The organism is Arcanobacterium sp. (ex Cirak et al. 2026) (assembly GCF_053585065.1).
In genome coordinates this window covers 1-115,343 of sequence record NZ_JBQJCE010000002.1, presented here as the reverse complement: position 1 = coordinate 115,343, position 115,343 = coordinate 1, and the positions used below count along the sequence as shown (strand labels likewise).

The 115,343-nt window shown below is 53.6% G+C and carries 104 protein-coding genes, 5 tRNA genes and 8 pseudogenes (1 of these 117 running past the window's edge); 82 read left to right on the top strand and 35 right to left on the bottom strand.

Annotated elements, in window-relative coordinates; translation table 11 throughout:
- Both ACTOVJ_RS01760 and ACTOVJ_RS01755 read right to left on the bottom strand, forming a co-directional pair.
- Positions 1-260: the start of a peptidoglycan bridge formation glycyltransferase FemA/FemB family protein gene (locus ACTOVJ_RS01760; protein ID WP_449503445.1), read on the bottom strand. Its footprint begins 994 nt before the window's first position; 260 of the gene's 1,254 nt are visible here — the first part of the coding sequence; the start codon lies at positions 258-260; its stop codon lies off the left edge, out of view.
- A 205-nt stretch (positions 261-465) separates the two neighbouring features.
- Positions 466-4,584: a TIGR03773 family transporter-associated surface protein gene (locus ACTOVJ_RS01755; RefSeq protein ID WP_449503927.1), complete on the bottom strand. Its 4,119-nt coding sequence runs from the start codon at positions 4,582-4,584 to the stop codon at positions 466-468.
- 164 nt (positions 4,585-4,748) lie between these two features.
- Between ACTOVJ_RS01755 and ACTOVJ_RS01750 the strand changes: the two genes are divergently transcribed.
- From ACTOVJ_RS01750 to ACTOVJ_RS01725, 6 genes are all read left to right on the top strand, one after another.
- The gene (locus ACTOVJ_RS01750) at positions 4,749-5,318 is read left to right on the top strand and encodes a GNAT family N-acetyltransferase (RefSeq protein ID WP_449503928.1); all 570 of its coding nucleotides are present in this window, start codon (positions 4,749-4,751) and stop codon (positions 5,316-5,318) included.
- 61 nt (positions 5,319-5,379) lie between these two features.
- Positions 5,380-6,588: a peptidase T gene (gene pepT, locus ACTOVJ_RS01745; RefSeq protein ID WP_449503929.1), complete on the top strand. Its 1,209-nt coding sequence runs from the start codon at positions 5,380-5,382 to the stop codon at positions 6,586-6,588.
- Between the two features lie 10 nt (positions 6,589-6,598).
- Positions 6,599-8,170 (top strand): aspartate:alanine exchanger family transporter, encoded by a 1,572-nt coding sequence (locus tag ACTOVJ_RS01740; RefSeq protein WP_449503930.1) that lies wholly within the window; start codon positions 6,599-6,601, stop codon positions 8,168-8,170.
- Positions 8,171-8,345: 175 nt separating this feature from the next.
- Positions 8,346-8,627 (top strand): HU family DNA-binding protein, encoded by a 282-nt coding sequence (locus tag ACTOVJ_RS01735; RefSeq protein ID WP_449501101.1) that lies wholly within the window; start codon positions 8,346-8,348, stop codon positions 8,625-8,627.
- 190 nt (positions 8,628-8,817) lie between these two features.
- Positions 8,818-9,162: a DUF3039 domain-containing protein gene (locus tag ACTOVJ_RS01730; RefSeq protein ID WP_449501100.1), complete on the top strand. Its 345-nt coding sequence runs from the start codon at positions 8,818-8,820 to the stop codon at positions 9,160-9,162.
- Positions 9,159-10,925: a DEAD/DEAH box helicase gene (locus ACTOVJ_RS01725; RefSeq protein WP_449503931.1), complete on the top strand. Its 1,767-nt coding sequence runs from the start codon at positions 9,159-9,161 to the stop codon at positions 10,923-10,925. Before ACTOVJ_RS01730 ends, ACTOVJ_RS01725 begins: the two co-directional genes overlap by 4 nt.
- A 64-nt stretch (positions 10,926-10,989) precedes the next feature.
- Here ACTOVJ_RS01725 and ACTOVJ_RS01720 read toward each other — a convergent pair whose 3' ends face one another.
- Complete coding sequence (locus tag ACTOVJ_RS01720) at positions 10,990-12,366, bottom strand: nicotinate phosphoribosyltransferase (RefSeq protein ID WP_449501098.1); 1,377 nt, start codon at positions 12,364-12,366, stop codon at positions 10,990-10,992.
- 121 nt (positions 12,367-12,487) lie between these two features.
- On the opposite strand from ACTOVJ_RS01720, the gene clpS reads away from it, so the two are divergent.
- The 8 genes and pseudogenes from clpS (at position 12,488) to rdgB (ending at position 18,279) form a co-directional block, all read left to right on the top strand.
- Positions 12,488-12,766, top strand: coding sequence for an ATP-dependent Clp protease adapter ClpS (clpS, locus tag ACTOVJ_RS01715; protein WP_449501389.1), 279 nt, complete (start codon positions 12,488-12,490; stop codon positions 12,764-12,766).
- Complete coding sequence (locus ACTOVJ_RS01710; protein WP_449501097.1) at positions 12,763-13,500, top strand: DUF2017 family protein; 738 nt, start codon at positions 12,763-12,765, stop codon at positions 13,498-13,500. Before clpS ends, ACTOVJ_RS01710 begins: the two co-directional genes overlap by 4 nt.
- Positions 13,497-14,312 (top strand): glutamate racemase, encoded by an 816-nt coding sequence (gene murI, locus ACTOVJ_RS01705; RefSeq protein ID WP_449501096.1) that lies wholly within the window; start codon positions 13,497-13,499, stop codon positions 14,310-14,312. The genes ACTOVJ_RS01710 and murI overlap by 4 nt, the downstream gene beginning before the upstream one ends.
- Positions 14,309-15,091 carry an MBL fold metallo-hydrolase gene (locus ACTOVJ_RS01700; RefSeq protein ID WP_449501095.1) on the top strand — a complete coding sequence of 261 codons (783 nt, stop codon included), beginning with the start codon at positions 14,309-14,311 and terminating at the stop codon, positions 15,089-15,091. The genes murI and ACTOVJ_RS01700 overlap by 4 nt, the downstream gene beginning before the upstream one ends.
- 167 nt (positions 15,092-15,258) lie before the next feature.
- A pseudogene (locus tag ACTOVJ_RS01695) lies at positions 15,259-15,528 on the top strand (FG-GAP repeat domain-containing protein); the annotation flags it as partial.
- 150 nt (positions 15,529-15,678) lie between these two features.
- Positions 15,679-16,866 carry an SGNH hydrolase domain-containing protein gene (locus ACTOVJ_RS01690; RefSeq protein WP_449503932.1) on the top strand — a complete coding sequence of 396 codons (1,188 nt, stop codon included), beginning with the start codon at positions 15,679-15,681 and terminating at the stop codon, positions 16,864-16,866.
- 67 nt (positions 16,867-16,933) lie between these two features.
- A complete protein-coding gene (gene rph / locus ACTOVJ_RS01685; protein WP_449503933.1) occupies positions 16,934-17,671 on the top strand; it encodes a ribonuclease PH in 738 nt (245 codons plus the stop codon).
- Complete coding sequence (gene rdgB / locus ACTOVJ_RS01680) at positions 17,662-18,279, top strand: RdgB/HAM1 family non-canonical purine NTP pyrophosphatase (protein ID WP_449501093.1); 618 nt, start codon at positions 17,662-17,664, stop codon at positions 18,277-18,279. The genes rph and rdgB overlap by 10 nt, the downstream gene beginning before the upstream one ends.
- A 5-nt stretch (positions 18,280-18,284) precedes the next feature.
- Here rdgB and ACTOVJ_RS01675 read toward each other — a convergent pair whose 3' ends face one another.
- Entirely contained in the window at positions 18,285-18,821 is a 537-nt protein-coding gene (locus tag ACTOVJ_RS01675; protein ID WP_449501092.1) for a DUF4916 domain-containing protein, read from the bottom strand.
- Between the two features lie 113 nt (positions 18,822-18,934).
- Between ACTOVJ_RS01675 and ACTOVJ_RS01670 the strand changes: the two genes are divergently transcribed.
- The 3 genes from ACTOVJ_RS01670 to ACTOVJ_RS01660 all read left to right on the top strand — a co-directional run bounded on the left by ACTOVJ_RS01670 (position 18,935) and on the right by ACTOVJ_RS01660 (position 19,855).
- Positions 18,935-19,258: a hypothetical protein gene (locus ACTOVJ_RS01670; RefSeq protein WP_449501091.1), complete on the top strand. Its 324-nt coding sequence runs from the start codon at positions 18,935-18,937 to the stop codon at positions 19,256-19,258.
- Positions 19,255-19,731 carry a thioredoxin-dependent thiol peroxidase gene (bcp, locus tag ACTOVJ_RS01665; protein WP_449503266.1) on the top strand — a complete coding sequence of 159 codons (477 nt, stop codon included), beginning with the start codon at positions 19,255-19,257 and terminating at the stop codon, positions 19,729-19,731. Before ACTOVJ_RS01670 ends, bcp begins: the two co-directional genes overlap by 4 nt.
- Positions 19,732-19,773: 42 nt before the next feature.
- Positions 19,774-19,855: transfer RNA gene (locus ACTOVJ_RS01660), tRNA-Leu, on the top strand.
- A 406-nt stretch (positions 19,856-20,261) separates the two neighbouring features.
- Here the strand turns inward: ACTOVJ_RS01660 and ACTOVJ_RS01655 are convergent.
- Both ACTOVJ_RS01655 and ACTOVJ_RS01650 read right to left on the bottom strand, forming a co-directional pair.
- On the bottom strand, positions 20,262-22,085 hold the full coding sequence (locus ACTOVJ_RS01655) for an AMP-dependent synthetase/ligase (protein ID WP_449501089.1): 1,824 nt from the start codon (positions 22,083-22,085) through the stop codon (positions 20,262-20,264).
- Positions 22,086-22,125: 40 nt separating this feature from the next.
- Entirely contained in the window at positions 22,126-23,028 is a 903-nt protein-coding gene (locus ACTOVJ_RS01650; RefSeq protein WP_449501088.1) for a hypothetical protein, read from the bottom strand.
- Positions 23,029-23,065: 37 nt separating this feature from the next.
- On the opposite strand from ACTOVJ_RS01650, the gene ACTOVJ_RS01645 reads away from it, so the two are divergent.
- The gene (locus tag ACTOVJ_RS01645; protein ID WP_449501087.1) at positions 23,066-23,797 is read left to right on the top strand and encodes a fumarylacetoacetate hydrolase family protein; all 732 of its coding nucleotides are present in this window, start codon (positions 23,066-23,068) and stop codon (positions 23,795-23,797) included.
- 49 nt (positions 23,798-23,846) lie between these two features.
- Here ACTOVJ_RS01645 and ACTOVJ_RS01640 read toward each other — a convergent pair whose 3' ends face one another.
- Entirely contained in the window at positions 23,847-25,007 is a 1,161-nt protein-coding gene (locus ACTOVJ_RS01640; RefSeq protein ID WP_449503935.1) for a MalY/PatB family protein, read from the bottom strand.
- Between the two features lie 153 nt (positions 25,008-25,160).
- Between ACTOVJ_RS01640 and gltX the strand changes: the two genes are divergently transcribed.
- The 4 genes from gltX (at position 25,161) to ACTOVJ_RS01620 (ending at position 27,144) form a co-directional block, all read left to right on the top strand.
- Positions 25,161-26,660, top strand: coding sequence for a glutamate--tRNA ligase (gene gltX, locus ACTOVJ_RS01635; RefSeq protein ID WP_449501085.1), 1,500 nt, complete (start codon positions 25,161-25,163; stop codon positions 26,658-26,660).
- A 188-nt stretch (positions 26,661-26,848) separates the two neighbouring features.
- Positions 26,849-26,920: transfer RNA gene (locus ACTOVJ_RS01630), tRNA-Gln, on the top strand.
- 39 nt (positions 26,921-26,959) lie between these two features.
- Positions 26,960-27,032: transfer RNA gene (locus tag ACTOVJ_RS01625), tRNA-Glu, on the top strand.
- A 39-nt stretch (positions 27,033-27,071) separates the two neighbouring features.
- A tRNA-Glu gene (locus ACTOVJ_RS01620) sits at positions 27,072-27,144 on the top strand.
- Between the two features lie 115 nt (positions 27,145-27,259).
- On the opposite strand, the gene ACTOVJ_RS01615 is transcribed toward ACTOVJ_RS01620, so the two are convergent.
- From ACTOVJ_RS01615 to ACTOVJ_RS01600, 4 genes are all read right to left on the bottom strand, one after another.
- The gene (locus ACTOVJ_RS01615) at positions 27,260-28,654 is read right to left on the bottom strand and encodes an NAD-dependent succinate-semialdehyde dehydrogenase (protein ID WP_449501084.1); all 1,395 of its coding nucleotides are present in this window, start codon (positions 28,652-28,654) and stop codon (positions 27,260-27,262) included.
- 287 nt (positions 28,655-28,941) lie between these two features.
- Positions 28,942-30,945, bottom strand: coding sequence for a M3 family metallopeptidase (locus ACTOVJ_RS01610; RefSeq protein ID WP_449501083.1), 2,004 nt, complete (start codon positions 30,943-30,945; stop codon positions 28,942-28,944).
- Positions 30,946-31,032: 87 nt separating this feature from the next.
- Positions 31,033-32,166 (bottom strand): glycosyltransferase family 4 protein, encoded by a 1,134-nt coding sequence (locus tag ACTOVJ_RS01605; protein WP_449503271.1) that lies wholly within the window; start codon positions 32,164-32,166, stop codon positions 31,033-31,035.
- Between the two features lie 16 nt (positions 32,167-32,182).
- Positions 32,183-32,908 (bottom strand): IclR family transcriptional regulator, encoded by a 726-nt coding sequence (locus tag ACTOVJ_RS01600; protein WP_449504606.1) that lies wholly within the window; start codon positions 32,906-32,908, stop codon positions 32,183-32,185.
- Between the two features lie 178 nt (positions 32,909-33,086).
- On the opposite strand from ACTOVJ_RS01600, the gene murA reads away from it, so the two are divergent.
- Together murA and ACTOVJ_RS01590 are read left to right on the top strand one after the other, a co-directional pair.
- On the top strand, positions 33,087-34,406 hold the full coding sequence (gene murA / locus ACTOVJ_RS01595) for a UDP-N-acetylglucosamine 1-carboxyvinyltransferase (RefSeq protein WP_449501080.1): 1,320 nt from the start codon (positions 33,087-33,089) through the stop codon (positions 34,404-34,406).
- Positions 34,407-34,410: 4 nt separating this feature from the next.
- Entirely contained in the window at positions 34,411-35,229 is an 819-nt protein-coding gene (locus ACTOVJ_RS01590) for a lysophospholipid acyltransferase family protein (protein WP_449503937.1), read from the top strand.
- An 83-nt stretch (positions 35,230-35,312) separates the two neighbouring features.
- Here ACTOVJ_RS01590 and ACTOVJ_RS01585 read toward each other — a convergent pair whose 3' ends face one another.
- Positions 35,313-35,939 (bottom strand): AMIN-like domain-containing (lipo)protein, encoded by a 627-nt coding sequence (locus ACTOVJ_RS01585; protein WP_449501078.1) that lies wholly within the window; start codon positions 35,937-35,939, stop codon positions 35,313-35,315.
- A gap of 100 nt (positions 35,940-36,039) precedes the next feature.
- Between ACTOVJ_RS01585 and ACTOVJ_RS01580 the strand changes: the two genes are divergently transcribed.
- From ACTOVJ_RS01580 to ACTOVJ_RS01570, 3 genes are all read left to right on the top strand, one after another.
- Positions 36,040-37,149, top strand: a complete 1,110-nt coding sequence (locus ACTOVJ_RS01580; protein WP_449503938.1) for a D-alanine--D-alanine ligase family protein — start codon at positions 36,040-36,042, stop codon at positions 37,147-37,149.
- Positions 37,150-37,167: 18 nt separating this feature from the next.
- The gene (thiL, locus tag ACTOVJ_RS01575) at positions 37,168-38,145 is read left to right on the top strand and encodes a thiamine-phosphate kinase (RefSeq protein ID WP_449503939.1); all 978 of its coding nucleotides are present in this window, start codon (positions 37,168-37,170) and stop codon (positions 38,143-38,145) included.
- A 314-nt stretch (positions 38,146-38,459) separates the two neighbouring features.
- Positions 38,460-40,991 carry a GDSL-type esterase/lipase family protein gene (locus ACTOVJ_RS01570; RefSeq protein WP_449503940.1) on the top strand — a complete coding sequence of 844 codons (2,532 nt, stop codon included), beginning with the start codon at positions 38,460-38,462 and terminating at the stop codon, positions 40,989-40,991.
- Positions 40,992-41,176: 185 nt separating this feature from the next.
- On the opposite strand, the gene rpmB is transcribed toward ACTOVJ_RS01570, so the two are convergent.
- Positions 41,177-41,368, bottom strand: coding sequence for a 50S ribosomal protein L28 (rpmB, locus tag ACTOVJ_RS01565; protein ID WP_278013363.1), 192 nt, complete (start codon positions 41,366-41,368; stop codon positions 41,177-41,179).
- Positions 41,369-41,573: 205 nt separating this feature from the next.
- On the opposite strand from rpmB, the gene ACTOVJ_RS01560 reads away from it, so the two are divergent.
- The 11 genes from ACTOVJ_RS01560 to ACTOVJ_RS01510 all read left to right on the top strand — a co-directional run bounded on the left by ACTOVJ_RS01560 (position 41,574) and on the right by ACTOVJ_RS01510 (position 51,335).
- Entirely contained in the window at positions 41,574-43,763 is a 2,190-nt protein-coding gene (locus ACTOVJ_RS01560; protein WP_449504605.1) for an ATP-dependent DNA helicase RecG, read from the top strand.
- Positions 43,764-43,768: 5 nt separating this feature from the next.
- Entirely contained in the window at positions 43,769-44,326 is a 558-nt protein-coding gene (rsmD, locus tag ACTOVJ_RS01555) for a 16S rRNA (guanine(966)-N(2))-methyltransferase RsmD (RefSeq protein WP_449503277.1), read from the top strand.
- A gap of 9 nt (positions 44,327-44,335) precedes the next feature.
- A complete protein-coding gene (coaD, locus tag ACTOVJ_RS01550) occupies positions 44,336-44,815 on the top strand; it encodes a pantetheine-phosphate adenylyltransferase (RefSeq protein ID WP_449503278.1) in 480 nt (159 codons plus the stop codon).
- Positions 44,812-45,324 (top strand): hypothetical protein, encoded by a 513-nt coding sequence (locus tag ACTOVJ_RS01545; protein ID WP_449503279.1) that lies wholly within the window; start codon positions 44,812-44,814, stop codon positions 45,322-45,324. The genes coaD and ACTOVJ_RS01545 overlap by 4 nt, the downstream gene beginning before the upstream one ends.
- A gap of 7 nt (positions 45,325-45,331) precedes the next feature.
- Positions 45,332-45,901, top strand: coding sequence for a YceD family protein (locus ACTOVJ_RS01540; RefSeq protein ID WP_449501070.1), 570 nt, complete (start codon positions 45,332-45,334; stop codon positions 45,899-45,901).
- The gene (gene rnc, locus ACTOVJ_RS01535; RefSeq protein ID WP_449501069.1) at positions 45,901-46,587 is read left to right on the top strand and encodes a ribonuclease III; all 687 of its coding nucleotides are present in this window, start codon (positions 45,901-45,903) and stop codon (positions 46,585-46,587) included. The genes ACTOVJ_RS01540 and rnc overlap by 1 nt, the downstream gene beginning before the upstream one ends.
- A gap of 116 nt (positions 46,588-46,703) precedes the next feature.
- On the top strand, positions 46,704-47,324 hold the full coding sequence (locus ACTOVJ_RS01530) for a response regulator (protein WP_449501388.1): 621 nt from the start codon (positions 46,704-46,706) through the stop codon (positions 47,322-47,324).
- Between the two features lie 760 nt (positions 47,325-48,084).
- Positions 48,085-48,963, top strand: coding sequence for an efflux RND transporter periplasmic adaptor subunit (locus ACTOVJ_RS01525; RefSeq protein WP_449501068.1), 879 nt, complete (start codon positions 48,085-48,087; stop codon positions 48,961-48,963).
- Positions 48,960-49,577: an ABC transporter ATP-binding protein gene (locus tag ACTOVJ_RS01520; RefSeq protein WP_449503942.1), complete on the top strand. Its 618-nt coding sequence runs from the start codon at positions 48,960-48,962 to the stop codon at positions 49,575-49,577. The genes ACTOVJ_RS01525 and ACTOVJ_RS01520 overlap by 4 nt, the downstream gene beginning before the upstream one ends.
- Positions 49,578-49,632: 55 nt before the next feature.
- Positions 49,633-50,838 (top strand): ABC transporter permease, encoded by a 1,206-nt coding sequence (locus tag ACTOVJ_RS01515; RefSeq protein WP_449503943.1) that lies wholly within the window; start codon positions 49,633-49,635, stop codon positions 50,836-50,838.
- A gap of 23 nt (positions 50,839-50,861) precedes the next feature.
- Positions 50,862-51,335: a hypothetical protein gene (locus ACTOVJ_RS01510; RefSeq protein ID WP_449503285.1), complete on the top strand. Its 474-nt coding sequence runs from the start codon at positions 50,862-50,864 to the stop codon at positions 51,333-51,335.
- 37 nt (positions 51,336-51,372) lie between these two features.
- On the opposite strand, the gene ACTOVJ_RS01505 is transcribed toward ACTOVJ_RS01510, so the two are convergent.
- The 5 genes from ACTOVJ_RS01505 to ACTOVJ_RS01485 form a co-directional block, all read right to left on the bottom strand.
- Positions 51,373-52,998, bottom strand: coding sequence for a GAF domain-containing sensor histidine kinase (locus ACTOVJ_RS01505; RefSeq protein WP_449503286.1), 1,626 nt, complete (start codon positions 52,996-52,998; stop codon positions 51,373-51,375).
- Positions 52,995-54,758 carry a thiol reductant ABC exporter subunit CydC gene (gene cydC, locus ACTOVJ_RS01500; protein WP_449503944.1) on the bottom strand — a complete coding sequence of 588 codons (1,764 nt, stop codon included), beginning with the start codon at positions 54,756-54,758 and terminating at the stop codon, positions 52,995-52,997. Before cydC ends, ACTOVJ_RS01505 begins: the two co-directional genes overlap by 4 nt.
- A complete protein-coding gene (gene cydD, locus ACTOVJ_RS01495) occupies positions 54,755-56,509 on the bottom strand; it encodes a thiol reductant ABC exporter subunit CydD (protein ID WP_449503288.1) in 1,755 nt (584 codons plus the stop codon). Before cydD ends, cydC begins: the two co-directional genes overlap by 4 nt.
- 108 nt (positions 56,510-56,617) lie before the next feature.
- Positions 56,618-57,745: a cytochrome d ubiquinol oxidase subunit II gene (gene cydB / locus ACTOVJ_RS01490; protein ID WP_449503945.1), complete on the bottom strand. Its 1,128-nt coding sequence runs from the start codon at positions 57,743-57,745 to the stop codon at positions 56,618-56,620.
- An 11-nt stretch (positions 57,746-57,756) separates the two neighbouring features.
- Entirely contained in the window at positions 57,757-59,262 is a 1,506-nt protein-coding gene (locus tag ACTOVJ_RS01485) for a cytochrome ubiquinol oxidase subunit I (protein WP_449503946.1), read from the bottom strand.
- Between the two features lie 515 nt (positions 59,263-59,777).
- Here ACTOVJ_RS01485 and ACTOVJ_RS01480 point away from each other — a divergent pair.
- The 3 genes from ACTOVJ_RS01480 to rpmA all read left to right on the top strand — a co-directional run bounded on the left by ACTOVJ_RS01480 (position 59,778) and on the right by rpmA (position 63,106).
- A complete protein-coding gene (locus tag ACTOVJ_RS01480) occupies positions 59,778-62,351 on the top strand; it encodes an Rne/Rng family ribonuclease (protein WP_449503947.1) in 2,574 nt (857 codons plus the stop codon).
- Positions 62,352-62,504: 153 nt separating this feature from the next.
- Positions 62,505-62,810: a 50S ribosomal protein L21 gene (gene rplU, locus ACTOVJ_RS01475; protein WP_449501387.1), complete on the top strand. Its 306-nt coding sequence runs from the start codon at positions 62,505-62,507 to the stop codon at positions 62,808-62,810.
- 38 nt (positions 62,811-62,848) lie between these two features.
- The gene (rpmA, locus tag ACTOVJ_RS01470) at positions 62,849-63,106 is read left to right on the top strand and encodes a 50S ribosomal protein L27 (RefSeq protein WP_449501058.1); all 258 of its coding nucleotides are present in this window, start codon (positions 62,849-62,851) and stop codon (positions 63,104-63,106) included.
- Positions 63,107-63,373: 267 nt separating this feature from the next.
- On the opposite strand, the gene ACTOVJ_RS01465 is transcribed toward rpmA, so the two are convergent.
- Genes ACTOVJ_RS01465 through ACTOVJ_RS01450 form a run of 4 tightly spaced genes read right to left on the bottom strand, consistent with a single transcriptional unit; the run spans position 63,374 to position 68,174 of the window.
- Positions 63,374-64,018 (bottom strand): LutC/YkgG family protein, encoded by a 645-nt coding sequence (locus ACTOVJ_RS01465; protein WP_449501057.1) that lies wholly within the window; start codon positions 64,016-64,018, stop codon positions 63,374-63,376.
- Positions 64,018-65,646, bottom strand: a complete 1,629-nt coding sequence (locus ACTOVJ_RS01460) for a LutB/LldF family L-lactate oxidation iron-sulfur protein (RefSeq protein WP_449501056.1) — start codon at positions 65,644-65,646, stop codon at positions 64,018-64,020. Before ACTOVJ_RS01460 ends, ACTOVJ_RS01465 begins: the two co-directional genes overlap by 1 nt.
- 1 nt (position 65,647) lies before the next feature.
- Positions 65,648-66,436, bottom strand: coding sequence for a (Fe-S)-binding protein (locus tag ACTOVJ_RS01455; protein WP_449501055.1), 789 nt, complete (start codon positions 66,434-66,436; stop codon positions 65,648-65,650).
- Positions 66,437-66,479: 43 nt separating this feature from the next.
- Entirely contained in the window at positions 66,480-68,174 is a 1,695-nt protein-coding gene (locus ACTOVJ_RS01450) for an L-lactate permease (protein WP_449503948.1), read from the bottom strand.
- A gap of 252 nt (positions 68,175-68,426) precedes the next feature.
- Between ACTOVJ_RS01450 and obgE the strand changes: the two genes are divergently transcribed.
- From obgE to ACTOVJ_RS01435, 3 genes are all read left to right on the top strand, one after another.
- Positions 68,427-69,950 carry a GTPase ObgE gene (gene obgE, locus ACTOVJ_RS01445; RefSeq protein WP_449503291.1) on the top strand — a complete coding sequence of 508 codons (1,524 nt, stop codon included), beginning with the start codon at positions 68,427-68,429 and terminating at the stop codon, positions 69,948-69,950.
- Positions 69,947-71,041 carry a glutamate 5-kinase gene (gene proB, locus ACTOVJ_RS01440; RefSeq protein WP_449503949.1) on the top strand — a complete coding sequence of 365 codons (1,095 nt, stop codon included), beginning with the start codon at positions 69,947-69,949 and terminating at the stop codon, positions 71,039-71,041. Before obgE ends, proB begins: the two co-directional genes overlap by 4 nt.
- Before the next feature lie 202 nt (positions 71,042-71,243).
- Complete coding sequence (locus tag ACTOVJ_RS01435) at positions 71,244-72,209, top strand: hypothetical protein (protein ID WP_449501051.1); 966 nt, start codon at positions 71,244-71,246, stop codon at positions 72,207-72,209.
- A gap of 51 nt (positions 72,210-72,260) precedes the next feature.
- Here the strand turns inward: ACTOVJ_RS01435 and trxA are convergent, their stop codons facing one another.
- On the bottom strand, positions 72,261-72,632 hold the full coding sequence (gene trxA, locus ACTOVJ_RS01430) for a thioredoxin (RefSeq protein ID WP_449504604.1): 372 nt from the start codon (positions 72,630-72,632) through the stop codon (positions 72,261-72,263).
- Between the two features lie 146 nt (positions 72,633-72,778).
- Between trxA and ACTOVJ_RS01425 the strand changes: the two are divergent.
- From ACTOVJ_RS01425 to ACTOVJ_RS01395, 7 genes and pseudogenes are all read left to right on the top strand, one after another.
- Positions 72,779-74,074: pseudogene (locus ACTOVJ_RS01425) on the top strand (glutamate-5-semialdehyde dehydrogenase); the annotation flags it as partial.
- Positions 74,064-74,807 (top strand): nicotinate-nucleotide adenylyltransferase, encoded by a 744-nt coding sequence (gene nadD, locus ACTOVJ_RS01420; RefSeq protein ID WP_449501049.1) that lies wholly within the window; start codon positions 74,064-74,066, stop codon positions 74,805-74,807. The pseudogene ACTOVJ_RS01425 and the gene nadD, both read left to right, overlap by 11 nt.
- Entirely contained in the window at positions 74,804-75,610 is an 807-nt protein-coding gene (locus tag ACTOVJ_RS01415; protein WP_449503950.1) for a hypothetical protein, read from the top strand. Before nadD ends, ACTOVJ_RS01415 begins: the two co-directional genes overlap by 4 nt.
- A 26-nt stretch (positions 75,611-75,636) precedes the next feature.
- Positions 75,637-76,083, top strand: a complete 447-nt coding sequence (gene rsfS, locus ACTOVJ_RS01410; protein ID WP_449503951.1) for a ribosome silencing factor — start codon at positions 75,637-75,639, stop codon at positions 76,081-76,083.
- Positions 76,080-76,730, top strand: a complete 651-nt coding sequence (locus ACTOVJ_RS01405; protein ID WP_449503952.1) for a histidine phosphatase family protein — start codon at positions 76,080-76,082, stop codon at positions 76,728-76,730. The genes rsfS and ACTOVJ_RS01405 overlap by 4 nt, the downstream gene beginning before the upstream one ends.
- 74 nt (positions 76,731-76,804) lie before the next feature.
- Positions 76,805-76,880: transfer RNA gene (locus ACTOVJ_RS01400), tRNA-Ala, on the top strand.
- Positions 76,881-77,243: 363 nt separating this feature from the next.
- Positions 77,244-78,328 (top strand): annotated as a pseudogene (locus tag ACTOVJ_RS01395) (IS1249 family transposase).
- 137 nt (positions 78,329-78,465) lie between these two features.
- Here ACTOVJ_RS01395 and ACTOVJ_RS01390 read toward each other — a convergent pair.
- From ACTOVJ_RS01390 to ACTOVJ_RS01345, 10 genes and pseudogenes are all read right to left on the bottom strand, one after another.
- Positions 78,466-78,627 carry a hypothetical protein gene (locus ACTOVJ_RS01390; protein WP_449501044.1) on the bottom strand — a complete coding sequence of 54 codons (162 nt, stop codon included), beginning with the start codon at positions 78,625-78,627 and terminating at the stop codon, positions 78,466-78,468.
- A 47-nt stretch (positions 78,628-78,674) separates the two neighbouring features.
- On the bottom strand, positions 78,675-78,866 hold the full coding sequence (locus ACTOVJ_RS01385; RefSeq protein WP_449501043.1) for a hypothetical protein: 192 nt from the start codon (positions 78,864-78,866) through the stop codon (positions 78,675-78,677).
- 12 nt (positions 78,867-78,878) lie between these two features.
- Positions 78,879-79,349 carry a hypothetical protein gene (locus ACTOVJ_RS01380; protein ID WP_449504617.1) on the bottom strand — a complete coding sequence of 157 codons (471 nt, stop codon included), beginning with the start codon at positions 79,347-79,349 and terminating at the stop codon, positions 78,879-78,881.
- Entirely contained in the window at positions 79,291-79,842 is a 552-nt protein-coding gene (locus tag ACTOVJ_RS01375; RefSeq protein WP_449503953.1) for an IS1/IS1595 family N-terminal zinc-binding domain-containing protein, read from the bottom strand. The genes ACTOVJ_RS01380 and ACTOVJ_RS01375 overlap by 59 nt, the downstream gene beginning before the upstream one ends.
- A 103-nt stretch (positions 79,843-79,945) precedes the next feature.
- Positions 79,946-80,140, bottom strand: coding sequence for a hypothetical protein (locus ACTOVJ_RS01370; RefSeq protein ID WP_449503954.1), 195 nt, complete (start codon positions 80,138-80,140; stop codon positions 79,946-79,948).
- Positions 80,133-80,989 (bottom strand): annotated as a pseudogene (locus ACTOVJ_RS01365) (HamA C-terminal domain-containing protein). The gene ACTOVJ_RS01370 and the pseudogene ACTOVJ_RS01365 overlap by 8 nt, the downstream one beginning before the upstream one ends.
- Before the next feature lie 94 nt (positions 80,990-81,083).
- The gene (locus ACTOVJ_RS01360) at positions 81,084-83,726 is read right to left on the bottom strand and encodes a DEAD/DEAH box helicase family protein (RefSeq protein ID WP_449503955.1); all 2,643 of its coding nucleotides are present in this window, start codon (positions 83,724-83,726) and stop codon (positions 81,084-81,086) included.
- A gap of 12 nt (positions 83,727-83,738) precedes the next feature.
- Complete coding sequence (locus ACTOVJ_RS01355; protein WP_449503956.1) at positions 83,739-85,697, bottom strand: site-specific DNA-methyltransferase; 1,959 nt, start codon at positions 85,695-85,697, stop codon at positions 83,739-83,741.
- Positions 85,697-85,927 carry a helix-turn-helix domain-containing protein gene (locus ACTOVJ_RS01350; protein ID WP_449501038.1) on the bottom strand — a complete coding sequence of 77 codons (231 nt, stop codon included), beginning with the start codon at positions 85,925-85,927 and terminating at the stop codon, positions 85,697-85,699. The genes ACTOVJ_RS01355 and ACTOVJ_RS01350 overlap by 1 nt, the downstream gene beginning before the upstream one ends.
- The gene (locus tag ACTOVJ_RS01345) at positions 85,927-86,781 is read right to left on the bottom strand and encodes an NBR1-Ig-like domain-containing protein (protein WP_449503957.1); all 855 of its coding nucleotides are present in this window, start codon (positions 86,779-86,781) and stop codon (positions 85,927-85,929) included. Before ACTOVJ_RS01345 ends, ACTOVJ_RS01350 begins: the two co-directional genes overlap by 1 nt.
- A gap of 106 nt (positions 86,782-86,887) precedes the next feature.
- On the opposite strand from ACTOVJ_RS01345, the gene ACTOVJ_RS01340 reads away from it, so the two are divergent.
- From ACTOVJ_RS01340 to ACTOVJ_RS01320, 5 genes are all read left to right on the top strand, one after another.
- Positions 86,888-87,100 (top strand): hypothetical protein, encoded by a 213-nt coding sequence (locus ACTOVJ_RS01340; RefSeq protein WP_449503958.1) that lies wholly within the window; start codon positions 86,888-86,890, stop codon positions 87,098-87,100.
- A 413-nt stretch (positions 87,101-87,513) separates the two neighbouring features.
- Positions 87,514-88,191 carry a sigma factor-like helix-turn-helix DNA-binding protein gene (locus ACTOVJ_RS01335; RefSeq protein ID WP_449503959.1) on the top strand — a complete coding sequence of 226 codons (678 nt, stop codon included), beginning with the start codon at positions 87,514-87,516 and terminating at the stop codon, positions 88,189-88,191.
- Between the two features lie 18 nt (positions 88,192-88,209).
- Positions 88,210-88,455, top strand: coding sequence for a hypothetical protein (locus ACTOVJ_RS01330; protein ID WP_449503960.1), 246 nt, complete (start codon positions 88,210-88,212; stop codon positions 88,453-88,455).
- On the top strand, positions 88,452-88,865 hold the full coding sequence (locus tag ACTOVJ_RS01325; protein WP_449503961.1) for a hypothetical protein: 414 nt from the start codon (positions 88,452-88,454) through the stop codon (positions 88,863-88,865). Before ACTOVJ_RS01330 ends, ACTOVJ_RS01325 begins: the two co-directional genes overlap by 4 nt.
- Positions 88,852-90,729 (top strand): DNA polymerase, encoded by a 1,878-nt coding sequence (locus ACTOVJ_RS01320; RefSeq protein WP_449503962.1) that lies wholly within the window; start codon positions 88,852-88,854, stop codon positions 90,727-90,729. Before ACTOVJ_RS01325 ends, ACTOVJ_RS01320 begins: the two co-directional genes overlap by 14 nt.
- On the opposite strand, the gene ACTOVJ_RS01315 is transcribed toward ACTOVJ_RS01320, so the two are convergent.
- Positions 90,726-91,643, bottom strand: a complete 918-nt coding sequence (locus ACTOVJ_RS01315) for an Abi family protein (protein WP_449501032.1) — start codon at positions 91,641-91,643, stop codon at positions 90,726-90,728. The two genes, ACTOVJ_RS01320 and ACTOVJ_RS01315, sit on opposite strands and share 4 nt — an antisense overlap.
- Before the next feature lie 329 nt (positions 91,644-91,972).
- Between ACTOVJ_RS01315 and ACTOVJ_RS01310 the strand changes: the two genes are divergently transcribed.
- The 8 genes and pseudogenes from ACTOVJ_RS01310 (at position 91,973) to ACTOVJ_RS01275 (ending at position 99,291) form a co-directional block, all read left to right on the top strand.
- Positions 91,973-92,746: a phage antirepressor gene (locus ACTOVJ_RS01310; RefSeq protein WP_449501031.1), complete on the top strand. Its 774-nt coding sequence runs from the start codon at positions 91,973-91,975 to the stop codon at positions 92,744-92,746.
- Positions 92,743-93,180, top strand: coding sequence for a DUF7768 domain-containing protein (locus ACTOVJ_RS01305; RefSeq protein ID WP_449503963.1), 438 nt, complete (start codon positions 92,743-92,745; stop codon positions 93,178-93,180). Before ACTOVJ_RS01310 ends, ACTOVJ_RS01305 begins: the two co-directional genes overlap by 4 nt.
- Positions 93,177-94,511 (top strand): annotated as a pseudogene (locus ACTOVJ_RS01300) (phage/plasmid primase, P4 family); the annotation flags it as partial. The gene ACTOVJ_RS01305 and the pseudogene ACTOVJ_RS01300, both read left to right, overlap by 4 nt.
- A 114-nt stretch (positions 94,512-94,625) precedes the next feature.
- Positions 94,626-95,966, top strand: a complete 1,341-nt coding sequence (locus ACTOVJ_RS01295) for an SNF2-related protein (protein WP_449503983.1) — start codon at positions 94,626-94,628, stop codon at positions 95,964-95,966.
- Positions 95,957-96,415, top strand: coding sequence for a hypothetical protein (locus ACTOVJ_RS01290; RefSeq protein ID WP_449503964.1), 459 nt, complete (start codon positions 95,957-95,959; stop codon positions 96,413-96,415). Before ACTOVJ_RS01295 ends, ACTOVJ_RS01290 begins: the two co-directional genes overlap by 10 nt.
- Before the next feature lie 151 nt (positions 96,416-96,566).
- Positions 96,567-96,941: an HNH endonuclease gene (locus tag ACTOVJ_RS01285; protein ID WP_449503965.1), complete on the top strand. Its 375-nt coding sequence runs from the start codon at positions 96,567-96,569 to the stop codon at positions 96,939-96,941.
- Positions 96,942-97,275: 334 nt separating this feature from the next.
- A complete protein-coding gene (locus ACTOVJ_RS01280) occupies positions 97,276-98,418 on the top strand; it encodes a hypothetical protein (protein ID WP_449504603.1) in 1,143 nt (380 codons plus the stop codon).
- A gap of 42 nt (positions 98,419-98,460) precedes the next feature.
- Complete coding sequence (locus ACTOVJ_RS01275) at positions 98,461-99,291, top strand: DUF1963 domain-containing protein (RefSeq protein WP_449503967.1); 831 nt, start codon at positions 98,461-98,463, stop codon at positions 99,289-99,291.
- A gap of 154 nt (positions 99,292-99,445) precedes the next feature.
- Here ACTOVJ_RS01275 and ACTOVJ_RS01270 read toward each other — a convergent pair whose 3' ends face one another.
- A complete protein-coding gene (locus ACTOVJ_RS01270) occupies positions 99,446-100,294 on the bottom strand; it encodes an abortive infection family protein (RefSeq protein ID WP_449503984.1) in 849 nt (282 codons plus the stop codon).
- Positions 100,295-100,357: 63 nt separating this feature from the next.
- On the opposite strand from ACTOVJ_RS01270, the gene ACTOVJ_RS01265 reads away from it, so the two are divergent.
- The 18 genes and pseudogenes from ACTOVJ_RS01265 to ACTOVJ_RS01180 all read left to right on the top strand — a co-directional run bounded on the left by ACTOVJ_RS01265 (position 100,358) and on the right by ACTOVJ_RS01180 (position 115,045).
- Entirely contained in the window at positions 100,358-100,930 is a 573-nt protein-coding gene (locus ACTOVJ_RS01265; RefSeq protein ID WP_449503985.1) for a P27 family phage terminase small subunit, read from the top strand.
- Between the two features lie 86 nt (positions 100,931-101,016).
- Positions 101,017-102,207, top strand: a complete 1,191-nt coding sequence (gene metK / locus ACTOVJ_RS01260) for a methionine adenosyltransferase (protein WP_449503968.1) — start codon at positions 101,017-101,019, stop codon at positions 102,205-102,207.
- Positions 102,179-103,426 carry a DNA methyltransferase gene (locus tag ACTOVJ_RS01255; protein WP_449503969.1) on the top strand — a complete coding sequence of 416 codons (1,248 nt, stop codon included), beginning with the start codon at positions 102,179-102,181 and terminating at the stop codon, positions 103,424-103,426. The genes metK and ACTOVJ_RS01255 overlap by 29 nt, the downstream gene beginning before the upstream one ends.
- 105 nt (positions 103,427-103,531) lie before the next feature.
- Positions 103,532-103,726 (top strand): hypothetical protein, encoded by a 195-nt coding sequence (locus tag ACTOVJ_RS01250; protein ID WP_449503970.1) that lies wholly within the window; start codon positions 103,532-103,534, stop codon positions 103,724-103,726.
- A gap of 100 nt (positions 103,727-103,826) precedes the next feature.
- Positions 103,827-105,429 (top strand): annotated as a pseudogene (locus ACTOVJ_RS01245) (terminase large subunit).
- 125 nt (positions 105,430-105,554) lie between these two features.
- Complete coding sequence (locus ACTOVJ_RS01240; protein WP_449503971.1) at positions 105,555-106,376, top strand: hypothetical protein; 822 nt, start codon at positions 105,555-105,557, stop codon at positions 106,374-106,376.
- Positions 106,377-106,381: 5 nt separating this feature from the next.
- The gene (locus ACTOVJ_RS01235) at positions 106,382-106,666 is read left to right on the top strand and encodes a hypothetical protein (protein ID WP_449503972.1); all 285 of its coding nucleotides are present in this window, start codon (positions 106,382-106,384) and stop codon (positions 106,664-106,666) included.
- Positions 106,667-106,748: 82 nt separating this feature from the next.
- Complete coding sequence (locus tag ACTOVJ_RS01230; protein WP_449503973.1) at positions 106,749-108,035, top strand: phage portal protein; 1,287 nt, start codon at positions 106,749-106,751, stop codon at positions 108,033-108,035.
- 51 nt (positions 108,036-108,086) lie between these two features.
- Positions 108,087-108,635, top strand: a complete 549-nt coding sequence (locus ACTOVJ_RS01225; RefSeq protein WP_449503974.1) for a major tail protein — start codon at positions 108,087-108,089, stop codon at positions 108,633-108,635.
- Between the two features lie 20 nt (positions 108,636-108,655).
- On the top strand, positions 108,656-109,069 hold the full coding sequence (locus tag ACTOVJ_RS01220) for a hypothetical protein (protein ID WP_449503975.1): 414 nt from the start codon (positions 108,656-108,658) through the stop codon (positions 109,067-109,069).
- 781 nt (positions 109,070-109,850) lie between these two features.
- Positions 109,851-110,129: pseudogene (locus ACTOVJ_RS01215) on the top strand (phage tail protein); the annotation flags it as partial.
- A gap of 13 nt (positions 110,130-110,142) precedes the next feature.
- A pseudogene (locus ACTOVJ_RS01210) lies at positions 110,143-110,610 on the top strand (recombinase family protein).
- Between the two features lie 80 nt (positions 110,611-110,690).
- Positions 110,691-111,200, top strand: coding sequence for a recombinase zinc beta ribbon domain-containing protein (locus tag ACTOVJ_RS01205; RefSeq protein WP_449503976.1), 510 nt, complete (start codon positions 110,691-110,693; stop codon positions 111,198-111,200).
- An 8-nt stretch (positions 111,201-111,208) separates the two neighbouring features.
- Positions 111,209-111,526 carry a hypothetical protein gene (locus ACTOVJ_RS01200; RefSeq protein WP_449503977.1) on the top strand — a complete coding sequence of 106 codons (318 nt, stop codon included), beginning with the start codon at positions 111,209-111,211 and terminating at the stop codon, positions 111,524-111,526.
- A 127-nt stretch (positions 111,527-111,653) separates the two neighbouring features.
- Complete coding sequence (locus ACTOVJ_RS01195) at positions 111,654-113,270, top strand: ABC-F family ATP-binding cassette domain-containing protein (protein WP_449503978.1); 1,617 nt, start codon at positions 111,654-111,656, stop codon at positions 113,268-113,270.
- Positions 113,271-113,756: 486 nt separating this feature from the next.
- Positions 113,757-114,299, top strand: a complete 543-nt coding sequence (locus ACTOVJ_RS01190; RefSeq protein WP_449503621.1) for a hypothetical protein — start codon at positions 113,757-113,759, stop codon at positions 114,297-114,299.
- A gap of 15 nt (positions 114,300-114,314) precedes the next feature.
- Positions 114,315-114,791, top strand: a complete 477-nt coding sequence (locus ACTOVJ_RS01185; protein WP_449503979.1) for a hypothetical protein — start codon at positions 114,315-114,317, stop codon at positions 114,789-114,791.
- A gap of 86 nt (positions 114,792-114,877) precedes the next feature.
- Positions 114,878-115,045, top strand: a complete 168-nt coding sequence (locus ACTOVJ_RS01180) for a hypothetical protein (protein WP_449503981.1) — start codon at positions 114,878-114,880, stop codon at positions 115,043-115,045.
- Positions 115,046-115,343 lie beyond the last annotated feature (298 nt).

The following is a 115,343-nucleotide window of genomic DNA, read 5'->3' as shown; positions in this document are numbered from 1 at the left end:
CCGGCGTCGTCGCTCCAATTCAATGTCGGCCCGTAGGTGAGATGCGCCTTGCGGAAGAATTTCTTCCACGGCTGGTATGTCAGCACACCAGCACCGGTGACAGTCCCGGAGGAATCCTTGATTCCGACGAACTCGGCTTGTGCGCCGATAGCTATCTTCGCATCAACATAGGCGGGGAGCTGGGGGATAAAGTGGCGGCGGTTCGCAATAAACGTTTCGTATTCGGATCGAGTCAGCGTCACAAAATTCATGTTTCCCATTCTTCCTTATTTTCGCCAGTAATAGGGGTAACGGAGCCAAGTCGGTTCCGCATTGATACGTCGCCAGTGTCGATCTGGAAGCCTGTTCGCAGGCTGGAATGATGTGAGGTTCTGGAACGTCAGTGAGAATGTCCTTGGACATACAAGTGGTGGGAGCACACCTGGCAAAGCCGAGATGTGCTCCCACCACTGCTGTAGTGAATCGTTATGCTCGCTTCCTGGAAACCACCAGTGTGCCGCCGACAGCGAGTGCCATCAGCATGAGTGCCAGTGCTTCCGCAACTCCGCTAGCGCCGGTATGAGAGAGGTTTGAAGGGAAACCGGCAGCCTTGAGCTCGGAACTTGTCGGAGTACAAGGCTTGCCCGACGCCGTCTGCCACTTGCCCTGTGGCACCGATTGGGCAGCGTTTGCAGTTGTTGCTTGCGCGCCTGAAAGCACCTGCGGCCCGAAGTCGAAGTGACCCGAGTTTGCATTTCCGGTGCCACCGACGTTGAAGGTCAAAGTGGTCGAACCGGTGATGCGCTTGCCATCTTTGGTCGTCGCTGACATTGTGAGGCCGACTTTGTAGATGCCAGGCTTGGAGAACATCCAGTTCGGGTGAACGTGGGTATTCGCTGGGATCGTGGCTGTGCCACCTCCACGGTTACCGTTGCCAGAGAACCACAGATCGCCCACGATTTGGCCGAGCTGGGAGCCAGAAGTGTAAACTTCCATCATTCCCGGCCCGGAGAAAGACGTCAGAGAAATTGAGGTCGATCCTTTGATGTTCTCCAACGCGGTCGGATGCTGAGTATTCATTCCCACCCAGGGCACACCGTTAACCTGCGCAGATGAAATCATCCACACTGTGGTGTTCTTCGGGATGCCGCCAATGGACTGCGGAGTGCTTGTCTTTCCTGCGTTACCAATCCCGAAGGTGAGCGAGGTAGGAGAGACCCACTTAGCTGGGACAGAACGATCATCCTTCACCAGGGGCACGATGTTCATGCCCGCTTTTCCTGCTGCTGGCTGAGCCGCTGCAACAGTGCGTGCCGACTTGTCAGGGACGAAGAGGCAGGCTTCACGAGTGGAAGCACCGCTTGCTGCCGGAGCGAAGGATGCACCCGAGTTGGAGACACCAGTGTTGTCATCGCCGGATTTCCCTGACTGCCCGTGATTGCTGGTGTGCTGGTTGTTGTCAGCAGAATTATCGTGTTCGTTTCCTGTCTTTTTCTTGCCGGATGCGGTCTTCCCCGCTAATGCTTTCGTTTCATTCGGGAGCTTGGTGGAATCTCCCACGATGAATGTGTAAACGCCAGTATTCGACTTGACCGCTGCTCCACCTTTCTTCGGGGTGGACTCGGCATGGACAGTGAAACGGTAGATGCCGGGAGTTTCAAACATCCAGTTCGCATGAACGTGAGCTGGGGTCGCTTGATTGATGTAATCACCGTTGGAAAGATTGAAATTACCAGACTTCAGGGCTGGCTTTGCATCGCCGAATGGGCCGCTGAGGAACAGGAATGCTCCGCCGGGTCCTTCCACTTTGTCAAAGACAATCTTTGTTGCCTCAAAGTCGGGGCGAACAGCTCCTGTGTCCCAGCCGGGCCATACCATCTTCTTGGTGTCTGCGCCGTTTGCTGGCAGGAAGAACCCTTGTTTTGGCAACGTGGACGGGAAAGTGTTAGGAGTGTTGATCTGACGATCGTCCTTAACACGTAGCGCAATACTCTCAGGCTTATGCAGTTGCGGCTTTCCTTTGGTATCTTCCTTTGCGCTCAAAGTGATTTTGCCGTCCTTGGCGACAACGTTGAAGAGATCGAAGTGGCCGTGATCGAACACAGTGACCTGGCCTGCTTGAGGCGCTGCTGGTTTCTTGTGTTCATTCTGCTTTGCAGCGTCGTTCTTCTCTGCGGGCTTATCCGAATCTGAGGGTTGACCTGGATTCGTGAGTGAACCATCAGTTGCCTTCGGTTGAGGTGTCTCGTCACCGATAAGCCACGTGTAGGTTGCTTCGTTGGACACGATACGAACGGAGTCTGCCTTAGGTAGCCCCATCAAAGCGCCCGCTGCAAGCGCGCCCTTCGCGTCAGACGCTTGAACTGTCATGGTGTACACGCCAGGAACGGTGAACAGCCATGAGGTGTGAACGTGCATTGGGGTTTTTTGCAAGATTGCGTCGCCCGAGTTGAGTTCCATGTTGCCATCGACAAGTGGAGAGATAATCTTGCCGTTCGCAGACGGATGGAACATGAACACCTTGCCATTCTTTGGCGTAGTGACCTTATTGAAATTGATCGAGATGGGTCCAAACTGTGGTTGAACAAGGGAGGTGTCCCATCCTGCGAACGGTGCATAAGTTTGGTCATCGCCACTGCTGGACAGGAGGTAACCCTGTGGTGCGGTCTTTCGGGCAAGGCCATCTGGAATATTCTGTTTCGATTTGTCGCTCACACGCAAGAAGAAGCTCTCTGGTGCACGCAAAACGGGTTGTCCGCCGGTAGTGTCGTCCTTGGCGTTGAGGATGAGTTTCTTGCCCTGGGCAACAACGTTGAACAGATCAATGTGTCCGCTGGAGAGCTCAAGCTTCTTTGCCGCGGGGTGTGAATCGTGGTCGCCATTGCCGGATGTATTGTCAGCCGGAAGTAACTTTGTCCACGGGATGGAGCCTTTGTCTGACGGAGTGGTGTTCTCCGGATTCGGCTGGACCTTCTTGTCGAGTTCAGACAGATCGCCTGCGGCGTCCTTGTGAGGATCAGCAGGGTTGGGCTTAACAAACCAGTTGTATGTCTTGACTGCTGATTCAATTTTCCCATGTGTGCTGTCGGCGACGGCCTTGACCTTTATGACGTATTTGCCTGGCTTGGTGAAGACCCAATGGAGGTGCTTATGGAACGAAGGTGGCACGGAGTATGTCGCCCCATCTTCGACGTAGTACTTCTTATTATCCAAGAATGGAGCAGGGAGAGCCTTGAGAGCTACTGGATCGAAACCGGAGTTATCGATGAAAGCAAGTTTTCCTGGGCCGGTAATAGATTCAAAGACAACTTTTGCGTTCTTTAAGCCATTCTTTGTGTATCGGTTTGAGGCGAAACCTGGGTAGAGGCCATTTCGTGCTTTCGTCGAGGGAGAGATGTAACCAGCAGTTTCGCCGCCTGGGAGGTTGTATCCTAAGCCGGTTTGGTAGGTATCGGCCTCCATAATAAACCGTGCGGACTCAGGGGTACGAACGACGTTTCGATCGGTAATATCTTCCTTCGTCAAAAGATCAATTCGTTTGGGTCCAAAAGCGTAAATGTAGAAGGCATCGAGATGTCCACCTGTGAGGTCGACGGGGTTGCTGAGCGGCTCCCACGACTCTTCTTGGACTTCCGTTGATTCAGATGATTCCTTGTCACTGTCGTCAGCGTCTTCGTCGTCCTCGTCCTCGTCTTCATCGGTGGCTGAGGTGTCGTCCGAATCCTCGTCGTCGACAGACGTCTTAGTATCGTCCTCGTCAGTCTTGGATGAGGTATCGTCGTCGGAATCCTCATCTTTGTTGTCGCTTTCAGTTGTCTTTTCAGGATCCTTCACCGTTGTTGTTTTTCCGCCGAGATCCTCGGCTCGAACACCCTCGGGGCGATCTTTTGCCGTTGGGTCATCGCCAAGGCTCTTGACCTCAAATGTCTGGGACTTATCGGCGTCAGACTTTGTTACCTCATAGGTTTGGGTGACTGGAGTACCCTTGATGACCTTGCCATCTTTGACTCCCAGCGGAGTCGCGGTGAACGTGTACTTTCCTGCGTGCTGGAAGTACCACGATCCGTGAGTGTGGCCGAAAACGGGAAGGTATGAACCGTTTTTCACAAAGTATTGGTCGCCCGCCAGGACAGGCATAATCTTTGTTTCGTCAGTGGGGTGGTTGCCATAAATCGAGAACTCGCCCGGGCCCTTCACATCGCTGAATAGCACACCGTTAGCGGTGAAGCCGTTGCTGCTGGGGACACCGCTCCAACCGGGCGAGAAATATTCGCTCTGGCTTGTTGTGTAATACGCCTTGTGCCCGGTCTGAGCGAAAACCTCGAAGTTCGGTTTATCTTCTTCGTCGAGGCCAGAATTGGGATCATCGATGTAAGCGGTTTTGTCGATCACAAAGGTGGCATTGCCGTTATATGTATTGTTGCGGAGGCCGTTTTTCACCTGAATCGTGGGAACACCGGAGACGGTTACGATTGAAAAACCGTCGGTGTGGTCACGGGAGAATACGTTTCCCTCTGTGGCGCTTGCTGTCACAGGAGTTATTGACATGAGAGCAAAGCTAGCTACCGCCGCGGTTGCCGCGGCTTTGAGCGCTTTCAGTTTCATTCGTATTTCTTTCTAATCTAATGCTGTGAGCATGAGGAATCGATAGAAATTCCTAAGGCGATGATAACAAAAATGATTACTATTCTCATATAGATGTGGGTGAGAAATTTTCACTCCTGGAATCGGCCAGCGGGCGCCTGTATCAACGCTGGTATGATTGTGATATGTCATTAGCCGCCATGGAACTTGATTCTTTTACGTCACCTTTCGCCCATGAGGCGCTTGCACTGTATCGCGAAGCATTTCCTCCAGCTGAACGAGTCCCGGAAGATGACATCACACGGCTCATTGGTGAAGGCAAGATCCAGGCGACGGCCTTCCATGATGGTGATGCTTTTCTTGGTGGCACAATTTCCATGTGCTGGGACGATATCTTCTATCTCGTATTCCTCGCTGCTCACTCCCAACAGCGAGGCCGCGGAGTAGGCAGTGCAATCCTCAAGTACTACCGCGATCTTTACCCTCAACACCGGCATATCCTCGAACTAGAAACTCTTGATGATCCCCACGCCCCGAATCCGCAACAGCGTGTGGCACGTGAGCGTTTTTATCTGCGTCACGGATTTAGTTATGCGGGCTTTTCATCGATCGAAGAAGGCGGAGTCTTCGATTTCCTGATTCGCGGCGGGAATATCAGTCTGGGTGAAGTGAAAGAAATGATCGAAGACAAAATCGGTGCTTGGCAGGTTGAACTCATCGAACGCCCTCGCACGAGTGCCACACATTTTGTGTGACGTTCGTAAGAAGGTGACTTCTTGCCGTACTCGGCCCAACTCAGAGTCCTAAAATGAAAATGTGAGGGAAGAATTACTCCAGAGGTTCTTGCGCTACAGTGCAATTGAATCGCAATCAAACGCAAAAGCCAACCAAGTCCCATCCACACCCGGACAATGGGACATGATCCGTCTGCTCGAATCTGAGCTCAAACAATTAGGTGCACACAATATTTTCGTGGACGCGCACGCCTGCCTCACAGCAGTTTTTCCAGCAACCGGCGTCGGGCCGTCCATCGGTTTTTGCGCTCACGTCGATACTGCCGACGTCGGGCTCTCGCCGCGTGTCAATGCGCAAGTTCACCACTACGAAGGTGGAGATATTGATTTAGGGAACGGCACGCTGTCAGTTGCCGAGTTTCCTGAGCTTGCACGCTACGTGGGGGACACCGTCATCACCACTGACGGTACTTCGGTGCTGGGTGCAGATGACAAAGCTGCGATCGCGGAAATGATGACAGCCTTTGGACGTTTGGCAGATTTCCCTCATGGAGAAGTCCAGGTTGCGTTTGTTCCTGACGAAGAGATCGGTTTGCGTGGCGCAAAAGTCCTCGATATGAATCGATTTCACCCTGATTTCGCCTACACCCTCGATTGCGGGCCGGTGGGCGAAGTTGTATGGGAAACATTCAATGCGGGATACGCACATATTGAGATCACGGGAGTGGCGGCTCATCCGATGAGCGCAAAAGGTGTTCTTGTTAATCCGTTACTCATTGCGGTCGACATCGCCAATGCCTTTGATCGCAGTCAGACTCCTGAATGCACCGATGGCCGTGAGGGGTATATCTGGGTTCAGGAAATGGAGGGTAACCAAACACGTGCCACGCTCACCCTCAATATTCGTGACCATTCACGCCAAGGCTATGAAGAAAAGAAAGAGCGCGTCCGTATCGTCGTCGCCGACGCACGCGCACGCGAGCCGCGCGCTCAGATCGAGCTTACGGAAGAAGACACGTACGCGAATATTGCCGATTCGATGACAGATGACAATCGCGTCGGCTTAACGCGGCTTCTTGACGCATGTGCGCGAACCGGCATCGAAGTGAAACCGACCCCCATGCGCGGCGGCACTGATGGCTCGTATTTCTCTACTCTCGGTCTTTTCACGCCGAATTTTTTCACTGGCGCTCATAATTTTCATTCACGTCATGAGTTCCTACCCCTGGGATCGATGGAATGTGCAACGCGCATTATCCTCGAGCTCGTTTCTGCGAACCAACACAACTGAAAGGGAAAAGTTGATAGAGCTACTTTCTGCGCAACCACTCCTGACCGTCTTCCTGGTGGTTACTCTCGGTGCGCTCCTCGGAATGATCCCCTTCGGGCCGCTCAAACTCGGCGCTGCCGGCGCACTGTTTGTTGGCCTTCTAGTGGGCAACTTTGTCCCTGAGATGGGGAAAACTCTGGGGCTTGTCCAGAGTCTGGGGTTAGGTTTGTTCGTCTACATGGTTGGCATTAGCGCTGGACAGACGTTCTTTTCCGATTTGCGACGACAAGCGAAATTCATCTTTTCGTCTGTACTGGTTCTCGGCGTCGGCGGCGCTGTTGTCGTCTTCTTAGGCAATGTGCTGGGGCTCTCGCGTGATCTTGGCATTGGTATCTTTGCCGGTGCAATGACGACGACCCCAGCGCTCGCGGCTGCCACTGATGCTGCAACGAATAAGGATGCACCTGGCGTGGGATATGCCCTCGGGTACCCGATGGGTGTGATCGTGGCGATCATCCTCGTATCAATCGTGGTGGGACGCAAGTGGGGCGAGAAGAATGACATCCCATCTCGTTCTGGAGACCATCTCTCCGCTGTCACTGCCATTGTCCACCGTCCAATGCCTGTGCGTGAAGTTCCTGGATGGAAAGAGCAGCAAGTGCGCCTGTCCTACCTGCGACGAGGGGATTCGGTTCGTGTGATTTCTCCAGGCGAAGAGTTCATTGAAGGTGACCGTGTCGTTGTGGTCGGGATGGCCGACGATGTCGATGTTGCCGTCGATGCGCTCGGTGAAGTGGTTCCTTCCCATCTCGCTGATGACCGTTCAACAGTTGATTTCCGCCAATTCCTTGTCTCTAATGATGATCTTGCCGGACGGAGCGTTGTTGAGCTCAATGTTGGTGGCCGCTTCGGGGGTGTAATTACACGTATTCATCGAGGTGACATTGAAATGCTCGCGGCTGACGACATGAACCTCGAACTGGGGGATCGTGTACTCGTGGCCTTCCCTCGCCGAGAATTTGATGCGTTGAGCTCCTTCTTTGGTAACTCGGTACGCCGCATCTCCGAAGTCGATGCAATTCCCATGGGCTTAGGCATGGTTCTAGGCTTGTTGCTGGGTATGGTTCAGTTCACCCTTCCGGGCGGTAGCTCGTTCTCGCTGGGAGCAGCTGCTGGTCCGCTCGTTGTCGGAATGATCCTCGGATACCTTCAGCGCACGGGGCCGATTGTATGGCAGCCGCCGATGGCTGCGAATTTGACCATTCGTCAGCTCGGTCTGTTACTCTTCCTCGCCGCCGTCGGCATCGCCTCCGGACCGGCTTTCGCAAAAACGGCTTTCACTCCGCAAGGCTTGCGTGGTGGTCTACTTGGCCTAGCAGTTGCCGTTATTGTTCTTGCGCTCACCGCAATGATGGGTAAAATCCTCGGCTTGTCTGCTCAGCGCACTGCCGGAGCGATGGCTGGCATCCTCGGACAGCCCGCCATCTTGGCGTACGCGCAGGGGAAGGTCAACGATGAACGTATCGAGTCTGGTTATGCCGCGCTCTTTGCTTTTGGAATTATCGTCAAGATCATCCTCGTCTACCTTCTTGTTGCAATCTAGCGATTGTGCTGGTTGTGACGAAGAAACAGCAAAAGCGATCAAAACACTGATCGGTTTGTATGAATTTCGGGCAACACACCCGATAACTCGCCGTTTTGCCCGCTTATCCGTTAGCTTTTTACATAGCGGTTCAACCGAACCCGTCAGACATATCCGTTTTATCGAGAGGAAAATAATGTCCCTCAACCGCACTGAGCTCATTGCAAAGATCGCCGAAGAGGCCGGCCTCACGAAGACCGACGCCGACAAGGCCATTTCCGCTCTTCAGACCGTTCTGGTTGACGCCCTTGCTCAGGGCGATTCGGTCAAGATTACAGGCCTGATGTCCGTTGAGCGCACCGAGCGTGCAGCTCGCAAGGGTCGCAACCCGCGTACCGGCGAGGAAATCCAGATCCCTGCCGGTTACGGCGTGAAGATCTCCGCTGGTTCCAACCTCAAGAAGGCTGTTGCTAAGTGAGCGATCGCTCATAGAACACTCATCTGAAGGAGGCACCCACGGGTGCCTCCTTCATTTTCTGAGGAGAAAAGCAACGGATATAGTCCCAAAACATAGGCAAGGATCTTCCTTGAGGAGAGTGATACTCAATTCTCGGATGTGGTGAATGCCCATTTGCTGGAGGTATGAAATCGTCAGATGCAGAACTAGAATGGAGCACATGATTACTCCTTCGTATGGTTCATCAGAGCTTGGTTATCCGGATCCAGGGCAGCCCGAATCAGCCGGCGGCACCGCAGTTCTCGAAGAGGTTCGCGAAGAAGTTCAGCCTGGCGATAACGAGCGCTATGCACACTACGTGCGCAAAGATAAGATCATGCGCTCAGCTGTTGAAGGACGTCCTGTTGTGGCGCTGTGCGGAAAAGTTTGGGTGCCGATGCGCAATCCTGATCGTTTTCCCGTGTGTCCCACGTGCAAAGCGATCCATGAATCGATGAAGAATGGCGGCGGAGATTCATCCTGGCCATTTGGCCCGAACGTGCCTGGTGATCAATGAGCGCGGGCGGTCACAGCCGGCCTTCTCTTTTTTCCGCTGAAAACCTTTCTCCTTCATATCCTCAACGCGCTGCGTGGGGGACGGCCGGGAGTCTGCGTGCGTGGCAGGCAGAGGCGCTGGAACAATATCTTCGTGACATGCCGCAAGATTTTCTTGCGGTTGCGACCCCAGGTGCAGGTAAAACTACGTTCGCGCTACGCGTTGCGGTGGAGATGCTTGCACGTGGCAAGGCTACTGAGCTGACAGTTGTCTGCCCAACGGAACATTTGAAGTACCAGTGGGCAGAGGCGGCAGCTCGCGTCGGCATCCAGCTTGATCCTGACTTTTCTAACTCCCAAAGCGGACTCGGGCGATCGTTCAACGGGGTGTGTGTGACCTACGCGCAAATTGCGCGTGCTCCGATGATGCATCGCCACCGCACGTCGGCAAAGAAAACGATGGTGATTTTGGATGAAGTGCACCATGGAGGAGATAACCTCTCGTGGGGAGACGCCATCCGGGTTGCCTTCTCTCCGGCAGTTCACCGACTGTCGCTTACCGGTACACCGTTCCGCTCCGACACGGCGAAAATTCCGTTCATCACCTATGAACCTGATGCGGACGGTATTTTGCGTTCACGTGCAGATTACTCCTACGGCTATGCCAACGCTCTTCACGACGGCGTTGTGCGCCCGGTTATTTTCATGTCCTATTCGGGCGAAATGACGTGGCAGACCAAGCACGGCGAGGTCTATCAATCCACATTGGGAGAAGCGTCAACAAAGGACGTTACGTCGCTTGCATGGCGTACAGCTTTGGATCCAGGTGGTGATTGGATTCGCGCTGTGCTCGCTGCTGCTGATGACCGACTCAGTATCGTGCGTAAAGGAGTCCCCGACGCCGGTGGTCTAGTCATCGCGACGGATCACAAAACTGCGCGTGCCTACGCTACGATCCTTGAACAGATTTGTGGTCAGAAAACAACGGTTGTGCTCTCAGACGATACAACCGCATCCGACAAGATTGCCGAGTTCTCCGCTAACACAAAGCGTTGGATGGTTGCCGTGCGCATGGTGTCGGAGGGTGTGGACGTCCCGCGACTCTGCGTCGGAGTGTATGCAACCTCGACATCCACACCTCTATTCTTTGCGCAGGCAATCGGGCGTTTTGTTCGTGCACGTAAGCGCGGCGAAACTGCTTCGGTGTTCCTTCCATCTGTGGAAGTATTGCTTGGACTGGCGGGTGCGCTCGAAAAGGAGCGAGATCACGCGCTGGTAAAGAAGCCAGCCCAAGAAGGGTGGGATGACGACGCCGTAGCGCAAGCGAATCGTGAAGAGACGGCGTCGGACGAGGTCAACGGCCCGGGATATCAGGCTCTTTCCTCCGACGTTACCTTCGACAGGGTGGTCTTCGACGGAGCAGATTTTGGACAGTGGGCTGAAGTCGGATCTGATGAAGAAGCCGACTTTCTCGGTATCCCAGGTCTCCTTGAACCCTCGGAAGTGACACAACTTTTGCGTCAGCATCAAGCTGAACAGGCTGCAGCCTCGAAAAAACGTGGTGATGGACCGTCACCAGTGATGGATTCGCGCAAGCGTCGTGAAAAGCGCAAGGAGCTATCCAAGCTAGTGGCTGCGTTCGCGGCAAAGACCGGCCGACCTCATGCACTGATTCACACTGAGCTTCGCAAAGCCACTGGTGGCCCCGATGTTGCGAGAGCTTCACTTGAACAGATTGAAGCGCGGATACTCAAAATCCAGCGATGGTTCGTTGGGCGGAAATAAAACATCAAAAAGATGATGGTGGGGAGCGGAATTTGCTCCCCACCATCATCTTCAATGCACGCTGCTATTCGTCGTCGCCGTCGAAGATATCTTCGAGGCGAGTAGGGATACCTGGTTCGCCTTGAGACAAGCGCCATGCGGCATAGGGTAGAGCGGCGCGAGAGTTGCGATGACGTTCCGCAGCCAACGCTAGTGAATCAGGCTCCCGGTACATTTCGTTGATGACGCCGTTGTCGATTAGTGTCACCTGAAGTGGGCGTGCGTGTTGGGAAGCGAGATAGTCTAATCCTTGTTGATAGTCGCGCGCAGAAACAACGACTTCTTCAACAGCACGACCAGTTTCATCGTGACGACGTCCGGCGATCTTCAGCCCACCCACCGAGGACTTGTGATCTGATTTTTTGGAGACCTCTTTCCATGTGCCGTCAGAGTTTTCACGTGCGACAAGTTTGTAGACGAGCTCCGCCGTCGGATGACCGGAACCAGTGACTAGCTTTGTCCCCACACCGTAAGCGTCCACAGGAGCAGCCCCCAGGGCGGCAATAGCATATTCGTCAAGATCTGATGTCACAGTGATCTTGGTGGAAGTTGCGCCCAGTTCGTCGAGCTGCTGACGAACTGTGAAAGCTGAGGCCACAAGATCTCCAGAATCGAGGCGAACGGCTCCGAGCTCGCCTCCAGCTACACGGGCGGCTTCGACTGCCTTCTTCACGCCTTCTGTGACGTTGTAAGTATCAACGAGGAGGGTTGTCTGCGTCCCCATGGTTGCAATCTGTGCAGCGAACGACTCTTCTTCGGAATCATGCAGAAGTGTGAAGGAGTGTGCCGCCGTACCGATCGGCTTAATGCCGTATTTGCGCGCAGCCTCCAGATTTGAAGTTCCCATGAAGCCGCCAATGACTGCTGCGCGTGCTGCCGCAACTGCTGCGATTTCGTGAGCTCTCCGTGCGCCCATGTCTAGGCATGGGCGATCATGAGCTGCCGTTGTCATACGCGATGCGGCAGTGGCGACCGCGGAATCGTAGTTCAAGATCGAGAGCAGAACGGTTTCCAAAATGCAGGTTTCGGCAAATGTTCCGCGAACGGTCAAAATAGGAGAGTTCGGGAAATAGCATTCGCCTTCCGGGTAGCCAAACATCGAACCTGAAAAGTGGTAGTTTGCCAGGAAATCCAACGTCTGTTCAGAGAGAAAATTTTGTGACCGCAAATAGTCGATTTCCTCGACACCGAAGCGGAATTTCTCTACAGCATCCAATATTCGTGCAGTTCCTGCGACGACGCCGTAACGCCGGCCGCCGCTGAGGCGCCGTCCGAATACTTCAAAAACAGATTCGCGAAACGCTGTGCCCGAATGAATCGCCGAGTCCAGCATCGTCAGCTCGTACATGTCGGTGAGCAACGCCGTGGAAGTTGTGGTCATAGAGTCTACAGTAGTGTCCATCGTGTGACCGCGCCTACTTTTTGATGGAAAAGGGTGTGAAAAGTGTGGCTAAATGCGCTATAGGTATAGCGGCTATGTACCGATTCTTCGGTAGAATTATCGGGTGCCCGTTGACAAAGATATTGCGAATCCTCAAGAAGAAACTCACCTGACGCCGGCCAAGGTTATTGGTTGGCGTACCGTTGTACACAATGATCCGGTCAACCTCATGGGATACGTGCAGTGGGTATTCGAGTCGTATTTCGGAATGGACATCGAATCTGCCTATCAATGCATGTTGAAAGTCCATCACCGTGGACGTGCGATTGTGTCCACTGGAAGTCGCGAAGCGATGGAAAAGGACGCTGCAGCAATGCATAAGTTCGGTTTACGTGCCACGATCGAGGAGGACGCACAATGATGGCGTTTCGTCCAGTGCGCGGGGGATACGAAGCGCGCGCAACCGACGATGAGCGTGCTATGCTCGCTTCTCTTGCCAGCGACCTGGTATTCATGATGGGCTCAGACATGGATCGTGAAGTTGAGCGGCGTGAAGAAGTTGCTCAGCGCGAGGGCAATACGGATGCAGATTTTTTTGATGCTCTTGAGCTTGAACTTGCCGGTGTAGAAGAAGCTGCACACGCCGCCGTCGCCGACGAGCCACAGATGACTTTCGACGATGATCTTCCAAGCGATTACGCTATGGAAGCACTCTTTCCAGACATGAGCGAGAACCCACAAGATGCTCAAACACTGCGAGAGCTGACAGAGGATTCTATTGCTGGTGCGAAAATCGAAAATCTCACCACATTTTTTATGCAACTTGACGCCATCGAGACTCCCGCCAACGCGAAGGATACTGCAATGGGCATTGGCGATCGTGTCTGGGTGTCAAACGAGGATGCATCCGCGTGGCTTGCATCTTTGAATGATATTCGTTTGGTTCTTGCCGCTCGTTTGGAAATCGATTCCGATGAAAAAGCAACGGAAATTTTTGAACGTGCGGGTCTCTTCACCACGCATTCGAGTCGTATGGCTGACGATATCCCGGAGGTATCTACCCCTGAAGATATGATGGCGGTACTGTACGCGATGTCGACCTGGTGGCAAGAATCGCTCGTGGCTTCTGTCCGGGCGAAGGAGGCGCGGCGATGAATAATGCACCGATCGGAGTTTTTGACTCGGGAGTTGGCGGACTGACGGTCGCTCGTGCAATTATTGATCAGCTCCCTGGGGAATCCATTACCTATATTGGCGACACAAAATATGCGCCATACGGGCCGCGTCCCATCGCTCAGGTGAGAAAACTTGCTCTGGGCGTGATGGATCAGTTAGTGGGTCAAGGCGTCAAAATGCTCGTGATTGCGTGCAATACAGCGTCGTCGGCGGTGCTTCATGACGCTCGTGAGCGCTATCAACGTGTGGGAATTCCTATTATTGAAGTGATTCAGCCAGCTGTGCGCCGTGCGATGGCGTCCACGCGCCACCGCAATATCGGTGTGATCGGCACTCAAGGAACAATCAGCTCGGGCGCTTACGCTGATGCGTTCGCGGCTGCGGTGGATGTGAAGCTCACGATGCAGACGTGTCCAGCATTCGTGGAATTTGTTGAACGTGGTATTACTACTGGTTCTGAGTTGCTTGAGAAAGCTCAGGAATACCTCACTCCTGTTCGTGACGCCGGTGTCGATACTCTCGTTTTGGGCTGTACTCACTATCCCTTGCTTACGGGTGTAATTTCTTATGTGATGGGCGATGATGTCACGCTAGTGTCGAGTGCGGAAGAGACAGCAAAAGACGTCTATCGAACATTGGTTGCGAACGATATGCTCGCCGATGGGACTGATCCCCAATATCGTTTCATGGCAACGAGTGATCCCGACGAATTCGGCCGCCTTGCGCGTCGTTTCCTTGGTCCTGAAGTGATGGGGGCGACGCAGATCAACCACGAGGAGGACAGCGAATGAAACTCACGGTGATCGGATGCTCAGGGTCGATGTCCGGCCCGGCGTCGGCGTCGTCATCTTATTTGGTTCAGAGCAATGCCGGTGGGTCAGTGCTCTTGGATCTGGGAGCAGGAACGATCGGGAATCTTCAGAACCACATCGATCCGCTCAGCATCGATGCCATTGTGCTAAGCCATCTTCATGCTGATCACTGCGGCGATCTTGCGGCCATGCACGTGTATCGGCGCTGGCATCCAGATGCGCCGGGCACACCCATACCTGTGTATGCTCCATCGGATGCGGGTAAGCGGTTGCAACAGCTTGCTGATGATCCGGCCGGTGAAGACTACAGGCCAGAGTTTCATTTCCATGTAGTGCGTCCGGGCGACAGCGTTGAAGTCGCGGGTTTGCGCATGACGTTCTGCCAAGCGTGGCATACGGTTCCGGCTCTCGGCATGTTGGTGGAGGATCTCACAGACGGAGGACGCATCTTCTACACCGGAGATTCAGATTTGAGTGATGAGCTCGTCGCTGCGGCTTCTCAGGCCGACCTGATTGTGTCCGAAGCTGCGTTCGAAGAAGGACGAGACACCGTGCGTGGAGTTCACATGACGGGCGTTCGCGCTGGCCAATTGGCTACCCGAGCTGCCGACGCGGCCAGTCGTTTCCGGCCCGATGGTCAGCTTGTGCTCACCCACCTCCAGCCGTGGACAAGCGCTCAAAAGACACTTTCGGATGCTGCAAGCGTCTTTAATGGTCCAATCGATACTGCACGCAAGGACGCGCTCTATTCAATTTAAGGTTATCTCTATGCCTGGTTCGCTAAATTTGGAGGAAAGTATGAAAAGAAAAAGGCCTGTTGCTGTAACGATTTCATTGTTACTCGCACTTTCGGGGGGGGTGTTCATCAGTAGCAAGTAAATCTCATAGTGATGAACCTCTCGCTTCCAGTGCTGATCCGGATGCTATTTCCACATCGGTTATTGCTGCACGTGCTTCAGTTGAGTGGAAGAAAGATACGCTCAACCTCGGGTCGAGTGGAGGAAAGTCAGAAATCGTCTCTTTCGAGGATATTAATGCAGATGGACACGATGATGTGTTGCTACTCGGAGAGGATGGTTTATTGCAATATCGCCAGGGAAACGGATCTTCTCATTTTTCTTCGCCCAAAAACCTAGGCAAAGTTACAGATGCGTCTCACTTGTTCGGCGGGGCTGATTTTAATGGGGATGGACGCTCAGACCTTTTCTCAATTAATTCGGCTGGAGAACTTTTTGTCCATCCCAGTGAAAAGAATTTCCGCATTGGTTCTCCGCAACGAATCGGGGAAGGTTTTTCAGATGTTTTGTCTTCCTCAGTGACGGGAAAAGGCATTGGAGGATATCCAATGTTCGTTATGCTCCGGAGCAATGTACTCGAAATTCTCCCAACGAATGCTGAACACAAACTACTCGACCCAATCAAGATTGATGGCCCATGGTCGAGTGTCCAGTCCGTGACCTTCGGAGACGATATGACAGGTGACGGTATCGCAGATTTGTGGACAACGCTCCGAAATGGCGAATTGCGTCTTTACGCGTTAAGTAATGTGGGCAAGACACATCTCATTTCTTTTGAAAAAATGGGGAGTAAGTGGACAAACGCGAAGCGACTTTTTGCGGATAATGAAGCGAAAGGAATCTATGCCACCTTTAAAGATGGTGCAGTAAAACGTTATTCCGTGAAAAAATTTATCCCACGTTTTCTCGCTCAGGAGGCACCAAAGTTTTCTCCTGAGAATGCTCCTACATCAGCTTCCCTCATTGGAAAGAATGTCAATATTGACTTTTCTCATCCGCAGGCACAAGTCTCAATTCCCAGCGGCAAAGACTGTCACATCGGCATCTCGTTTTCGAAAGTCATTGAACCTGCGGGTTGTCGATACGGTTCTGGTGATCTCACGGTGATGGTCGCCGGAGATTCTCATGCTGCTGCGTGGGCTCCCGCAATGCAAAAATTGGCCGGGGAAGGTTACTTCTCCCTCGAATACAACACTCGTGACGCGTGCTCAATTCAGAATCGTGGCCTCACAGGAGAGGTGACTGAGTATCCTGCATGTCTGGAGTGGAAGAAGAGGGTTGTCAAGCGGATCAAGCAGAATCCTCCTCAAATTTTGATGTTGAGTAATTACGTCTACTCGAAGAACATCACACTTCCAGCGCACGAGGCTGCTATGCGTGACCTACTCAATGAAATTCCGCGTACTGTCCAGATTGTCTTTATTCGTGATACCCCACGTTTTAGAGAACATAACATTGAATGTCTCTCGCGAAATCTTGAGAATCCGGGGGCGTGTGCAGTGAGTCGAGACGAAGGTGAAGATCAGCGTTATTTCAATGTCAACAAAAAGCTCGCAGCCGAGTATGGTGCGAAAATTTTGGATTTGAATGATCATATTTGTGATTCCTCGAAGTGTTACCCAGCAATTGGGGACACGGTTGTTGCGAAAGATCAGCATCACCTCACACGTGACTTCGCGGAGAAAATGACACCAGCTGTACTGTCCGGCCTGAAATCGATCGGAATATTGAACTAGTCATTCTCTGGTGTGGTGGCAGCGCCTGTTTTATCTCTCATCATGTCGAGCGCGTTATGCTTGAGACATGACTGAATTCTCTCGCAAAGACGGGCGCGCCACCGATGAACTGCGTCCAGTAACCATTACCCGCAACTACCTCGAAGCTGGCGAAGGCTCAGTTCTGGTGGAGTTTGGTCGCACGAAAGTTTTGTGCGTGGCCTCTTTTACCGCAGGTGTACCGCGCTGGCGTAAAGACTCGGGCCTTGGCTGGGTGACCGGTGAATACGCGATGTTGCCGCGTGCAACCGATACTCGCAACCAGCGCGAGTCAGTCAAGGGCAAAGTCGGCGGACGAACACAAGAAATCTCTCGCCTCATTGGCCGTTCACTTCGGGCGGTTGTCGATTTTGAAGCACTCGGTGAGAACACCATCGTCTTGGATTGCGACGTGCTTCAAGCGGATGGTGGCACCCGTACAGCCTCGATTACCGGCGCTTATGTCGCTCTGGCTGACGCCGTCGCCTGGGGAATCGCCAACGGACATATCCACCCACGAGCAGGCAAGCCAGTGTTGCGCGATTCAATTTCTGCAATTTCTGTCGGCGTAATTGATGGCCATGCGTGCTTAGATTTGCCGTATGAGGAAGACTCGCGCGCGCAAACTGACATGAATGTGGTGATGACCGGTAGTGGAAAATTCATTGAGGTTCAGGGGACTGCTGAAGGTGAGCCTTTTTCGCGTACTGAACTCGGACAGTTGCTGGATTTGGCGGAAAAGGGTAACCGTGAACTGTCACAGCTTCAGAAAGCGGTATGCGAATGAAACTTATTTTTGCCACCCATAATGCGCACAAGGTTGAAGAACTTGAGGCAATTTTGAGGCCACTCATCCCGGGGCTAGCAGGGATTGAGGGCGCAGCCTCGTTGGGAATCGATGAACCTGTTGAAGATGCTGTGACTTTTGAAGGAAACGCCTTGATCAAAGCGCGTGCAGTGGCTCGAGCAACTGGGCGCCCAGCCCTCGCTGACGACTCAGGTATCAGCGTGGATGTCCTCGGAGGGGCTCCGGGTATCTTCTCTGCAAGGTGGAGTGGTATTCACGGCGATGACATGGCCAATGTTGCACTTTTATTGGCTCAGCTTGCCGATGTTCCATTGGAACATCGGGGCGCGGAATTCATCTGTGCTGCTGCTCTAGTGATGCCGGACGGACGTGAATTTACTCAGCGTGGTCGTGTGCGTGGCACTTTGCGCGATGAACGTAGTGGCGAAGGTGGTTTCGGATATGACCCGATCTTCCAACCGGAGGGATGTGACGTAACGGCTGCTGAGCTGACACCTGAGCAGAAGAATGCGATCTCGCATCGCGCACGAGCATTCAGTGCATTTGCGCCTGTGATACGTCGCGAGGTCTTTTCTCAGGCGCTTTAGTACCACTAGAGCCGCTCGCGCGTGTACCCCAAAAATGCGAGCGCACGCTTGACGATTTCTGCGTGTCCCGGCGTCATTTCTGCACACAGCTCGCGTGTGTAGAGATCGCCGGGGTCAAACCACGTAAAACCTAAGGCGTCATTCTGAGGTGAACAATCCCCCGAAATGGGGACAACGTAGCAGAGCGCGACGGCGTGCTGCCGCGAATCGAAAAAGCCCTCTCCCGGCGTCGGGAAGTATTCGCCAACAGTGAACGGAACCATGGAAGCAGGAATTCGCGGTAGCGCCATGAGCCCGAGATCCTTTTCAAGGTGGCGTACGACAGCTGCTCGCACAGTTTCATGAAAGAGAACTCGACCTGAAACAATCGATCGTGAGATGACGTCATCGCCGCCTTGAAGGAGGAGGCCGACAGCTTCAACTTGGCCAGTTTCGCTTAAGCGCACAGGGACCACATTCACGTAGAGCATCGGGACTTTGTTGCGCACAAATTCCAACTCTTCAGGACTCAGCCAAGAGGCCATCTCTTCCATTCCATCCATAGTGTCATTGTGCCTTCTGAAGGGAAAGAAAAGTGAGAGTGTGCGCCACTGGTGAACGTATGAGTTGGCCGCACCATGCATCTTCTCGTCACCGAGCGTGGCATGATGTCGATATGACGAAATACGAAAAGCCGATGATGGCTCTCGCCGCGGCCTTTGCAACTGCCATGGTGGCGCTTGGGTGGTACACCCTGATTAAATCTGGATGGAATTGGATGGTTCTGATCCTCGTTCTCGTAGCAACTGCACTCGCAGCGGGGAGCTGGTGGGCATTTTCATCGAGGCATTTGAATGCAGTTGCTGGCTGCATGTTGGGAGTGGCTTTTTTGACGCCGACGGAACTGGGCTACGTTCCGATGATTGTCGGGTTCGTGGTCTTTGCTCTGTTGGTGAGTCTGCGGCTTTTCAATGAACTAGATCAAGGAGGGACACGATGACATTCGAGGTGGGACAGAAGGCTCCTGATTTCACATTGCCGACTGTCGGTGGAGGGGAAGTCACTCTCCACGAGGTTATTGCTCAAGCAAACAAGGGCGTTATCGTCTATTTCTATCCACGTGCAATGACGCCGGGTTGTACGAAGGAAGCATGCGATTTCCGAGATAGCGAGAATTCGCTGAAAAGCGCTGGATATTCGGTGATCGGAATTTCGCCCGATTCTGTTGAACAACTTGAAAAGTTCACACAGAAGGAATCATTGAACTTCCCATTAGCATCGGACGAGGATAAGGCTGTGGCAACTGAATGGGGAGCTTACGGCGAGAAGAAAAACTACGGCAAGATCTCAATGGGAATCATTCGATCAACGTTCGTTATCAGTTCTGAGGGAACCTTTATTCAGACAATGTACAACGTTAAGGCCACCGGACATGTGGCGCGTGTGCGCAAAACTCTGGGTATTGACTCTTAGAGTTTTTCTTTTGTTGCTCTGACCGCTATGCTAGGGGAGCACGCGCGAGTGGCGGAATTGGTAGACGCGCTAGATTTAGGTTCTAGTGCCTTCGGGTGTGGGGGTTCGAGTCCCCCCTCGCGCACCGTTAGAATGGCTCTATATCAACGCTTTGTAAATACGTTAAGCGGTGGTTGCACACTCTGTTGCACACACTCGCGCAAAGCATCTCCGCAGGTATTGACAGGTAGAGTACGCATGGCCGCCTCAAGACAGAAAAACCAAAATGTCACATCACCTTGATGTCGTGGTTTTCACGGCTTTCTGTCGCTGCTTCTACAGGGACATGTGGTCTTTTGGCACCCTGAAAATCAATACTCGAGCCATATCTTGAGCTGAAATACGAAATTCAGGGTGCTAAAAGACAGAAGCTATGGGTATGGGGTGCCGGTCGATCACTGAAGTGCTCCCTGAAAGTTGGACTCGATAATTGAGTTCCTTCTTTCAGGGAGCACTTCACACAACCGGCACCCCCATACCCATGTCAAAGTTTATTTCTTCGACTTATCAGCCTGCGCGCTACCCGAGTACAACTTCTCGATCGCGGAGGCGAAGCGCCGATTAACTTCGGCACGCTTGACCTTGAGCGATGGTGTCAGGAGCCCGTTTTCCACGGTGAAATCGGTGGGAAGTACGGAGAATTTGCGAATTGATTCTGCGCGTGACACTTGCTTATTGGTTTTATCGATGGCACGACCCAGCGATTCGAGTACAGCAGGATGCTTCGCTGCAGTGTACATGTCCATCGTTGTTTCGAGTCCATGAGCTGCAAGCCAGCCAGGGAGCATATCAGCATCAAGTGTGATGAGAGCTGCGACGAAAGGACGCTGATCACCGATCGCAACAATTTGTGAAATCAACGGGTGTGAACGCAATGGATCTTCGAGAACAGCAGGGGAGACATTCTTGCCGCCAGCAGTGACAAGCAGTTCCTTCTTTCTGCCTGTAATTGTCAGGTAGTTGGCCTTGTCGAGCTCACCGATATCGCCAGTGTGGAACCATCCCTCAGAGTCGAATACTTCATCCGTTGCTGCTTGATTGTTGCGGTAGCCGCGGAATAAATGCGGCCCCTTAATCATGACCTCGCCGTCATCGGCGATTTTGTACGATGTCCCTGGCATTGGCAAACCAACCGTGCCCATGCGGATCGCCTTGGGAGGATTGACTGACGTGGCTCCTGTCGCTTCCGTCAGGCCATAGGCTTCAAGCACCTTCAAACCGATTCCACGGTAGAAGTGACCTAGGCGCTTCCCGAGTGGTGCGCCCGCAGAAACTGCCCAATTCACCTGTTCGCCGATCACATCAGTGATCTTAGACCACACAAGCTTGCGGGCGATTTTAATCTTGAACGCCAGGAAAAGACCTGCATGGCGTGAGGATGAATCTACGGCGACTTGCGCAGCCCAGCGGAAAATCTTGCGTTTAATGCCGCCACCCGCCTTGGTCTCCGCAGCATTGTAGATTTTCTCCAGAACGCGCGGGACAACGAGCAAAGCGGTGGGTTTGAACGACGTAATATCTGCCACCAGGTTTTTGATATTAGGGGCGTGTCCAGCCACTCCATTCCCGGCAATAATAAAGTAGAAAACCACGCGAGCCATCACATGTGCCATTGGCAGGAAGAAAAGCACACGAGTGTCTTTCGTCGTCGTGACCGCGGGGAGGAACTGATGAACTTCCAACGTCGTGGACACAAAATTGCCGTGAGTGAGTTCCACCCCTTTGGGATTTCCTGTTGTTCCAGATGTGTAAATCACCGTGGCAAGCGAATCCATCGTGAGGTTCTTTTTACGACGATCAATTTCCGCATCGTCCACGTCTGCAGCAGCAGCGTAGAGCTGAGAAATTGCGTCACCAGCGAATGAGACGACCTTCATGAGCTCTGGGGTCGCAACGGATTCGACAACCGCTTTTTGCGCTTCGGTCTCTGTGATGACGTATTTAACGTTGGCGTCCTCGAGAATCCATCGAACCTGTTGAGCAGAGTCAGATTCGTAGATTGGTACTACAACGAGTCCTGCCGACAGCGCTGCCATATCGATGAGATTCCAGTTGTAGGAGGTTGCGGCGAAAATAGCGATCGAATCACCTTCCGCGAGTCCTTCCCCGACAAAGCCTCGCGCAACAACGCGAATATCAGCCTGGAACTCCGCCACAGTCATCGGTGACCATGTGCCAATCGACACTTGGCGTTCGATTGCCACCTGCTTTGGCGCGCGCTTCTCCCTCTCATCAAGCATCCACGGGATGTTCATCCAGTGCTTGGTGTGAACGAGGGACTTGCGGGTGACGCTTCCGTCACGGTTCTTCTTCATCAAACCTTCTTTCTTGGCGGATTCGCAGGTAATGCCAACTTTAAGAGCGTGGCGCGTTGAGCGCTACCGCATTTGTGAGGACATCGGCTATCTTTTTCCGGAGTGCACTCCCATTTGTGTATGCTTCGCGCTGAGCAACAACGTATTGAGCCCGGCCTTGCGGGGTTTCCACCGGAATAGGTTCGATGCCGATTGAGCGAGAATCGTAGGGGCTTGCAGCTTGGTCAATTCGACGTGCGGCTAGCGCAACATCGTACGCCTCAATGGTCCACTCGCTTGGGAAGATATGAGGGAATTGCAGACATACCCGCAGTAAATCCATTGTGACGTGAATGCAGCCAGGTTGCTCGTTATTCATCACTGTTTCATAGGTTGGTTCAGTGGCATTGAGTGGTCTGGCATCTGGTTGAAAAAACTGAAAGGCGTCAAAGTGAGTGCATCGGATATGTGCCTTTTCCACGACTCGGTGGGTTTCTTCTTGCCCGAGCCGAAGAGGGAGTTGATGGCGCAGGTGAGGAGCGTGATAGACCATCGCCCATTCGTGCCATCCAAAACATGAAAAATGGGGTTCACGTTTGAGAAGTTTTTGTTGAAGCTGAGCTTGGAAGGTTAGCCCCTTCGCGCGCTCCTCAAAGTAACTAGGTGAAAGAACGACGACGTCGTTATCCCTTACGTACCAGCGATTAGATGAGCGTTTCTCCCACCACGCGAGTGCTTTGGGTTGGAGGGGACGTCTGAGTCCGATACCACCGTCGTTGCAAATTCCTGGGTGCCACACGGAGAACCTGCCGGGGCGCAGCGGAAAGTACTCATAGAGAAAATCTTCCATCGCGTTGGGGACGTGGGTGCTTTGACGCTCGAGGCGGGCTTGTGTTCGGCTTTCTGCAGCTTCACGGTGCGCAACGACGCGCGGCCACCACTGTTCTTCTTCCAGCACAATCATGAAACAAGTGTGTCAGGTTTTGTCCTAAAGTGAGTACATGAAGATTGCGCGACTTTCACTTGAATCCGGTCCACGTTTTGGTGTGGCTGACGACACAGGTAACTATCACATCATCGCCGGTGATCCGATTTATTCGGGTATTGAGCAGACGGGAAAAACTGTTCGTCAGCAGGAAGCAAACTTGGTATCTCCGATGATTCCACGCTCAAAAGTTGTGGGCGTTGCAGGGAACTTCGGCCAAGACGCTGATGGTCTTGTCTTCCTCAAGCCGAACACCGCAGTGGTTGGGCCGGATGTGCCGATTACCATCCCCGCCTGGTCAACTTCTGTAGCAGTCGCCGGTTCGCTGGCAGTTGTCATTAAGCGTATTTGCAAAGACATTGAACCTGAGCGTGCCCAAGATGTGATTTTCGGTTATACCGCAGCCATTGACGCCACCGACGAAGGTGCACTGGCGAAAGGACAGCTCACTGAGGCGAAAGGCTTTGATACCTCGTTGCCGCTGGGGCCGGTCATCGAAACTGCGCTGGATCCGTCTGGATGTGACATCACTGTAGAAGTGAACGGCGAGGTTCGAGCCAGTGGAAATACCGCGGATTTCACGCAGTCAGCGGGGGAGATTGTTTCTCGTATGTCAAAGATCTTCACGCTTCTTCCTGGCGACGTTATCTTGCTTGGTCATCCAGGTGAACTTGTTCCCGTGAAAGCTGGCGACGATATTCACCTGACGATCGAGGGAATTGGTACTCTGCGAAATCCTGTTGCGTAAAAGTACGCCCGCTAACGGGGTGGCACATCATTGATGATGTGCCACCCCGTTAGCGGAGTTTGAGAGCTGCTTCGATAGGTTTGATGACTTCGTCGAATACGGCTGGCGGTACAGCAATCATCATCCGGACAAAATGATCTAAGCCGGGGCCTTGCTCGGAACCTGGAGTTAATGCGAGTCCAAACTTTTCGAGGTGTGTCGCTGCATCGACATCTGAGGGGAAAAGTCCGAGTGACTGCGCGCCTGAAAAGTTAAGCCAGGCGATGTATGTCGCTTCCATTGGGGTTAATCTGACACCTGGCCATGTCGCTGCACGTGCGGCAAGTTTATCGCGGTTGGTTCGGATGACTTCCAAGGCGCGTCGTTGCCAATCCCAGCATTCGTTGTAAGCAACTGTTTGTGCCACAATACCGAGCGTGGAGACCGCTAGCTCACCGGCATCGAAAGCAGGCGCTAACGTAGTGAGATCGTTTGCGTTTGTAAAGATTACTTGTGCTGCTTTGAAACCAGCAAGATTCCACCCTTTCGATGCCGACGTCGTAGTGATCGACTGGCGAGCAGAGTTTTCCGACACGGTGGCGTAGGGGATATGTGTCCCCTCCATGACGAAAGGGGAATGTATTTCGTCGGCGATGACGCGTGTGTGCGGAAAACGTTCAAGAAGTGCGTCTAAGGAGGCGAGTTCTTCGGCTGTATAGACGCGTCCGGTGGGATTGGCAGGGTTGACCAGGAGGAGCATTGCTGCGCCGATTGTGAGCTCTTCTTCGAGAGCAGTAAGGTTAAAAGTTATTTTCCCATCGTCATCGACAAGCGGGATCTCGACCATCTTCCTGCCCGTGCGAGGTATGAGATGGCGGAAACCTTTGTAACCAGGTGTGAAAACGAGGATGCGTTCGCCAGGTCGAGAAAGCAAAGTGATGAGCTTGCCGACGATAGTGACCACATCAGGGGCGATTCTCACGGATGTCGGATCTACTGTAAGTCCGTTGCGTGCGACGAAACTGGTGGTTGCTTCACGCAGACCCTCGAGTTGATACGGTTCCAAATAGCCCACTCCGGGGCCAGTAAGATATTGACAGATTGCATGTTGGATCTGAGGAGCAGTACCGAAATCCATCTCTGCTCGCCACAATTGGAATGGGCGTTGTGGGTTGGCCCACTTGACTGAGCCAGAGGAGCGAAGGTCATCGAGAGTAGAATCAAATCCCATATATGGAGCATAGTCCACTGTGGGGCTGGCCACCGCGAAAAGCGCGGAGCAATGTTCACATGATTGTGTCGGCAGTGAAAGTGCTGTGGGCCACTTCTTGCTCAGGACGTTCGACTGCCGCCGGCGTCAAGAGGGGACTAGAATAGGAACACTATGACTACTATGCCTCCTGCGGATACAGTCCGCGTTCGTTTTTGTCCGTCGCCCACCGGCACACCGCATGTCGGCATGGTGCGTACCTGTCTTTTCAACTGGGCTTATGCCCGTCACGTCGGCGGCACTTTTGTGTTCCGTATTGAGGACACTGATGCTGCACGCGATTCCCAAGAGTCCTATGACCAGATTCTTGATTCTCTTCGTTGGCTGAATCTGGATTGGGATGAGGGCGTGGAAGTGGGTGGCCCGCATCCGCCGTACCGCCAAAGTGAGCGCATGGATATCTACAAAGATGTGGCCGCTAAACTCCTTGAAGCGGGGTACGCCTACGAATCTTTTTCCACGCCACAGGAAATTGAAGACCGCCATCGAGCCAAGGGAGAAGATCCGAAGCTTGGATATGACGGTTTCGATCGTGATCTGACTGAAGAACAAAAGGCTGCGTTCCGTGAAGAAGGTCGCCAGCCAGTGTTGCGTATTCGTATGCCTGATGAAGATTTGACCTTCAACGATTTAGTTCGTGGAGAGATCACGTTCAAGGCTGGCTCTGTGCCAGACTATGTGATTGTTCGTGGTAACGGCGATCCTCTATACACGCTGACCAACCCGATCGACGATGCGATGATGGAGATCACCCACGTTCTTCGTGGCGAAGATATTCTTTCGTCGACGCCACGTCAGCTGGTTCTCTATCGTGCCTTGATCGAACTTGGAATTGCCAAGTGGACACCGTACTTCGGGCACCTGCCTTACGTGATGGGGGAGGGAAACAAGAAGCTCTCCAAGCGTGACCCAGAATCGAATCTTTTGCTTCACCGTGAACGTGGCATGATTCCTGAGGGATTGCTCAATTACTTGTCGCTTCTGGGGTGGTCGTTCTCCGCAGATCAGGATGTCTTTTCTCAGGCTCAGCTCGTGGAAAAGTTTGACATCCACGATGTCAATCCCAACCCAGCACGTTTCGATGATAAGAAATGTGTAGCCATCAATGCTGAGCATATCCGTATGCTCGATCCGGCTGATCTTGCCGTTCGTCTCGTTCCTTTCCTTTTCAAAGCCGGTGCGCTGTCGAATGAGGATTACGATCTACTTTCTGATACCGAACGCGCCTACCTCGATGCCGCTGCGCCGCTTGTTCAGACCCGTATCCAGCTCCTCGGTGAAGCTCCAGCACTGATGGGGTTCCTCTTCGCAGGGGCCGATGAACTCGAATACAACGAGAAGGCAGTCGGCAAACTCAAGGATTTCACGCCGGACGTTCTTATGAAAGCATCGCAGGTGTTTGGTGAGCTTGAGGAATTCACGCCCGAAACAATCAAAGCGGCCTTTGATGAGAAGGTTGTCGAAGCAATGGAAATTAAGCCACGTTTCGCATACGCTCCTCTGTTTGTTGCGATGACCGGAACCAACGTGTCAATCCCCGTAGTTGATTCGATGGCCATTCTCGGTAAGGATGAAACGATCAAGCGTATTGAACGTTTCATCGCCACGTTCTGATACGTCCAACAGGGGGTGAAGACAAGAAAAGCTCTTGTCTTCACCCCCTGTTGGCGTTCAAGTGTCGCGAGGGCTGGGTATTGTCCTTGGCTATTGCGTGAGGACGCTCACTCAATCTAGATTTGCTTCATTGGATAAAATCTGGCTATTATATTTTCGTTGTGGTTCGGAAAGAGCCCGCGCCATATTGGGGTATGGTGTAATTGGCAGCACGAGTGATTCTGGTTCATTTAGTCTAGGTTCGAGTCCTGGTACCCCAGCGAAATAGCTGATAGCTATCTCAAGCGATTATTCGCAAGGCCCCGTTCGTCTAGCGGCCTAGGACGTCGCCCTCTCACGGCGGTAACACCGGTTCAAATCCGGTACGGGGTACGAATTAGAAGCAATTCTAATGTCAAATAAATAAACAAGGCCCCGTTCGTCTAGCGGCCTAGGACGTCGCCCTCTCACGGCGGTAACACCGGTTCAAATCCGGTACGGGGTACAAGTGAAAGGATCCGATCAATCGATCGGATCCTTTCTTTCTCTTTAGTGGTGGTAGGGAAACAGTTATCTTTCCCTACCACCACTAATTGCAAGTGTCTAAACTCAACACAACATCAGAAGGAACCATCAAGCTTTGTCTCAACGACAACCTTCTGATTGACGAACTCCTTCAAGCCCCATTCGATCAATTCGCGGCCAAAACCGGACAACTTCGTGCCACCAAATGGTACATCTGCCTTCACGCCTGTGGGCTGGTTCCAATAGACCATGCCTGTATCGAGCTTGCGAGCAACATTGGTGAAACGTTCCTTATCTGCCGTGAACACAGAACCACCCAAACCGAACGGTGATGCATTGGCTACCTCGATCGCTTCAGCCTCATCCTTGACTCGGTAAAGCTGGGTGACTGGACCGAAAAACTCTTCACGTGAGGTCTCCGAACCGGCAGGAATATCTGTCATGAGGATTGGTGCAAAGAAGTTACCAGTTTCAGGCATCTCGAAATCGAACTCTTCAATCGTTACGCCGTCGCGTGCCTTGGCCTCTTCGACTTGCTTCTTCAGCCCGTCTACAGCTGAGGCTGACGATAGTGGTGCGAGAGTTGTCGCAGGATCCATCGGGTCTCCCAGCACGAACTTTGTCACTTCATCGCGGTATGCCTCAAGGAAACGCTCGTAGAGTGAGTCGACGACGATGAGTCGCTTCGACGAGCAGCACACCTGTCCGCCGTTCCAATGGCGCCCGAAGGCTGCCCACTTTGCTGCCTTCTCGACGTCGGCGTCATCCAGAACAATGAATGCATCAGCACCACCCAGTTCCAGAGTGGACTTCTTGACGTACTTCGATGCTGTCGCGGACACAGCAGCGCCTGCGGGCTCCGAGCCGGTCAAGGCGACGCCACGCACGCGTGGGTCGGAGAGAATTTGCTCGGTTGCATCGTGCGAGGCGAAGATATTCACCAGCAAACCTTCTGGCGCGCCAGCACGACGGAAGAGCTCTTCCATCTTCAAAGCTGATTGTGGAACGATCGAGGCGTGCTTGAGGACGATTGTGTTGCCAGCTGTAAATTGCGGAGCGCCGATACGAATCACTTGGTAGTAGGGGAAGTTCCACGGCTCAACTGCGTAGATCACTCCAAGCGGCTCGAAGTATGCTTTCACTTCGCCATCGGCAAATCCTTTTGCAGGGATGACTTCTGGAGCGAGAAGTTCCTCGCCTTTCTTGACGTAGTACTCAAGCATTCCGACGCACAAGTCAACCTCAAGTTCAGCCTCACCGATCAGTTTGCCCATCTCGGTGGTGAGAACTTTCGCGTACTCGTGGCGTTCCTCTTTCAGGATCTCAGCAGCTTTTGCGAGTACTTTTACGCGCTCGGAGATTGGGCGATTCTTCCATTCCTGGAAGGTGTCATCAGCTTTCGTGATGGCTGTTTCAACATCTTCGCGGGTTGCAGTTGGAAACTCTGCTTCAACTTTTCCTGTAAACGGGTTCGTGGTTGCGTATGTCATTGTTAACTCCTCACTTATCGCGCCGTTGCGATAAGAAACTGTGACCGACTTCATTGCCGGATTTCTTCAAGCATAGCACCTGGATCCGGCGTTATGGGCAAATAGTCCTACGTCCATAGCGAACTTAAGTCCTACTTCTTCGTGGACGAGTGTTTTCGTTGCACAGATATCAAGAGTGTGAGGAGATAGAGCGGGCGGATGCGGTCAAACCTGATGTCGTTAAGGAAAGTCAGTATTTCTGCACGACATGCCAGGCAACGTCATCCGCCCGCATGATGGGTTTCACCTTAGGCAAGTCCTCGACGTTCGAGGAGAGCCGTGGAATCCGGTTCATGACCAACGAGTGACAAGAACGACTCCATGACAGGGCGTGAGGAACCACGTGAAAGTAGCTCATCGACGTAGCGACGGCCGACGGTGCGATTGAACCCGCGATCCTCGCCTTGCTCAGCCCACCACTTTTGAACCTCAGCAACCAGCACATCGGCCCATAGGTAGGAGTAGTAGCCGGCGTCGTATCCACCCGAGAAAGTGTGAGCAAAGTACGCACTGCGATAACGGGGTGGCACAAAATCGATGCCGTGGGAAGCGAGTGCCGATTGCTCGAAGGCATCGACATCCTCTGGAATCGCATCGGGTGAGAGTCGATGCCACTCCTGATCCAAGATCATCGCAGCAGTGAGCTCACTGGTGGCGTAGTCTTCGCCAAATGTCCTAGCGGACACGAGTGCGTCGATCAGCTCCTGTGGCAGAGGTTCATCGGTCTTGTAGTGCCGAGCATAATTTGACAGAACCTGTGGATCCCATGCCCACATTTCGTTTAGCTGCGAGGGCATCTCTACGAAATCGCGAGGAACATGTGTTCCTGAGCGTCCTCGATAGGTGACATTTGAGAGCAAACCGTGAAGTGCGTGGCCAAATTCGTGGAAGAGAGTGATGACGTTATCCCAGGTTAAGAGCAACGGTTCGCCATCCTTTGGCTCAGGAAAGTTAGTGTTGTTCAGAATGACTGGTTGAGTGCCATCATGAGCTGAGTTTAACACCACAGAGTGCATCCACGCTCCGCCCTTCTTCCCTGGGCGGCGATAGTAGTCAGCTTGGAACAAGCCAATTCCATGACCATCTTCGTCCTTGACTTCCCAAGTCAACATCGTCGGGACATAACCAGCGATATCGGGACGTGGAATAAATGTGATGCCGTACAGCTGCTGAGCAGCAAAAAATACGCCCTTTTCCACCACATTTTCCAGCAGAAAATACGGACGCATCGCGTCATCGTCGAGTCCTAGACGTGCACGCAATTTTTCTGCGTAGTAGGGCCAGTCTGCCGCAGTGAATTCGTCAAGACCATCAGCATGTGCCATCGCGCGTAACTTCTGGCTCTCGGTTTCCACCGCTTCCATGGCCTTTTCTATGACGGAGTCGAGAAGCTCCATGATTTTTTCTGAAGATCCTGCCATCTCGCGTTGGGCTACTACTTCCGCGTGGTGGGGGAAACCGAGTAGTGCAGCGCGTTCAGCACGCAATGAGACGATCTTCTTCACCAAAGCCCGAGAATCCGACGACGGGTGTGCTCCAAGACCGCGGCTCAGCGACGCCTCATGCAATTTTCGACGTGTCTCATGCCGGGCTAGCGTAGCCAAAGGCGGTTGCGATGTGAAATTTGTCAGAGGGATACGATACGTGCCGTTGTCTTGACGCCAATGCTCAAGCTCAGATGCTGAAGCTCCTTCGAGTTCAGTAACGTCATCAATGATGAGCGCATTATCCGTCATCGCTTGCACAACGCAATGCCCGAATTCGATCGTTGCCGAAGAGAGCTCTTGATCGATTTCCTGCAGGCGTTGTGCACTTTCGCCTTCTAATTCCACTCCATGCATACGGAACGCTTTAAGCGTGTCGGCAAACCAGGTTTGCACTTCTTCGTCCTCGCCCGAAACATCAAGTGACGCCAACCGTTGGTATAGCGCCTTATTGAAATAGAAAGCGTTCTCGTGCTCGGTGAGTTTTGGTCCAAGCTCAGCTTCAATGGGGGCGTAGGTATCTCCACCAATTGAGGAAAAATACGTGAAGATGATTGAGGAGATCCGATCAGTTTCACGCCCAGCGTCTTCGATTGCTTCAAGAGTATTGGCTACGGTGGCTGGGGAAGGGTCCGCCGCGATTGCATCCCACTGTTTCCGTTCCGCTGCCATCGCGGCTTCCATCGCGGGTAAAAAATCATCTGGCGAATATGCTTGCCAATCAGGCACACCGTAGGGTAGAGAAGAAGGTTGCATCAATGTGTTCATGTGCGCCATTCTACTCGTTCCCAGGAAATGAATTTTCACCCCGTGAGATCGCATGTGCGCCGCGAACTATTCGTCGGAGGTTACTCTTTAACTAAGTAAGTCAATCAGCGGCTGAGCTACTGTGCGCCACGTCCACTTCTCTTCAACCCACTCGCGGCCGCGATTTCCCATTGATCGTGCACGTGCAGGATTCTCCAAGAGGAATCGAATACTGGCGGCGACGGCGTCGGCACTACGACCGTTCGTCACAATCCCAGTCTCTCCATCGATCACAGCTTCTGGCGCGCCCCCAGAATCTCCCGCTACTACTGGGCGTCCGGCGGCATAGGCTTCGAGATAAACAATTCCAAGTCCCTCGATATCCAAGCCGCCGCCGCGCGTGCGTGCAGGCATCGCGAAGATATCGGCCATCGAATAGTGAGCGGGTAGTTCGGTGAAGGGAATTTCTCCGGTCAAGATGATATCCGAGTGTGCTGGCGAGGCATTTGCACGTGTGCGGAGAGAATCGCCGTAAGGTCCTTTGCCGACGATGACGAGTTTTGTTCCGGGGAATTGGTCGACGACCGATGGCCACGCATCAATAAGGATATCTTGTCCTTTTCTCGGCACGAGTCGAGAGATACAGACAACAACAGGCGTGTGCTGCGCGATCCCATACCGCGCCCGTAGAGTTTCACGGCCTTGAGGATCGAAAGAAAACACTTGAGGATCAATTGCTCCGTGTAACTGCATTGTAGGGGTTGAGCCAATGAAGGGAGCTAAATGGCGTAATGTTGCGTCGGTGAGGTAGGTAACCACGTCGGCGTCGGCAAAAACTTTGCGCAGAATCTGACGTGTGCACGGGAGCATCGACCAGCCGATTTCATGTCCGTGGGTAGTGGAGATGATTTTCGTTGCTCCAGCTTTGCGGGCTGTGTTGGCCATGATTCCCAAGGGAGCCGCGGCGCCAAACCAAACGTTGGCAACGTCGTACTCACGGATCAGCGTCTGCAAGTGGCGACGGACCGAGGGGGACGGCAACATCAGCGTTTTAGGATAGCGAACCACGTGGTAGGGCAGTGTGGCATCGTATTGTGCTGCGTGTTTGGCTCCCGACGGCGGAGTTGAGGCATAGACAACGAGCTGTTGGGGATCCAGCTGGGAAGCAAAACCTTCCAGGAAAGTCTGGATCCCGCCAGCCCGCGGCGGAAAGTCATTGGTGACAAGGAGCGTTTTCTTCATACCTCTAGCCTAACGATCACATCTGTGCACGCGCGAGAATCTGTGTGAGGCGATTCGCGGCGCTCACTACTGCCCCTGCGTGAAGTCTGCCGGGTTGCTGACCCATGCGCTCTGTCGAGCCTGAAATCGACACCGCTGCGATGACGTTTCCATTGCTTGAGCGTACCGGGGCGGAAATCGAAGCGACGCCCGCCTCGCGTTCTCCTACCGACTGGGCCCACCCACGTCGGCGAACGGCGGAAAGTACGGTGGCTGTGAATTTTGCTCCGTTCAAGCCTTGGTGAAGTTGTTCGGGGTCTTCCCACGCGAGTAACACCTGCGCTGCCGACCCTGCATACATGGAAAAGGTTGCACCCACCGGAATCGAATCGCGCAACCCGATGCTATGTTCAGCACTGGCTACGCACACACGCATATCTCCTTGGCGCTTGTAAAGCTGGGCGGATTCGCCTGTGTGATCACGAAGGGCGACGAGAATCGGGTTCGCTGCTGCCAAAAGGTGATCTTCGCCAGCTGCCTTGGATAACTCTGCCAAACGCGGGCCGAGGACGAACGAACCGGAGGAATCGCGTGCCAAGAGGCGGTGAAATTCTAGTGCGACAGCGAGCCGGTGAACTGTTGGGCGTGCGAGACCAGTTGCTGCGACTAGGCCAGCAAGCGCCAGGGGGCCATTTTCCAGTGCAGTGAGAACCGCAACGGCTTTGTCGAGGACGCCAACGCCGCTTCCATCCGTACTTTTCATGCCTCGATCTTGCCATCTCATTTTTCGAGAATCAAGGTTTCACATCGTGGTTTGTGTCAGGCAAAGTTAGCGGGATTGGTACTCGACAGAACGGGCAGGTCACGCTGGTGGCAAACATGCCATACTCTTTTCTATTTCTGTAATAAACTGTGTGCGTTGAGCTGACAAGGAGAAATGAATGTCGGGTGTACTGAAAGTTACGGGCGGCACACCGCTCACTGGTGAAATCACTGTTCGAGGGGCGAAGAACTTCGTCTCAAAGGCAATGGTTGCTGCGCTACTGACGGAAGAAACGTCGGTCTTGAAGAACGTGCCGCAGATCCGCGACGTGGACGTCGTCTCTGATCTTCTCCGTGCCCACGGTGCCGAAGTCGAGTTCAACCAAGAAGCCGGCGTTGTGACCATTACTCCAGGAAAGATCCATCTGCCTGATCCGATGGAAGTAGACCGCCTTGCCGGTTCTTCGCGTATCCCGATTCTTTTTGCCGGGCCGCTCCTTCATGCATTGGGGGAAGCGTTTATTCCCGATCTTGGTGGTTGCCATATTGGTGACCGCCCAGTGGATTTCCATCTGGCAGTCCTTGAAGATTTTGGTGCTCGACGCGATCCTCAGGCCCTCGGATTGCATCTGCAGGCACCTTCTGGCCTCGCGGCAAAGAAAGTTCACTTACCTTACCCATCCGTTGGTGCGACTGAGCAGACCCTTATGGCGGCTGTTCGCGCTGAAGGCATTACTGAGCTCTCAGGCGCAGCAGTGGAGCCAGAAATTATGGACCTCATCGCTGTGCTTCAAAAGATGGGTGCGCTCATCACAGTGGACACAGACCGCACAATCCATATTGAAGGCGTGTCCACCCTCCACGGCTATACGCATACGGCACTTGCTGATCGCATTGAAGCTGGATCCTGGGCAGCTGCGGCTCTTGCCACTCACGGAGACATCACTGTCCGTGGTGCTGAACAAGCGCCGATGATGAACTTCTTGAACATCTACCGCAAGATCGGTGGTCAATTCGAGGTACTCGATGATGGCATCCGTTTCTGGCATCCGGGAGGGGAACTGCATTCGGCAGCTCTCGAAACTGACGTTCACCCAGGTTTTATGACTGACTGGCAACAGCCGATGGTTGTTGCGCTCACCCAAGCAACCGGTGTCTCCATCGTTCACGAGACCGTGTACGAAAACAGATTCGGGTTCACAGATGCACTGAACCAAATGGGCGCTCACATTCAGGTCTATCGCGAATGCTTGGGTGGAAAGCGTTGCCGATTCGGAGTTTCAAACTTCTACCATTCGGCAGTAATTCAAGGTCCAACCTCTCTGAGCGCCGCTGACATTACTGTCCCAGATCTGCGTGGCGGCTTCTCGCATCTGATTGCTGCGCTCGCGGCGCAGGGGACTTCTCGCGTATCGGGTATTGACATTATCAATCGCGGTTACGAACACTTCATGACGAAGCTCGAAGCACTGAATGCGAACGTCGAACGCGTGGAGTGAACCTATGGGTTTCTTCACCGTTCCTCAGGGATCACCATGGATTATGCGCGTAGCTGTGCCGGTCGCGCGTGTCGTTCGAGCGATTATTTCTCGTCCCACTGTGGTGGGCATCGAGAAGATTCCTGCGACGGGTCCGGTGATTATTGCTCCTAATCACACTGATTATTTCGACGTGGTTCTTATGGGAATCGCAGTGGTGGAAGCAGGAAGAATGCCGATTTGGGTATCGGCAGACGAGTACTTCAAAGTGCCGATTTTTAAGTCTGTTCTGAAGGCTGTCGGCACAGTTCCTGTGTATCGTTCGACGGGACACGCAGGTGATGCACTCGTAGGTATGAAACAGGCTCTCGAAAATGATGGGTGCTTGGTGGTTTTCCCTGAAGGGATGATGAGTGTTGATCCCCAAAAGTGGCCGATAACAGGAAAGACGGGGATAGCGCGTCTCAGCGGATTGGTTCCGAATACCACCGTTGTTCCGGCTGCTCACTGGGGAACAGAACGAATCCTTGAGCCTTGGAGCCTGAAATTCAGTTGGCGGCGTCTGCGTTCGCCATCAACGGTGGTTTTTGGTGACCCAATCAAACTAGGAGTGACTCAAGAGTCGACGCATGAAGACGTGAAATCTGCCACCGAGCGGTTGATGCGTGCGATCGAAAAGCTTCTCGTCCCGTTGCGTAGGGTGAATTCCCTGGGATACACCACTGAGCCACGTGAGCTTCGCTGGGATAAAAAGCGTGACGGCGATCCACATACGGCAACTGCTGGCACTCAAGGTCTGCGAGAAGAGCTTCCTGATTTTGAGGCTCCAGTTCCCAACGTATAGTGTGTGCGAGCGTATAGCGGGTGCGACAGCGCCGTGAATGTTGAGGTGTTGTGCGCGCGATCCGCACGCACAACACCTCAAATTTAGCGTGCAATATCGATGACTAGCCGGGCAGGAGAATCTAGCCACGAGACTTTATATGGGCGTTTCTTATCTGAGCCAATGTAGATTTGGTGCGATCCTTCAAATCCTCCATTAACTTTCACTTCGCTAATAACGGATCCCGAAGGAATAACAGTCTGAAGGTCTTCTACGTGCTCGAGTGCCTTGGGGGAGCGAATTCCAAAGCCAAATACTTCGAGTGTGATATTTCCGCGCAAATCAACCGGAAAACCTGATCCTTCTTCAGTCGGGTGTGCAGTCCACTCGGCGCTCCACTGAACTGGAGCCTTCGCCTTGGAATACTCCACCACAACTCTGTCGAAGCCTTTGTCGGGGTGAGAACCGACACGAACTTTGATTGGTAGTGCTTGTGCGGAGTAATCCTTGGTGTTGTGTGAATGAGTGGCATCTTCAGTGAAACCGGTCAACTGGGGGGCCGGTGCCGAGCTAGCCGATCCTGCCTCAGTGGAGCTAGCAGGGGAATGCGTGGAAGGTGCGCTGTTCGACATTGCTGACGGCGCCGACGTCGACGAGGACGTTCCAGGGGTTGCTGTACACCCGGCCATTGCAACCGTTGCGATCATGCCTAGGGCAAGAAGCTTCTTCATTGTTTCTCCTTCGCGAAGATATCGTTCATCCCACTGTACCGCGGCTGACTAATCGTCGGCTCCTCAAGTCGTGGAGAAATGACCGCGCTAGAATAACCCTATGCGTAAAATCTCAGTTGCAGTGATTTATGGCGGACGCACGGGTGAACATCCGATTTCGTGCGCGACAGCGGGGGCCGTTATGGCGGCAATGGATCCAGAAAAATATGACATTGTATCAATCGGTATTCGTCGCGACGGGACGTGGGTGCCCGGGGAAACTGATCCGGACAAGTTGCAGCTCGGTGATGCTACAGCTGAGGTTGCTCCATCCCCTGAGCGAATTATTATTTGTCCGGGCGATGGAACCCAGCCCATACTGGCTCGCAACAGCGAAACTGGTCATGTTCGTGAACTCGGTTCAGTTGACGTTGTTTTCCCTCTCATTCACGGACCATTCGGCGAAGATGGCACTCTCCAAGGGTTACTTGAGATGGCAGGCCTTTCCTACGTCGGCTCGGGTGTCTTCGCTTCGGCGGCGGGCATGGATAAGGTCTACATGAAGCAATTGCTTGAACATGCGGGTCTTGCTGTTGGCCCGTATGTTTATGTTTCGCATGCACGGTGGAAGAAACATCGCCAAGAAGTCCTCGACGAAATCTCGCAGCTCAAGTTCCCTCTCTTTGTCAAGCCTGCACGCGCTGGCTCCTCACTCGGCATGACGAAAGTGAACACTATGGCGGAGATTGATGCTGCTATTGCGAACGCTGCCACTATTGACCCACGCGTTCTTGTCGAGCAAGGTATCAACGGCCGTGAAATTGAGTGTGCTGTGCTTGGCGGACTTGGTGGAAAACCTGCAATGGCGTCAGGAGTGGGAGAAGTTCTCTTAGACGTCCCGGAAGGCGAATTCTACGATTTTGCGCATAAGTATGTTGCAACTGATGTGCTCACGAATCAGATTCCTGCAGATGTGACTGCTGATGAATGTCAGCGGCTTCGTGACACTGCGTTGCGCACTTTCGAGGCATTCTCGTGCGAAGGGTTGACCCGCGTGGACATGTTCTTGTGCCCAGATGGCAGCGTGGTGGTCAACGAGCTCAATACGATGCCTGGTTTTACGCCTTTCTCAATGTACCCAGCGTTGTGGCAGAAAGAAGGACTGACCTACCCACAGCTTGTTGATCATCTCATTGAGCTGGCGCTTGAACGTCCAATTGGACTGCGCTGATTGCGCAATGTTGAGCATATGAAAATTTCTTCCATGAGTGAGGACGCGTTAATCTCGCGTCTGCGTCCACTCCTGACTGTCTCACCCTGTGCCAGTGTGCCCAGTGGTGACGACAGTGCTGTTTTTTCGCTGACAGGAGCGACCACGCTTTCCGTTGACTTATTGGTTGAGGGGGTGCATTTCCGTCGTGACTGGTCCACTGGCTACGACGTCGGCGCGCGGAGCGCAATGCAGAATCTCGCCGACGCTGTGGCGATGGGAGCACGTCCACGGTCACTGATCGTTGGCCTGGCACTCCCACGGGACACGGAAGTGGAATGGGTGGAAGATTTTGCCCGAGGTATGGCTGAAGCCTGTGCGCCGCTTGAAGTCGGGATCGACGGGGGCGATATGGTTGTCTCTGACGTGGTCACCGTGTCAGTCACTGTTTTGGGGGATATGGAAGGACGTGTCCCTTTGCGTCGATGCGGAATGCAGCTTGAAGACCAGCTCGTGTTCGCAGGAAATCTTGGACATAGCCGAGCCGGCTATGAGTTATTGACTGCGGGGTACACGCGAGAGGATGAGAATCCGAAAATTTCGACAATGATCGACGATTTCCTCGTTCCGAAACCACCGCTTACTCTTGCACTTCGTGCTGCTCACTCAGGAGCACTCCACTCGCTCATGGACGTCTCTGACGGCTTAATAAAAGATGTGGGTCGGATGGCGGATGCCTCGGGTGTTTGGGTAGATATTGATCACCAGACGATCACACGGTTAGTTGGTCCGATAGCAGTTGCAGCGGGACGGCTGAGTGCTGACCGGAGCGTGTGGGCATACACAGGCGGTGAAGACCATGGTTTCGTTGGCACAGTTGCGAATGGTGGTGCGATTCCTGAGGGATTTATCCGCATCGGTTCAGTGCGAGGTGCGGCGTTGGGTGGACGGGTAACAGTCGCGGGTGTTCCATTTGACGGTGACGGCGGCTGGGATCACTTCGAAGATCACGCCTGATTTTAACTGGTGTCCTGCCTCAGACCTTGGTGTCCGCCATACTGGTTTTCTTTTCCGGAGTGTAATCCACATGGCGGTGAGGTTGGTGACGCATCAACAGGCCATGTGAATGAAAGTGCCCTGATGTGTAGAGGAAAACGCACGAAACATTCAAGAGTCTGACCTCTTGTCTCCTTTGAACAATGGCAACTATGTGCCATAAAGTGAACCGGGATAACGTGGCTCTGCTCGTCATATGCCTGTTAACGAGCCTATTGTCAGCCAAATCTCCAAGAGATATTTACATGTTTATGAAATAAATGAGGTCAAAGTAGATGCATTCGTTGAAAATGCTTCGTCGTGTCATCGTGACGTTTTTTGCATTAGTGGTCAGTATAGGGATAGCGACACCGTTGGCTACGGCAGATGACCAAGGTCGATATCTGACGATCTCCCTTGTCGGTGATTCCTACACGTCCGGTAATGGTGCGGGAGGATATTACGGGCCGCAAAAGCTCTACCGGTCTGCACATAATTGGGGTCACAGCTATGCGCGTTGGCTAAATGAACAGGGTGTTCACTCTATTGTGCGCAACTATTCATTTTCAGGAGCCACCACCGACGATGTGCTCAAAAAGCAGATCCCAGAGGTGGATCCCAATTCCGACGTCGTGATGTTGACGGTCGGAGGAAATGACGTCGATTTCACGAGTATTGTCACGAACTGCTTTGCGATTGGAATTCGTAGTATCAGCACGTGTCAGAAGTCAATAGAATCTGCTGACAAGCAGATTCCGCAAGTGATTGCACAGACCGAAAAAATTCTTTATGCGTTACAAGAACGTATAAAACACGGTGCAGAAATTGTGCTTGTGGGGTATCCGCTTCTCTCGAAAGAATCGGACTACGTTATTCAGCCCTGGCTGTGGGGCACCCCGTATCCGGCGGCGTTTCACACGCGCGAACTGGGGAAGAAAGCAACAATTGCCCAACGCGATTTGGTGGAGAAATGGAATGCAAATTCTCACAACAAACTCCATGCGTCGTATGTAGCAGTTGAGAATCACTTTGACGGGCATGAACCAGATCCCGAAGTATCAGCTCAGAATCCTTACCGTTGGATTAACGAATTTTTTGAGACCGAGGGGAAAATCGGTGCTGACGGGAGAACCGAGTCAGTCCAGTCCATCACTGAGGTCGCTAACTGGTATCACCCGAATATTATTGGGCATACCGAGATTGCCAACCTTTTGGGCAAAACAATCGGAATTCCGAAATCTGTTCGAACTGCACGTAATGAAGCACAGGATATTGATCTGGTGTTCGTCGTTGACAACTCCCTCACACAACACGCGTGGCTTGGGGACGCAACCAAACAAATTCGGCGAATTTTCGCTGAGGCGACTACTCGTGCCGGACAACACGGTAAAACTGTGCGAGCTGCTCTCATGACATACCTGGCGAGCGCAAAAAATGACGTCACTGACGGTTCTGAGATTCTTGTTTCTTCGAGGACAGAGAAAAATGGCACTACCGAGCCACGTGTGAGTGGAAAATCAGCTCCCGACAATACCGAAGCTCGTAAAGATGCCATAGAGAAAACGTCGGAAGCGCCGCTGGGAGATACAAAAGTAGCCACTGGGCAGCTGACATTCGACACCACTGTCGCTTCGTTGACGGCAAAGCTCGACGCCGTCACCCATGGGAAAACACTGACGACGGCCTCGACGTTGCGTAGTGCTCTTAAGGATGCGTTGACACAAAACTGGCGTAAAGATGCGCGAAAGATCGTGGTTCTTCTGGGGACAACAGATCCGGCTCCCAGTAAAGACGATCCCTCGTGGGAAGACCTTGAAATTGCTGCGTTTGGTGCTGATTCGGCAGAAATCCTTGTTATTGAACCAGGAGAAAAAACAAGTAAAGAGCTCACTCAACTTGCTATGCACACCGGTGGACACGTTACTCAAGCGAAGACGTTGAAGCCGTTGATTGTTGCCCCACCAAATGCGTTTATTTCGGCACCGAAGCAGGTGAGCGTCGGAGAGAGCATTATTCTTGACGGTTCGGGATCTTATGCCGAAGAGGGCGCTATTGTCCGTTACGAATGGGATCTTGACGGGGACGGAACATACGAGCACGCCAGCTCCGCTGACGGAACGATTGGTGCCAATCCGCTACAAGGCTTCAAGGCGCAGGAGGTAGGAAAGAAAACAATCAGCCTCCGAGTGACCGATGCATACGGTAAACAAGCAATGAGTACTGTGGAGATTGCGATTTCCTCAGCGAAGGCTGAGGACTCGTGGGAGGCTGTTCCATTGACACCTCTGACTCCAGCACAGCCGGGACAACCGAATGGTGAGGCTTCCGTGGCTCCTCAAGCAGACGGCACGACACAACGGGTTCATATCCTTCTCAAGGACACGAAAGTTCGTCGTGGTGACGTTCTTGCATACGGAGTGAAAGGGCTGCAACCGCAAGAAAAAGTATCCCTCGAGATCCATTCGACACCACTTGAGCTTGGTTCGATGACGGCGAATGCTCGTGGGCTCGTGGCGGGACTGTGGACAGTTCCTGCAAACTTCCCAATAGGGAGGCACACTCTGGCTGTGAAGACTCATACGGGAGATTTTCAGGTCACGTTCGATGTACTGCCGAATCGCGACGGCGGAAAGGCAGCAGAACAACCGATGTCTCCTGCTCCTCAAAGGCAGACTGACAGAGTCGATAAGACATCTGGAAATTCCACAGATGCTGAGCTTTCGCTCACCGGTAGCACTGCTTTCGCGCAAGCTGGATATGTGATGTCTTTCCTCACGTTCGGCGGTCTGGCAGTCGCTTTCGCGTTCCGTATGCGCAAGAAAAGCTGATAGGGAAGTGGCGACGGCGATTTTAACGTCACACACGAACACCTCCGCCCTGAACTAACGCAACGTGGTGGGCGTGAGCAAGAAAATCTTGCTCACGCCCACCACGTGTTGAATATTGAGTTGCACAGCATACAGTTTTTGGGTATCAAAAGGCCCCTGCATGAGCAGGGGCCAATTTGTCGCGATCAGATGTTGCGAGTCACCTTGCCGGCCTTAAGGCAGGAGGTGCACACATTCAGGCGCTTAGGCGTTCCCTTAACAAGCGCACGGATGCGCTGAATATTTGGGTTCCAGCGACGGTTGATGCGCCTGTGGGAGTGCGAGACGCTCTTGCCGAAGCCCGGGCCCTTGCCGCAGACGTCACATACAGAGGCCACGGTTATCTCCTTCGTTTAGCTTCACTTACGGATTTCTCCGCTTACCAATATTGGCAACTAAGCCAGAGTAGCCCAAAAGTAAGCTGTGGTGCAATTTGTGTCACCGTGGCATAACGCACTTGAGAGGCGGGCTATGGCGGTTTCTTTCACTGTCTAAATTGGGGTCAATGATAGTCTGACTTCAGAACGATCAGGGGAGAAGAGGATGATGGTTGCTGCAACGCGTGCCGAACAGCGCGAACCTCTCGGGCGCTCTCTCGAGCGTTTTCTTGGAAAGAAAACTGCGTCAGCGTTTGAAAAGCTTAACATTATTACTGTTGCTGATCTCCTTCTCCATATTCCATTTCGACTCGCCCATCGTGGCCAACTCATGAGCATTGAACGCGTGAGTGAGGGACAGTCGGTAACCGTCATTGGGTCAGTGATGAATTCCACTCTGCGGCCGATGAATGCCCGACGTGGTTTTCTCCTAAACGTTGTGATCTCCGATGGAATGCGAGATCTATTATTGACTTTCTTTGCGAAGAATCCTCGTCCACTCAAGTTCCATGAATCACGGCTACAGCCTGGAACAGTCGCGGTTTTTTCAGGAACAATCTCTATCTATCGTGGAGCACTCCAGCTCAATCACCCCGATTACGAACTCCTCGACGACGAAGGAGATTTCAATCCGGACGCTATTGCCCGCCCGATCCCGATTTATCACGCCTCGGCTTCGCTCCCATCGTGGAAGATTGCCAAAGCAGTACAGGTTGTGTTGCCACAGATCACGCCAGAAGACATTCCTGACCCACTACCGGCATCGTACCGCACCCTCTACCAACTTCCTACAAAATTTGATGCGCTACGGAATGCGCACACGCCGCAAAATGACGAGGAGTGGAACATTGCGATGGAACGTATGCGTCACGAGGAAGCATTTGTTCTCCAATCAGTCCTCGCCACTCGTCGCGTTGCAACAGAAGAAACAGCAGCTGTCGCAATGCCACGTAGCGACGGTGGAGTGCTGGCTGACTTTGACACGCGACTTCCTTGGCCGCTTACAGAAGGTCAGATTGAAGTCGGTGAGGAAATTGCCCGCGATCTTGCCTCAACTGTGCCAATGCGGCGGTTACTTCAAGGCGATGTCGGCGCAGGAAAAACGGTTGTGGCGTTGCGTGCGTTGCTTCAGGCAGTCGATGCCGGACGGCAAGGGGTTCTCCTAGCTCCGACGGAAGTTCTGGCAGCGCAGCATCTTCAGACATTACGGACACTCTTGGGAGATTTGGCATTAGGCGGACAACTTATGGCACCCGACCATGCTGTTCAGCTCGAATACCTCGTCGGGTCACTCAGTGCCAGGGAACGTCGTGTGACATTGGCAAATATCGCCTCTGGTGCGGCAGGGATCGTTGTTGGTACTCATGCCCTGCTCCAGGAACATATTCATATTCCTTTTCTCGGTTGCGTGGTTGTTGATGAGCAACACCGATTCGGTGTCGATCAGCGTGATGCACTCGCCCGGGGTGTGCACATGCTCGTAATGACAGCCACACCAATTCCACGCACAATCGCGATGACCACTTTTGGAGATTTGGATGTTTCGGTTCTCCGCCAGGTTCCAAGCGGACGTGCAGGAGTGGTAACGAATCTTGTTGCGTCGTCGAACCGCGTGTGGATGGAACGCGTATGGCAACGAGCCCGCGAAGAAATCGATGCTGGTGGACGCGTTTTCGTGGTATGCCCACGTATCAGCGCCGACGACAGCGAGGACGATTTCGAACCAGCCGAGGATCTTTTTGGGAACAGTGTGTCGCTTGCATCAGTTGAACGGACAATGGCTGATCTTGCTCAGAACCCAGCTTTGAATGGTGTCGCGATGAGGGCGATTCACGGGAGAATGAGCGCCGATGAAAAAGATACCGCGATGGCTGATTTCATCGATGGACGATCTCCGTTACTTGTTGCAACTACGGTGATCGAAGTCGGAGTGGACGTCCCGACAGCCACAATGATGGTAATTCTCGACGCCGATCGCTTTGGTTTGGCTCAACTCCACCAGTTGCGTGGGCGTATTGGGCGAGGTCAGAAACTCGGACTATGTCTCGCTGTTCACAGTAGTGCGCCGGGAACACTCGCTTACGAACGTCTGGAAGCATTCGCTGGAACAACTGACGGTTTTCAATTGGCGAACGTTGACCTTGAGCTGCGTAGTGAGGGAGACGTATTGGGATCGAGACAATCAGGGACGACATCAACACTACGTTTCCTGAGTGTTTCGCGAGATGCCAGTATTATTGAGACCGCGCGTCGGGCAGCCGTTGAGCTTGTGAGTAGTGATCCTCATCTCATCACTGAACCTGCATTAGCAACTGCTGTGGCGAGTGCCCATGCCGACTACATTGAGAAAGGATAGGAGAAATGACCCGAATTGTCGCAGGTAGCGCGAAGGGGAGAATTCTTCAAGTTCCCAAGTCTGGCACAAGACCCACCTCCGAAAAAGTGCGCGAAGCGCTCTTTTCACGCTTAGTTCATCGCGGCTATGTGGAAGGATGTCGCGTGCTCGATCTGTATGCAGGTTCTGGTGCAATCGGTCTTGAAGCTGCGTCGCGCGGAGCAGGGAGCGTTGTCTTGGTGGAATCGAATCCTGCGGCTGCGAAAATTATTCAGGCCAATGCCCGTGCAACCGGTCTGAACGTCAGCGTTGTGAAACAGAGTGCTGTTTCTTATCTCAGTAGTCTTCACGGCATTGAGTTCGATCTTGCTGTACTTGATCCTCCCTACGACGTCGGTGAAGAGGAACTCGCACTTGTTCTTCACTTGCTCGCAGCGCATCTTGTGTCGGATGCTCTCATCGTCGTCGAACGATCCAAACGAAGCCCTGAGCCAAGCTGGCCAGAAGGATATGAACTCAATGACCAGCGCACGTGGGGTGATACATGCGTGTGGAGTGCCGCTGCTGCGGAAGTGGATGCGTAGAATAGCGCTATGACTATTGCTGTATGTCCTGGTTCGTTTGACCCGATCACACTCGGTCACCTCGATGTGATCCGACGCGCTACCACGATGTTCGACCACGTGATTGTCGCGGTGTCGACAAACTCGGCAAAGCACTACATGTTCTCGCACTCTGAGCGAGTTGAGCTTGTGCGTCAGGCATGTCAGGACGCAGGTATCGATGTTGAGGTTGTTTTCATAGACGGTCTGATTGCACAGTTTGCCAGCGATCGTGGAGCAGTGGCCATTGTCAAAGGTTTGCGAGGTAGCGCAGATTACGATGCTGAAGTGACGATGGCGTTGTTAAACCGACACATTTCAGGTGTGGAGACAGTTTTTGTGATGGGTGATCCCGCACTCAACCATGTCGCGTCCTCTTTCGCGAAAGAAATCGCCTCATACGGCGCTAATATTGATGATTTCGTGCCGGCGAATGTGGCCAGTGCGATCCGAGGAAAGGTAAAGAAATGAGCGAAGCAGGATCTCTGCTCGAAATTGTTGACGAGATGATCGCCATGGTGGAGCGTGCTCGTTCCGTTCCGATGTCGGCATCTGTCATGGTCAACAAGTCGGAGATGCTCGATCTTCTCGATGCAGCTCGTGAAATGGTTCCCGACCAAATCGGACGTGCAGACGCCGTGCTTGCCGAGGCGCGCGCAACTCGTGAAGATGCGCGCAATGCCGCCGACGTCGTCCTTGACGATGCGCGAAAAGAAGCCGAAACGATCGTTGCCGAAGCCCGCGAGCAGGCCTCGCGTTTGGTGGCATCGGATTCGATTACGATCGCAGCGAAATCGCAAGCGGCTCGAATCGTCGATGAAGCAAAGTCTCAGGCTGCGAAACTTCGCTCTGGTGCAAATGACTATTCGCAGACTATTCTTAATGAGCTTGCTGGCCAGCTTGAGCATCTTCAAGATCAGATTTCCGCTGGACGTGCAGTGCTGATCGAACGTACCACTCCGGCTGCGCCGGAAGAATGAGGAACTGATGGATCTGAAGTCCCCCTTTGTCATCTCGATTGTTGACCTTCCGCGACAGGAAGGGGCGATCCGTCAGATGCGCAGGTCTTTCGACGCGCCGGCCGACGTCGGCGTACAGATGTACTCTGTTGAAGAAGGCTCTGAGCTCGATGTTGACTTCACCCTCCAATCGGTTTCCGAGGGCGTGCTGATCGACGGTTACGTTAATGCTCACGCACACGGCCAGTGCTCACGTTGTCTGATTGATATCGACGACGACATGAATGAACGCATTTCTGAACTTGTGTTCTACCCCGAGCGTGCTGCTGTATTGGAAGACGAAGGAGATGAGGAAGCTGAGGATTTCTTCCTCATCGAATCAGATCGAATCGATCTGGAGCCCATTATCCGCGATTCTCTTGTTTTGGCAATGCCGCTTCAGCCGTTGTGTCAACCTGATTGCGAAGGTTTGTGCCCGGTATGTGGTGAGCGTTGGTTAGATCTGCCTATCGACCATGAGCACCCAGAGGAATCATCAGATTTTTCCGTGCTTGATGCTCTCGCTGCGAAGCTCCGTGCCGAGGAAGAAGGCCGCTGATGCATCGCGACAGCAGTGAGTTTGACGTTGAAGCGTGGGGTGCGCCCATTGATCCTGTCCTTCTGACACAGGCCTTGACGCATCGGTCATGGGCTTTCGAACACGGTGACGCACATAATGAGCGCCTGGAGTTCCTCGGCGATTCGATTCTCGGTGGCGTCGTGGCGCGTCGCATCTATGTCGATTTTGCCCAATCAGACGAAGGCCAGATGTCAAAGATCAAAGCTGCTTCTGTTTCGGAGCGTTCGCTTGCTCAAGTGGCGCGCCGCTTGCATATTGGTGATTTTGTGCGCCTGGGCAAAGGAGAAGAACTGAGCGGGGGCCGTACGAAAGAATCTATCCTCTCGGATACCGTCGAGGCACTGATCGCGGCTACCTATCTTTCCTCGGATATCAATGTGGTGAAGGATGTGATTGAACGCCATCTGCTGGTGCAGATCGATGCGGCATCAAAGATGGGACCCGCTTTGGATTGGCGTACCGCGCTCGAAGAGCTCGCGCGTGCAAAGTCAATCAGAGGAGAGATTTCGTACGAGATTATTGGCTCAGGCCCGGATCATGCCCGATCATATGAAGCACATGTTTTCATCGGTGGCGTGGAGTACGGGGTAGGTCATGCTTCGAGTCAAAAAATGGCAAAACTCGCCGCGTGCGAAAATGCATACCATGCAATGAGTGAACGATAACGACTCTCGCTCGGACAAGTGTGCTGTTGTGAGGTACATTATGTTCTCGTGAGGCGTGGGTCGTTCGGCCCGGTCAAAAGAAAAGGTGAAACGTGGATAAAACGAACGTAACAGTGATGATTATCGACGACCATGAGGTGGTTCGTCGCGGCATCGCAGAAGTTGTGGAGCGTGCAGATGGCCTGACCGTCGTCGCGGAGGCTGGCACAGTTGCTGAAGCTGTTCGCCGTGCAGAACTCATGCACCCACAGGTAGCGCTCGTCGATCTGCGTCTGCCAGATGGTACCGGTATCGATATTCTCCACAAATTCGCTGAAGTTGCACCCGATGTAGCTCCGATTGTTCTCACCTCTTTCGACGACGACGATGCGCTGGCTGAAGCACTTGCCGCAGGCGCTCGCGCATACCTCCTGAAGTCTGTTCGCGGCGCTGAGATCACGGAAGTCATTCGCGCTGTTGCTGAAGGACGCGTTCTGCTTGACGATCGCACGATCACGCGCCACCGTGAGGATCATGACGATCCAACCGTTGACCTCACGCCCTCGGAGCGACGTGTCCTGGAACTGATCGGTGATGGGCTTTCTAATCGTGAAATTGGCGATAAGCTTGGCGTCGCGGAAAAGACAGTCAAAAACCACATCACATCTCTGCTTTCCAAGATGGGGATGAAGCGGCGTACACAGGTTGCTGCGTGGGTTGCTGGTCAGCGAGCAGCCGGCTGGCGTAACCAAAACTAATTTTTCGCACAATTGATCGTATAATTCTGTGTGCCCTCATGGGGTGCTCTGTGATTGGAGCAGTCTTCGTTTACGACGGATGGATTGCATCTTGCCAGGATTCATGAGGGTCTATCGGTACTGTCCTCACCTCAGTGGTTAGTGTCTCTAAGCAGGAGGCTCGTTGTGTGTTTCGTGACAGCTATTCAAAATGGGAAGTTTTGTAAATTACGTGTTCCCTTCAGTTTCAAATTATGGAAAAGTGCGACAATGCGATTATTGTGTGTCGCTAAAATAGCTTGTGATCACACATTCGCTCTTTTAAACTGGGAGTCTCCCGCGAAGACGCGAACGACTCCCTGCTTTAACAATAAGGTGAAACAATGCAAAAAAGAATCTCGGTGTTTTTATTGTAGCTTTGAGTATCTTTACTGGAGCAGGGGCTGCCGTTGCTTATGCTGACACCACGCCCATTAGTGGTGCTTAAATACATCTGGTTCTCTTGTGAAGTATGACTACACACGGACGCATACTTTTAACGGATCAATGACGATCGACATCAACGGTATACCGTCAACGTATCTGCAATTGGGGATGCGAAAGATGAAGATTGCAGGCGGGCCCAGATTGGAGGGACACTTCAGCGGGACAAGAAAGGCAAACATTGGTGGACTAGCGGCGCAAGGGAACACGTTTTGCCCTTCAAGGACGAATGGGTGCGACATGGTTCTGGCAACACGATAATCACTGGGGTGGGACGATTACCTACTGAGGGAGTGAAATGAACTCAAAAACAAGGGCATTGCTTATCGGCTTGATAGCGGTTTCAATAAATCTGGGAGCATGTAGTAATCCCATAGCTGCTGACTCGCAGAAGCCGATGGAAAGTCAATCCCCAGCTACAGTTACCGTTTCTAAGCGCGATATCAGGCCAATAGTTTCGCAATCTGGCGCCGTCGAAAATCTTTCTCCGTATGTTGTTATGGCGCCAAAAGCTGGCAGAGTTGAACGTATAGTAAATGTTGGCGATACGGTGAAAAAGGGCGACCGGCTTGCTGTAGTGTCAAATATCGATATCGTGGCACCGACCGATGGTCGGATAACGAAAGCAGTACCACATGGGGTTTCGGTTCCTGCGAGTTTTTCTCTCGTAACGGTGGAGTCTGAGTCTTTCTCAATTTCGGTTCAAGCCAAACTCATCGAACATCAGTTTTCAGCGAGCTCACATTTTTTGGGACGGTATCAAATTGAGGGAGGCGCTGGTCCAGCCAATTGTGAAGCCGTCGTATTCGCTGAGGAACCGCGTGAAAGCAGCGGAAATGAGGGGAGCACCAAGGCACTGAGTTCTTCAACGCCAGGACGGGCATCGTCAACTTTGCAGTGCGTTATTCCACGTAACGAGAATGCTTTCCCGGGTGGGATTGCTACATCAGTGATCTCAGCAAGGACGCGTCAACAAGTACTTGCTTTGCCAGTGGAAGCAGTAGCGGGTAGGGAGAATCACGGCGAAGTGAACGTTCATCGTGGTGGGGAAACGCAACGCGTGAGTGTTGTTCTCGGAGTTAATGATGGAGCGTGGATCGAAGTGATCTCGGGTGTCAAGGAGGGCGAGCAGGTTGATTCACTTGCTCCAAAACTGGATCCATTAGGCAAGCAATGACACTGATTTCACTGGTCAACCTCAATGCGAATGTTTTGCTGCCTGACGGGAATCACCTCACCACTGTTGACTGTGTGAATCTCGACGTTGAGGAGGGACACTCATATTCGATCATGGGGCGTTCGGGCTCAGGAAAGACATCGTTGATTTCGATCATCGGTATGTTGAACATGCGATTTGATGGACAATATCTCTATCACGGGCAGGATGTCCACCGAATGTCCGATCGCGAACGAGCAAAGCTACGAGCGGAAAAAATTGGTTTCGTTTTCCAAAATTATTCGCTCATTGCGCACATGCATGTGTGGGAGAATGTCGCGTTACCTCTGATGTATTCGAAAAAAATGTCACGCAGAGAGTTACGTTTACGTTCGCTCACGGCACTTGACGAAGTGGGTCTCGCGAACCGTGCCCATGACTATCCCTCGCGTCTTTCGGGTGGAGAACAACAGCGTGTTGCCATTGCTCGGGCCTTAGTGACGAACCCCGAGTTTATTATCTGTGATGAACCGACTGGCGCCTTAGACCGATCCACGGGTGATCGAGTCATGGAGACTCTCCTGGCCTTGATTGATCAGAAAAGTGTCACCCTGCTGTTGGTGACCCACGATTAGGAAATAGCGCAAATGTGCGAGAACCAGTTGACCATGGATCGGGGAAGAGTACTTCATGTTTAGAATGGTTCTCCAAGATATTCGAACATCACGATTGCGCACAGTGATTACAGCGTTTTCTATTTTTATCGGTGTTATCGCGGTAGTTTTTTCAGTTTTGATCGGAACAATGGGAAAAAGCTATCTCGAATCCACGATCGCCCAGAAATCTGGGCGTCCGATAACGTATCAAGCTACTTTGAACGATCTGTCGTTCACCGTTGCTGATTTAGCACGTCTTGACCACCGTATTCAAACGATGGAAGGAATCGATGGGACGATCGTTATCGAAACGCCGGACATTTTAGCGAATCTTCTTCCTAGCAAAAAACACGAGCAGAATCAAAAGACTGCAGACGACCATCGCGATGTTTATTCCGCGCACGTATTGCTTGTCTCACCTGAATACTCCACGGTGTATTCAGTGCCCATGACCCGAGGGACATGGTTTACCCGAACGGGCATGGGCATGCCCCTTGCAGCAATTGTTAATAAGAAGCTTGCACAAGAACTGAAGGAGGTTCAGGAGGTATCGGCTTATATCGGAAATTTGCGCTCACCGATCACGATTCCAATTCAGGGTATTGTCAATGACGGGGAGAACGATGAGGCGAAGATGTTTTTACCACTCGACCAAGCCCAAACTTTCTTCCGAGGACTTCTGGAACAAGGCAACCTGTCGCTCCGTTTACACCCCAATATCGAGGGAATAAGTAAAGAGACAGTACACAGACGTGTTTCTGATGTTATTTTTGACATTTTCGGCGACACAAAATTTGAGTTTTCTATCGTCAACGACGGTAATCAGTTTTCGGGCGTCATCGACTTCCTTCAACGAGGTTTTCTTCTCATTTCTGCCGTGATTCTTTTCGTTTCGATGCTTGGTCTGCTCAACATCAGCATCGCATCAACAGAACAGAAGACTCGTGAGCTCTTGATTCGTCGGGCAGTAGGAGCATCAAGAGTTTCAATTTTCAGTCTTGTTCTTTTCTCAATCGTTCTATTGACGGTTGCTGTATCTATTCTTGCTGTTGGAATGAGTTTTGTCATTGTCGAGATTCTTCCGGTTCTCGTTCCTGATGATTCGCCAATTGAAATCCCGGGATTCCCATACGCTGCCGCAATTGCTGGCATCGGGAGTGCCGCAATTACGGGATTACTTGCCGGCGTGATTCCTGCTTACCAAGCCGCGCGTCTGGAGCCGGCTCTAGTTTTGCGCTAACTCTTACGTGAAAGGAAAAGATTATGAAAAACACTCGCAACGTCTTTTATGTACTTTTATCCGTTGCGCTCATGAGCGGATGCGCTTCGAAGGGTTCTACAGTCGAGGAGACATCAGGGAAGTCTTTTATTCATTACGAACAACTCCAAGATGAGTATCGTTCCTCTCTTCAGAAGCTCGAGTTTCCCGAGGGTTTTGTTCCTCCGTCAACAACGACCGAAGAAAAAGATGCCACTTTTCAGCGCGGCTATGGAAACACACTTGCGTCATATACGTGGCAATGCGCATGGGAAAAGGAATGGCTCAGCCAGTATTCAACAGATACTCTTCGAGCTAATCGTGCGCTCAACATCTTGGAAAAAGCGACGTCAATGGCCTATCTTGATCACGCTCACGCCGATGATGCAACACGTCGTGTCTTCAAAGAAAACCTCGATAAAGCAAAGTTGGGAGATCCATCGGGACTTCAGAACGATGTCACGATAAATTGTCCGTAACTCAGTAAGCGAAGCACGTGAATTTGAGCTGAAACTCTCAATGTAAGGGGACGCTCCAACGCATGAGTGTGCCTTTCGAGTCTGAACGCGGCCCGAGCACAAATTCGCCACGGTGGCGGCGTGCTCGCGCAGCGAGGTTTGACGTTCCAGAGCGTCGGCCAAGCGTCGGGGTAATCCCTTCGCCGTCGTCGGCCACCTCAATGATAAGTTCATGCGGGGAAGCGTCAACGTGGACTGACACAGACGATGCGTGTGCATGTCGGGCAGCATTGGACAGTCCTTCTCTCACGACTGCCACGACATCATCAGCGATATCAGCCCCGACGGCGTCGTCAATGAGTGTCATTTCATTTTCTGTCTCGAAGGGCTTGCCATTCCATGTGATGATGAGCGAGGGAGCAAATCCTAGCATCTCGCGAGCTTTCGATGCTTCGTCTGCCAGACGTGGAGCTACTGCTGCAGACGATTCAGAATCTCGAAGTCTGCGTACAATGGCACGAATTTGGGACACGGAATCGTCAATCGCCTTGATGGCATGATCAAGAGAATCAACAACCTCGTGGGGAAGATCGCGCTGTTCAAGATCCTCTTTGACCGCGGTGATATGCATTCCCGAGGCAAAAAGCTGCTGAATTGCAAGATCATGAAGGTCGCGTGAAATTCGCGAGCGTTGATCTAACTCTGATGCTAGCTCGGAAGCGAATCGGGCTTCGGCGAGCTCAAGCGCAATGGCAGCTTGCTTTGCTGCGTTCTCACCCATGGCAAGGTCATGGAGATTAAATTCTTTCTTTCCCGGACGGCGCAAGAGGATAATCACGCCTTTACCGACTCCCTTAGCGATCAAAGGAGCATAAAGAGCAGGACCCCAATGGCGCATTTGGTCGAGCCGGACAGTGCGCAAACGTTGCATCGAATCGATCACCATCCCTGATTGTTCGGAGATTGTGGTTTGCGCCCGCCCATTCGGCGGGAATTCCACACCGAGAAGGTCACCCGCGTCACCGTCAACAATCTCGCCAACCCAGGTGTTGTTGATCGAGGGAAGAACCATGACAGCGGCGTCAGCTTCAGCAGCCAAACGCATCTCGTGTGTGATGACTTCGAGTGCCTCGTCCTCGTCGGTTCCTTCAAGAAGTGCAGACACAATGTGCTGGGTGGCATTGAGCCAGCCGGCGCGATTTCGTGCCTGAGCATAGAGACGTGAGTTCGTTACGGCAATGGCAGCAGCGCGGGCGAGCAGGCGCATGTTATTTCCGTCATCGTCGGTGAACCCGCCCGCTTTATTTGTCAGGTATAGACGCCCCCATACCTGTTGGTCGATCGGTATCGAGACACCGAGAAATGAATTCAGCGGTGGATGGGCATCTGAATGAGGCTTACGAGGCATCGGGGGGAGATCATTGACGATGAGATATCCGAAGGCAGGAACGCGATGGAATAGACCATGCCCGCGTGGGGGACGTCCGAGTTCTTGTGCTGTGGCTTCATCCATCCCTGATTGAATGAACTCCATCGTTTCTCCATGAGAATCGAGCACGGAGATAGCAGAGAATTCGGCACCCGTTAGCAAGCGTGCGGAATCAGCAAGATAATGGAGCGCCTTCTCGCGCTCAAGATTTCCTGTCAGCGCCAGTGCCTCGCTGATCACGTCCATGACGCTCATCGCTCACCCTCCTGCAGTAGTGCCCATGCATACGGCTCATGCGTTTCAGCGAGTTCCTTATGCGTTCCACTTGCCACCACGTGGGCGACTCCTCCCACATTACCAAGAACGATCACACGGTCAGCAGCCGTCAGAGGGCTCAGACGGTGAGTGACAAGAACCACTCCTCGTTCTCCGCGTCCAGCTGTGAGAAGATCCGTGATGAGCTGGTCAGCTGTTGCCGGGTCGAGATGCTCGCCAGGTTCATCAAGGAGCAGAAAATCGGCTTGCGAGGCAAGTGCACGAGCCAACAGTAATCGTCGACGTTCGCCGCCCGACATCGTCGTCGCATCGGAGCCCAACTGAGTATGCAGACCGTGGGGAAGTTGCGAGAGCCAATCGCTTAGCCCTGCCCGTTCGAGAAGGATGAGGGCGTCTTCTTCAGTGGTATCGCCGCGACCCACCCGAATATTTTCGAGCACCGACGTTGCGAATACGTGAGCATCTTCAGCAGTCAAAATCAATGATTGTGAGACATCCCGGCGTTCGAGCTGGCTCACTTCATCTCCATCCAACCGCACTGAGCCGCGGTGAGGAGGAATAAGGCCAGCAAGCGTTGCGAGCAACGTAGATTTTCCGATTCCTGAAGCGCCGACAATAGCCAGGGACTGCCCGCGCTGGACGGCAAGTGAACCGATGTTACCGACATCGGGGCCACCGGGCCACCCGATGACAAGGTTGTCGGTGACTATCCCCGACGCATCGTGCAAGACAATATTGGGGGAGCGATGAGTGATCCGGGCAGTAGCATCGTCATCGAGAATGTCAATAATCCTGCGCGCGGCAGCAGCAGAGCGAATCAGTTGGATGCCAGCGTCACTCAGACGTTGAGTGGCTTCGAAAGCGGAAAGCGGAGTGAGGACACACACGACATAATTGACGGGGGAGAGGGCGCCCATGCGAACTTGCCATGCCCCAATTGCAATCGCACTGAGCACTGCGATCCCCAGTGCCAGGACGTCGAGAGCGGCGGCGAGTGCAAGAGGCCGCGCAGATCGATCGCGATGTTGGCGAATGCGTTCCTCAGTGGCCTTGCAAGCGTTCTCCATTTCCTCAAGACGACCCGAAATGCGCAGTTCGGAAGCATGTTCAAGGAGTGCTAACGTCTCTGCACCTAACACCGCACGATCTTCGACCTGCGCTTCTTGGGCGATTGCACCATGCATGGCCACCCACGGAGCGACAATGCCAGCCAGAATAAGGGTGAGGGCAAAAACGATGCCAATCAGCGGGGAAAGTGAAGTGACAATCGCGAGTGAAATAGTGGAGACCGTCAGTGCTACAGCGGCTGGGAGCATTGACCTGACCACCAGGTTGCCAACCTCATCGACGTCGGCGCCGGTACGCGCGAGCAGATCGCCGCGTCGGAGGGACGTGACTCGATCCGTGCGTGAATCTGCGAGTGCTGAATAAATCGATGTGCGTAGATTGGACATGCCGTAGAGGGCAACCCAGTGCGAGGTGATCCGTTCGAGATACCGGAAAATCGCCTTGCCCACGCCAAATGCACGGACGCCGACGGATGCGACGGACAAATCGAGAACCGGTGGCAATTGAGCAGCTCGCGCAATAAGCCAGGCAGATGTTGCGCCCAATGCGACTCCGGATCCAATAGCGCCGGTTCCTGCAGCTACGGATGCAACGAATTTTGTTTTATCGTAGTCAAGGAGCTCGATCGCTCTTTTGAGCGCGTGACGATCCGCTTTGCTCAGGACACTCATCGGATGCCTCCATTTCTGACAGATCGTGGGATGGCGTAATCTGCTTCGCCGTTAAGCACTCGATTTACTGCCGCGATCGCCTCGCGCCGCGCAGCTTCAGTAGCGAGTTCTTCCGTGATGTCACGAGTTGACGATTCGACAGAGATCACGTTGTCCGCAAGTGCGATCAGCGACGTGCGATGAGCGATCACAAGGACGGTATGTCCTGTCGCACGCAATTCGTTGACAACGTCGATCACGTACGTTTCGCTTGTGGCGTCGAGGTGGGCTGATGGCTCGTCAAGCACGATGAGCGGACGAGGGTGTACGAGTGCGCGGGTTAGTGCAAGGCGCTGGCGTTGTCCCACGGACAAACCGACACCACCTGAGCCAATGTGTGTGTCCCATCCATCAGGGAGTGTTGCGACGACGTCGGCGAAACCAGTGAGTTCCGCAGCACGTTGTGCTGTTTGTGGACTCACGCCGAGGTTTTCGGCGACGGTGCCAGGGATGAGTGCCGGACGCTGGGGAACCCACGTAATATTTTCCCACAGTGACTGGGGTGAGATCTTTGACAGAGGAGTATCGCCGATGCGGATTTCACCTTCGGAAGGGGACAGAAGGCTGAGTAACATCGAGACGGCAGTTGTTTTCCCTGCACCTGAGTGTCCGCGCAGGATGGTCACCTCACCGGGCGACACAGTGCCTGAGAGATGAGAGGGAGCGACTGTGGCTCGTCCCTGAGCTGCGAATGACACATTAATGAAGGAAATCGGATGTGTGAGTAGATTAGGGCACTTTTCGGTTCCGGTGGGAATGGCCAGCGGTGTGGTCAGGAGTGTCAGCACAGCATCGACCGCAGCCACTCCGTTTGCTGAAGCATGGAATTGTGTGCCAACTTCACGCAGTGGACGCAGAATTTCGGGAGTGAGCATAATCAAGATCAATCCGTGTGCGAGGAGGATTGATCCACCAACCATACGGAAACCGACTTCGACAGCGACGAGCGCCGTTGTGAGCGTGGTGAGGAATTCAAGTGCCGCACCAGATAAGAACGCTACCGCGAGAGTCTGAAGAGTCGAGGCGGCAAAACGATCGCCAAGGGTTTTGACATGTGTATCAGGTCCTTTTTCGCGGCCAAGAGCTTTGAGTGTAGGGAGTCCAGCGAGCAAATCGAGTAACTGGGCTGATTGCTCTTCCATCGTTTTAAGGCGTTTCGCAGAGTAGCGAGCGGTGAGTTTGCCGATGAGGATCATGAAGAGGGGGATCAGGGGAATGCAGGCGGTCACCAGGAGTGCTGAAAGCCAATCAAGGTAAGCAACAACCACCAGCAAGGCTGGCATTGCGATGGCTGTGAGAAAGAGCTCTGGAAGGAATTTGACGAAGTAGTCCTCGAGATCATCCAGGCCTCGGGTTGCGAGGGTAACAACTTTCGCAGAGTGACCTTCGGCAAGCCACCGTTCGCCGAGATCACCTGAATGTCGTAAGACCTGTGCTCGCAGATCGGCGATGACTGTTAATGCGGCACGGTGGCCGATTGCCTTTTGAGTATAGGCCACACCAGATCGAGCCACGATTACTGCAACTAACGCAAGGATGAGTCGAGCTGCCTCGGGGCCATCACCGTAAAAAATAGGGTCAACAGAGTATGCAATGAGAAATACTTGGGCTGCGATCAGTGCAGTAGAGATAACTCCGAGCACAACAAGGAATGCAATATAAGTACGGGCGGTTGAGGCGTAACGGATCAAGCGCGGATCAAACGGCTTCACGACTGGTCCTCCTTTCGTTTAGCCCTGTTATTTTACTGGGATAGACGGTGAGAAAACGAATGCGGGCGGGTGGGAAAGCCCCACCCGCCCGCATGAGCAATTACTCGCTCACTGTGCAGTCTCGAACGCACGAATCTGTGGACCGAGGCCGGCCGGCTTCTCGGGAACATTCTCAACGGACATGCGAGCCGCGAAGGACTTGTACGCCCAGAAAGTGTATCCGAGAACGATTGGAACGAAAATCACTGCTGCGATGGTCATCACCACGTGGGTGGGGGCAGTTGCTGAGGCCTGTACCAACGTGAGGTTGTACTTGCTGTCCACAGAGGACTTCAGAGCATTAGCTCCGAAGGTGAGGAAGACGAAGACAACGGCAAACGCGATGGCAGTGAAGGAGGAGAAGAATGCCGCAACATCCTTGTTCGTGAAAGCGAAGAAAGCGGCAGCGATGAATGCAACTGCGGCAACCGCAAGCGGAATGATGCTTAGTGCATTGGCAGAGTATGCGAAGTTTGCCCACAGACCCCATGCGGCCGCGCTAACAACTGTGACCAGTGTCAGCTTCTTTGCAAGCTCGAGATTGCGAGTGGAGAACTCTCCGCGAGTCTTTAATGCCATGAAGAGTGCACCATGCGTAGCGAAAATTGCCAGGAACACGAGACCGGAGAACACTGTGAATGGGGTAAACAATGAGAAGAAGCCACCCGTCAGGAAGTGCTGGTCGCCTGCCTTAAGTGCTGCATCTACTGTGTTCGGGTCGGCGGCTGTAAATGCGCCATTTTCAAAGTGTCCCACTTCGATTTTCATGCCCTGCACGAGGTTGCCGAATGCAACGCCCCAGACGAGGGTTGCAAGCCATGCAACGCTTGTGTGGAGAACATCCCACACCTGGCGCCACTTCACGGTATTGATCTTGCCTCGCCACTCAAGTGCACAGATGCGAATGATGAGAAGAACGAGGATGAGCACCAGAGCGGTATACATTCCCGAGAACATCGTTGCGTACCACTCGGGGAACGCTGCAAAAGTAGCGCCACCAGCGGTGAGCAAGAATACTTCGTTGCCATCCCAGTGTGGGCCGATAGTGCCCAGAGCGAGGCGTCGCTCGCGGTCATTCTTTGCCACGAAGGGAAAGAGCATGCCAACGCCGAAGCCGAAGCCTTCAAGCGTGAGGTATCCGATCCAGAGAACGGCGATCAGGATAAACCAGAGAATCTGAAGAAAAGTAAGCTCCATGTTGACTCTCCTTAGTAGTTGAAGCTCAGGGTAGCGTTGGGTTCGGCCTTGAGGTCAACCGCCTTCACCTCGTAGTTGGCATTTGTGTTGATGCCTTCCTTGGTGTAGCGCTTAACGAGAAGGAACCAGACGATTCCCAAAGCCGCGTAGAGCAGGGTAAAGACGATCATCGAGATCGCAATTTCTGCTGAGAGAACAGTTGGTGATACCGCGTTCTGGGTCAGGAGCTTGACCATCTGGCTGGAGTCCTTAACACCCATTTCAGACACGATTGGGTAGACCACCCATGGCTGACGCCCCATTTCGGTGAGGATCCATCCGAAGATCGATGCGAGGTATGGGAAGGGGATTGTCCAGACGAAAAGCTGAGCGAGTCCCTTCGAGGTGGGAAGTTTGTCGCCCTTGATGGCGAAGAGGCCGATCAGTGACAGCAGGAATGATGCGAAGCCAAGACCCATCATGATACGGAATGAATAGAACGCGATGAAAACATTCGGAATGTAATTGATCGGTTGACCATTGACTTCAGCGCCGAATGTCTTTGTGAACTGTTCTTGAAGATCCTTGGTTCCGGGGATGTAAGAATTTGGGCCAGTGAAGTGGTTGGTCGCAACGAAGGATTCTAAACCAGGGATCGGGATCGTGATAACGGAGTCTTCTGAGAGTGTGGTTGACGTCAGAGCCAGACCAAGCTTATGAGCCTCGCCACCTTCGTAGATCCCCATCGCAGCAGACATCTTGGTGGGTTGAATTTCTCCAACATGCTGCCCCATAAAGTGACCGGTGCCAATAACTAGCAGTGAAGAAACGAGCATCGTCATGAGGCCGAACCGGGCGGCGGGCTTCCAGTAATGAGTGGCTTCAGTGACGTGACCTGAGTGCATACGGCGGACGAGCCACCACAGAGAAATACCGGAGATCAATGCGCCTGCTACAAGCAGCGAAGCCGTGATAGTGTGCGCGAATGCGTACAGTGTGGTGGGGGAGAAAATGACTTTCAGGAATCCACCGATTCCTTCGAGCTCTGCGCGTCCAGTTTCAGGGTTATACACTCCTCCAACTGGGTGCTGCATGAAGGAATTAGCGGCAAGAATAAACAGTGCCGAGATATTTGTTCCTAGTGCTGCGAGCCAAATTGATGCGGTGTGTGCCTTAGGTGATACGCGACCGCGACCGAAGATCCATACTCCGAGGAACACGGACTCCAGGAAGAATGCGAGGAGCGCTTCGAATGCGAGTGGAGCGCCGAAGATGTCACCGACAAATCGGGAGTACTCGGACCAGTTCATGCCGAACTGGAATTCTTGGACGATTCCGGTTGCCACACCAAGGGCAAAATTAATGAGGAGGATCTTGCCGAAGAACTCAGAAAGTCGGAGCCATCGCTGGTCTCCGCTCTTGAGCCACCGAGTCTGCATCACTGCAACCAGTGGCGAAAGTCCGATTGTCAACGGAACCAGCAGAAAGTGGTATACCGTTGTGATACCGAACTGCCAACGCGCGAGGTCGACGTTCACTCGATCACCTTTCTTAGACGTTGTGTCGGCTCGATTGTGTTGAGCCGCTTCTCGAGTGATCCGGTGAGTGAGGACTCTCGAGACTCTGACTCCTCTATCTTCCTCGCTTTTATGGCATATTTCCAGCTCTTAGAATGTATTTTCCGAGCTGTTAACTACATCGCGTTTCTGACAAATCACGCAAAGTGTGTAAGGAAATTTTTATATTCGCGAGGTGCGACGATTTTCGAGGCGGAAAAGATTCTGACACTCCAGTCTTTGTCGTCAATTCATTGGCCTGCAGGCCGGGATGTTAGTCCTATCTTTGGGATTTGTGGATGTGTGTCCCGTCATTCTTCGCCCTTCGGTGCGAGCAGTGTAGAATAAGTGCGGACGGAGGACATCGCTCCGTATAGAGGAAGTTGTGCGCCGCGTGAGCGTTGCCGCCCTTTCTCTCTACTTAGAAGACTTCCGCGAACTCGATTCGCGACAACCTGCATGCTGTCGATGTCTGCATGCGCTACAGGAGAATAAAAATGGCTGAAGAAGCCAATGAGAAAGTGGTCTCCACGGGCGCCACTGAAAAGACCGTAAATAAACGAGCATCGCGCTCCCGCAAGGCTGCAGCAAAGCACGAAGGTGTAGCCGAATCTGTTGCACAGTCACTCGCAGCACTTGCTCAGGAAAAAGGAAAAACAGTTTTTTCTGAAGCTGACAACACTGCACATACTGCCGACGTTGTCGCTCCGGCTCCGATGACAGCTCTGCTTTTCCAAGAGCCAGATGTTGAAAAGGCTGTTCGCACCCGCCGCGCACGCAGAAGTGTTTCGGTTGAAGAATCTGAAGTAACGCCGGAAGAATCTTCGCTCAACAACGAAGAAGATGAACCGAAGCGCCGTCGTCGTGGAACACGTGGTGGCCGCAAGAGCGCTGAGGCTGAAGCAGATAATCTTCAAGAAGAGACATCTGTCGACGACACAGTTCAGGAGCCATCGAAAAAGAAGCGGACACGTCGCAAGAAGTCAACTGAAAATGAAGAGTCCGTATCGGTTGAGAAGGCTGACTCCAAAAATGATGAAGAAACCGTCGAATCCGATGAGTCGGAAGTCGCTGTTCGCCGTCGCCGACGTCGTCGCTCTGATTCAGAGGAAGTCTCAGCTCCCCGAGGGTCGACTCGTTTGGAAGCGAAGCGTCAGCGTCGCAAGGAAAGCCGTGCAGCGGGTCGACGTCGTCAGACGGTATCGGAAGCGGAGTACCTGGCACGCCGTGAATCGGTCGATCGTGAGATGCTGGTTCGTGAGCGCGACGGTCTGAACCAGATTGCTGTCATTGAAGACGGCGTGCTCGTTGAACATTTCGTGGCTCGCCACACGCAGACATCAATGGTTGGCAACGTTTACCTCGGCCGCGTGCAAAATGTTTTGCCTTCGATGGAGGCGGCGTTTGTCGACATCGGTAAGGGGCGCAATGCTGTTCTTTATGCCGGTGAGGTAAATTGGGAAGCGGCCGGTCTTGAGGGGAAACCTCGCAAGATCGAACAAGCGCTCAAGAGTGGCGATACCGTGCTCGTTCAAGTAACGAAGGATCCGATCGGACACAAGGGTGCTCGACTGACCTCTCAGGTCACTCTTGCTGGACGCCACCTCGTCCTTGTTCCCTCGGGTGCCATGACTGGAATTTCGCGTAAGCTTCCTGAGCGTGAGCGAACCCGACTCAAGAAGATCCTGAAGGAAATTGTTCCAGCAGGGCATGGTGTCATTGTTCGTACTGCTGCCGAGGGGGCTACGGAAGAGCAGCTGCGTGACGACGTTGAGCGTCTGACCAAGAGTTGGGCAGATATCGAGGCGAAGTCGAAGTCTACGAAGAACGCACCGTCGTTACTGAAGGGCGAACCTGAACTGGCTGTTCGTGTGGTTCGCGATATCTTCAATGAAGATTTCCGTTCGTTGAAGGTGCAAGGCGACAATGCGTGGTCAACAATTTCGGAGTACGTTAAAGATCTTTCGCCCGAGTTGATCGACCGTGTGGAACACTGGGAATCGGGCGACGATATTTTCGCCGCAAATCGCGTTGACGAGCAGCTCCAGAAGGCATTCGATCGCAAAGTAATCCTGCCATCGGGTGGTTCGCTGGTGATTGATCGTACTGAGGCGATGACGGTCATCGACGTCAACACTGGAAAGTTTACCGGTGCCAAGGGCGGGACCTTGGAAGAAACCGTCACGATGAACAATCTTGAAGCGGCTGAAGAGATTGTGCGTCAGCTACGTTTGCGTGATATCGGCGGAATTATCGTTGTTGACTTCATTGATATGGTGCTTGAGGCGAATCGTGACCTCGTCCTTCGCCGTTTGATCGAATGCTTGGGCCGGGATCGTACCCGCCACCAGGTAGCCGAAGTGACGAGCCTTGGGCTGGTGCAGATGACTCGAAAGCGTGTGGGGCAGGGGCTGGTGGAGGCCTTCTCCACCACCTGTGAAGCGTGTGAAGGCCGTGGCTACATCACTCACGAACATCCTGTTGAGCGTGGTGAAACAACCGAACAGGCTGAAAAGGCCGATGCGAAGCGTTCCAAATCTCGTGTGAAGAAGGCAAAAGCTGAGACTGAGCAAAATGATGATCCCAAGCGCTCTGAAGTTAAAGCGGTATTGAATTCGATTGCGGCTGCTGCTGTGCATAAGCATGACGAAGCTGAGTCTTCGAGTGGCACTGCAGACGGTGCAAATGATATCGCAGAAAGTGATACGCCTAAGCGTAGCCGCGGTCGAGGTGGACGTGGAAAGAAGTCTGAGGATTCTTCAACTCATGCGCACTCGGCTGTGAGTGAGAGCGCTGCGGAGGAAAAGCCGGCTCGACGTCGGGGGCGTCCTCGTAAGGCTTCTGTAGATCAAGAGCAACGCGATCATTATTCGTTGGAAGATTCCGCGTCGGTGAAGACGGAAGGCATCAATCAGGCTCGCAGTGCAGATGAACCGACGCGCACTGGGAATGAAGCGCGAGAGTCGGCGACTGGTAAACCCGCACGGCGAAGTAAAATTGTTTCCTCGTCGGGGACGATTATTCCTCCTTCTTCGGCGACTTCGGCGTTCCTGAGCTTCCCGAAGAAGTAAAGGAAAAGAAAGGTGAAACTGTGGCGTGCGTCGCGATGTGCCAACTTGTTTCACCTGACGAATCCATTTATTATGGATTGTCGGCGCGTTGTTACGCGTCCCTAAAATCGTAAGTGCACTTCGGTGCATCCCAACTGACGGAAGATGAGCAAAATGGTTTACGCGATTGTGAAGGCAGGCGGCCGCCAGGAGAAGGTGTCCGTCGGATCCATCGTCGTTGTGGACAAGATGGCAGGCGAAGCCGGCGAGAAGGTCGAGCTCGAGCCACTGATGCTCGTCGACGGTGACAAGGTCACCACCGCCGCCGAGGGTATTACCGCTAAGGTTACTGCCGAAATTGTTCGCGATGAGAAGGGGCCGAAGATCTCGATCATCAAGTACAAGAACAAGACCGGCTACCGTAAGCGTATGGGTCATCGTCAGAAGCTGACCCGCCTCAAGGTTACCGGCATTAAGTGACCACGGTCCGTCCCGAGCTTTAGAGAAGAAGGTCTGAAATGGCACATAAGAAGGGCGCGAGCTCCTCGAACAACGGTCGCGATTCGAACGCGAAGCGCCTCGGCGTGAAGCGTTTCGGCGGCCAGGCAGTTAACGCGGGTGAGATCCTCATCCGTCAGCGTGGCACCAAGTTCCACCCAGGTGCCAACGTCGGCCGCGGCAAAGATGATACTCTGTTCGCCCTTGAGGCTGGCACGGTTGAGTTCGGCGTTCGCCGCGATCGTAAGGTCGTGAACGTCGTGGCTGCGCAGGCCTGAAGCCTGAGCAGAGGAGAAATCCTCACACAACATATTTCAAAAGTCGAGACTGGGAGTTTTCCAGTCTCGACTTTTCTTATTGAGCGGAAAAGCTCCCGCACCGCACCTTCACGCGTGACAACGTCGATGGTTTAAACCTGAGCGGGTGAATTCTGGCTTTCTGTCAAAGGGCATCAGCGTGGTCATCATTGTGCTAGATAAAGAAAGACACCGGTGCCCCGGTGGCGAAAACGCCACCGGGGCACCAGTGATAAACGATAACGAGGTTTAGTCGACGATCACCACGCGAAGATTACGCGGCCCGTGAACGCCAGCGACGCGCACGAGTTCAATATCAGCAGTTGCTGACGGTCCTGCGATCCAGGTGGTTGGTCGTGTTGGGTGCTCACCCAGAATACGTACTGCTTGCGGCACAGTGGGGTACACGTCGCGTGCATACAGAACCACTACGTGGGTATCTGGAATGAGGGTGATGGCACGACGCCCCTGATCGGGTTCGCCGTCCAAAATGATCGTTCCCGAAAGAGAGATTGCGACACGCGAAGCAGTCACAACAGCGTCGGTTTCGTCAAGCTCTTTATGAGTAAGATTCGCTTCGCGGGAATCTTCACGCACAGCACGGCCGTCGCGTCCGGCAGCTTCCTTCCACGAATCCTTCAAGCCGTGTGGAACCACCACGGAGGACATGCCACTGAGGAAGTTTGCAATGGCATCCTCAATACCAGCCTCATTGGTGCGCACGACGACGGCGTTGTAGTCTTCGAGCTTTTCGATCAAGTCAGCGATCACTGGCTCCGAGCCGGGTGCGTCGGTGCCTTCCATACGATAGTGACGTTCCACTTCGGGAGTTGGGTACGGGGAGTCCTTGAGAGCTCCGCGCACGGCTGCCAAAATGTCTTCGCGGGCACCCATCAGTTCTCCTCCTTTGTCTGGGCATGTGAACCAGCAGGTGTCGCTGGCGTTCCTTTTGCCTTAGTCGGCTCATTTCCTGCTTTTTCTTCGTCGGCAAGCCAATCTCGGAACGAGCGCGACGGCGGAGCAGGGATGTCCTTATTGCGAGTCCATGCACTTACTGGCCACGGCACAGACGAGATGCGCTCATCCTTACCGGCGACGATACGACCGAGCTTTGCTGCCTTTTCTGCAGCTCCCCAGATCTTTCCGTTACCCATGACCTTGGAGGATATCTTCATACCGATATCCCAGCCGTTGGGGACACCGCCGCGGTTTTGTTCGGTAATTTCGTGGCGCAGGTGCACCAGAATTCCTGGAATATCAATCTTGACTGGGCACGCATCGCCACAAGCGCCACAAAGAGTAGAAGCGTAGGGGAGCGTGTGAACCGGATCGTGATGATCGCGGCCATCCAGGAGCTGTGGAGTGAGAATTGCACCAATTGGGCCAGGGTAGACTGAATTGTAGGCGTGACCACCAACATGCTCATAAACAGGGCACACATTCATACATGCGCCACAGCGAATACAGTTAAGTGCCTCGCGGCCAACTTCGTTTGCAAGAGTCTTAGTACGACCATTGTCGAGAAGGATCAAATGGAATTCTTGAGGGCCGTCCCCTGGGGTCACACCGGTCCAGAATGAGGTGTAGGGATTCATTCGCTCGCCAGTGGCCGAACGCGGAAGAAGCTGTGAGAACACTTCGATGTCGTCGTACGAAGGAACCATCTTCTCAATGCCGACAACTGAGATTAAGGTCTCCGGGAGGGTCAGACACATACGGCCATTGCCTTCAGATTCATACACTGACAGTGCGCCAGTATCGGCAACCATCATGTTCGATCCTGAGATTGCGACCTTGGCCTTGAGGAACTTCGCACGTAGGTGCTCACGAGCTGCCATCGCGAGTGCGTGCGGTTCTGCTTCGAGGTGGTCTGGAAGGTCTTCCATTTCGCGCTCGAAAATTTCCTTGATCTCCGCGCGATTACGGTGAATCGCTGGAACTACGATGTGTGAGGGCATATCTTTGCCCAACTGAACAATCAATTCTGCAAGGTCGGTTTCGAAGGCATCGATGCCACGCTCAGCCAGGAATTCATTCATGTTGATTTCCTGGGTGACCATCGACTTGATCTTGACAACTTCCTTGACCTGCTTTTCTTGCAGGATGGAGTAGATGATCTCGTTGGCTTCCTTGGCGTCGCGGGCCCAGTGCACGATACCGCCATGAGCCGTAACATTCTCTTCCATTTGGACGAGAAGCTCGGGCAAACGCGACATTGTTGCCGACTTGATCTGAGAAGCCGCATTACGTAGATCCTGCCAGTCAGGCATTTCCTCAACGCGCGCGTTGCGCTTGTTTCGGATCGTGGTAGTAGCGTAACCCAGATTTTTACGCATCTGAGTGTTCTTCAGTGTCACTTCAGCGCCTTCAGGGAAAGAGGCACCCCAGCGGAGCGTATTTTCCGGGATTGGATCACCATTTACCCACTGGTGATGCGTTGAGCGATTCAACGGCTCGGTTTTGGTGGCCGGAGCGCCGGTGAACTTGGAGATTACCTTGGGAATTCCGAGGAATGTGGACATGTTATGCACCAACCTTCACAGTGGACGCTGCCGGAATCCAGGGCTGTTCCTCGGTACCGGCAAGAACTTCAGCAAGATGCATCGCGCGGATACCAGCGCGGTTGCGAGCGAGGCCACCAGCGATGTGCATCAGGCAGGAGTAATCGCCAGCGACGAGGACATCGGCACCAGTGGACTTGATATTGGTCATTTTGTCCGCCAGCATTGAGGCCGAGGTATCCGGGTTCTTCAAAGAGAACGTACCACCGAAGCCACAGCAAGAATCACCGTGTGGGAGCTCAACGAAATCAATTCCACGAACGTTGCGCAGCAGGCGTTCAGGCTTGTCGCCAACGCGTGCTACGCGTAAGGAGTGACAGGTGGGGTGGTAAGTGACGCGGTGCGCGAAGTACGCGCCGACGTCGTCGGTGCCAAGCACATCGACGAGGAATTCAGACAGTTCGTATGTCTTGTTCGCGATTGCTTGTGCTTTCGTGCCCAGCTCTGGATGGCCTTGCGCGTCGGCGACAAGTTTCTGCTGATGACGGATCGAACCGGTGCAGGAGCCAGAAGGAACAACGATTGCGTCCCACTCGCCGTCGAGAACAGGTTCGTAGGTGCGAACGTGGTTCTCGATCAGCGGCATGGCCTCGGGGTAGTAGCCAGTGTTGACGTGCATCTGACCACAGCATGCCTGCGACGGTGGAACGACGACGTCGATTCCGAGGCGCGTGAGCAACTGCAAAGTTGCTTGTGGTGCCTGCGGGAACATGGCGTCTCCAATGCATGTAGCGAAGAGAGCGACTTTCATGAGACCTGCTTTCTTAATAATTTTGAATATTTAGGTGAAAGAATTAGTTCGCAACCATGTAGGTGAACGCTGGCAAAATTCCGTTTGCGATGAGGTAGGTCAAAGCGCACAGGTAAACAAGCAAACCGATCGACCATGGAGCAGCCTTGCGCAGAATTTCTGCTTCGGTACCAGGCTTTTGAATTGCTGTTGATGCAATCGCGAGGTTCTGTGGGGAGACAATCTTTCCGATGCCGCCACCAACGGAGTTCGCGGCGAGGAAGACATCTGGGCTTGCCCCGATACCATGTGCTGCGGTTGCCTGGAGGTTGGCAAATAAGGCGTTCGAGGATGTTGCCGATCCAGTCACTGCAGTGCCAATCCAACCAAGGATCGGAGACAGGAAAGCGAAAGCTGCGCCAGTAGTGGCGAGTGCCGTTCCGATGGCGGCAGTCTGACCAGAGAAATTCATGACGTAGGCAAGCGACATCACCAGAGCGATCGTCACAAGTGACCAACGCAGCGATACGAGAGTGTCGACGAAGGTCTTCAGACCCTGGACGAAAGTGAACTGGAACTGTGGTGTGGACTTCCAGGCGTAGACGGCTGACACAATTAATGCGGTAATAACGATCATGAAGCCAGGGGAGTTGAGAATCTGGATATTGTAGATCGCAGATTTCGAAACTTGACCATCAGCTGTCATCAGGTGCCCGTAAAGGCCGGGCCACTGGATCGGGATATCGGTTTTAGCGAGGGTAGCTGGAATGTCAATGCCGAACTTCCACAGCTTGTACAGAGCGAAGATGATGACCACGAGGCCGTAAGGCAATAATGCCAAGGTGATGCGCTGGCGGGAGGGGAGCGTACCGGCGTCCTTTGAGGACGTGTGGAATTCTTCTGGGATTTCGGGCTGCTTGAGAGCGATCATTGCTGCTGCAGCTGCGAATCCGACGAGGGAAGCAAGCACTGCTGTCAAAGCATAGGAGATGAAAGTTGCGGCCACGATATGGCCGATAGCGGTGACGACGCCCTGGAAGAGAGCGACGTGCCATAGCTGCTTGAGTCCGCGTACACCGTCGATGATCAACAGAAGGAAGATTGGTACGAGAACCACAATCCACGGAGTGATAGACACTGCCTTGAATGCCACAGCAGTGCCGGGATCAGCTCCAGTCAGGCCGCCGAGTTTACCTGCAGTAGTAACGGGAATAGCCATTGCGCCGAAGCCAACGTTGATCGCGTTTCCGACCATCGTCACAATTGCCGCCTTAATCGGAGGCAGACCGAGCGAGACGAGCATTGCTGCCACGATAGCGACAGGTGCGCCGAAGCCTGCGAGGCCTTCGAGGAGGCCACAGAAAGAGAAGCCAATGAGAAGGGCTTGAACGCGCATGTCACCACGGCCAACTGCTGAGAATACAGTGCGGACATCTTCAGCGCGGCCAGAGCCCACAGAGATGTTGTAAAGCCACACGGCAGCGATGACGATGAAAATGATCGGTAGCAGACCGAACGCAATTCCGTACAGTGCAGAGGAGAAGACCATGCCAGCAGGCATGCCAAAACCAAGTGCTGCAGACACTGCAGCGATGGCAAGAGAACCGAGCGCACACCAGTGGGTCTTCAGCTTAAAGACGCCGAGAAGGACGAAAAATGCGATGAGCGGGAGGATACCGACAAGGGCGCTGAGTATGGCCGATCCACCAATAGAAGTGGGATTCGGTGCGAACGCGGCGCTCGTAATAATTTCGTTCAAGGGTGCATTGCCTTCCTCTTTGAAAATGCGACTAAAGGCCGTCAAGAGCCCTAGTGCAAGCATAAGGAAGTGGTGGAATAAATGCGCTCCGTGCGATATGTATTTACGAGCCAAATTTGTTGCGTAAATATGGGGTGGTTGTGTAGGCCACACCAAAGGTGAAGGCGGAGCGATGGAGGTGACGGTGCGAGCTTACTCTCCGTTGCTGGTGTCTCATTTCGTCCAGAGCTCCTCTCGCATACACTTGTATACATGCCAGATTTTATTGATCGCGTTACTTTGCACCTTTTAGCCGGCAAGGGAGGTAACGGTGTTGCTTCCGTACGTCGAGAGAAATTTAAACCGCTCGGCGGGCCAGACGGCGCAAACGGTGGTCACGGCGGAGATATCGTTCTTCTTGCTGATCGCAACGAGACATCTCTGCTGACACTCCAACGTAATCCTCACCAGGTTGCGCCTAACGGTGCGCCGGGTGCCGGCGATCTTCGTCATGGTAAACGCGGTGACGACCTCATCCTGAAGGTGCCAGTGGGCACTGTTGTCAAAGACATGGATGGCTCAGTGCTGGCTGATCTCTCACGTGACGGTGATCGCTATATTGCTGCCCTTGGTGGCTTTGGCGGTCTTGGCAACGCTGCCCTGGCTTCTCCAAAACGTCGTGCACCGGGTTTTGCGCTGCTGGGAGAGGAAGGTGAGAAGAAAGATGTCCGCCTCGAACTCAAGTCTGTTGCCGACGTTGCGCTCGTTGGTTTTCCCTCAGCGGGAAAGTCATCGTTGATCGCTGCGATGAGTGCAGCGCGTCCGAAGATTGCCGATTACCCGTTCACAACCTTGGTTCCCAATCTCGGAGTTGTCGACGCCGGAGCCTCACGTTTCACGATGGCTGATGTGCCAGGTCTGATTCCAGGTGCCTCGGAAGGTAAAGGGCTTGGACATGAATTCTTGCGGCATATCGAGCGGTGTTCAGCAATCGTCCATGTCCTCGATTGTGCGACGTTGGAGCCTGGACGTGATCCACTCAGTGACCTGGACACTATCGAGGCGGAACTCAGTGCTTATGCCAAAGACGTGCCGCCGATGGATGGTGTTGTTCCGTTAATGAAGCGCCCGCGTGTGGTTGTTCTCAATAAGGCAGACGTTCCTGAAGCTCGCGAACTGGCGGAATTCGTCAAGGATGAAATCGAAAAGCGGAATGTCCCGGTGTACATTGTCTCTGCTGTCTCACGTGATGGTCTGAAAGAACTGAAGTATGCCCTCGCTGAACTCGTCGACAAGATGCGCCAATATATGGCGCCGGCGGAATCTGTAGCGCGTCCAGTGATCCGGCCTCTCGCGCCTCGTGAATCTAATGCGTTCACGATCCGACGTCTCGAATACATGGGTGAACCTCTGTGGGAAGTGCGTGGCTACAAACCAGAGCGTTGGGTTCGTCAAACCGATTTCGCCAACGATGAGGCTGTGGGCTACCTCGCTGATCGTCTCAATACGCTCGGCATTGAAAAGCAGCTGCTGAAGAAAGGTGCCCACGCCGGAGATTCTGTGGTTATTGGTGCTGCAGAAGACGGCTTTGTCTTCGATTTCGAGCCATTGGTTTCTACCGGTGCTGAATTGTTGTCGCCGCGTGGCACCGACGATCGCTTGTACGAGCGTCACCGTCCAACCCACGCTGAGCGTAAAGCTGCATTCCACGAGAACATGGACGCGAAAGAAGCTGCACGCCAAGAGCTCCGTGACGAGCGCCGACGCGGAATATGGACCGACCCGGAGGAACAGTGAAAACTCTTCTTGCCAACCGTGCTCTTCTTGGACAAGCGAAACGTCTAGTTATTAAGGTTGGTTCATCGTCGCTCACCAGAGATGGGGCGCTCAACGAGCCGGCGCTATCGTCACTTGTCGACGTTGTCGGTGCGGCTCACGCACGTGGGCAGGAAGTGGTCTTAGTTTCCTCAGGCGCTGTTGCGGCAGGGCTTGCACCTTTGGGCTTCAACTCGCGTCCCAAGATGCTTCGTGACCAGCAGGCAGCTTCGATGGTTGGGCAGGTGCGTCTGTTAGCTGCGTATACCCGTGAATTCGGGCGTTACGGGATCACCATTGCTCAGGTTCTTCTTACCCCAGAAGATGTGTTGAACCGCACACATTACGCCAATGCGCAGGGGGCGCTCAAGCGTTTGCTCCATCACGGTGTCATTCCGATTGTCAATGAAAACGATGCTGTGGTTACAGGAGAGCTGCGTTTTGGAGACAATGACCGTCTTGCTGCATTGACGGCGCACCTTGTCGATGCGACTGCCCTGATTTTGTGTACTGACGTGGACGGCCTGTATACCGCGCCGCCATCGGAGCCCGGCGCACGTCTGATTTCCGAAGTGACATCGATGGATCAGGTCAAGGCACTCACAATTACGGGCAAGGGCTCCGATGTCGGAACAGGTGGAATGCAGACGAAAGTCGAAGCGGCCAAGATCGCTGTCTCCGGGGGAGTTGGTGCGTTGGTGACATCGACTCACAATCTTGCTGGAGGACTCGCTGGGGGTGAAGTTGGCACGTGGTTTGTCCCGCAAGGCCGTCGTCAGAGTGCGCGTGATCTGTGGCTGAAGAATGTGGCGCAGGTACGTGGCTCAATTGTTGTCGACGATGGCGCTGCTGATGTCGTGCGCGCTGGCGGTGTATCGCTGTTGTGTGTGGGTGTCACAGACGTGCGGGGTACTTTCTCTCGTGGTGCTCTCGTGCGGGTGCTTGATTCACGCGGTGGTGAGGTGGCGCGTGGGCTGTCGGGCTACTCGTCGGTGGATATTCGACGCTTCCTTGATATGGGGGGTCGTGCACCGCGGCCAGTTGTCCATGCAGATGACCTCGTTCGACGTTGAAGGATCGCTGTTACTGATCGCACACGCCGAGGTTGCCTGTTTTCCTTTCCTGAGGTTTACCTAGTACAATCCAGACAATATTCAAAATTGCTTATGTCGTAAAAGTGTTTTGAATAAATATTCCAGGTGTTGAATAAAAATTTTGCCGTATTTGCGGTACATTTTTCTCAGCACCATTCGGAAAACCCAGGTAGGAATAACGATGACGCTAGAATTGACTGCCTCAACGAGGGCTCTGGAAACATTCGAGATTGATCCAAAGCTGCTTGTTCGCGACCACGTGCGCTCTGCCTACTTTGGCCTCGAGCTTGGAGCTTTGGGAGCTGCGGGAGATGTTGATCCTGCTTTCCGTCATGAACTCGGCCCTCTTCAAGTCAACTGGCAACGTCTGGGAAGTGCATTGCGCGCGGCTCAGGGGGGAGGAATGGATTTCGTATCCATTGATTCTCGTTTCCTTTTGCGGGCGGATATTGATCCACGTGAAGCCCTGCTCGATGGTGCTCGTGCCGCTGCTCGGCTTGCCCCGCACTCCATGGGCGGAATTCTCGTGGAAGTTCCTGGTGTCCCCAAGCTCATGAATCAGGCGATCGACCTCGTCGCCCGTCAAAACGATGGGTGGGCAGGGCTGATCTTCCATCTGAATGATAGCTCGGATTTCCTTGGGCTCACGCGCGTGGCTGCGAAGGCTCGAGAAGCAGGGGTCAAATTGCTTGTGATTATTTCGGAGGCCGAGCTTGTGCCACAGCGGGCGGACATTATTGCTCCGTACGCAGATGCGATTGAACTGCGTTGCCCTGATTTGCTTGTGGCACGCAAAGCTCGTTTCGCGTTGAAGCGTGCAGCAGAGAAACTTGGCAAAGAAATCCATGTCTATGCGCAAGTTGGTGTCGTGATTTCGGCAACTGAGGCTGCCGCGCGTGACCGTGCTGATTTAGTGGGATCGATTCATGTGGGGAAACTTTTCGGCGGTCGTATGCGTGTGCTAGGGACTGTTTACGATGTTGCCGACGCCGTTGAAGCATGGGTCGGTATGGGCGCAGCTGACGGCGTATGGTTTATGCCGTGTTCGCTACCATCCGATCAGTCATCGATTCTCAAAGGGGTGCTACCTCTCATTCGCGCACGCACACGCACGTGGCGTGAGGCTCATCCTCACCACAGTGAATAGACGTGAATCGTGGGAGTGACAGTTGTATGTCACTCCCACGAGAAAATTGACTCAGTCTTCGTAACCGGAGTTCTGCGGCTGAGCAGCCTTCTTGACCTCATCCATGTTCAGGTTCTTTGCCTGCTCAATGAGATCCTCAAGCTGCGAGGCTGGAAGGGCGCCCGCACCGCGGTAGAGCTGCACGCCGTCACGGTAGATGAAGAGCGTCGGAATCGACATCACGCCGTAGTTTTGAGCAATTTCAGTTTGGGCATCAACATCCACCTTGCCGAAGGTGATATCTGGGTGTTTCTCAGAAGCAGCCTCGAACGTGGGGCCGAACTGGCGGCACGGGCCACACCATGCAGCCCAGAAATCCAAGACGGCGATGCCATTACCGATGGTGTCGTTGAGGTTTGCGGAGGTAACTTCGATTGTTGCCATGAGAAAGCCTTTCTTTGGTTTGTTACACCAGTGCCAACGACTTCGGTGAAAATTTATTCCCGATCTCATTGGACTAAACTCATACTTTCAGGTGTTGCCATATATTATGGCACTTTGGAGAACGATTATTGTGATGCACGTATCGTCCACAAGGGGGACAAATGGATCAGCAGGTCAATGATGCAGCACGTGAAGGCGTCAATGAGATCGCCTCTCGCGCAAAGCGAGCTGCGCGCCAGCTGCGGCGCGCAGGCACAGAGCGCAAGAATGCTGCGCTCAATGCAATTGCTGATGCGCTTGAGGAGAATTCAACAGCGATTATTGCGGCAAATGCCGGTGATCTTGAGTCTGGACGCGCAGCAGGCACCTCGTCTGGCCTTCTTGACCGACTCTTGCTTGACGATGCACGTATGCGCACGATTGTATCCTCGGTTCGTGACGTCGTCGCCCTCCCCGATCCAGTAGGGAAAGTTGTCCGTGGCTCGACACTTGATAACGGAATGAACCTCATTGAAAAGCGCGTACCGATGGGGGTGGTGGGCATGATCTACGAGTCGCGCCCGAATGTCACTGTCGATGCTGCCGTGCTCGCACTGAAATCTGGAAATGCTGCGATTCTGCGCGGAGGCCATGCTGCGGAGCAGTCGAATCGTGCCATTGTCAAGGTCATCCGTGAAGCGATTGCCAGCCAGGGCTTCTCGCCAGACTTAGTGGCGAGTGTCGATGAATTTGGACGCGAAGGAGCTGTTGCTCTGATGCGTGCGCGCGGGCTTGTTGACCTGGTCATTCCGCGTGGGGGAGCCGGGTTAATTCAAACGGTGATTCGTGAGGCTACGGTGCCCGTTATCGAAACCGGTGTAGGGAACGTTCATGTCTACGTCGATGCTGCAGCAGACATTGAAAAAGCAACTGCCATTGTCATGAACGCCAAGACGCAACGTGTCGGGGTCTGTAATGCTGCTGAAACACTGCTTGTTCACCGAGATATTGCCGATGAGTTCCTCCCGCAGATGTTGGAACGCTTGAGTGAGGCTGGCGTTGTGCTCCACGGCGACAGCGCCACGAGTGCGTACGCGCCAACGTCGGCAGATATTCTCGCCGCAACTGACGAAGACTGGGCCACAGAATACCTTGCATTGGAGCTTGCGGTGAAGGTGGTCGACAACGTTGACGAGGCCATTGACCACATCCTGACCTATACCTCAGGGCACACAGAAGCGATTGTGTCGGAAAATTATTCGACGATCCGGCATTTTGTCGAATCGATGGATTGCGCGGTCGTGACCGTGAACGCTTCAACGCGTTTCACTGACGGTGGGGAGTTCGGTTTGGGAGCTGAGATCGGGATTTCGACTCAAAAACTTCACGCGCGTGGACCGATGGGACTTGAGGCGCTGACCACCACCACATGGATTTTGCAAGGTGATGGTCATGTCCGATAACACCTGGATCGATCCGTCGTCGGGCGAAGTTCGCGATCGTGAAAGCCAGCTCTATAATCAAACCGAGCACCGACGTCGGCGAATCGGCATTATGGGCGGTACATTCGACCCCATCCACAATGGACATTTGGTGGCTGCCTCGGAAGTACAACACTATTTTGATCTCGACGAAGTGGTGTTCGTTCCCACTGCGGAGCAACCATTTAAAAAAGGCAAGCGAGTGACTTTCGCCGAGCATCGTTACTTGATGACAGTCATTGCAACAGCGCCAAATCCGCGTTTTTCTGTGTCGCGAGTCGACATTGATCGTGGTGGGACGACTTACACGATTGACACGCTTCGCGATCTGCGAAAAGTGTATCCAGATGCAGAAATGTTCTTCATTACTGGTGCCGATGTATTACCGCAAATTCTTCGATGGAAAGACCAAGACGAATTGTGGAACCTCGCGCATTTCGTTGGCGTGAACCGTCCAGGGCATGTTCTTGACACCTCGGCGCTGCCTGAAGGTGGAGTGTCTGTCCTTGAGATTCCTGCGATGGCAATTTCATCCACGGGAGTCAGAAACCGCGTCGCAAGCGGTGTTCCGGTGTGGTATCTGATGCCTGATGGGGTAGTTCGGTACATCAGCAAGTATCATTTGTATAGACCAGAGGAAGCGAATACGACTGCCCTTGCGTCGGTCGTTGGTGATTACGAGCCAAATGCCGATCCTGGGAAGGAGAAAAAATGAGTGACGAACCGCGATTGACCCGGCGCATGTTGAAGGAGCAAGGAAAGCTCACGACGCGTCCGGCGAATGCCGTGCCTCTGACAGAAACTGCTGAACTGCGTCTGGGGCGGATGTCGCGTAAAGAAATACGTATGCGTGAACGCGAAGAAGCTCGCACGGCAGCACTTGAAGCACAGCGCGCCATTGAACAGGCACGCGCAGCGAAAGAAGCACAAGAGGCGCCTGAGCACGATACGGCTGAACACAAGATGAATGTTTCTGGCTCCCATGCAGTGGTTGAAGATGAGAAGCTAGCCGAAGAGGTGCTGGCCGAACCGGCAACCGAGGAGTCACCCGCCGTCGTCGACGAAGGCATTCAGCAAGCCGTTTCAGAAGAAATGCCCGCTGAGAGCCCGGAACGTAAATCCGTCTTCGATCGATTTGAAAAAAAGCAGGAAGAGGATGACAGCGTCGACGATGACGAACCGTCCCTCCACCAGCGACTGACTGCGATGACATCACGCGATAGCGTGACAATTGGTGCCGACGAGGAACCGGGTATCCTCAAATCGCAAGCGCAGTCAGATGAGATTGATCAGGATGTTCATGCAACTGAAAAGGTTGCGGCTGTCCGCGGAGAATCCGGTTACGTTGACTTTGACGACGAAGAAGACGACGAGCCTTCCACATTCCGTTCTGTTTTGGGATGGATTCTGATCATTATCATCGGTGTTCTGGTGGGCTACCTTATTGGTACCTGGGTGAACCAGACCTTCTTCTCTGCAGGCGTGTACGAGCCTGCAACAACCGCCCTTCTTCTCTAATTTTATTTTTGCGCGAAAGGACATTTGTGAGCGCTACACCTGAATCTATTGACATGGCGATTGTTGCCGCACGTGCAGCATCGGATATGAAAGCTACCTCGATCGTCGCGATCGACGTATCAGAGCGCTTGGTGCTCACGGATGCCTTCGTGGTGGTTTCTGGATCATCTGAGCGCCAGGTGCGCTCTCTCGTCGATTCCATCGAAGAGGAAATGCATAAGGCAGGCCACAAGCGCGTGCGCCGTGAAGGTATGGAAGGTGAGGCCCATTGGGTTCTTATCGATTTCGGTGCCGTAATGATTCACGTCCAGCAGGATGAAGATCGGGAGTTCTACGCGCTTGAAAAACTCTGGGCCGATTGTCCGAAAATTGAACTTCCCGAGGATGTCACTGTTGAGCGAGAGCCTGAGCGTACCTCGCTGATGGAGTTCTACCGCTGGGAAGGTGAGGAATCTGCGGGGGATGATCAGTGAGTGCGTCGACGCTCATCTTGTGGCGTCACGGGCAAACTGATTTCAACAAACTTCGTCGTATCCAAGGCGCGAGCGATATTGCGCTGAATGCTGCCGGGATCGCGCAGGCTGAACGCGCAGCTACTGAGCTGGTGACCCTCGGAATTGATCACATCGTGGTATCCGACCTCAGCCGTGCACGGGCTACTGCCGACGCTGTGGCGCGGCGAATCGGCGTGGTCCCAGTGATCGACTGGCGTTTGCGCGAGCGTGGCTACGGCATGTGGGAAGGCTTAACATCTGAAGAGATCCGCGAACAGTGGCCGCAGGAGTGGGAGACGTGGCGTACCGGAGCCGATCCGGAAGGGGTTGGTGTTGAGACGCGCGACGATGCTGGTGCACGTTTTGCAACGGCGATCCAGGAACATGCGTACAATGCGCCTGACGGATCAACACTTCTTGCGGTGGCGCATGGTGGAATTATTTCGTGTGGGATCGTAAGTCTCTTTGGGGGATGCCCTTCAAGCTTTTACCCGCTCGTTGTGCTTGATAACTGTCACTGGGCGGTGCTCAAAGCTGGACGTACTCCAGGAAGCTGGAGACTGGCTGCATATAACCGGATGGATGCGCACGCAGACCATGTTGGGATGAACCCAAACGTGGCGTGACGTGTTTCACGCTGGTAGGGGAGATGTGAATTAGCGAAATTGAAGATACTCGCGTAGTATTAGTCGAGTCTTACGGGGCATTGGCGCAGTTGGTAGCGCGCTTCCATGGCATGGAAGAGGTCAGGGGTTCGAATCCCCTATGCTCCACCATTTGTACTCTGCTTTGGATATAAAAGTGTGAGCGCAGCGCGAACCCCTCGGGTTCCGAGTTTTACCTAGTAGAACAAGGAATTCGAGGGGTTTGTTGTGTTTCTGGTGTGGTGTGGAGAGGGCGTGGAAGCGGGGGTTCGAGCCGGTTTTGGGTGCTTTGTTGAGGTCTATAGGGCAGTTCGTGTTGCTGGATTTGGGGTTTTCTGGTTTTCTGGTCTGGATTGTGTTTGAAAAAGTTGTTCTGATTCGAGTTTTTGGTTGGACTTTTCGTGTTGTTTTTATCGCGAATTTTGGGTGTGCTGGTGCGGGAAAGTCGGGTTTGGAGTCGGTTTGAATTGAGGGATGGGAAATCCTTGATGTGTAATCTGTTCCGCCCCTGATGATCAGGCATGGTAAAACTTTTGCTGGCCGGCAAAGGTTTCGCTGTAAACCCTGCTCATCAACGCAAACCCGTTCAAAGGATACGACAGCGCGGGATTTTGCTCGATTGTTGGACTTTATTACCGGGAAAACTACTGAGGCGAACATGCCTGGTCAGGGACGTACAGCGCGGCGGAGATTCGAGCCATTGTGGCAGTTATGGCCAGTAAACGAGCTCGTCGATGAGGTTGACCATGTGGTGTTTGCTGACGGGATCTATCTTGGCCGTCAACTCGTTGTATTGATTGCTACATCCAAAACGCATGTGTTGGGCTGGTGGGTCACACGTGGAGAAACTCGCGCTGGATGGCAAGCTCTGTTTGAACGAATAGCGCCCACCTGGCGTGCTGGTATGTGACGGTGGTGGTGGGATTGCTTCTGGCGTTGCTAGCACATTGCCAACCACACGTATAACGGTGCACTTTTCATGCGTTTAGTGCTGTTAAACGCAAGGCAATAACGCGCTCTGGCACTCAGGGTGGTGTTGAGCTTTACGGGCTTGCTCACGCACTGTTACATATCGCCACCTGGGAAGAGTCCATCGCTTGGTTGGTCGATCTTACTGGGTGGAATCACCGCTACAAGGACTTCCTTGCTGAAAAACCCGCCGACCAAACGGGAAGATCGTCGATACTCACCGCCAGCTCATTGAGGCTCGAGATTCACTCAATACTTTGGCTAAGAAGGGCGCCTTGTTCACCTATCGAGATCCCAGCCTTCGAATCGAGAGTGATCCTATCCCTGCTACCTCAAACGTCATCGAAGGAGTAATCAATTCCCAGCTGCGGGAAATGTTGCGGTGTCATCGCGGGATGAGTCTAGATCACCAGGTCAAGGTGGTTGCATGGTGGTGCCAGCAGTATACGTAGTTCCCTAGAACCCCGACACAAGCTATGGGACGAGCTGTTACCGAGGATCAAATCCGTGCATTGTACAGTCCAGGCACTTCACTGCATCAAGCCCAAACACAGATCAACCAATGGGGCACCGGCATCAACTGGACCGACCTACACCGCAGCGTCCAATAGAACGAAACCTACTAAACCCCAGCAACACATTTTGTCCTATAAGCCACAGTTGCCGTATTTGTTAACTAGAATCTTGGGTTCGGTGTTAGACTGGTGTCAGCTCATCAACCAGGTGTTGAAGGAGTATCTGGAGCCGTTCACTCAGTGGGCGGCTCTTGCTTTTGCCAAAAACTGTCATGCTCGCGCCTGAGCTTTCTACGGCGATGCTCCTGCTCGGCGTAGTAGGCAGTGACCAGCAAAGCGTATTCGTCGCGCTGTTCAACGACGACGATGTAGTCAAATTCTGGGTTAATAATCAAAAATCGTTGCTAATGGTGGTGTGTCGTGTTTAGTTTGAGTGGCCGGCTCAGCCTTTTTGGGTGTGGAGTCCGTCTTGCCAGGGTTGTTGGGTGTCGATGTTGGTGTCGATCTCGATAGGGTCTGGATCGGGGGCGTGTTTTTGCGACACCTGTGGTTGGACACGGTTGTTGATGAACTCGGTCAGTGGCTGAGGTTCGGGGCTGCGGGTGTAGAGGTAGTAGTCGAGGGCGGTGAGCATGTGGGGCTCGGACTATCCACGGTGTGCTTTCACATAGGCCTTCAGCGGGGAGTTAACCCCTCCTTCGAGACTATTGGTTGTCGATGATAGCGGCCTGGTGACGGGCAGGTTCGAGGCGAGGAACGTGAACAGGACGCCGTCCTTGACATAGCGGTTAAGAGTACGGACGATCCGGCGGGTGTCGTGGTGGGTGTACCACCATGTTTTGTTATTTCTCGCGAATTGGCGGACCTGGGCGGCCGTGACCGCATGTCGGTAGGTTTTCTCACCCAGCCAGGTGTCATACAAGCCATGGAACGCGGCCAAGGGCTTCTGCCATGCGATGGCCTGATCGATGCTCGTGACGCGGGTGAGGTTGAGGGCGAGGTTGTAGAGGGCTTTGTGCTGGTCGATCTTGGGGCGGGTCGTCGTTACAGTGCGGATGCTATGTTGGACGTGAACCACACAGCGCTGGATACGGGTATCTGGCCAGCAAGCTTTGATCGCGGCGAGTGCTCCTCGGCCCTCGTCCGTGGTGACGATGACCGGGGTGGGATACGTGCCAGTAAGGCACTGTAGGGGGTTTGTTTTCCCGCTGACATAGCTGATAGGCAATCACTTTCGTTTTCTTGTTGATGATGGTCGAGGCCGTCAGTACACACCAGCCGTAGCCGATATAGATCCCATCGATAAAGACCTGGTCATAGACCTCCCCCGTGACAGACCAGATCGGGCGGGTCTGCCAGCACCAGCCGTGATCACGTTGCCAGGTTGACCGTGAAACACCGGTAGCGAGCCGTAATGGCTGGGTGTCGGTAACGTAGTCAAGGAATTCCTTGAACTGTGAGGGGCGGTGATCTACTACTCGCTTGCGAGTGGAACTATAGCGACACTGGGTGCAATACCAGCGCTGGGTTCCTGAAGGATTTTTGCCGTTTTTCTTCATTGGCTGGTCACAGATGGGGCATTTGGCGGCGCGCGTACTGCGGGTTTTCACTCAATGCACATAACGCGCTTAGTATCAACGATTCAAAACCTTTAACACGCCCACCGTTAATAATCCCTGTTTTGACCTGCGATACCAACGAAAAACCCGATCTTTAGCAACGATCTTTGAACATTACCCCGAATCGCAGCGCTGCTTCAAGCTCCACGTCGTATGGGTGACGCTGCGTCAACCCAAGCCGGTGTAGTCCGTAGTTGTGGAGCAGGTTGGCGTACAGCTGTTTGAGGAATTCGTTGGAGTCAATGTCGGCAAATACGAGCTCGCCGACTGTTACTTGCTTGTCAGACATGGCTACCACCTGGCCCGCCCACGAGCCCATCCATGATTGCGACCGCGTCAACGTTTACTTCATTGAGGGGCAAAACGTAGATGTAGAAGGAGTAATTATCGAGGTTTCGTGTGTTGATCTCATTGGCGATCATTTGGGCGTGTGCTGTGATATCGCCCTGCATTTTCTGATCGAGCGCAGACCGATACTGCTGGTTGCCATAGTTCTTTGGATCTAAACCGATGTCGTAACCCAGAAACATCGAATAGGCAGTATCGAACACGGGTGCCCCACCCGGCTTCGGGATCAGCAGATCCTTGACGTATCCTGCGGTCGCTGCGTCGAGGGTCTTGGTGAACACGGTATTCTCAGCGAGCTGAACCTCGTCTGAACGATTCTGCTCGATATCTACAACACGGTCGAATGCTGCAGTGATGGCATCCCCAATGTTGCCAATCACGCTGGAGGTTCCAAACACGATGCTGCTGGTGGTTCGCTGACCGTCTGGTGTGAGTAGGTGGATGGCGTCGCAGCGGCTGTGGATCTGGCCTTGGCTTGGTTGAGCTCGATCTTGCTCATCACTTTGGGCGCTTCGAGGATTTGTTCGAGCAGGACGTAGAGCAAGATTTCGCCCAGCCCCATGCCGTCTTGTTGTGAACGCATTAGGTTTACCGCGTCGAGAGCAACTTCTTCGAGATCGTCTCGCTGTTTGTAGCCTTCGTATTCGGCGTGGGAGAAGACGTAGCGTCCAACGTTGCGTTTGAGGAACTTGACGAGGGCTGTGTGGTCGAAACGGTTGTTTTGGACAGACAGATGGAACAGGTGTAACTGTTCGTCGTTTCGAAGACCTAACGTGTTCGAATGCGCCATCTCGGTGAACGTGGACGCGAACGTGTCACCGCGCAGCGTTGGCATGATTGTCGCCTGTGCCATCTCGTCTTCTCCCAAGAGGTGTCCTTCCCGCCTACAGCTTTTCGAGGATACGCACGAGCTCCGACAAAGTGACCGCCCCGTCCGGTGGAGTGACTCCGTCTTCGAAGACCATGTAGTAGCGGTAGCCATTGCCAGACATGTTCGCCCACGCCCGCCCGAGCCTGATCTTGCGGTTGGAATCGTCGTTCTTCAAATGCTCGCCCTTGGTCTCGACGACCACGATGGTGCCGATGGTGGTCATCACGACGAAATCTGGGTAGTGGTTGAACGGACCGTTGAGGCAAAAGCCCTTGCGTTCAATGACGCGGTGCCACCAGCGAACGTTATCCATTCCGGAGAAGCGACCAGCGAGTTCGAGCTCAAAGCCGTTCATCTTGTCTTCGGCCTCATACAGGGAGCCACCAATCAGGGAGGAGGCATGAATGGGCTGGATCGCTTTCGGGAACGCATAGAGTTGTTGAACATCAACGCGTCGGGTCTCGATATCCTCATAGAATCTTTTGACTTTGTGCGCTTCTAAAAGGCCGTCAATTTTCTGTTTGACCTTGCTTGCTACCGCATGCGGGTGTTCTTGATAGGTCAGCAGCTGCTCAGTGCCGAAGGCCTCAACCATCCGCACGATGTATGCCCGCAGGTCAGAGTCAGTGATCGAATTGATCGGTTTGATCCGATCATAGATCGCTTCAGCTGTGTTACGTTTTTGCCCCTCGACAGTGAGCTTGGAGAAGTGTTCGCGCATGAATTTCTGGTCGGTGCTCGACATCCGGAAGGCTTTAGGAACCTCGGAGTCTTTTCGCACGTCGATCTTATACATCTGCTCATCTGCCGTCGACAAGTCGATATCGATGTCTTTCGTAGCCAAGTCGAAGTCACCGGCTAGTGCCTCGTGCTTGAGCTCGTTGTATCCCTCATGAGCGGTCGGGAACAATGCTGATCCGGGTTCTTGGATGACGAATTGAGGAAGGCGAAGGGTTTCGATCTCGTCAGCGAATTCGGGGTTGACGAAGCTCGTGTCCACAGCATTCTCCAAATCCGAAGGCACGAAGCCCTCACCCATCTGGGCGGCTTCTTCGGCCTCCTGCTCATAGTCCGTACCCTGCTGAGCGGCCTGCTCGATCATCGAAGCAACCGTCGGATCCGGCGAAGGCTCTGGTGAACTAGCGGCTTCTTCTCGCGCATCTAGATCAGCTGCAACCTGTTCTTCATCGAACTCCAGGAACTCTTCAACATCCGCACCTTCCACTGAGTCTGACGACGTTGGGGCGGGTTTGTTGGACTGGTTAGCGCCAGTGAAGTCGAAAGCAACTTGATTGGCTGCACGGAAGTCACGCTTGGAGAATCCGGCACTGTTGAGCCCGGCAACGATCTGATTGAGAGTGGCGCCGAAATCGTTCGAGGAGGTCAACACGTAACTCATGTTCAACAACGTGTTCGGCTGCTTCCTGGCATGGGGTTGGCGCAGAACACGGCCAAGGATCTGTTCAACATCAACCTGGCTGGTCTTGTTCGCCAAGGACGCCAAAATGTAGGCGAAGGGACAATCCCAACCTTCCTTCAACGCGTTCACGGTGATGACGAACCTGATCGGGCATTCCTCGCTCAGCAGGTCTACGCCTTTGAGCTCGTTCACTTCGGCGGTCTTGATCGCGATCTGCTCGGCAGGAATACCAGCCTTAACGAGCTTGTCACGCAACCGCTCAAACGAAGTCGCATCCTCACTCGTCTTCGGCTGAGCCTGAAACAACACGATCGGGCGAATATAAGCGCCACCATTCTCATACTGCTGTGTAGCAGCGAGCTCTAGAGAACGGCGAAGATCGATCGCATCCGTAACAACATCCTTTTGCGACGCTCTGTTATATGCGATGACGGGAAGTTTAACCATGCTCTCGTTCTTGAGCGAGAGCGCATCCACATACGAGATCACGTTCGCTTGCCGCTTCGGGGTCGCAGTCAAATCAAGAATGAATGCAGGGTTGAAATTCGTGAGCATTTCCTGGCTCAACGTGCTCGTCGCGTGATGCGACTCATCCACGATCACGACGGGATTCAACTGGTTAACCACCTGGAACAAAGCCGTCTCATCCGCGTTCTCGATCGGCTGCTCCGGGGCACCAAACGCAGTCGCAAACGACGCGAGATTCCCATTAGCTTGGTATGCCTTACGCCCATCCTTTGTCCGTGAGCGGAACGAGTCATACGAGAGCACCATCACCGACAACTGCTCAGCCACCGTCGACGGGCTGAAATTCTGCCCCGCAAGCAACTCTTCCTTCGAATACACCTCAACCCGGCCACCGAAATCAGTATTCAACTTCTGCCGATACGGGTGCGAGGGATTCTTCAACGCCGCCAACGTCTGCGTCAAAATCGAATCTGAGGGCACCAGCCACACCACAGCCTGTTTCCGCGTCGGCGGCAAAGCCTCAAAAATCGGCTTCACCGACGCACACGCCAAAAACGTCTTCCCACCACCAGTTGGGACCTTGTAACACACGTGCGGAACACCATCGATCACATTCTGGTAGCCCTGCATCTGCGGGGTGCCAACTTCAATCTGGCGAGACTCCCAAAACACCTTAAAAGCATCGCTCAACGTGGGCTGCTCGTTAACCTGCGTCAGGAAATCCTCCAGATCGGCGATCACCCGGTTTTGATACTTCTTCAACTCCATAACCAACACTCCTTAGAGACGGGTAATATCCCGAGGGATCTTCTTGAACGTGATATTCAACGAGCGCAGCTCATCCTCCGACAACAAACACGTGTCGGCATAAATCACATACGAACTAGCCGCACACTCAGGAGGGATCGAAGCCAGATAGCCACGATCCAAACTCGTCACACGATCCGGCTCGAACACGAAAAACAACGACGCATCCTCATACCGACCCAGGAAATACGGATGAGCACTGGTCGGATTCGAGAACGGCCGCCCCGTTTCGGTGAACCACACGTACTCGCGGACCCTCTCAACAGGAATATCGGGATTCAAATCGCCATCGACAAGCAGCGGCGCGCCAAGCTCGTAGAACGAGAACGATCCCCCCGTGCCCGAAACGTCATGGTCGTGCGATCGGGTGGCGACGACTTGCAGGTAGGAGCTACCCGATTTGCCTGTCACCTTCGTGACGATCTTCGGGCGGGAGACCTTGGTGTACTTGTCTTGAGCCTCTTCATAGATTTTGGTTGCCTCGGCTAGCAGAGCATCGGCCTGCTTCATCGCAGCCACCGTGAGTTTATGCTCGTAGAGCGTGATCGTCTCTTCCGATTCGTCCTTATAACCGGCGATCGCGCGGCGGATGCGCTCGGCGGTCACCGAGTCGGCGTAATCGCCCAATTCCACGAGGATGAACGTCCGGTCGCCCTTATCGGCCTTGTTGAGGTCGAGCACGGCGTGGCCCGTGGTGCCCGATCCCGCGAACGAGTCCAAGACGATATCGCCCGGTTTGGTCGCGATCTTCAAGATCCGTTCGATGAGCCGGGTCGGCTTCGGGGTGTCGAACGCCACCCGGCCGTCGAAGATCGCGCGGATTTCCTTTTTCGCCTCGTCGGTGTGGCCTGCGACGTCGTAAGGCCAGAAGTTCGTCGGCAGAAGCCCGCCCACGCTATCGAGGTACGTCTTGCGACGCACGCCGCCTTCGCCTCCTTTGGTGAAGTAGAAACGCGGCCATTGCCCGCGCTCGTACACCGCGCGTGCATCGGCCTGCGCTTCCTCCAGGGGTTTTGCCAGCGCGAGGCCCAAAACGCCGGGCTTCACTTCGTCGGCGGGAACGCCGCATACGCGTGCGCGTTCTGCGGCATCATCGAGGTCTTTCAGCTCGTAGTCGGTCCATCCCGAGAATATGCGGAACATCTCTGGTTGCTCATAACGCCAGCAATTCCCAGTGCCTGGATAAATCATTGCTCCTGTGAAAGGATGCTGAATCGCGTAAACCATGCCTTGGTGGGTGGCGGCCCCTGGAGCAAACGCGTCGGAGCTCGTCCAAGCAGTCCTGTCGCCGTCAGGATTGCTGTACTTGTCGTCCATATCCGCAGTGCGTTCGAGCTTGTTAGGGTTCCATCCCGGCTGTTTGGAGAACACGAGCACATGCTCGACCTCGGCAGGGATTCCCTTGGAGTCGTTGCGGGTCGAATACGTGCGCTGCCACGAGATGTCGGCAACGAAGCAATGTGCCCCGAAGATCTCGTCGCAGATCGATTTCAGATGCGCGGCCTCGTTGTCGTCGATCGAAATGAAGATAGCACCGGTTGGCGCAAGCAACCGCTGTAGCAGGCGTAAGCGCGGATACATCATGCATAGCCATTTGTCGTGGCGCGAGAGGTCTTCGCCTTCTTTGCCGACGACTTCACCGAGCCATTTCTTGATTCGTGGGTCGTTGACGGCGTCGTTGTAGATCCAGCCTTCGTTGCCTGTGTTATAGGGAGGATCGATGTAGATACAGTCGACTTTTCCTTCATAGCGCGGCAGGAGCGCTTTGAGGGCCTCGAGGTTGTCACCATGAATAATCATGTTCTGGGAGCCGTTGTCCGCATCTTGGTGGCCGTGCTCGTCATAGGAGTATTGGCGGTCAAGGACGCGGTAGGGAACGTCGAGATGGTGGGTGATCACCTTGTCTTTGCCGACCCAGTTCAGTTCTGGCATTAGCGTTCCTCCTTAGGCTCGTGAGTGTTGTTGGGATGTGGTTCTTCTGCGGCTTGACCGGTGCGGACCCATTCGTCGATTTCTGAGAGTTTGAACTTCCAGACCCTGCCGACTTTGTAGGCGGGAAGATTGTGGGTCGCGATCCATTTCGTGATGGTCTCCCGGCGCACCCCGAGGTGGGCTTGCGCTTCTTTCATAGTGACCCAGTTTTCTAATTCAGCTTCGCTCATCATCCCTGCCTTATCGAGTGAAGATTCGGGTTAATAACTGTGGCGACGACATTGAAGGTCGTGCCTTCACGAGGGAAGCAGTTCTCGCCTTCCTGGTTGCGCATTTCCCAGTGGCTTGAAGCTGCTCCTTCGTAGCCTTGCGCCAGAAACGTGCAAGAAATCTTGATGAACTTTCCTATCGCCGGTGGGCTGTCAGGAATGCTGATTTGCGTGGTGCCGACGGGTCGTATTCGCGGGTCTGTCGGATTCGTACAGACAAGTGTACGACCAGTCCAGTTGATGGTGCCCACGTTGCGCATTGTCCAGGTGTGAGTGAACTCGTCCCAAAATCCTGGCTTGTGTTTTTGCAGTGCGGGCGGTTCCGTCACGTCGACGCGATCTCCTTGATAGAGCGGCTGCGGCGCGGGGTTTATTTCTTCTGGTTCCTGGCCTTCAAGGCGAAGTCGGTAGTAGCGTTCGAGGACATCGCAATGGTCTGAATCATGAATGATCGCATCAAACCAATCCGTAAGTGCCCAAATGAATGCTTCTGGCTCAATAGCGAGGGTTGAGGGCAGTCCTGCGTCTTTGCCGACTTCTTGGCAACGGTCACCCAATGTGCGCTTCGTGCTTGGGAGGGGCGTCAAGTGGCTAAGAAGGAAATCATGCAACGATTTCTTGCTCACCGGTGCAGGAAATGACTCGTATTGGGGTTCGGAGATCGGTTTTGCCCCGGTAAAGATCTTGCGTGCGTACTCGTCGTCTAACCGCTCTGCACTGCCAGCGTGTTGGAATACGGCTTGGACGAATTTTGCCTGGTTAGTGATGGGACTCTTCCGCTTGTAAACAGCGCGACAAAACTTAGGCAAACCCATATGTGTCACGCTCCTCTATGCCGAGTCCCAAAACTAGTCCCAGAAGTCCCAGTTTTTGCTTCCCTCACCGATCTGAAGTCCCAAAACCACAGCGTTTGATGAGTATGTGAGCAAAACACGAGCCGACGAGACGAGCAACTGTCATCTCATTATCGCACGCCGACTCGCGCGAACGCTCATGAACACGCACCAACTGGTGGTGAGTGCCTGGATCGTGGCGAAGGAGGTGAAGCACATGGGTAAGAACCGCAAGCAGACATCGCGTGCTGTGGCACGCAAGGCATCAGCTGTGCTGCGCGATGGCCGTTCTTCGGCGTGAACCAAGTCCGTTGCCGCCTCGGCGTTGGCGCAAGCCAAGCCGTCCAAGCGCGGCAAGTAGCCCCAACCACTCCTGCTCTGGTGTGAGTGCTTCTCGCGCCAAGCAGTGGAGACGGTAGCGCTGGTGGCCACCGGCACTGACGTTCTCCAAGCCTGAACGTGATTGTTCGGGAGCTCATCTGGCGGGTGGGCGACCTCCACGGCGAGTGCTGGCTGTGGTTGTAGACAACTTTATTCACTAGTGAGACCTGCTCTGAGAGCGCTCGGCGGGTCACCCCACCCAACCCCTCTTTGCTGAGGGACGGGTGGGGTGGCTCGCCTTTGTCGTCTTCCTAGCAGTTCTCACCAGTGATCTGAGCCAAACAGATCAGGTCTCCAAATCACCGGGATTCCCGGAGAAATGGAGATCCTTTGATGAAGGTCACCTTCAAGCACGAAGCAGACAACAACAAGAACGAGTCCATCACCGACACTTTCGACATTGACCCTGGCGAGTTCGCTCTCGTGATCGCAACCGACCGCCAGCAACGCGCCGCCGAAACTGGTGTTCCGCTCGACCAGGTTAAGCCGCGCACGGCACAGAAGATTCTCGACGAGTTGTGGAACGCAGAAGAAGCAGCCACACATAAAGCGGTTCGCGCCGATCGCGGCAAGGGTAAGAAGAAATGCACGTGCGGGGCTGGGTGTGGTCCTCGACGTGGATGCCGTCTACCGAACAACGCACCGTTTTCGTATGAGCAGATGCTCGACATCGACCTTGACCCTGCTTCGCCGGGTATCAGCGCTGAAGACCAAGTCATCGAACGTGAGAACAGCGTCCAGCGTGCCCGTGAGCTCAAGGTGATGCGTGACGTCATCGCTGGTTTAGATCCCCAACATCGTGAGGTGATGACTCGTCTGCTTGCAACCGACAAGCTCAATCAGGCGCAGGTGGCACGCAATATGGGATTGACCCGTGCTCGGGTATCGCAGCTGGTGGCAGAGGCGAAACCGATGATTCGACAGGCGGTTGAGGATGCCCGATTTAACACTTTCGGTGGTGTCGGCAGTGGGGTGAAAGGGAGAAGCCAACCGGGCTACTCCCATAAATGAGGAAGAAAGGTAAGCCCGATGGCTCGACATAGTCTCAAGCTTCATATTGCCCGGCGTATCCCTGACGATCCAGGAATCGTCGCGACTAAAAACGTGAGGATGCGTGAACGGTTCATGCGTCTGCTGCTTGGTACCCCGCGCAAAGTCATGATTCTTTTTCCTGGTGATTCGGTCAAGCAGATCGACATCACTGAAAACACCGATGACGACCTCATGGCCCTGGCTGCCGCGCTTGATGAGGGTGCGGGAGGTGAAGGGCGATGATTGATGCTCAGACTCGTAACCAGTTGATTAGTGCATGGAACCAAGCTGCCGCCTATGCGTGCGAGCAGGCGCAAGCGCTTGAGGATGACTGGTATGAGCAGGTTGAAGACCATGCGGGAATGATCGGTGACCGCCCGATACCGGCTGCACGGCTCGTCGGAACAGCAGAACCTGCTCGTTCCCAAAAGCATGAAGAAGCATCAGTCGCATCTCCGGTTACGGAGCCTGAACCAAGTGTGACGCTTGCGGATGTGCGCAGCGTGCTCGCACAGCTTTCAGCGCAAGGTTATACGGCGAAGGCGCGTGAGCTGATCGTCGAGGCTGGTGCGGACAGGCTCTCGGCGGTGGATCCAGCAAAGTTCGGCTGGCTGTTTGAACAGGCGAAACGGATTGCTGATGGCATCGTCTGATCACGCTCTGCTCTCTGCTTCTGGTGCTCACAGGTGGCTTAACTGTCCGCCGTCGGCGCGTCTGGAGTCCGGTGAGCCGGAGTCGACGTCGGCGGCTGCCGAGCAGGGCACCGTCGCACACGCCCTCGCCGAATGGAAACTACGCCGAACCCTCCACCAGGCACCCGGCTTCAAGCCCGAATCGGCCTGGATTGATGACGAGATGGAAACCTTGACTGACGACTACGTCGCCTTCGTGCAGGAACACATCTCCATCGCCCAGGAGACCTGTGGTGATCCGCAGGTGCTGATCGAGCAACGCCTGGACTTCTCCCACATCGTGCCCGGAGGTTTTGGCACTGGGGATTGCGTGATCATCGCCGAACCCACCTTGCAGATCATTGATCTCAAATACGGGCAAGGCGTCCTCGTTGAGGCCGAGCGCAATCCCCAGCTGATGCTCTATGCGCTCGGAGCACTCCACACCTTCGGGAGCCTGTATGACATCGAGACGGTTTCGGTGACGATCTATCAGCCACGCCGGGCGAATGTCGACACGTGGGAAATTTCTGTCGCCGAGCTCCAACAGTGGGCTGAGACTGAGGTGAAGCTGAAGGCGGAGCTTGCCGCCGCTGGCGAGGGTGAGTTTTGTTCTGGGTCGTGGTGCCAGTTTTGCAAGATCGCACCCACCTGCCGGGCACGAGCTGAAGCCAACCTTCAACTTGCCAGGTTGGAGTTCGCTCCACCAGCAGAACTTAGCGATACAGAGATCGCCGACGTACTCACGAGGATTCCGCAGCTCAAAACCTGGGCATCCGACGTGGAAGCCTACGCGCTGTCGAAAGCGGTCAACCAGGGAGTGGTCTTTGAAGGGTTCAAGCTCGTGGCAGGGCGTACCGGACGCTTCGCCGGACGCCTCGTTCAAGTCCAAAACCTGCCAAGGAATTACCTGACAGATCTCGACCAACCACGCACGCTCGTCAGAACAGGCAACTTCGACGCACTTGAGCTGCTCTACGAGTCCGTGCCCGACACCCTCAGCCAACTCATCCGCACCGCATTCATCCCCAGCACAGGCCACAGGTTTATCGTTGCGGACTTTTCCGCAATAGAGGCACGCGTTATCGCCTGGCTCGCCGGAGAAACAACCACCCTGGCCCCCTTCCGTGAAGGCAAAGACCTCTACTGCGAGACCGCGTCGCGTATGTTCGGCGTCCCAGTCGAAAAGCACGGCATTAATAGCGAGCTTCGGCAGAAGGGGAAGATCGCTGTGCTCGCCTGTGGCTATGGCGGTTCCGTCGGTGCGCTTAAAGCCATGGGAGCCCTCACCATGGGACTCGCCGAACACGAGCTCAAACCGATCGTCGATGCCTGGCGGCAAGCTAACCCACATATCGTTGGGCTCTGGGCCGACGTTGAAGAAGCCGCGATCGCCGCGATCACGTCACGTCAACCAATACGGCTACGCAACCTGCGCTTTAGCATCGAAGCCGGAATCTTGTTTATTGAGCTGCCCTCGGGTAGACGGTTGGCGTATGTGCAACCCCGCTTGGGTGAAAACAAGTGGGGTGGCACATCCATCACCTACACCGGCACCACTACAGCACGTCGCTGGGGACAGTTAGAAACCTACGGTGGGAAGCTTGTCGAGAATATCGTGCAGGCGATCGCTCGTGATCTGCTTGTCACTGGTATGCACGCCGTCGCCGAGGCTGGGCACAAGATTGTGATGCATGTTCACGACGAGATCGTCATCGACGAACCCGCAGATTCGGGCTTTACCGTCGACGATGCATGTGCTCTCATGTCGACCCTCCCAGTATGGGCAAAAGGCCTGCCGTTGGACGCGGACGGGTATGGGTGTGACTATTACCGTAAGGACTAGGGAACCCAGAGCGCTAGTCCTTGCCAGTTCTCGGGAGCTCCAGTGCGAGAGAGTGGAACAATGGGATTGTGTGGATAGGTGTTGAACAACTGTGTTAATCGGTCAGCTTGGGACAAGCCCAGTTGGTGATGTAAATACTGGATCATCGAGAGTTGACCGAATACGCGGTTCATTCTGTTAGCCACTGGAGTCAGCTTTGGATCGTTGTTCAGTTTGGGCTTGATGTCGTAGACGCGGTTGAACATTCTCGCGTGGTGAGCCGCGTAGTTACGCAGGATATTTAAGGATTTCAGCCATGACTCTAGCTGGGGTCCAGTGAGCCCACACGGCTCGGCAATCCGTTTACGCACAATATTAGGAGACATGCCATACAGGTAGGACAACATTCCCCAATCCATGACTTCAACGGCTGCCCAGATCGGCAAAGTCCCTCCATATTTGGAATTATGATGGGCGACGAAATCCTCCTTCGACGCTTTCAGCGCCGATTGATACTTTCCTATCCACACCTCGTGCACACTGCGTCCATCCTTGCCTCGCTGACTTGCGCGAGCTCCTAAACGCTGCGGATCCAGATAAATCAGCGGATCAAGGCGGCCTAGTTCATGACCGAGTCTGGTCCGAATTGCCAATTCCACACGGTCAAGCTCAATGAATACGCTGTGGCGTAATCGTTCGTCGAACTCGTACAGTGCCACCACTAAATCGAATGATGCTCCGTCAACAAATTCATCTTTGGCAATGCCGTCTTGCGGGGAAAACCGGCGCATCGGATACCAATATCCAGACAAACGGTAGTAATTCAGCTGCGCTAACAACTTCTCGGCGTGCTCCGAGTTATCAATTTGCATCCCACGCTGGCGAAGCAATTCGACCTGCTCCTTGTAGGTATTGAACTGCTTCATCTGTTCCACGCACACACCTTTGTCTAAAGCGAAGACCGGCCCTGGACTCCCACCGAAGCGGGCAGCGGAACCGGTCATGTTGTCTATAAGGCTACCGCGCCGGCGCCGCTGAAGCAAGAGAGATTGATAGTTCTTCCATACAGAGCACCCTAATTTCTTCTATGACCCGTCCGGATTGGGTGGGGCTTAGGGGCGTATGTGCGAGAGCCCCAAAGCTCAGTGACCACAAACCCGCCTAGGGGGTTAACTTTATGCGGGTTTGCGGCCTTCTACTGAGAGCTTTTCGCGCCAGCCGGTGCATCTTTCGTCTATTTGGCTCTCAGAACAGGAGCCTAGTTATGGGCAAGAACATTCAAACATTCACTAACAACGTATTCGGAGCTATCCGCACCATCACCACTGATGGCCAGATCCTTTTCTGCGGTAAGGACGTCGCTACCGCGCTCGGGTATGCCAATCCCAGCAAGGCAGTACGCGATCATGCTCGCGCCGATGGGGGTCTAAAACGTTACCCCATCGTCGACGCCATGGGACGCGAACAAGAAGCCACCTTTATTACCGAAGGTGACCTCTACCGCCTGATCATCTCCTCAAAGCTCTCGGCGGCGCAGAAGTTCGAAGCTTGGGTATTCGATGAGGTTTTGCCGACGATTCGCCGTCACGGCATGTATGCATACGATGAACTCCTCGCTGATGATGAGTTCCTTGAGCATGCCATCGTCACGCTGCGTGCCGAGCGAGTAAAACGCCTAGCTGCTGAGCAAGCCTTGCTTGAGGCAGCACCGAAAGTCTCGTATTACGACGTTGTGTTGCAGTCCGATTCGTTGTTGACGACGACGGCGATTGCGAAGGACTACGGACTTTCCGCGAAGAAGCTCAACCGGATCCTGCGTGATGCTCACGTGCAGTTCCATCAGTCGGGTCGCTGGTTCCTTTACGCGAAATACGCTGAGCAGGGATATACCCAGTCTAAGACTCACGAATACGGCGAAGGTCAGACCCGCACCCACATGTACTGGACGCAAAAGGGACGCTTGTTCATCTACGACCTTTTGAAGAACCAGCTCGGTATCCTGCCGGTGATTGAGCGTGAGGGGCAGGTGCAAGCATGAACAGCGCGATTCTTGATATTGGTTTTTCGAAGAAGAACACCGAAGGCTATCTGGACCTAACCAGCTACCACGCGCTCAAGAAACTGCAGCGCGAACTGTTCGGCTACCGTCCACTCGTCTATATCTGTTCGCCTTACTCAGGTGACACGGAGGCGAACGTGGAGCTCGCCCGCCAGTTCTGTGGATTTGCAGTAAGCGCGGGCAAGATCCCGTTCGCCCCACACCTGCACTATCCCCAGTTCATGGATGACGCGAACCCTGATCAGCGAGAACTGGCGATGTTTTTCAACCGGGTGCTGCTCGCCAAGTGTGAAGCGCTGTGGGTATACGTCGGACATGTTTCTCCTGGTATGCGCCTAGAGATCGGATGGGCGCGAGACCTCGACCTACCCATCAAGTATTTCGACCATAATTTTGAGGAGGTCACCCCATGACCACGCCGATGACTTTGTTCACCGCCACGGTTACAGGCGTGCAGAACAATAACCACTACCCGAACAAGCACACCGTCACGGACGCGGCTTCGCTGAGAGCGGTCGTGGGTTTTGATCATGTGGCAGCTGCCTATGTGAATGATCGCCGCTCCAGCGCCGCGTTCATGGTCTCGGATTGTGTGGTGATGGATATCGATAACGACCACAGTGAAACCCAAACCGAGTGGATCACACCAGAACGTTTGAGTGAGGTGATGGCGGGTGTGGAGTTTATGACCGCCACGTCTCGTAACCATTTGAAGGCGAAGGGTGTGTTGTCTGCGAGGCCGCGTTTCCACGTCTACTTCCCAATCCACACGATCAAGGACGCCGACGACTATGCGGGGCTGAAGCATCGCCTCGCTAGCCGTTTCGTGTTCTTTGACTGCAACGCTCTCGATGCAGGCAGGTTCATCTACGGAACCCCTAACCCGCTAGTCACGGTGCATGAAGGCGACCAGCTCCTCGATACCTGGTTGGACGATGCTGACGAGATCGACGTGTTCGCTGCCTTCGACCAGAGCACTCTCGTGATCGGTGAAGGCTCTCGCAACGCCACGCTCTCGCGCTTCGCCGGGCGGATCCTCATCCGCTACGGCGATACTGACCAAGCCCGCGACCTGTTCGACTGCAAAGCATCACTGTGCGAGCCGCCATTGAGCGATTCGGAATTGACGACGATTTGGAACTCGGCGTGCAGGTTCGCTTCGAAGGTCGCCGCTAACCCTGACTACTTGCCGCCAGAAGCCTACGCACAGCTGACGAGCCTGAGCCCGGAGGACTTCACCGACGTCGGGCAAGCTATGGTGCTTGCTAGTGAGTATGCGAACCGGATTTGTTATTCGCCTGCCACGGCGTGGATGGTTTACGAAGGCGGGGTGTGGGAGGAAAACGAACCTAAAGTTCAACACGTCGTCCAAGAACTCACCACCCGCCAGTTAGAGCAAGTCGACGCCGAACTGGAAGCCATCAGCCAGCGCGCCAGCGAGCTCGGCGTGACCGGGATGCTCGTGGCCATGACGAAAACCAAAGCGCTGGGCATGTTCAGCCCTGAGCAGGCACGAGTGTATCGGGAAATGGTCGCGGCACAAGAGTGGCAAAAGTTCATCTACAAATGCCGCTCCGACCGCACCATCCAAGCAGTCATGCGCCAAGCAAGGCCCCTCGCGCTCATCAACCCAGAAGTATTGGACGCTGACGCTTATCTGCTCAACACGCCCTCGGAGACGTTCGACCTGCGCGACGGGAGTAAGCGTGATCATGACCCTGCGGACATGTTGACCAAGCAAACCGCCACCGACCCTAACGATATCGGCGCGCAGGTCTGGCGTGATTCCCTCAAGCTGACTTTCGGCGGCGACCAAGAACTAATCAGTTATGTTCAGCGGGTGTGCGGGCTAGCAGCGATCGGGAAAGTCCTCATCGAAGCCCTCATCATTGCTTACGGGGATGGGAACAACGGCAAATCGGTGATCACGTTGACGGCGATCTGGCAGCTCATGCTCGACTACTTCGCCGTCAGCCGCGTATTGGTGGTCGCGCCATTGCGTGTTGCACGCGATACCTGGCCCGCCGAAGTGGCGAAGTGGGATCACCTTGACGGGCTCACCGTCGCCGTCGCTGTCGGAACCAAGCAAGACCGGCTGGAGGTTCTTGCGACGTCTGCGATGGTGACCATCATCAACCGAGAAAACATCCCATGGTTGGTGAACCAACTCGGGGGTAGCTGGCCGTTCGACATGGTCGTCATCGACGAACTCTCGAGCTTCAAGAACCATCGGGCGAAGCGGTTCACAGCGCTGGTGAAAATGCGCCCCTACGTCAAGCGCTGGGTCGGGCTCACCGGCACGCCCGCATCCAACGGGCTCATGGACGTGTGGGCGCAATTCCGGCTCCTCGACGGCGGCGAGCGTTTGGGCAGGTTTATCACTCGTTATCGCGAGTGCTGGTTCGTGCCCGATAAGCGGGGCGGCATGCAGGTGTTCACCTATAAGCCACGCGTGGGTGCTGAGGATGAGATCTATGGGGCGATTGGTGACATGACGTTGTCGATGCGAACCACTGACCATCTGCAATTACCGGAATTGACGGTCACGACGATGCCTGTGAAGTTGGAGCCGAAAGAGCGCAAGGTCTACGAGCAACTCAAAGCTGATCTCGTCCTCGACCTTGATGGGGCGACGATTGATGCAGCGAATGCTGCTGCGTTGTCGGGCAAGTTGCTGCAGTTAGCGTCGGGCGCGATCTATACCGGCGATGGCGACTGGGCTTCTGTGCATGATCGGAAGCTTGGCGCTCTCGAAGACCTTGTTGAGGCAGCCAACGGGTCTCCGTTGTTGGTGGCGTATTGGTTTGCTCATGACCGTGAGCGCATCACCGCGCGATTCCCGCAGGCTCGCGAACTCAAAACGAGCGCTGATATCGAGGCGTGGAACAGAGGCGAGATCACGTTCGGGATGATTCACCCCGCAAGCGCTGGTCACGGGCTGAACCTCCAGAGCGGTGGGCATCTGTTGGTGTGGTTCTCGCTCACCTGGTCTTTGGAGCTTTACCAGCAGACGAATGCTCGGCTCTACCGGCAAGGACAGTTAGAGCCGGTCACGATCACGCACCTGGTCGCTGAAGGGACGCTCGATGAAGCCGTGCTCAAAGCCCTTGATACGAAAGATGCTACGCAGGCTGCGTTGATCGACGCGGTCGCACACGAAATCCACACAACCACTGAAAGGACACGCTCATGCATGTGATGACGAAATACCTCGACACTCGTAAGGCCGCGATTGCGGCGTTGCAGGATTACGCTGTCATGGAGCAAATCATTGACACTACCGACGACGCCATCAAAACCGCCTATGCTGATGCAGCCAGCCCAGCATCTCCACGTATAGATGGCACACCGCCCTCGGGTGATCTGCATGCTTCAGAGAATCGGATCGTTGCCACGATCGAGCGTATCGACGCTTACAAGGTTCGGTATGCGGAGGCACGTCAGTACATGGACTGGTTCTTGCCCGCATGGGAAATCATCTCTGAGGACGATCGTCTGGTGTTGGAGGCGTTCTTCCTCGGCGAGGGCACCCAGGATGATGCGGTGCAGCAGGTCTGTAACCACTTCTACGTCGAGCGCACGACCGCCTACCAAAAGAAGTCCCGCGCGCTGGCTCGTCTTGCGACTGCACTGTATGGGCGGTTGTAGGTTTTGCACCCTTGCGCCAAAAGGTGTCAGGAATGGCGGATGCATTTGCCCCGTTTCCTTTGAGATGATGTAGGTGGTTGAAAAGTAGGACAAGCCCCAATAACCCACACGGGAACTTGGGGCTTCACCATGTCCGAGAAAGGAGCCAGCGATGCCAGTCAAACCAGCCTCCCCATGCTCCTATCCTGGTTGCCCTGAGCTCACCCACGACCGTTTTTGTGAGCAGCACGCGAAAGCTGAGGACGCCCAGTATCGCAAGTACCAGCGTGATCCAAAGATCAACCGCCGCTACGGCGCGCGTTGGCGCAAGATTCGTGCCGCCTACGTCGCCGACCATCCGCTCTGCGAAGACTGCCTCAAGCAAGGCAGGTACACGCCCGTCCAAGAGGTTCACCACGTGCTGCCGCTTGAGCACGGCGGCACCCACGACTTAGACAACCTCAGAAGCCTGTGCAAGCCCTGCCACTCCAGACAGAGCGCGCTCAATGACGACAGATGGAGACGTGGCCTGAGAGTGTATGTGTAATGACATCGTATCTGCGGGGAAGTAAACGCGTTAGTTACAGAGGTGTTGCGAAAGCTTTGTCATATGCATGCTGTCATTTTCGGGTATGACAGGTGGTGAGAGAGATGGATGTATAATCTAGCTACGTTCTGCATTGCTTGCCTAACTAGGATGTGTTCATCTGCTGGTGACTCTGCCGCGCGGTAAATCAATACCCAACACGACAGGAATGCTTATGCATAACTTTAGGAATCGTCTACTGAAATCCTCTATTGGATGTAGCACTGCCTTAGCCCTTTTTCTGACTATTTTCTCTGGAGGCGTCGCAAGATCTGATAACTTTGAAGCAGTCAGTGTGTCTGACTTGACTGCCGATGATGTTCAAACAGTTATTGATCGGGCAGTAAGAGATACAGGAATTGATCCTTCAGAAAAGCTACATGAAATTGATAAGGATACTTTTGATAGTGCTATATCGATAAATGAAGTATCTCAAGATGCAGAAGTTGACTTAACGCAAACAACAGGTATCGATTTTTCGCTCAAGTTAGTCAACAGTGGTGAAATAACTTTTAAATCGTCAGAACTATCAATTATTGAAAGCGAGAATACTGGCGTAAAACACGTGCTTCAAGAGCTTCCAGGCGATTCTCTTCGACTAATGACTATAGCTGACGAGTCTTATTCAGATGCAATTGAGCATGACTATGTTTATCAGGCATCTTTGCCTGATGGACATTGGTTACATAAGTTCAGCGATGATACTGTAGGCATTTTAGCTCATGTAAATTTATATGATTCTCAACTTGATGAAACTGAATCAGCAAGACTTTTATCGGAGAATTTGCCTAAAGATTTTGCATATTCCGTTGACAATGTGGCAGAACAACCAATTGATGATTTTGAGCTGCCAAAAGGGAGTGTGTTGGTAGGAGTGTTCGCTCCGCCGTGGGCTGTGGACTCCGCAGGAAAACAGCTACCGACAACTCTTGAAGTAAGCGGCGATAATCTAGTTCAGCGGGTAGATACCACTTCTGCGTTATTTCCGGTAATAGCTGATCCTTTACCCTTAGTTGGAGTTGCGCTAGTTGGTCTGGCTCGTGTACTTGCACCTCACGTGGTACGGGCGTTTGTGGCTCAAACAATTCGCGTTGGAGCTAGAGCAACGATATCTGGAGGATATAAGACCTTTCAGGCATTCAAAAAAGCACACGGCGTTAAATCGGGATATCAATGGCATCATATTGTTGAGCAGTCAACAATTAAGAAACGTGGTTTTGATGCACGATGGATTCACAATAAGAACAATCTCGTCCAAATCCCGACTGGAGTGCACCAAAAATGTGTTTCATCATGGATGGGAAAGAAAGGAATTAGAAAGTTTGGCGCTGCTACTCCCCGTAACCAAACTCTTCGGCAGTGGGTGCATACTCAATCGTATGAGAAGCAACATCGCGTCGGAGTAGCTTTGCTTAAATATTGCGGAGTGAGTATTTAAGTGGAAGGTGAGTCAATGATTCCGATACATGCGAATCGGGACGTGGTTATTGAATGGCTGGAAGGCGTTGGCGCTGACTGGCTGACGCCTACGCAATGTTTTGCTTTTTCGGAAAACTCTTTCCCGCAAGGCGTTTCGGGGTTGGAAGATTATTTTACGAGTGGGGCCTGGATTTCTTGGCTCGGCGGTCTGGGCATATCTGGAATCGACTGGCCCACTGATTGCGAGGGCGATCCGCTCTCGCACGTAGCAACGTTCTGTCTTAATGAGGCCAAGTTACATCCTGAGGCTACCCGTTCATGGAGAGAAACACTGAATTTTCCCGGCGGGTTCGTGGAAATCTATCACGATCTGAAAACTTACGGGTACGAGGCTCGCGACAGGTTAACGGGTGGATGGCTGATTCGCCACGTTAAATCAAGTAAGGGTCTGCACCTGGTGCCCCCGCCGGCGCCACTCGGAGAGAGAGTGGACACTGTGTGTCAACAGGGGCTGCTTATGCCGGCATTTTCTTTCCCCGCATACAGCGACCTCCCTGACGGTGGGTACGATTTTGCCCTGTGGGAGTATTGCTCACTGGAATTACAGAGCGCATGGGAAGCACAAAGGTTCGGGAAAACATCTAACTATCCGACACCGTTTACCCATATCGGTGGAGATTCTTGGAACGGGAAAACCGTGGTAGAAGCTATGCTTGAAGACTATCTCCCACTAGATGCCGGTGACACCCATGTACTGTTGGCAACGATCGAGTCATGGACTATCCTCAACGGCTACTTTGGAGACGCTGGAAACCTGGAAGTATGGATCCGACAAAGCGATCTGAACAATACCAATTTTGAAAAAGCCTGGTGCTTCATCCGCACAGAATAAACTACCGGTTTACGCCCCTTGAGGGATGGAGTGAGAACACAGCAACTCACCCCATCCCTCAAAATATATAGCCTGAGCCCTAGTGATCTCTACGACCTCGGGGCAGGTCAGCGGGCGGGGCAGCCTGCACAAAATCCCCGAATAAAACAGGGTATTAATCGGCGTTTGATCGTCGAGTGTGCCAAGGTGCGTGCGGGTCTGAATACGTTTCGAGCACAAGTTCGCACCACAAGGCGGCGGCATTCACCGCGAGGCGGGCGTGGCGTGCGGCGAGACCTACTCGTGCAGTTACTTGTCCATGTCCGGTGCCATATCCCGCATTGCGAAGCTCATTGAGTCCATTAGCGATATTCGCGGCTCCACCTAGAATCCTCTTAATTGAAGATTCAGAATCTATTCCTGTAGAAGCTGCATCAAGGCCGAGTTCAACTTGAACCATTTTGATTAATTTAGGGAACTCGAGTTTCGTGTCCAAGGAGATTCCGAGCTCGTGGAGAACTACCTTGGCTGTTGATTCAATCAATTCTTTTGATACACCTATCACTGCTGCGGGGTCATTCTGACTTCGCCGGAGCCTGTCAATGTGTTCTTGGATGGCGGATGCATCGTTAATGTTCTCGATGCGAATTTGGGTGAGTCGGTCGCGGGCGATCAAAGGGGAAAATGTTCCGTCCGATTGAACCATCCAGCCATCGTCCTTCAGGCTTCTGACGAACTTGCTCCAAACTGGGAGCGTATGACCGCCATTCTGATCTGGAGCCATCGGGGCGACGAGATCTTCCATCACCTTGATGACGCGCTCGCAATGGCTGGCGCTGTTCCAGTCCACGCTCCCGAAGTACTCGTTGGTTAGCGTGCGTCGTTGGCTTGAATCTTCGAAAGTTGGATCGGGTCTAGGAGCGAAACCTTGATCCTCGAATGCGGCTCTAATTTCACGGAGCGTTGAATTTGTGGTCAGATCGCGAAAACTGGTGCGCGTACGTTGACTAATAATTCCATTCATTCTAATCACCCCAAGTTTAATTTTAGGGCGGATCGTGGACGAGAGTCGAGAAGAGGTATGACTGTGGCGAAAGACGGCACCAACCGGGGCGGACGCAGAGTCAGAGCTGGTGCGAAACCTGATGCACTCAATGAGAAGCTCGCAGCTGGGCGTACTGCTACCCGGTTAGAAGACCCACTAGAGACGCCGTTTGATTTCGAAGGCAGCGATATTGGGGACGGTGCGGTGCTTGCTGGCGAGACCATGCCCGAACCCTCGGATTATTTGTCGGAGATTCAGCATGATGGTAAACCGCTGGGTGCTGACCTGGTGTTTCGGGAGACTTGGGAGTGGTTGCAGGCACGGGGATGCAGCCAGTTTGTGGCCCCGCGTTTGATTGAAGCCTATGCGCAGGCGTTCGCACGTTATATGCAGTGCGAGCAAGCGATCTCCAAGTTCGGCCTGCTCGGCAAACACCCAACCACGGGTGCCGCGATCGCGTCCCCGTTCGTTGCCATGTCGCAGTCGTTTGGTAAGCAGGCGAATGTGTATTGGTACGAGATTTACGAGATCGTTCGCGCCACATGTACCACTGACTTTTCTGGCTCCGCGCCTGGTGATGACGTGATGGAGCAACTGCTCAAAGCCCGCTCCTAACAGCCTCTCTTTTTTCTTTGCGCCTGCCTGTGTTTTACGGGTGGGCGTTTTCTTTTGCCCCTTTTGATCTGAAAGTGAGTGTGTGTATGTCTGTTACGAAGACTGCTGAGGCTGTGTGTATTGGCCATCCCGATAAGCTCTGCGACAGAATCGCCGACACCATCCTCGACGGCATCCTCTACGAGGACCCCTCAGCGCGTGTTGCAGTCGAGGTCATGGCCTCCGGGCATCGCATCATCGTTACAGGTGAGATCACTTCGAAGGTACGTCCGCGTATTCGTGAATCGGTGCGTTATGCGTTGGTGAAGGCGGGTTATGTGCCGTGGAAGTTCCTTGTCTTCGTCTTCACGCGTCGCCAATCCCCAGACATCAACGCAGGAGTCTCCAAGTCTTTAGAGGCTCGCTTTGGTGATGACACCGAATTCGCCTTGCAGGGCGCAGGCGATCAAGGAACCGTTTACGGATACGCCACGGCTGAGACCCCGGAGCGTTTGCCGTTGCCGCTGGTGCTCTCACACGAGATTTGCGCCCGCCTCGATAAGGCGCGCAAGGACGGCACGATCACCGGCATTAAGCCTGATGGTAAGGCGCAGGTGACAGTTCGTTACGACGCTGCTGGTAAGCCCGTGGCGGTTGAGACCGTTGTGGTGTCGATCCAACACGAGAAGATCAAGGATCTAGATGAGCTTGCAGCTGAGGTCAAAACACTGATCGTCGCACCCGCGTGCAAGCCGTACCTGCCGATTAGCGCTGACACCGAGATTCTGGTGAATCCCTCGGGCTTGTTCACGGTGGGCGGTCCAAAGGCCGACACCGGACTCACTGGACGCAAGCTGATGGTTGACACCTACGGCGGCCTCGCCCCGCACGGGGGTGGTGCATTCTCGGGTAAGGACGCGTCGAAGGTTGACCGTTCGGGCGCATACATGGCGCGCCTGATCGCCAAGACCATCGTCGACGCCCAGCTCGCCCACGAATGTCAGGTGAGCATTTCTTATGCGATTGGGAAGGCTGGCCCGGTTGCCTTCACCATCGACACTCTCGGCACCGGGGAATACTCCGATCAGATCATCACCAAGGCCGCAGCCGAGGTGTTCCCACTGCGTCCCGGTGGAATCATCGACGCTTTGAACCTTCGTAAGCCCGGATTTACGCGCTATTCGACCTACGGGCACTTCGGCTACGCCGGTCTGCACTGGGAGAACTCCTTCGCTCACGTTGACACGCTAAGGAAGGCGGTGAAGAAGCATGCTCATGAAACCAATGCCCATCAGTGAACTCACACCCGCTGACTACAACCCGCGTAAAGACCTCCAACCCGGCGATGCTGAGTACGAAAAGCTCAAGCGCTCGCTCACGGAGTTTGGGTACGTCGAGCCCGTCATCTGGAACTCCACAACCGGCCACATCGTCGTCGGACACCAACGCCTGAAAGTGCTCAAAGACCTCGGCCACGAGCATGTGGACGTCATCGTCGTTGAGCTCGATTCGACGCGCGAGAAAGCACTCAACATCGCAATGAACAAGATCAGCGGCGAATGGGACAATGACAAACTCGCCCTCTTGATCGCTGATCTCGACGCTTCGGATTTCGACGCTGAACTCACCGGTTTTGATGAGGCTGAAATTGCCCAGCTCATCGGCTCGTTGGATGAGGGTGAGGTGGAGGATGATGATTTCGACCTCACCGCCGCACTAGAGGCTGCCGCATTCGTCCAGCGCGGGGATATCTGGACGGTTGGCCGCCACCGGCTCGTCTGCGGCGACGCCACAAACGCCGACGATGTCGCCACGCTGATGGATGGTAAGCGCGCGAATCTTGTGTTGACCGATCCGCCATATAATGTCGCCTTCGAATCGGGCTCGGGCTTGTCGATCAAGAATGACAAGATGGATGGCGATAAGTTCTATGATTTCCTGCTATCGGCGTTTACGAATATGGCTGGGGTGTGTGAGAAGGGCGCGTCCGCCTATGTGTTCCACGCCGACACCGAAGGATTGAACTTCCGCCGCGCCTTCCAAGACGCCGGTTTCAAACTCTCGGGCTGTTGCATCTGGGTCAAGGACTCCCTGGTGCTGGGGCGCTCCCCGTATCAGTGGCAACACGAGCCGATCCTGTTCGGCTGGGTGAAGACGGGTAAACACAAGTGGTATACGGATCACAAACAAACCACGGTCTGGCATTTTGATAAGCCACGCCGTAACGCTGACCACCCCACCTCTAAACCGCTGGATTTGTTGGCGTATCCGATCGGGAACTCCACGCAGGCGAACGCGATCGTGCTCGACACGTTTGCTGGGTCAGGTTCGACGTTGATGGCGTGCGAGACAACCGACCGCATCTGTCATGCGATGGAGCTTGACGAAAAATACGCCTCCGTCATCCTTCGCCGTTATGCCGAACATACCGGGGACGCTGCCGGGATTACTTGTCTACGAGACGGCAAAGAATATGCCTATCTCGACCTGGTAAAAGATGTTGAACGGCAGGGATGATCATCTCTCTTTTTCGTTGATATTCAGAGTGAAAATGACTGGATAAGCGCCTACGCCTATGGCTGTATGTACATGACCAAACAACAACGGAAATGGAGCATGGTCATGAACAGCTTCGAACGCGACAAGGAAGCAATCCATGGCGGCGATACCATCAATGTGATGCGTCGTCGTAAGGCTGAGATCGCTGCCCTGGAAACAAAACTGGGTAGAGAAAAGAATGGCTTCCGCGCCTCCATTATTGCTCACGAGCTGGAGGCGCGCCGTACCGAATACGCCCAGCTCGATAACCTGATCTAAACCCCGCACGCGCCTGAGCCTTCCAGCTTGGGCGCTGTGCTCTGACCACGCCTCTGCTTGTTGGGGTGTTTCTTATACCCACCGGAGGGAAGTGACCCACATGCGGACACTCACCAACTACACGCCCACGAAGTTTATGGCCGCAGGCTCCACGTATGACAAGCGGAAAGCCGACTATGCGGTTGCGTTTATTCAAGCCTTGAAGCATACGAAAGGCCGCTGGTCGGGTAAGGCGTTTAAGCTTCTTGATTGGCAAGAGCGGATCATTCGTGACTTGTTTGGTACGGTCAAGGCTGATGGGTTTAGGCAGTTTACGACTGCGTATGTGGAGATCCCTAAAAAATGGGAAGAGCGAGCTAGCTGCGGCCATAGCTTTGCTCTTAACGTGTGCTGATGGTGAAGAGCGCGCCGAGGTTTATGGGTGCGCTGCTGATCGTCAGCAAGCCTCGATTGTGTTCGAGGTGGCCGCAGACATGGTTGCCATGTCACCAGCCCTATCCAAAAGAGTTAAGATCCTGCGCAGCCAGAAGCGTATCGTCTATAAGCCCACTAACAGCTTCTATCAGGTGCTCTCGGCTGAGGCGTATTCCAAGCATGGGTTCAATATTTCCGGTGTGGTTTTCGACGAGCTGCACACCCAACCGAACCGTGCCCTGTTTGATGTGATGACGAAAGGTTCTGGTGACGCCCGCACCCAGCCGTTGTACTTCCTGATCACCACGGCAGGTACCGATACGCATTCGATTTGTTTCGAGCAGCATGAGAAAGCCCAGGACATTCTTGCTGGCAAGAAGCATGACCCCACTTTCTATCCGGTGATTTACGGGGCAGACCTGGAGGATGACTGGACAGATGAGGACGTGTGGCATAAAGCTAACCCTTCTCTGGGGGGTGACTATCCCAGTGGAGAAAGTACAGGTCGCGTGCGAACAAGCCAGGCAGAACCCGGCTGAAGAAAACACTTTCCGGCAGCTGCGTCTCAACCAGTGGGTGAAACAGTCAGTTCGGTGGATGCCCATGCACATCTGGAACCAAAACTCAGCCCCAGTTGACTTATCTGATCTTGAGGGCAGGGTGTGTTACGGCGGTTTGGATCTTGCCTCCACCACGGATATTACGGCGTTCGTCCTCGTCTTCCCGCCTGAGACCGGTGACGAGAAGTACGTGATCGTGCCGTGGTTCTGGATACCCGAAGAGGGCCTCAAACTCAGAGTCAACCGTGATCACGTGCCTTACGACCTGTGGCATAGCCAAGGCTTTTTGCAGACACTGAGGGTAATGTTGTTCATTACGGGGTGATCGAAGCCTTCATTGAAGAACTGGGCACCAGGTTTGATATTCGGGAGATTGCCTTCGACCGGTGGGGTGCTATTCAAATGTCTCAAAACCTCGAAAGCTTGGGTTTCACGGTGGTGCCGTTCGGGCAAGGGTTTAAGGACATGAGCCCACCGTCGAAAGAGCTAATGAAGCTCGCACTTGAAGGCAGGTTGGCGCATGGTGGTCACCCAGTACTTGCCTGGATGGTGGATAACATTCACGTGCGTACCGACCCGGCAGGCAACATCAAACCCGACAAACAAAAGAGCACCGAGAAAATCGACGGCGTGGTCGCCACCATCATGGCACTTGACCGGGCTATCCGCTGTGGTCAAGGTTCATCGAACGGGAGTGTTTATGACACTAGGGGGATTCTCACAATTTGAATGTTCCTTACTGAAATCGAAGGTTACGGTTTGGTAAGTTAGGGTTGCCGCTAAGAGCAGCAAGCGTATTGCGTAAGAATTTCTTTCGCTGCGTTTTACAGCACGAACAGAAACTAGGAGATTAAATGAAAAAGCCTGTTCAAACTCTTGTTACTCTTGTGACCTCATTGTCTTTAGCGTTCTTGGGATCGGGCATTGCAAGTGCATCTGAAGACACGAACGATTTGGTTTTAAGCAAGACCGAGATTGCTAAAGCGATTTCTCAAGCCGAAGATTCGGCGAAATCCGTCATTATTGATTCTTCTACATCGCCTGCCGAGTCGATTGGAGAAATCCCTCTGGGTGCAGGGCAAGTCACTGTACCAACGAATCTGAATGAAGGGATTACTTTTACTTCGCCAGATCAAGAAGAAATTGTCATCACACTTTTGGAAAATAAGGAACGAGACAACACGATCGTAATGGATGATGGTGGCGTTACTTATGTCAGCGATGATGGATTCGCAGAGACTGTTATCGTTGGTGACGGAGCTGTTCAGATGTTGACTACAATTGCTGATGCAAATGCTCCGACGGAATACCGTTATGACATTGCTGTGCAGAATGGTCAAAAGCTTGAAATGGTTGATGGTACCCCTGCAGTTGTAGATGAGAACGGTTCCTTGGAACTCGTGGTTCAGGCGCCTTGGGCAGTAGATGCTCATGGTAATGCAGTGCCTACCCGCTATGAAATCGAAGGAAACGTGCTTACACAGGTTGTTGATCACCAAACTCTCTCGGCGGATGCATACCCTGTCGTAGCAGATCCTATCGTTGTTCCCGCCTGGTTGCTCCGTTGCTTAGTTGGGATGGGAATTAATTCTGCCAGTATCCTCCAATCAACACATATGGGCAGTTTTTGGGGAGTCTTTGGTAAAGCAGCTTGGTACTGCTTCCGTGGAAGGTGAGAGAAATGTTTTGGCGGCGTGACCCCGAACAGATCAGACGTGATCTCGACGATGTGAAGCAGCAGATATCCGAAAATCCACTTTCTGGTAGTGCAGTAGTTAAAGCCAGCGAAGTGATGGAACGACTTAAATCTGAAGGACGCGAGGAAGAAATTGATTCGCAGCTTGCAGAACAAGGGCTTCCCAATTCCGAGCATGTTGGAAAGCTAGTCCTGCAGAATTCTTTTACTCTTGCGCGATTGAACAAAAAGCGTAGAAAACTCGAAAAGAAGCTAGCTGCTCACAGTTAGTGCACTTCCGCAAAGCCCCTTGAAGAATTTTCAAGGGGCTTTTGTGTGCCCGAAATTGACAAAAGAATGCAGGTACCGAGATATGGGTTTTTTGAATTGGCTGCATGGAAGCACCACTCGCACCACTACCGATCAAGCGATCAGTTCTGGCTATAGTTTCTTTTTCGGGGCCACCTCGTCGGGACGTCCGGTGACGGAACGCTCGGCGATGCAGATGACTGCCGTGTACAGTTGCGTCCGTATTCTGGCTGAAGCTATTGCTGGTTTGCCGTTGCATGTTTACCGGCAAACTCCGGATGGGGCGAAGGTGAAAGCTCTTGATCATCAGTTGTATGGGTTGTTGCATGATGAGCCGAACCCGGAAATGACAAGTTTTATTTTCCGCGAAACTCTCATGACACATCTTCTTCTGTGGGGTAATGCTTTTGCCCAAGTGCTCCGTAACGGGCTGGACGAGGTTATCGGCTTGTATCCGCTCATGCCCAACCGCATGACCGTTGGTAGAGATGAGACAGGCAGGCTTTATTATGAGTATCAGCGTACGTGGGATGAACCTACCGGGCGCTTCGAAACGGTGCGGCTTTCCCCGCATGAGGTGTTGCATATACCCGGACTCGGGTTTGATGGGCTGGTTGGGTATTCCCCGATTGCGATGGCGAAAAACGCTATCGGCCTGGCTCAAGCGACCGAAGATTACGGGGCGAGCTTTTTTGCGAATGGTGCGGCTCCTGGTGGGGTGCTCGAGCATCCGGGCACGATCAAAGACCCAGCGCGCGTGCGCGAATCGTGGCAGTCCACTTTTGGTGGCGCGCGTAATGGGAATAAGATAGCGGTGCTTGAGGAGGGCATGAAATACACACCCATCAGTGTTAGCCCTGAGCAGGCGCAGTTTTTAGAGACGCGGAAGTTTCAGATGGGTGAGATCGCCCGTATTTTCCGTATCCCGCCCCATATGATCGGTGATCTTGATCGTTCTTCGTTTTCTAATATTGAGCAGCAGTCTTTGGAGTTTGTGAAGTATACGCTGGATCCGTGGGTGATCAGGTGGGAACAAGCCCTAACCAAAACACTATTGAACCCGCGTGAGAAACCACAGGTGTATGTGAAGTTTAATCTGGAAGGTTTGCTGCGTGGGGATTATCAGTCTCGTATGGAAGGGTATGCGGTTGCGCGTCAGAACGGGTGGATGAGCACTAATGATATTCGCGAGCTAGAAAACCTCGACCGTATCAGTCCAGAGGCGGGCGGTGACTTGTATTTGGTCAACGGCAACATGCTGTCCCTCGGCCTGGCTGGAGCCTACGCGGTAACTCAACCCACCGACGATGGTGAACCCCAGCAGCTTGGGGAGACGGGCTCACCGCCCTGAGCAACCATCTGAAGCCACGTCTGACGAGCGATTTTTGAGGAGGACACGAGTGTGAGACGTTTTTGGAACTGGCTCACACCCGAGCCACACAACGATAACCCGGACGCAGAAGCGAGCCGGGTTTTGCGTATTCACGGCACGATTGCTGAAGCAATCTTGTATGCCGATGACGGCTCGAGCGAGATCGTGAAAGAATTTAAATCTGACACACTCACCCTCGGTATTGACGATCTGGGTGGTGAAGCAGCAGCCGCACTCACGGGTGCGACCGTGGACTCCAACGGCGTCCTCATCTCCGCCTCAGAAGACGGCGGTGCTCCAGTAGCGATCGGCTTCCGCGCCGCACGAAGCAATGGCAAATATCAGTATTTTTGGCTTTATCGGGTCAAGTTCGCCCTCCCAACAGAAACCCTCGCCACCAAAGCCGACTCCATCACGTTCTCCACCCCGAGCATTGAAGGCACGATTCTACGCCATAACAAACCCGATAGTAAGGGGCGGCATCCATGGAAAGCTGAAGTGCTCGAGGGTGGCACGGGAGTGAAGCCCGAGACGATCACCGGCTGGTATGCGCAAGTCTACGAGCCCGCCAAAAACTAACAAGCAAGGAACATTAAGCGATGACCAGCATAAAGAAAAATTCTGTTGTTGAACCAGGGCGCTCCGCCACCGTCACCGTCGGTGGTGAGGACTACGAGCTCGTCCTGACCACGAAAGCCACACGTCTGATCGCTGAGCGCTACGGCGGGCTCGAACACCTGGGTAACGCCCTCGAAACCTCCGAAGATCTAGGCAAGACGCTCGATGAGGTGATGTGGCTGATCACGCTACTGACCAACCAATCAGTACTGATTCACAACCATCGCCACCCAAACGACAAGCGCCGAGAGCTGAGCGAGGACGACGTCGAGTTGCTCACCGTCCCTGCCGATTTGGCGGACTATCGGGGCGCGATCGCCGAAGCCCTCCAGCGAGGCACACGCCGAGACGTGCTCACAGAGCCAGCCCCAAAAGAACCAGCGGCGGACGAATAGTCGAAACCGACAATTCTGTGTTCACACGGCTGACCTATATCGGCATAGCCCACCTCCACATGTCACGCCTGGAGGTGGGTCTGACCGTGTTTGGTGAGCTGTTGGATCTCGTGGACTGCTGGCGGTTAGAAACCGGACGCGCCCAGCCGCTACGTCAATGGTTCATAGGCGACGTCATCCCACAGGGGATCTAAACGGGTCGATGCGACAGACTTCGATTAGTTAACAAATCGGAAACGATTTTCTCATGTTTATCTCGTGCAGATGTTTCAACCTTGTCCCAGTTGGATACGCTCTTCGCTATTTTCAAAAGGGTATTCAAGTCGCATTCGCCTTTATCGAGCTCCGCATGCAGGAGATCAGAGAGTGCCTTTGCTTCCTCTTGTAGCCCTAAAGCTTCAAGAATCCAAAGGTGCATCTCTGGACGCTGGATCTTTCCCCATGCGTTTTTGCTAAAAGAAGACTCTCAGTTCTCTTCAATGATCTTCTTGCCGATTCTTCTGGAATTCCGGATTTAACACGTTCTTTATAAAGCTTCTTCGCCCCTTCGACCTACACTGGTTTAGAAACAAAAAATCCAGCGCAATGCATCCGGGTGGTAAACCACCAGCGGCTGTCGTCTTTTTGAGGATAACGAGCTTCGAATATGTCTGATAAGGGTGTTGGAACGATTAGTTCGCCAAGAACTGCACCGAATTCTTCCGAGCTCATGTCCATAGCGTCCCCCTTCGCTTAGCAATTTGATCCCTTTTCATTATCCCTTCGAGGAGGTGACCTTGTCATGGCTGACTCTACTTTTGGTTTGAGGATTGGTTTGGAGGGTGAGCGGGAGTTTAAGCGCGCGATCACGGATATTAACCGTGAGATGCGTGTGCTCGGCAGTGAGATGAAGCTTGTGGCGTCCTCGTTTGATAAGAATGACAAGTCCGCCGAAGCTCTCACCGCCCGTAACCAAGTGCTGGGCAAAGAAATCGAAGCTCAGAAAGCCAAGATCGAGACCCTGCGTGCCGCACTCGAAAACAGCGCTTCCTCGTTTGGGGAGAACGATTTCAATTTGAAAGAGGCGAAGCATCATGACGAAAACGATTACCGCGATCTCCACCACCCGACCCATCGGCTCGGCTAGCATTCCGGGGCGCAAAAAGCGCCGCCGCGTAGCGGCCTACGCGCGCGTGTCGACTGACAAGGAAGAACAAGCCTCCTCCTATGAAGCGCAAATCAACTACTACACCTCGCACATTAAATCTCGCGAGGACTGGACGTTTGCGGGCATGTACTGCGACGAAGATATTTCTGGCACCTCCATGAAACGCGGGAGGGATTCCAGACCATGATCGCTGACGACCGTGCGTGAGCTCAAGGACGCTGGGGTAGAGGTGTACTTCGAGAAAGAAAACATCTACACCTTCGACTCCAAAGGTGAACTCCTGATCACCATCATGTCAAGCTTGGCACAGGAAGAATCACGATCCATCTCCGAAAACGTCACCTGGGGACACCGACGCCGATTCGCGCAAGGCAAAGCCCCTCATCCCCTATAAGTCGCTGCTTGGCTACACCAAGAACGCTGACGGAGCGCTCGTCATTGTTGAGAACGAAGCCGCCGTCGTGCGCTGTATTTATGCCGACTTCCTGGCACTCATCCAAAAACCTTCGCCGTGGACTTCCTGACGAAGAAAACGAAGAAGAACGAGGGCGAAATCCCGCAATACTACGTCACCGGCACCACGAACCGATCATCGACCCAGGCCTATGGGATCGCGTCCAAAACGAACTACGGCAACGATCCGGCCGCTACGTCTCACGCACTCACCCCTTCACCAAAATGATCTACTGCGCCGACTGCGGGGGAGTCTTTGGCTGTAAGACCTGGCACTCAGGCACCAAATACGAACGCCGCATCTGGTGCTGTAACAACAAATACGGACACGGTAAAACCCCATGCGCCACACCACACGTCACCGATACCGACGTCGAGCAAGTCTTCGTCGAAGCTCTCGCTGAGCGCGTCAAGTCAAACACCGGTGCCCGCAACGCGCTCGAAATCCTTGAAGTAACAGTTTTTGACACGAGTGAGCTGGAAGCCCAACGCGACCGTGCTGCTCAGAGGTTGAGGAAATCACAGTCTTAATCGACCAGATGGTTCTCACCGCAGCACAGACCACGATCGACCCAGACGAGTACGACCAGAAATACGCCGAGCTTGAAGCCCGCTACAACAGGGCAGTTGCTAAACAAGAAGGTCTCGACCAAGCCATCACCGACCGGCACGCACGCCTCGAACAAGCCCGCACAATCTGCAACTTCCTCGACACTAACCCGCCACTCGAATACTCCGACGACGCCTGGGCGCTACTCGTCGAGCACGCCGTGGTCGACACGGAAGGCACCGTCAGCGTCAGGTTTAAAGATGAGGCCACAGATGCGCATGGGCCGGAGGCTGGCGGTCAGTTTTGATAGACTTCCAAAGTCAGGATCGTGTTAAGACATCAGATATTGAGGAGTTTGTCGTTCCGATGACCATGTGATTTCCACTCAGCCTTGGCTGAGACGTATCAGAAGTTTCTACGTCCCGGAGATCAGTATGTTTTCAATTAACCTTGACACTATTTCTTTTTCCTACGGTTCTCACCGTGTATTGGATCATGTAAGCCTGCATGTTGGCGATGGTGAACGAGCGGTACTCATCGGACCAAATGGTTGTGGTAAGACAACTCTGCTCAAGATCATTAGGGGAGACCTCCAACCAGATTCAGGAAGGGTTGTTTCTTGCGTAGCAAATCACCTCGTGCCAGATCCTGATGGTTTTGAAGGCCAAGTAGCGAAGTACTTTGATGTCGCCCTGGGCCCGCTCAACGACTTGTCGGCGCGCTTTAACCAGATCACCGCTTCCCTTGCCAACGGTGGTAAGGCACAGGAATCGGAATATGACCGGGTACTAGCGGAAATGACCGCACACGATGTATGGTCCCTCGATGCCCGAGCCGCTGAAGTGCTAGCTGGTTTAGGACTGGCTGGAATTGGCATGTCGTCGGAACGTGACATGTCATCATTGTCTCCTGGCCAGCGCGCGCGTTTACGGTTGGCAGCGCTGTTACTCTTACACCCCGACGTTCTGATTCTTGATGAGCCAACCAACCATCTCGATATCGCGGCAATCGACTTCTTATCCAACACAATCAAGAACTGGGCAGGGCCAGTGCTCCTAGCCAGTCACGATCGAGCCTTTATCGACAACGTCGCGACCGTCATTTATGACATGGACGTCACCGTGTGGCGCGAACTTGCGAAGGCACAAGGTGACACGAGCGTCCAGGGTTTACACCGTAACGCCGGAAACTACTCGGACTACCTGAATGCAAAGGAGACAGCGCGAAGCAAACACCATCAAATTCACGCTGAACAACAAACCCAGAAGCGTCACTTGCGAGAGCATCGTCAAGAGAGCATGAAGATCGCACGTGGTGGGGTCCGGCTCGAAACCGCTTCAGGGAAAGCAAAAAAATTCTACTCCGATCGAGCTGCATCAACGTCAGTTAAGCGAACACGCAATGACGATATGCGACTAGAGCGGCTCGATGAGCGCGAAGTAAGAAAACCTCGCTACTACGAATTGGAGTTCCCACACCGGCAAAGCCCCTTGACTACCGGAATCGCAGTGTCAGCACGACAAGCTGGCGTGGCGCATCGACTTACACCACTAGACCTCGATCTTTCAGCAGGGGAGCACCTGTTAGTCACAGGAGCGAACGGTTCAGGAAAGACCACGCTTTTGAACTGGATTGCCACCGGCAAACCACCATCAGGCGCAACCGTAAGCGGGTTCTTGTCCCGAGATAGCTCCATCGGTCACGTGCCTCAGCGTCTGCCTGTAGAAGAGGATCCCGGATTCGGTAGTGACATCTGGCGACATGGAATTGGAGAGATTGGCAAAGGAATCTTGCACCCATCGACGTGGTCTAGTCCCATCGCGGAGCTGTCTGCTGGAAACCAGCGCCGAGCACAGATTGCTATCGCATTAACCAACAACCCTGCACTTCTGATCATTGATGAGCCGACCAACTACCTCGACCTCGATACTATGCAAGCGCTAGAAGATACTCTACAAACATGGGAAGGAACGCTCATTATCGCGAGTCACGATCGATGGCTGATCGAACACTGGCATGGACGCAGACTTCAACTGACGCACAGTAAATAGCTTGATGAATGCTGAAAGCCCTGGTCAGGAAGTGGGTGCATGCGACCTGAAATCTGCACCCACCCAGCCAGATTTTGCACCCACCTGGGCTTTGTAGCCAAAGTTGAGTACAGACAACTATTTGTGGAGCAGGCGCAGGAGAGGCTGTGTGAGCGGGTTTTGGGTGCTTCGTCGTGACCGCGAATGGTGGTCTAGGGGAGTGCCAAGATGAGCTCGCCGTCGCCACCATCATGACCCTCGACCGAGCCACCCGAACGGCAACGCACAAGCGTTGGGCAGTGTCTACGATACGAGAAGACTACTCATACTATAAAAAGAATTTTCTCTTGACAACATAATGTGAGATATATCTACACTGTAGATAACCGTATTTAGTCAACAAAGTTGTTGCGCAAATACTGTTTTACCTGCAGTAAGAGATCGACACTTACTGCGGAACAGAGGTTGCTGACATGGTGCCGACAACGTGACAAATAAGGAGGAAAAATGAAAATCCACAATATGATCATTGGAGCCTCTGTAAGTTTGGCACTCGGATTATCAGGTACCGGTGTAGCTGCTGCTAACGTGAGTGAGGGGAACGGTAGAGGTGCTTCGATACCAACAGTCTCGACATCGATTAACCTAAACTCGATTTCACCTTCGCTGAGTGACGCAGAACTTGACCGTCTTATTCAGGCATTAGATAGAGTTCCAGAAAACTTAAGGAATGCAAACCCGAGGACAACGCCGAATTATGAAGCCGAACTTTCTCGAGCACTAAACGGAATACGTGTTAGAGGGATAGCTACGCGAGCATCGTGGTGGCAGTGCGGTACTGAGGTAGCAAGTGTAATTGTTCAATACGGTCTTCCTGTGGGCAAAATACTCAAATGGTTGAAGGAAGCGCGGAAAATTTGGGGTGGTGTAAGCGGCATTTGGAGAGCCATTAAAAGCGGAGCAGCTTTTGCTGAGATTGGCGAGGAAGGTGTCCAAGCTCTCGAGATGATCCTCGGATTCGATGGGGTGATTTCCGCTTGCTTCGGGTGAGAATGGAGAAGTGATATGAGTACGACTTGGAAGCCCATCTCGTTTTCTTACGCCTGGTGGGGGCACATAATCACCGGTTTTATTATTGGTATATGTGTTTTTATAGCCTCTAACATTGTTTTTTGGCTGATACCCCACAAGGCGACTGTGCATCTATTGATAATTATTGTCGGAGTAAGTGTGGTTGTTTGCGAAACACTATCGACCATATTTGATCAGTATTACGCAAGAAAAAAGAAACATAATTCTCCAGGTGGTTGGCGCCCCATCTTTGTGAAGCTTCTTCTTTTAGCAATTACTTATTTCGCCTCGTCGTACGTGCTACTTAACTCCCTGTTGTCAGCAGGAATCATGGTAGCGCTCGCAATAGCCGTGGAGCTGGTTTCTGTTACCTTACTGAGGTCTTGGGAACCAGGAATGAACGATGAAGAAGTACGTGAAGCATGGCGAAATACCGCAGAGGCCGCTAAACGGGTGATAACGGAAGACTGAGAAGTGGACGTTATAACAAAAAGGTAGAGGAATTGAACCTTGATTGATGGGAAGCAGCAACGGACGTATGTAGCATAGGAGATTAAATGCGTGTAACTAACATAGTGGGCTGGTTGCTCTGCGTCGTGGGTATCGTTCTTCTGTGGCTGGACATTCCTCACGCTGAATTCCTGTGCTTGGTCGGGTTTCTAGTGGCTCTTGCTGGGGTGGTCTACTCGAAAGCAACGTCGAAGAACAATGGTTCTTTCCGATAGATAGCTTCGCTGCCTAGACCAGCTATACAAATTTAGTTTCATACCTGGTGGGCATCTGTCTTATGACAGGTGCCCACCTTCATGTCTGTGTTTCTAGGAGGTGTGAATCGTGGGTTTTCTGAATTGGCTGCGCGGGGATACTATCCGTATCTCTGACGATCACGGGCTGCAGCTACGTCGGATTTGAAGATGACACCGGATTTCAGTATTACGTGATAGATGCCAGCGAACTGGGTGTTGTTCTAGGATTGTGTCGCTTCCCAGTCCCCAAGAGTTTGTCCAGTGGGTGTGGCCCATT

Bases quoted from the DNA above. Each gene is read 5' to 3' on its own strand.
- ACTOVJ_RS01235 (WP_449503972.1), top strand. From the start codon at position 106,382: ATGTTTTGGCGGCGTGACCCCGAACAGATCAGACGTGATCTCGACGAT.
- bcp (WP_449503266.1), top strand. From the start codon at position 19,255: ATGACATTCGAGGTGGGACAGAAGGCTCCTGATTTCACATTGCCGACT.
- rpmA (WP_449501058.1), top strand. From the start codon at position 62,849: ATGGCACATAAGAAGGGCGCGAGCTCCTCGAACAACGGTCGCGATTCG.
- ACTOVJ_RS01335 (WP_449503959.1), top strand. From the start codon at position 87,514: ATGAAGGTCACCTTCAAGCACGAAGCAGACAACAACAAGAACGAGTCC.
- thiL (WP_449503939.1), top strand. From the start codon at position 37,168: ATGAAAATTTCTTCCATGAGTGAGGACGCGTTAATCTCGCGTCTGCGT.
- cydC (WP_449503944.1), bottom strand. From the start codon at position 54,758: ATGAGTGTCCTGAGCAAAGCGGATCGTCACGCGCTCAAAAGAGCGATC.
- ACTOVJ_RS01250 (WP_449503970.1), top strand. From the start codon at position 103,532: ATGAACAGCTTCGAACGCGACAAGGAAGCAATCCATGGCGGCGATACC.
- ACTOVJ_RS01690 (WP_449503932.1), top strand. From the start codon at position 15,679: ATGTTCGTTATGCTCCGGAGCAATGTACTCGAAATTCTCCCAACGAAT.
- ACTOVJ_RS01330 (WP_449503960.1), top strand. From the start codon at position 88,210: ATGGCTCGACATAGTCTCAAGCTTCATATTGCCCGGCGTATCCCTGAC.
- ACTOVJ_RS01750 (WP_449503928.1), top strand. From the start codon at position 4,749: ATGTCATTAGCCGCCATGGAACTTGATTCTTTTACGTCACCTTTCGCC.
- ACTOVJ_RS01615 (WP_449501084.1), bottom strand. From the start codon at position 28,654: ATGACATACGCAACCACGAACCCGTTTACAGGAAAAGTTGAAGCAGAG.
- ACTOVJ_RS01510 (WP_449503285.1), top strand. From the start codon at position 50,862: ATGAAAAACACTCGCAACGTCTTTTATGTACTTTTATCCGTTGCGCTC.
- ACTOVJ_RS01305 (WP_449503963.1), top strand. From the start codon at position 92,743: ATGAACAGCGCGATTCTTGATATTGGTTTTTCGAAGAAGAACACCGAA.
- ACTOVJ_RS01540 (WP_449501070.1), top strand. From the start codon at position 45,332: ATGGATCTGAAGTCCCCCTTTGTCATCTCGATTGTTGACCTTCCGCGA.
- ACTOVJ_RS01560 (WP_449504605.1), top strand. From the start codon at position 41,574: ATGATGGTTGCTGCAACGCGTGCCGAACAGCGCGAACCTCTCGGGCGC.
- ACTOVJ_RS01725 (WP_449503931.1), top strand. From the start codon at position 9,159: ATGAGCGCGGGCGGTCACAGCCGGCCTTCTCTTTTTTCCGCTGAAAAC.
- ACTOVJ_RS01415 (WP_449503950.1), top strand. From the start codon at position 74,804: ATGAGTGACGAACCGCGATTGACCCGGCGCATGTTGAAGGAGCAAGGA.
- ACTOVJ_RS01195 (WP_449503978.1), top strand. From the start codon at position 111,654: ATGTTTTCAATTAACCTTGACACTATTTCTTTTTCCTACGGTTCTCAC.
- ACTOVJ_RS01730 (WP_449501100.1), top strand. From the start codon at position 8,818: ATGGAGCACATGATTACTCCTTCGTATGGTTCATCAGAGCTTGGTTAT.
- ACTOVJ_RS01520 (WP_449503942.1), top strand. From the start codon at position 48,960: ATGACACTGATTTCACTGGTCAACCTCAATGCGAATGTTTTGCTGCCT.
- ACTOVJ_RS01610 (WP_449501083.1), bottom strand. From the start codon at position 30,945: ATGAACACATTGATGCAACCTTCTTCTCTACCCTACGGTGTGCCTGAT.
- ACTOVJ_RS01255 (WP_449503969.1), top strand. From the start codon at position 102,179: ATGCTCATGAAACCAATGCCCATCAGTGAACTCACACCCGCTGACTAC.
- ACTOVJ_RS01600 (WP_449504606.1), bottom strand. From the start codon at position 32,908: ATGAAAAGTACGGATGGAAGCGGCGTTGGCGTCCTCGACAAAGCCGTT.
- ACTOVJ_RS01385 (WP_449501043.1), bottom strand. From the start codon at position 78,866: ATGCTCACCGCCCTCGACTACTACCTCTACACCCGCAGCCCCGAACCT.
- ACTOVJ_RS01190 (WP_449503621.1), top strand. From the start codon at position 113,757: ATGAAAATCCACAATATGATCATTGGAGCCTCTGTAAGTTTGGCACTC.
- ACTOVJ_RS01455 (WP_449501055.1), bottom strand. From the start codon at position 66,436: ATGAAAGTCGCTCTCTTCGCTACATGCATTGGAGACGCCATGTTCCCG.
- rplU (WP_449501387.1), top strand. From the start codon at position 62,505: ATGGTTTACGCGATTGTGAAGGCAGGCGGCCGCCAGGAGAAGGTGTCC.
- coaD (WP_449503278.1), top strand. From the start codon at position 44,336: ATGACTATTGCTGTATGTCCTGGTTCGTTTGACCCGATCACACTCGGT.
- nadD (WP_449501049.1), top strand. From the start codon at position 74,064: ATGTCCGATAACACCTGGATCGATCCGTCGTCGGGCGAAGTTCGCGAT.
- ACTOVJ_RS01545 (WP_449503279.1), top strand. From the start codon at position 44,812: ATGAGCGAAGCAGGATCTCTGCTCGAAATTGTTGACGAGATGATCGCC.
- ACTOVJ_RS01240 (WP_449503971.1), top strand. From the start codon at position 105,555: ATGAAAAAGCCTGTTCAAACTCTTGTTACTCTTGTGACCTCATTGTCT.
- ACTOVJ_RS01310 (WP_449501031.1), top strand. From the start codon at position 91,973: ATGGGCAAGAACATTCAAACATTCACTAACAACGTATTCGGAGCTATC.
- ACTOVJ_RS01290 (WP_449503964.1), top strand. From the start codon at position 95,957: ATGCATGTGATGACGAAATACCTCGACACTCGTAAGGCCGCGATTGCG.
- ACTOVJ_RS01530 (WP_449501388.1), top strand. From the start codon at position 46,704: ATGATTATCGACGACCATGAGGTGGTTCGTCGCGGCATCGCAGAAGTT.
- ACTOVJ_RS01460 (WP_449501056.1), bottom strand. From the start codon at position 65,646: ATGTCCACATTCCTCGGAATTCCCAAGGTAATCTCCAAGTTCACCGGC.
- ACTOVJ_RS01700 (WP_449501095.1), top strand. From the start codon at position 14,309: ATGAAACTCACGGTGATCGGATGCTCAGGGTCGATGTCCGGCCCGGCG.
- ACTOVJ_RS01180 (WP_449503981.1), top strand. From the start codon at position 114,878: ATGCGTGTAACTAACATAGTGGGCTGGTTGCTCTGCGTCGTGGGTATC.
- ACTOVJ_RS01325 (WP_449503961.1), top strand. From the start codon at position 88,452: ATGATTGATGCTCAGACTCGTAACCAGTTGATTAGTGCATGGAACCAA.
- ACTOVJ_RS01505 (WP_449503286.1), bottom strand. From the start codon at position 52,998: ATGAGCGTCATGGACGTGATCAGCGAGGCACTGGCGCTGACAGGAAAT.
- ACTOVJ_RS01640 (WP_449503935.1), bottom strand. From the start codon at position 25,007: ATGGGATTTGATTCTACTCTCGATGACCTTCGCTCCTCTGGCTCAGTC.
- ACTOVJ_RS01220 (WP_449503975.1), top strand. From the start codon at position 108,656: ATGACCAGCATAAAGAAAAATTCTGTTGTTGAACCAGGGCGCTCCGCC.
- rnc (WP_449501069.1), top strand. From the start codon at position 45,901: ATGCATCGCGACAGCAGTGAGTTTGACGTTGAAGCGTGGGGTGCGCCC.
- ACTOVJ_RS01670 (WP_449501091.1), top strand. From the start codon at position 18,935: ATGACGAAATACGAAAAGCCGATGATGGCTCTCGCCGCGGCCTTTGCA.
- ACTOVJ_RS01650 (WP_449501088.1), bottom strand. From the start codon at position 23,028: ATGATTGTGCTGGAAGAAGAACAGTGGTGGCCGCGCGTCGTTGCGCAC.
- ACTOVJ_RS01200 (WP_449503977.1), top strand. From the start codon at position 111,209: ATGGTTCTCACCGCAGCACAGACCACGATCGACCCAGACGAGTACGAC.
- rsmD (WP_449503277.1), top strand. From the start codon at position 43,769: ATGACCCGAATTGTCGCAGGTAGCGCGAAGGGGAGAATTCTTCAAGTT.
- ACTOVJ_RS01580 (WP_449503938.1), top strand. From the start codon at position 36,040: ATGCGTAAAATCTCAGTTGCAGTGATTTATGGCGGACGCACGGGTGAA.
- ACTOVJ_RS01185 (WP_449503979.1), top strand. From the start codon at position 114,315: ATGAGTACGACTTGGAAGCCCATCTCGTTTTCTTACGCCTGGTGGGGG.
- murI (WP_449501096.1), top strand. From the start codon at position 13,497: ATGAATAATGCACCGATCGGAGTTTTTGACTCGGGAGTTGGCGGACTG.
- obgE (WP_449503291.1), top strand. From the start codon at position 68,427: ATGCCAGATTTTATTGATCGCGTTACTTTGCACCTTTTAGCCGGCAAG.
- murA (WP_449501080.1), top strand. From the start codon at position 33,087: ATGTCGGGTGTACTGAAAGTTACGGGCGGCACACCGCTCACTGGTGAA.
- ACTOVJ_RS01230 (WP_449503973.1), top strand. From the start codon at position 106,749: ATGGGTTTTTTGAATTGGCTGCATGGAAGCACCACTCGCACCACTACC.
- ACTOVJ_RS01735 (WP_449501101.1), top strand. From the start codon at position 8,346: ATGTCCCTCAACCGCACTGAGCTCATTGCAAAGATCGCCGAAGAGGCC.
- ACTOVJ_RS01525 (WP_449501068.1), top strand. From the start codon at position 48,085: ATGAACTCAAAAACAAGGGCATTGCTTATCGGCTTGATAGCGGTTTCA.
- ACTOVJ_RS01720 (WP_449501098.1), bottom strand. From the start codon at position 12,366: ATGGACACTACTGTAGACTCTATGACCACAACTTCCACGGCGTTGCTC.
- gltX (WP_449501085.1), top strand. From the start codon at position 25,161: ATGACTACTATGCCTCCTGCGGATACAGTCCGCGTTCGTTTTTGTCCG.
- ACTOVJ_RS01570 (WP_449503940.1), top strand. From the start codon at position 38,460: ATGCATTCGTTGAAAATGCTTCGTCGTGTCATCGTGACGTTTTTTGCA.
- ACTOVJ_RS01645 (WP_449501087.1), top strand. From the start codon at position 23,066: ATGAAGATTGCGCGACTTTCACTTGAATCCGGTCCACGTTTTGGTGTG.
- ACTOVJ_RS01710 (WP_449501097.1), top strand. From the start codon at position 12,763: ATGATGGCGTTTCGTCCAGTGCGCGGGGGATACGAAGCGCGCGCAACC.
- ACTOVJ_RS01590 (WP_449503937.1), top strand. From the start codon at position 34,411: ATGGGTTTCTTCACCGTTCCTCAGGGATCACCATGGATTATGCGCGTA.
- ACTOVJ_RS01205 (WP_449503976.1), top strand. From the start codon at position 110,691: ATGCCGACTTCCTGGCACTCATCCAAAAACCTTCGCCGTGGACTTCCT.
- ACTOVJ_RS01675 (WP_449501092.1), bottom strand. From the start codon at position 18,821: ATGGATGGAATGGAAGAGATGGCCTCTTGGCTGAGTCCTGAAGAGTTG.
- ACTOVJ_RS01755 (WP_449503927.1), bottom strand. From the start codon at position 4,584: ATGAAACTGAAAGCGCTCAAAGCCGCGGCAACCGCGGCGGTAGCTAGC.
- ACTOVJ_RS01480 (WP_449503947.1), top strand. From the start codon at position 59,778: ATGGCTGAAGAAGCCAATGAGAAAGTGGTCTCCACGGGCGCCACTGAA.
- ACTOVJ_RS01515 (WP_449503943.1), top strand. From the start codon at position 49,633: ATGTTTAGAATGGTTCTCCAAGATATTCGAACATCACGATTGCGCACA.
- ACTOVJ_RS01605 (WP_449503271.1), bottom strand. From the start codon at position 32,166: ATGAAGAAAACGCTCCTTGTCACCAATGACTTTCCGCCGCGGGCTGGC.
- cydB (WP_449503945.1), bottom strand. From the start codon at position 57,745: ATGGAGCTTACTTTTCTTCAGATTCTCTGGTTTATCCTGATCGCCGTT.
- ACTOVJ_RS01350 (WP_449501038.1), bottom strand. From the start codon at position 85,927: ATGAGCGAAGCTGAATTAGAAAACTGGGTCACTATGAAAGAAGCGCAA.
- rdgB (WP_449501093.1), top strand. From the start codon at position 17,662: ATGCGAATGAAACTTATTTTTGCCACCCATAATGCGCACAAGGTTGAA.
- rph (WP_449503933.1), top strand. From the start codon at position 16,934: ATGACTGAATTCTCTCGCAAAGACGGGCGCGCCACCGATGAACTGCGT.
- ACTOVJ_RS01370 (WP_449503954.1), bottom strand. From the start codon at position 80,140: ATGTCTGACAAGCAAGTAACAGTCGGCGAGCTCGTATTTGCCGACATT.
- ACTOVJ_RS01360 (WP_449503955.1), bottom strand. From the start codon at position 83,726: ATGGAGTTGAAGAAGTATCAAAACCGGGTGATCGCCGATCTGGAGGAT.
- ACTOVJ_RS01285 (WP_449503965.1), top strand. From the start codon at position 96,567: ATGCCAGTCAAACCAGCCTCCCCATGCTCCTATCCTGGTTGCCCTGAG.
- ACTOVJ_RS01270 (WP_449503984.1), bottom strand. From the start codon at position 100,294: ATGAATGGAATTATTAGTCAACGTACGCGCACCAGTTTTCGCGATCTG.
- metK (WP_449503968.1), top strand. From the start codon at position 101,017: ATGTCTGTTACGAAGACTGCTGAGGCTGTGTGTATTGGCCATCCCGAT.
- ACTOVJ_RS01320 (WP_449503962.1), top strand. From the start codon at position 88,852: ATGGCATCGTCTGATCACGCTCTGCTCTCTGCTTCTGGTGCTCACAGG.
- ACTOVJ_RS01585 (WP_449501078.1), bottom strand. From the start codon at position 35,939: ATGAAGAAGCTTCTTGCCCTAGGCATGATCGCAACGGTTGCAATGGCC.
- ACTOVJ_RS01355 (WP_449503956.1), bottom strand. From the start codon at position 85,697: ATGCCAGAACTGAACTGGGTCGGCAAAGACAAGGTGATCACCCACCAT.
- ACTOVJ_RS01435 (WP_449501051.1), top strand. From the start codon at position 71,244: ATGACGCTAGAATTGACTGCCTCAACGAGGGCTCTGGAAACATTCGAG.
- ACTOVJ_RS01465 (WP_449501057.1), bottom strand. From the start codon at position 64,018: ATGGGTGCCCGCGAAGACATTTTGGCAGCCGTGCGCGGAGCTCTCAAG.
- ACTOVJ_RS01655 (WP_449501089.1), bottom strand. From the start codon at position 22,085: ATGAAGAAGAACCGTGACGGAAGCGTCACCCGCAAGTCCCTCGTTCAC.
- trxA (WP_449504604.1), bottom strand. From the start codon at position 72,632: ATGGCAACAATCGAAGTTACCTCCGCAAACCTCAACGACACCATCGGT.
- ACTOVJ_RS01345 (WP_449503957.1), bottom strand. From the start codon at position 86,781: ATGGGTTTGCCTAAGTTTTGTCGCGCTGTTTACAAGCGGAAGAGTCCC.